Source organism: Rossellomorea marisflavi (assembly GCF_001274775.1).
Taxonomy (GTDB): domain Bacteria; phylum Bacillota; class Bacilli; order Bacillales; family Bacillaceae_B; genus Rossellomorea; species Rossellomorea marisflavi.
Genome location: NZ_LGUE01000003.1, coordinates 1 through 115,343 on the forward strand (window position 1 = coordinate 1; position 115,343 = coordinate 115,343).

The 115,343-nt window shown below is 50.4% G+C and carries 111 protein-coding genes, 8 tRNA genes and 2 riboswitches (1 of these 121 running past the window's edge); of the genes, 95 read left to right on the forward strand and 24 right to left on the reverse strand.

Annotation, left to right across the window (positions count from 1 at the left end; genetic code table 11):
• The first annotated feature begins 65 nt into the window (after positions 1–65).
• The 9 genes from AF331_RS09130 to rocF all read left to right on the forward strand — a co-directional run bounded on the left by AF331_RS09130 (position 66) and on the right by rocF (position 2,126).
• Positions 66–158, forward strand: a tRNA-Ser gene (locus tag AF331_RS09130).
• Positions 159–229: 71 nt separating this feature from the next.
• A tRNA-Thr gene (locus AF331_RS09140) sits at positions 230–302 on the forward strand.
• 28 nt (positions 303–330) lie between these two features.
• A tRNA-Glu gene (locus tag AF331_RS09145) sits at positions 331–405 on the forward strand.
• A gap of 11 nt (positions 406–416) precedes the next feature.
• Positions 417–492, forward strand: a tRNA-Val gene (locus AF331_RS09150).
• Positions 493–641: 149 nt separating this feature from the next.
• A tRNA-Thr gene (locus AF331_RS09155) sits at positions 642–717 on the forward strand.
• Between the two features lie 14 nt (positions 718–731).
• Positions 732–815: transfer RNA gene (locus AF331_RS09160), tRNA-Tyr, on the forward strand.
• Positions 816–877: 62 nt separating this feature from the next.
• A tRNA-Gln gene (locus tag AF331_RS09165) sits at positions 878–952 on the forward strand.
• A gap of 5 nt (positions 953–957) precedes the next feature.
• Positions 958–1,030, forward strand: a tRNA-Lys gene (locus AF331_RS09170).
• A 193-nt stretch (positions 1,031–1,223) separates the two neighbouring features.
• Positions 1,224–2,126, forward strand: a complete 903-nt coding sequence (gene rocF / locus AF331_RS09175) for an arginase (protein ID WP_053427863.1) — start codon at positions 1,224–1,226, stop codon at positions 2,124–2,126.
• Positions 2,127–2,183: 57 nt separating this feature from the next.
• On the opposite strand, the gene AF331_RS21835 is transcribed toward rocF, so the two are convergent.
• A complete protein-coding gene (locus AF331_RS21835) occupies positions 2,184–2,345 on the reverse strand; it encodes an aspartyl-phosphate phosphatase Spo0E family protein (protein WP_082346910.1) in 162 nt (53 codons plus the stop codon).
• A gap of 360 nt (positions 2,346–2,705) precedes the next feature.
• On the opposite strand from AF331_RS21835, the gene sigW reads away from it, so the two are divergent.
• The 12 genes from sigW to AF331_RS09235 all read left to right on the forward strand — a co-directional run bounded on the left by sigW (position 2,706) and on the right by AF331_RS09235 (position 13,522).
• Entirely contained in the window at positions 2,706–3,269 is a 564-nt protein-coding gene (gene sigW / locus AF331_RS09180; protein ID WP_048007331.1) for an RNA polymerase sigma factor SigW, read from the forward strand.
• A 16-nt stretch (positions 3,270–3,285) separates the two neighbouring features.
• On the forward strand, positions 3,286–3,918 hold the full coding sequence (locus tag AF331_RS09185; RefSeq protein ID WP_053427864.1) for an anti-sigma factor family protein: 633 nt from the start codon (positions 3,286–3,288) through the stop codon (positions 3,916–3,918).
• Between the two features lie 210 nt (positions 3,919–4,128).
• The gene (cdaA, locus tag AF331_RS09190; RefSeq protein WP_053427865.1) at positions 4,129–4,956 is read left to right on the forward strand and encodes a diadenylate cyclase CdaA; all 828 of its coding nucleotides are present in this window, start codon (positions 4,129–4,131) and stop codon (positions 4,954–4,956) included.
• Positions 4,957–6,207: a CdaR family protein gene (locus AF331_RS09195; RefSeq protein WP_053427866.1), complete on the forward strand. Its 1,251-nt coding sequence runs from the start codon at positions 4,957–4,959 to the stop codon at positions 6,205–6,207.
• 17 nt (positions 6,208–6,224) lie between these two features.
• The gene (gene glmM, locus AF331_RS09200; protein WP_053427867.1) at positions 6,225–7,574 is read left to right on the forward strand and encodes a phosphoglucosamine mutase; all 1,350 of its coding nucleotides are present in this window, start codon (positions 6,225–6,227) and stop codon (positions 7,572–7,574) included.
• Positions 7,575–8,050: 476 nt separating this feature from the next.
• Positions 8,051–9,853, forward strand: a complete 1,803-nt coding sequence (glmS, locus tag AF331_RS09205; RefSeq protein WP_053427868.1) for a glutamine--fructose-6-phosphate transaminase (isomerizing) — start codon at positions 8,051–8,053, stop codon at positions 9,851–9,853.
• A 205-nt stretch (positions 9,854–10,058) separates the two neighbouring features.
• On the forward strand, positions 10,059–10,487 hold the full coding sequence (locus AF331_RS09210) for a cytidine deaminase (RefSeq protein WP_053427869.1): 429 nt from the start codon (positions 10,059–10,061) through the stop codon (positions 10,485–10,487).
• A gap of 14 nt (positions 10,488–10,501) precedes the next feature.
• Positions 10,502–11,233 carry a class I SAM-dependent methyltransferase gene (locus AF331_RS09215; protein WP_053427870.1) on the forward strand — a complete coding sequence of 244 codons (732 nt, stop codon included), beginning with the start codon at positions 10,502–10,504 and terminating at the stop codon, positions 11,231–11,233.
• Positions 11,234–11,256: 23 nt separating this feature from the next.
• Complete coding sequence (locus AF331_RS09220) at positions 11,257–11,790, forward strand: GNAT family N-acetyltransferase (protein ID WP_053427871.1); 534 nt, start codon at positions 11,257–11,259, stop codon at positions 11,788–11,790.
• A gap of 97 nt (positions 11,791–11,887) precedes the next feature.
• Entirely contained in the window at positions 11,888–12,307 is a 420-nt protein-coding gene (locus tag AF331_RS09225; RefSeq protein WP_053427872.1) for a VOC family protein, read from the forward strand.
• 113 nt (positions 12,308–12,420) lie between these two features.
• Complete coding sequence (locus AF331_RS09230; protein ID WP_053427873.1) at positions 12,421–12,891, forward strand: site-2 protease family protein; 471 nt, start codon at positions 12,421–12,423, stop codon at positions 12,889–12,891.
• Between the two features lie 13 nt (positions 12,892–12,904).
• On the forward strand, positions 12,905–13,522 hold the full coding sequence (locus tag AF331_RS09235) for an HAD family hydrolase (protein WP_053427874.1): 618 nt from the start codon (positions 12,905–12,907) through the stop codon (positions 13,520–13,522).
• 96 nt (positions 13,523–13,618) lie between these two features.
• Here AF331_RS09235 and AF331_RS09240 read toward each other — a convergent pair whose 3' ends face one another.
• Both AF331_RS09240 and AF331_RS09245 read right to left on the reverse strand, forming a co-directional pair.
• A complete protein-coding gene (locus AF331_RS09240; RefSeq protein WP_053427875.1) occupies positions 13,619–14,263 on the reverse strand; it encodes a hypothetical protein in 645 nt (214 codons plus the stop codon).
• A 399-nt stretch (positions 14,264–14,662) separates the two neighbouring features.
• Positions 14,663–15,607, reverse strand: a complete 945-nt coding sequence (locus AF331_RS09245) for a polysaccharide deacetylase family protein (protein ID WP_053427876.1) — start codon at positions 15,605–15,607, stop codon at positions 14,663–14,665.
• Between the two features lie 212 nt (positions 15,608–15,819).
• On the opposite strand from AF331_RS09245, the gene AF331_RS09250 reads away from it, so the two are divergent.
• From AF331_RS09250 to AF331_RS09260, 3 genes are read left to right on the forward strand one after another with little or no spacing between them, the layout of a single operon-like run.
• A complete protein-coding gene (locus tag AF331_RS09250) occupies positions 15,820–17,052 on the forward strand; it encodes an FG-GAP repeat domain-containing protein (protein ID WP_053427877.1) in 1,233 nt (410 codons plus the stop codon).
• An 18-nt stretch (positions 17,053–17,070) separates the two neighbouring features.
• Positions 17,071–17,760: a response regulator transcription factor gene (locus tag AF331_RS09255; RefSeq protein ID WP_053427878.1), complete on the forward strand. Its 690-nt coding sequence runs from the start codon at positions 17,071–17,073 to the stop codon at positions 17,758–17,760.
• Positions 17,750–19,135, forward strand: a complete 1,386-nt coding sequence (locus tag AF331_RS09260) for a HAMP domain-containing sensor histidine kinase (RefSeq protein ID WP_053427879.1) — start codon at positions 17,750–17,752, stop codon at positions 19,133–19,135. The genes AF331_RS09255 and AF331_RS09260 overlap by 11 nt, the downstream gene beginning before the upstream one ends.
• 58 nt (positions 19,136–19,193) lie before the next feature.
• Here AF331_RS09260 and AF331_RS09265 read toward each other — a convergent pair whose 3' ends face one another.
• Positions 19,194–20,465: an MFS transporter gene (locus AF331_RS09265; RefSeq protein ID WP_160316504.1), complete on the reverse strand. Its 1,272-nt coding sequence runs from the start codon at positions 20,463–20,465 to the stop codon at positions 19,194–19,196.
• 430 nt (positions 20,466–20,895) lie between these two features.
• Positions 20,896–22,344 carry a peptidase G2 autoproteolytic cleavage domain-containing protein gene (locus AF331_RS09270; protein ID WP_082346918.1) on the reverse strand — a complete coding sequence of 483 codons (1,449 nt, stop codon included), beginning with the start codon at positions 22,342–22,344 and terminating at the stop codon, positions 20,896–20,898.
• Between the two features lie 177 nt (positions 22,345–22,521).
• On the opposite strand from AF331_RS09270, the gene AF331_RS09275 reads away from it, so the two are divergent.
• The 4 genes from AF331_RS09275 (at position 22,522) to AF331_RS09290 (ending at position 27,947) form a co-directional block, all read left to right on the forward strand.
• Complete coding sequence (locus AF331_RS09275; RefSeq protein ID WP_053427882.1) at positions 22,522–24,099, forward strand: hypothetical protein; 1,578 nt, start codon at positions 22,522–22,524, stop codon at positions 24,097–24,099.
• Positions 24,096–24,503, forward strand: coding sequence for a VOC family protein (locus tag AF331_RS09280; protein WP_053427883.1), 408 nt, complete (start codon positions 24,096–24,098; stop codon positions 24,501–24,503). Before AF331_RS09275 ends, AF331_RS09280 begins: the two co-directional genes overlap by 4 nt.
• A 4-nt stretch (positions 24,504–24,507) precedes the next feature.
• Positions 24,508–25,620, forward strand: coding sequence for a serine hydrolase domain-containing protein (locus AF331_RS09285; RefSeq protein WP_160316505.1), 1,113 nt, complete (start codon positions 24,508–24,510; stop codon positions 25,618–25,620).
• 158 nt (positions 25,621–25,778) lie between these two features.
• On the forward strand, positions 25,779–27,947 hold the full coding sequence (locus tag AF331_RS09290) for a right-handed parallel beta-helix repeat-containing protein (protein ID WP_053427885.1): 2,169 nt from the start codon (positions 25,779–25,781) through the stop codon (positions 27,945–27,947).
• Positions 27,948–27,986: 39 nt separating this feature from the next.
• Here the strand turns inward: AF331_RS09290 and AF331_RS09295 are convergent, their stop codons facing one another.
• Complete coding sequence (locus AF331_RS09295) at positions 27,987–28,346, reverse strand: winged helix-turn-helix transcriptional regulator (RefSeq protein WP_048007311.1); 360 nt, start codon at positions 28,344–28,346, stop codon at positions 27,987–27,989.
• Positions 28,347–28,575: 229 nt separating this feature from the next.
• Between AF331_RS09295 and AF331_RS09300 the strand changes: the two genes are divergently transcribed.
• From AF331_RS09300 to AF331_RS09325, 8 genes are all read left to right on the forward strand, one after another.
• Positions 28,576–29,778: an MFS transporter gene (locus AF331_RS09300; protein WP_053427886.1), complete on the forward strand. Its 1,203-nt coding sequence runs from the start codon at positions 28,576–28,578 to the stop codon at positions 29,776–29,778.
• Between the two features lie 76 nt (positions 29,779–29,854).
• Entirely contained in the window at positions 29,855–30,016 is a 162-nt protein-coding gene (locus AF331_RS22355) for a hypothetical protein (RefSeq protein WP_160316506.1), read from the forward strand.
• Positions 30,003–30,143: a hypothetical protein gene (locus AF331_RS22360; protein WP_160316507.1), complete on the forward strand. Its 141-nt coding sequence runs from the start codon at positions 30,003–30,005 to the stop codon at positions 30,141–30,143. Before AF331_RS22355 ends, AF331_RS22360 begins: the two co-directional genes overlap by 14 nt.
• A complete protein-coding gene (locus AF331_RS09305; RefSeq protein ID WP_053427887.1) occupies positions 30,136–30,600 on the forward strand; it encodes a DinB family protein in 465 nt (154 codons plus the stop codon). Before AF331_RS22360 ends, AF331_RS09305 begins: the two co-directional genes overlap by 8 nt.
• Before the next feature lie 101 nt (positions 30,601–30,701).
• A complete protein-coding gene (locus tag AF331_RS09310) occupies positions 30,702–31,238 on the forward strand; it encodes an RNA polymerase sigma factor (RefSeq protein WP_053427888.1) in 537 nt (178 codons plus the stop codon).
• An 82-nt stretch (positions 31,239–31,320) separates the two neighbouring features.
• Positions 31,321–31,920, forward strand: a complete 600-nt coding sequence (locus AF331_RS09315; protein WP_160316508.1) for a hypothetical protein — start codon at positions 31,321–31,323, stop codon at positions 31,918–31,920.
• A gap of 92 nt (positions 31,921–32,012) precedes the next feature.
• Positions 32,013–32,672: a VOC family protein gene (locus AF331_RS09320; protein WP_053427890.1), complete on the forward strand. Its 660-nt coding sequence runs from the start codon at positions 32,013–32,015 to the stop codon at positions 32,670–32,672.
• A gap of 77 nt (positions 32,673–32,749) precedes the next feature.
• Positions 32,750–33,379 (forward strand): LysE family transporter, encoded by a 630-nt coding sequence (locus AF331_RS09325; RefSeq protein WP_053427891.1) that lies wholly within the window; start codon positions 32,750–32,752, stop codon positions 33,377–33,379.
• A gap of 256 nt (positions 33,380–33,635) precedes the next feature.
• On the opposite strand, the gene AF331_RS09330 is transcribed toward AF331_RS09325, so the two are convergent.
• Together AF331_RS09330 and AF331_RS09335 are read right to left on the reverse strand one after the other, a co-directional pair.
• A complete protein-coding gene (locus AF331_RS09330; protein WP_053427892.1) occupies positions 33,636–34,115 on the reverse strand; it encodes a DUF4306 domain-containing protein in 480 nt (159 codons plus the stop codon).
• Positions 34,116–34,402: 287 nt separating this feature from the next.
• Positions 34,403–34,936, reverse strand: coding sequence for a GbsR/MarR family transcriptional regulator (locus tag AF331_RS09335; protein WP_053427893.1), 534 nt, complete (start codon positions 34,934–34,936; stop codon positions 34,403–34,405).
• 315 nt (positions 34,937–35,251) lie between these two features.
• On the opposite strand from AF331_RS09335, the gene proV reads away from it, so the two are divergent.
• The 3 genes from proV to AF331_RS09350 are packed head-to-tail and all read left to right on the forward strand — an operon-like array spanning position 35,252 to position 38,240.
• Positions 35,252–36,514 carry a glycine betaine/L-proline ABC transporter ATP-binding protein ProV gene (gene proV, locus AF331_RS09340; RefSeq protein ID WP_053427894.1) on the forward strand — a complete coding sequence of 421 codons (1,263 nt, stop codon included), beginning with the start codon at positions 35,252–35,254 and terminating at the stop codon, positions 36,512–36,514.
• Complete coding sequence (locus AF331_RS09345; protein ID WP_053427895.1) at positions 36,511–37,344, forward strand: ABC transporter permease; 834 nt, start codon at positions 36,511–36,513, stop codon at positions 37,342–37,344. Before proV ends, AF331_RS09345 begins: the two co-directional genes overlap by 4 nt.
• A 14-nt stretch (positions 37,345–37,358) precedes the next feature.
• Complete coding sequence (locus AF331_RS09350; RefSeq protein ID WP_053427896.1) at positions 37,359–38,240, forward strand: glycine betaine ABC transporter substrate-binding protein; 882 nt, start codon at positions 37,359–37,361, stop codon at positions 38,238–38,240.
• 53 nt (positions 38,241–38,293) lie between these two features.
• On the opposite strand, the gene AF331_RS09355 is transcribed toward AF331_RS09350, so the two are convergent.
• On the reverse strand, positions 38,294–38,749 hold the full coding sequence (locus AF331_RS09355; protein WP_053427897.1) for a GNAT family N-acetyltransferase: 456 nt from the start codon (positions 38,747–38,749) through the stop codon (positions 38,294–38,296).
• Positions 38,746–39,303: a hypothetical protein gene (locus tag AF331_RS09360; protein ID WP_053427898.1), complete on the reverse strand. Its 558-nt coding sequence runs from the start codon at positions 39,301–39,303 to the stop codon at positions 38,746–38,748. The genes AF331_RS09355 and AF331_RS09360 overlap by 4 nt, the downstream gene beginning before the upstream one ends.
• Before the next feature lie 275 nt (positions 39,304–39,578).
• On the opposite strand from AF331_RS09360, the gene AF331_RS09365 reads away from it, so the two are divergent.
• Both AF331_RS09365 and AF331_RS09370 read left to right on the forward strand, forming a co-directional pair.
• Complete coding sequence (locus tag AF331_RS09365; protein ID WP_160316510.1) at positions 39,579–40,670, forward strand: ATP-grasp domain-containing protein; 1,092 nt, start codon at positions 39,579–39,581, stop codon at positions 40,668–40,670.
• On the forward strand, positions 40,667–42,364 hold the full coding sequence (locus AF331_RS09370; protein ID WP_053427900.1) for a methyl-accepting chemotaxis protein: 1,698 nt from the start codon (positions 40,667–40,669) through the stop codon (positions 42,362–42,364). The genes AF331_RS09365 and AF331_RS09370 overlap by 4 nt, the downstream gene beginning before the upstream one ends.
• Before the next feature lie 328 nt (positions 42,365–42,692).
• Here AF331_RS09370 and AF331_RS09375 read toward each other — a convergent pair whose 3' ends face one another.
• The 3 genes from AF331_RS09375 to AF331_RS09385 form a co-directional block, all read right to left on the reverse strand.
• On the reverse strand, positions 42,693–43,598 hold the full coding sequence (locus AF331_RS09375; RefSeq protein ID WP_053427901.1) for a hypothetical protein: 906 nt from the start codon (positions 43,596–43,598) through the stop codon (positions 42,693–42,695).
• 89 nt (positions 43,599–43,687) lie between these two features.
• The gene (locus AF331_RS09380; protein WP_053427902.1) at positions 43,688–46,264 is read right to left on the reverse strand and encodes an ABC transporter permease; all 2,577 of its coding nucleotides are present in this window, start codon (positions 46,262–46,264) and stop codon (positions 43,688–43,690) included.
• Positions 46,261–47,007 (reverse strand): ABC transporter ATP-binding protein, encoded by a 747-nt coding sequence (locus AF331_RS09385; RefSeq protein ID WP_053427903.1) that lies wholly within the window; start codon positions 47,005–47,007, stop codon positions 46,261–46,263. Before AF331_RS09385 ends, AF331_RS09380 begins: the two co-directional genes overlap by 4 nt.
• Before the next feature lie 118 nt (positions 47,008–47,125).
• Between AF331_RS09385 and AF331_RS09390 the strand changes: the two genes are divergently transcribed.
• From AF331_RS09390 to kduD, 12 genes are all read left to right on the forward strand, one after another.
• Entirely contained in the window at positions 47,126–47,821 is a 696-nt protein-coding gene (locus tag AF331_RS09390) for a response regulator transcription factor (protein WP_235576362.1), read from the forward strand.
• Entirely contained in the window at positions 47,814–49,157 is a 1,344-nt protein-coding gene (locus AF331_RS09395) for a sensor histidine kinase (RefSeq protein WP_053427904.1), read from the forward strand. The genes AF331_RS09390 and AF331_RS09395 overlap by 8 nt, the downstream gene beginning before the upstream one ends.
• 230 nt (positions 49,158–49,387) lie before the next feature.
• A complete protein-coding gene (locus AF331_RS09400; RefSeq protein WP_053427905.1) occupies positions 49,388–50,209 on the forward strand; it encodes a VOC family protein in 822 nt (273 codons plus the stop codon).
• A complete protein-coding gene (locus tag AF331_RS09405) occupies positions 50,206–51,165 on the forward strand; it encodes an aliphatic sulfonate ABC transporter substrate-binding protein (RefSeq protein WP_053427906.1) in 960 nt (319 codons plus the stop codon). The genes AF331_RS09400 and AF331_RS09405 overlap by 4 nt, the downstream gene beginning before the upstream one ends.
• Before the next feature lie 15 nt (positions 51,166–51,180).
• Entirely contained in the window at positions 51,181–51,954 is a 774-nt protein-coding gene (locus AF331_RS09410) for an ABC transporter permease subunit (protein ID WP_231888717.1), read from the forward strand.
• Positions 51,955–51,969: 15 nt separating this feature from the next.
• Positions 51,970–52,749 (forward strand): ATP-binding cassette domain-containing protein, encoded by a 780-nt coding sequence (locus tag AF331_RS09415; protein ID WP_053427908.1) that lies wholly within the window; start codon positions 51,970–51,972, stop codon positions 52,747–52,749.
• Positions 52,750–52,907: 158 nt separating this feature from the next.
• Positions 52,908–53,795, forward strand: a complete 888-nt coding sequence (locus AF331_RS09420; RefSeq protein WP_053427909.1) for an ROK family protein — start codon at positions 52,908–52,910, stop codon at positions 53,793–53,795.
• A gap of 1,301 nt (positions 53,796–55,096) precedes the next feature.
• Positions 55,097–55,765 (forward strand): bifunctional 4-hydroxy-2-oxoglutarate aldolase/2-dehydro-3-deoxy-phosphogluconate aldolase, encoded by a 669-nt coding sequence (locus AF331_RS09425; protein WP_053427910.1) that lies wholly within the window; start codon positions 55,097–55,099, stop codon positions 55,763–55,765.
• A complete protein-coding gene (locus tag AF331_RS09430) occupies positions 55,743–56,753 on the forward strand; it encodes a sugar kinase (protein ID WP_053427911.1) in 1,011 nt (336 codons plus the stop codon). The genes AF331_RS09425 and AF331_RS09430 overlap by 23 nt, the downstream gene beginning before the upstream one ends.
• A gap of 43 nt (positions 56,754–56,796) precedes the next feature.
• Positions 56,797–57,627, forward strand: a complete 831-nt coding sequence (gene kduI, locus AF331_RS09435) for a 5-dehydro-4-deoxy-D-glucuronate isomerase (protein WP_053427912.1) — start codon at positions 56,797–56,799, stop codon at positions 57,625–57,627.
• 11 nt (positions 57,628–57,638) lie between these two features.
• Positions 57,639–58,472, forward strand: coding sequence for a sugar phosphate isomerase/epimerase family protein (locus AF331_RS09440; protein WP_053427913.1), 834 nt, complete (start codon positions 57,639–57,641; stop codon positions 58,470–58,472).
• Positions 58,473–58,493: 21 nt separating this feature from the next.
• Complete coding sequence (gene kduD, locus AF331_RS09445; protein ID WP_053427983.1) at positions 58,494–59,249, forward strand: 2-dehydro-3-deoxy-D-gluconate 5-dehydrogenase KduD; 756 nt, start codon at positions 58,494–58,496, stop codon at positions 59,247–59,249.
• A gap of 50 nt (positions 59,250–59,299) precedes the next feature.
• Here the strand turns inward: kduD and AF331_RS09450 are convergent, their stop codons facing one another.
• Positions 59,300–60,061, reverse strand: a complete 762-nt coding sequence (locus AF331_RS09450; RefSeq protein WP_053427914.1) for an IclR family transcriptional regulator — start codon at positions 60,059–60,061, stop codon at positions 59,300–59,302.
• Positions 60,062–60,318: 257 nt separating this feature from the next.
• On the opposite strand from AF331_RS09450, the gene AF331_RS09455 reads away from it, so the two are divergent.
• The 18 genes from AF331_RS09455 (at position 60,319) to AF331_RS09540 (ending at position 82,587) form a co-directional block, all read left to right on the forward strand.
• Positions 60,319–61,575 carry an ABC transporter substrate-binding protein gene (locus AF331_RS09455; RefSeq protein WP_053427915.1) on the forward strand — a complete coding sequence of 419 codons (1,257 nt, stop codon included), beginning with the start codon at positions 60,319–60,321 and terminating at the stop codon, positions 61,573–61,575.
• A gap of 62 nt (positions 61,576–61,637) precedes the next feature.
• The gene (locus AF331_RS09460) at positions 61,638–64,130 is read left to right on the forward strand and encodes a hypothetical protein (RefSeq protein ID WP_053427916.1); all 2,493 of its coding nucleotides are present in this window, start codon (positions 61,638–61,640) and stop codon (positions 64,128–64,130) included.
• Between the two features lie 76 nt (positions 64,131–64,206).
• Positions 64,207–65,076 (forward strand): carbohydrate ABC transporter permease, encoded by an 870-nt coding sequence (locus AF331_RS09465; RefSeq protein ID WP_231888716.1) that lies wholly within the window; start codon positions 64,207–64,209, stop codon positions 65,074–65,076.
• Complete coding sequence (locus tag AF331_RS09470) at positions 65,076–65,900, forward strand: carbohydrate ABC transporter permease (protein ID WP_197082315.1); 825 nt, start codon at positions 65,076–65,078, stop codon at positions 65,898–65,900. Before AF331_RS09465 ends, AF331_RS09470 begins: the two co-directional genes overlap by 1 nt.
• Before the next feature lie 86 nt (positions 65,901–65,986).
• Complete coding sequence (locus AF331_RS09475) at positions 65,987–67,102, forward strand: glycoside hydrolase family 88/105 protein (protein ID WP_235576363.1); 1,116 nt, start codon at positions 65,987–65,989, stop codon at positions 67,100–67,102.
• A gap of 48 nt (positions 67,103–67,150) precedes the next feature.
• Entirely contained in the window at positions 67,151–68,167 is a 1,017-nt protein-coding gene (locus tag AF331_RS09480; protein WP_053427917.1) for a LacI family DNA-binding transcriptional regulator, read from the forward strand.
• 81 nt (positions 68,168–68,248) lie between these two features.
• Positions 68,249–69,277 carry an inositol 2-dehydrogenase gene (iolG, locus tag AF331_RS09485; RefSeq protein WP_053427918.1) on the forward strand — a complete coding sequence of 343 codons (1,029 nt, stop codon included), beginning with the start codon at positions 68,249–68,251 and terminating at the stop codon, positions 69,275–69,277.
• Complete coding sequence (gene iolC, locus AF331_RS09490) at positions 69,274–70,275, forward strand: 5-dehydro-2-deoxygluconokinase (RefSeq protein WP_053427919.1); 1,002 nt, start codon at positions 69,274–69,276, stop codon at positions 70,273–70,275. Before iolG ends, iolC begins: the two co-directional genes overlap by 4 nt.
• A gap of 25 nt (positions 70,276–70,300) precedes the next feature.
• On the forward strand, positions 70,301–71,764 hold the full coding sequence (locus tag AF331_RS09495; protein ID WP_053427920.1) for a CoA-acylating methylmalonate-semialdehyde dehydrogenase: 1,464 nt from the start codon (positions 70,301–70,303) through the stop codon (positions 71,762–71,764).
• Positions 71,765–71,833: 69 nt separating this feature from the next.
• Complete coding sequence (iolD, locus tag AF331_RS09500; protein ID WP_053427921.1) at positions 71,834–73,753, forward strand: 3D-(3,5/4)-trihydroxycyclohexane-1,2-dione acylhydrolase (decyclizing); 1,920 nt, start codon at positions 71,834–71,836, stop codon at positions 73,751–73,753.
• 14 nt (positions 73,754–73,767) lie between these two features.
• Positions 73,768–74,664, forward strand: coding sequence for a myo-inosose-2 dehydratase (gene iolE, locus AF331_RS09505; RefSeq protein WP_053427922.1), 897 nt, complete (start codon positions 73,768–73,770; stop codon positions 74,662–74,664).
• 21 nt (positions 74,665–74,685) lie between these two features.
• Positions 74,686–75,474, forward strand: coding sequence for a 5-deoxy-glucuronate isomerase (locus AF331_RS09510; protein ID WP_053427923.1), 789 nt, complete (start codon positions 74,686–74,688; stop codon positions 75,472–75,474).
• Between the two features lie 177 nt (positions 75,475–75,651).
• A complete protein-coding gene (locus AF331_RS09515; protein WP_053427924.1) occupies positions 75,652–76,104 on the forward strand; it encodes a GNAT family N-acetyltransferase in 453 nt (150 codons plus the stop codon).
• 63 nt (positions 76,105–76,167) lie between these two features.
• On the forward strand, positions 76,168–76,836 hold the full coding sequence (locus AF331_RS09520) for an HAD hydrolase-like protein (protein ID WP_053427925.1): 669 nt from the start codon (positions 76,168–76,170) through the stop codon (positions 76,834–76,836).
• Positions 76,837–76,949: 113 nt separating this feature from the next.
• Positions 76,950–77,633, forward strand: coding sequence for a polyphosphate polymerase domain-containing protein (locus AF331_RS09525; protein ID WP_053427926.1), 684 nt, complete (start codon positions 76,950–76,952; stop codon positions 77,631–77,633).
• A gap of 21 nt (positions 77,634–77,654) precedes the next feature.
• Positions 77,655–78,356, forward strand: coding sequence for a DUF4956 domain-containing protein (locus AF331_RS09530; RefSeq protein WP_053427927.1), 702 nt, complete (start codon positions 77,655–77,657; stop codon positions 78,354–78,356).
• A 12-nt stretch (positions 78,357–78,368) separates the two neighbouring features.
• Positions 78,369–80,216, forward strand: a complete 1,848-nt coding sequence (locus AF331_RS09535; protein WP_053427928.1) for a CotH kinase family protein — start codon at positions 78,369–78,371, stop codon at positions 80,214–80,216.
• 184 nt (positions 80,217–80,400) lie between these two features.
• Complete coding sequence (locus AF331_RS09540) at positions 80,401–82,587, forward strand: FUSC family protein (RefSeq protein WP_053427929.1); 2,187 nt, start codon at positions 80,401–80,403, stop codon at positions 82,585–82,587.
• A 28-nt stretch (positions 82,588–82,615) separates the two neighbouring features.
• Here the strand turns inward: AF331_RS09540 and AF331_RS09545 are convergent, their stop codons facing one another.
• Positions 82,616–83,476 carry a DUF4097 family beta strand repeat-containing protein gene (locus tag AF331_RS09545; RefSeq protein ID WP_053427930.1) on the reverse strand — a complete coding sequence of 287 codons (861 nt, stop codon included), beginning with the start codon at positions 83,474–83,476 and terminating at the stop codon, positions 82,616–82,618.
• A gap of 174 nt (positions 83,477–83,650) precedes the next feature.
• Here AF331_RS09545 and AF331_RS09550 point away from each other — a divergent pair, with 174 nt between their 5' ends.
• From AF331_RS09550 to AF331_RS09570, 5 genes are all read left to right on the forward strand, one after another.
• Complete coding sequence (locus AF331_RS09550; protein WP_053427986.1) at positions 83,651–84,262, forward strand: DNA-3-methyladenine glycosylase; 612 nt, start codon at positions 83,651–83,653, stop codon at positions 84,260–84,262.
• A gap of 63 nt (positions 84,263–84,325) precedes the next feature.
• Positions 84,326–84,408: riboswitch (cyclic di-GMP riboswitch) on the forward strand.
• Positions 84,409–84,471: 63 nt separating this feature from the next.
• Positions 84,472–85,179, forward strand: a complete 708-nt coding sequence (locus AF331_RS09555) for an EAL domain-containing protein (protein WP_053427931.1) — start codon at positions 84,472–84,474, stop codon at positions 85,177–85,179.
• A gap of 124 nt (positions 85,180–85,303) precedes the next feature.
• Entirely contained in the window at positions 85,304–87,298 is a 1,995-nt protein-coding gene (locus AF331_RS09560; RefSeq protein ID WP_053427932.1) for an ABC transporter permease subunit, read from the forward strand.
• Positions 87,299–87,359: 61 nt separating this feature from the next.
• Positions 87,360–88,145 carry a divergent polysaccharide deacetylase family protein gene (locus AF331_RS09565; protein WP_053427933.1) on the forward strand — a complete coding sequence of 262 codons (786 nt, stop codon included), beginning with the start codon at positions 87,360–87,362 and terminating at the stop codon, positions 88,143–88,145.
• A 46-nt stretch (positions 88,146–88,191) separates the two neighbouring features.
• Complete coding sequence (locus tag AF331_RS09570; protein WP_053427934.1) at positions 88,192–88,947, forward strand: (S)-benzoin forming benzil reductase; 756 nt, start codon at positions 88,192–88,194, stop codon at positions 88,945–88,947.
• 62 nt (positions 88,948–89,009) lie between these two features.
• Here AF331_RS09570 and AF331_RS09575 read toward each other — a convergent pair whose 3' ends face one another.
• Positions 89,010–90,326 carry a Na+/H+ antiporter NhaC family protein gene (locus AF331_RS09575; protein ID WP_053427935.1) on the reverse strand — a complete coding sequence of 439 codons (1,317 nt, stop codon included), beginning with the start codon at positions 90,324–90,326 and terminating at the stop codon, positions 89,010–89,012.
• A gap of 86 nt (positions 90,327–90,412) precedes the next feature.
• Positions 90,413–90,520: riboswitch (SAM riboswitch) on the reverse strand.
• A gap of 219 nt (positions 90,521–90,739) precedes the next feature.
• Here AF331_RS09575 and AF331_RS09580 point away from each other — a divergent pair.
• Together AF331_RS09580 and AF331_RS09585 are read left to right on the forward strand one after the other, a co-directional pair.
• On the forward strand, positions 90,740–91,342 hold the full coding sequence (locus tag AF331_RS09580) for a hypothetical protein (protein ID WP_053427936.1): 603 nt from the start codon (positions 90,740–90,742) through the stop codon (positions 91,340–91,342).
• Positions 91,343–91,469: 127 nt separating this feature from the next.
• Positions 91,470–91,742: a DUF2187 family protein gene (locus tag AF331_RS09585; protein ID WP_048007262.1), complete on the forward strand. Its 273-nt coding sequence runs from the start codon at positions 91,470–91,472 to the stop codon at positions 91,740–91,742.
• A gap of 123 nt (positions 91,743–91,865) precedes the next feature.
• On the opposite strand, the gene AF331_RS09590 is transcribed toward AF331_RS09585, so the two are convergent.
• Together AF331_RS09590 and cls are read right to left on the reverse strand one after the other, a co-directional pair.
• Positions 91,866–92,120 (reverse strand): YpbS family protein, encoded by a 255-nt coding sequence (locus AF331_RS09590; protein WP_053427937.1) that lies wholly within the window; start codon positions 92,118–92,120, stop codon positions 91,866–91,868.
• Between the two features lie 65 nt (positions 92,121–92,185).
• The gene (gene cls, locus AF331_RS09595; protein WP_053427938.1) at positions 92,186–93,634 is read right to left on the reverse strand and encodes a cardiolipin synthase; all 1,449 of its coding nucleotides are present in this window, start codon (positions 93,632–93,634) and stop codon (positions 92,186–92,188) included.
• Between the two features lie 86 nt (positions 93,635–93,720).
• Here cls and AF331_RS09600 point away from each other — a divergent pair, with 86 nt between their 5' ends.
• From AF331_RS09600 to AF331_RS09620, 5 genes are all read left to right on the forward strand, one after another.
• Positions 93,721–94,818 (forward strand): sensor histidine kinase, encoded by a 1,098-nt coding sequence (locus AF331_RS09600; protein WP_053427939.1) that lies wholly within the window; start codon positions 93,721–93,723, stop codon positions 94,816–94,818.
• Between the two features lie 4 nt (positions 94,819–94,822).
• The gene (locus AF331_RS09605) at positions 94,823–95,455 is read left to right on the forward strand and encodes a response regulator (protein ID WP_053427940.1); all 633 of its coding nucleotides are present in this window, start codon (positions 94,823–94,825) and stop codon (positions 95,453–95,455) included.
• Positions 95,456–95,590: 135 nt separating this feature from the next.
• On the forward strand, positions 95,591–96,523 hold the full coding sequence (locus tag AF331_RS09610; RefSeq protein WP_053427941.1) for an ABC transporter ATP-binding protein: 933 nt from the start codon (positions 95,591–95,593) through the stop codon (positions 96,521–96,523).
• 13 nt (positions 96,524–96,536) lie between these two features.
• Positions 96,537–97,802: an ABC transporter permease gene (locus AF331_RS09615; RefSeq protein WP_053427942.1), complete on the forward strand. Its 1,266-nt coding sequence runs from the start codon at positions 96,537–96,539 to the stop codon at positions 97,800–97,802.
• Positions 97,799–98,908, forward strand: coding sequence for an ABC transporter permease (locus tag AF331_RS09620; RefSeq protein ID WP_053427943.1), 1,110 nt, complete (start codon positions 97,799–97,801; stop codon positions 98,906–98,908). Before AF331_RS09615 ends, AF331_RS09620 begins: the two co-directional genes overlap by 4 nt.
• Positions 98,909–98,911: 3 nt before the next feature.
• Here the strand turns inward: AF331_RS09620 and AF331_RS22365 are convergent, their stop codons facing one another.
• Positions 98,912–99,085, reverse strand: coding sequence for a hypothetical protein (locus AF331_RS22365; RefSeq protein WP_156183343.1), 174 nt, complete (start codon positions 99,083–99,085; stop codon positions 98,912–98,914).
• A 376-nt stretch (positions 99,086–99,461) separates the two neighbouring features.
• On the opposite strand from AF331_RS22365, the gene AF331_RS23015 reads away from it, so the two are divergent.
• The 3 genes from AF331_RS23015 to AF331_RS09635 all read left to right on the forward strand — a co-directional run bounded on the left by AF331_RS23015 (position 99,462) and on the right by AF331_RS09635 (position 101,107).
• The gene (locus AF331_RS23015; RefSeq protein ID WP_053427944.1) at positions 99,462–99,668 is read left to right on the forward strand and encodes an Lmo0850 family protein; all 207 of its coding nucleotides are present in this window, start codon (positions 99,462–99,464) and stop codon (positions 99,666–99,668) included.
• 75 nt (positions 99,669–99,743) lie between these two features.
• Positions 99,744–100,022 carry a hypothetical protein gene (locus AF331_RS09630; protein ID WP_053427945.1) on the forward strand — a complete coding sequence of 93 codons (279 nt, stop codon included), beginning with the start codon at positions 99,744–99,746 and terminating at the stop codon, positions 100,020–100,022.
• A gap of 191 nt (positions 100,023–100,213) precedes the next feature.
• Positions 100,214–101,107 carry a diacylglycerol/lipid kinase family protein gene (locus tag AF331_RS09635; protein ID WP_053427946.1) on the forward strand — a complete coding sequence of 298 codons (894 nt, stop codon included), beginning with the start codon at positions 100,214–100,216 and terminating at the stop codon, positions 101,105–101,107.
• Positions 101,108–101,158: 51 nt separating this feature from the next.
• Here the strand turns inward: AF331_RS09635 and AF331_RS09640 are convergent, their stop codons facing one another.
• The 4 genes from AF331_RS09640 to AF331_RS09655 all read right to left on the reverse strand — a co-directional run bounded on the left by AF331_RS09640 (position 101,159) and on the right by AF331_RS09655 (position 106,664).
• Positions 101,159–101,743 (reverse strand): YqaA family protein, encoded by a 585-nt coding sequence (locus AF331_RS09640; protein WP_053427947.1) that lies wholly within the window; start codon positions 101,741–101,743, stop codon positions 101,159–101,161.
• Positions 101,744–101,971: 228 nt separating this feature from the next.
• Positions 101,972–103,660 (reverse strand): arginine--tRNA ligase, encoded by a 1,689-nt coding sequence (argS, locus tag AF331_RS09645; RefSeq protein WP_053427948.1) that lies wholly within the window; start codon positions 103,658–103,660, stop codon positions 101,972–101,974.
• 292 nt (positions 103,661–103,952) lie between these two features.
• The gene (locus tag AF331_RS09650) at positions 103,953–105,125 is read right to left on the reverse strand and encodes an FtsW/RodA/SpoVE family cell cycle protein (RefSeq protein ID WP_053427949.1); all 1,173 of its coding nucleotides are present in this window, start codon (positions 105,123–105,125) and stop codon (positions 103,953–103,955) included.
• Between the two features lie 198 nt (positions 105,126–105,323).
• The gene (locus AF331_RS09655) at positions 105,324–106,664 is read right to left on the reverse strand and encodes a hemolysin family protein (protein WP_200908249.1); all 1,341 of its coding nucleotides are present in this window, start codon (positions 106,662–106,664) and stop codon (positions 105,324–105,326) included.
• Positions 106,665–107,039: 375 nt separating this feature from the next.
• Between AF331_RS09655 and AF331_RS09660 the strand changes: the two genes are divergently transcribed.
• Together AF331_RS09660 and sfsA are read left to right on the forward strand one after the other, a co-directional pair.
• Complete coding sequence (locus AF331_RS09660) at positions 107,040–107,813, forward strand: hypothetical protein (protein WP_053427951.1); 774 nt, start codon at positions 107,040–107,042, stop codon at positions 107,811–107,813.
• Positions 107,810–108,544 (forward strand): DNA/RNA nuclease SfsA, encoded by a 735-nt coding sequence (sfsA, locus tag AF331_RS09665; protein ID WP_053427952.1) that lies wholly within the window; start codon positions 107,810–107,812, stop codon positions 108,542–108,544. The genes AF331_RS09660 and sfsA overlap by 4 nt, the downstream gene beginning before the upstream one ends.
• A gap of 36 nt (positions 108,545–108,580) precedes the next feature.
• Here the strand turns inward: sfsA and AF331_RS09670 are convergent, their stop codons facing one another.
• Positions 108,581–109,030, reverse strand: a complete 450-nt coding sequence (locus AF331_RS09670) for a BsuPI-related putative proteinase inhibitor (protein WP_160316511.1) — start codon at positions 109,028–109,030, stop codon at positions 108,581–108,583.
• A gap of 152 nt (positions 109,031–109,182) precedes the next feature.
• Between AF331_RS09670 and AF331_RS09675 the strand changes: the two genes are divergently transcribed.
• The 7 genes in view from AF331_RS09675 to AF331_RS09705 are tightly spaced (at most 20 nt apart) and all read left to right on the forward strand, a layout consistent with a single transcriptional unit that may run on beyond the window.
• Positions 109,183–110,385, forward strand: coding sequence for an ABC transporter substrate-binding protein (locus AF331_RS09675; protein WP_053427954.1), 1,203 nt, complete (start codon positions 109,183–109,185; stop codon positions 110,383–110,385).
• Entirely contained in the window at positions 110,363–111,226 is an 864-nt protein-coding gene (locus tag AF331_RS09680) for an ABC transporter permease (protein ID WP_053427955.1), read from the forward strand. The genes AF331_RS09675 and AF331_RS09680 overlap by 23 nt, the downstream gene beginning before the upstream one ends.
• Positions 111,223–112,035: an ABC transporter permease gene (locus tag AF331_RS09685; RefSeq protein ID WP_053427956.1), complete on the forward strand. Its 813-nt coding sequence runs from the start codon at positions 111,223–111,225 to the stop codon at positions 112,033–112,035. Before AF331_RS09680 ends, AF331_RS09685 begins: the two co-directional genes overlap by 4 nt.
• On the forward strand, positions 112,026–112,967 hold the full coding sequence (locus AF331_RS09690; RefSeq protein ID WP_053427957.1) for an ABC transporter ATP-binding protein: 942 nt from the start codon (positions 112,026–112,028) through the stop codon (positions 112,965–112,967). Before AF331_RS09685 ends, AF331_RS09690 begins: the two co-directional genes overlap by 10 nt.
• A gap of 20 nt (positions 112,968–112,987) precedes the next feature.
• Positions 112,988–113,641: a TVP38/TMEM64 family protein gene (locus AF331_RS09695; RefSeq protein WP_053427958.1), complete on the forward strand. Its 654-nt coding sequence runs from the start codon at positions 112,988–112,990 to the stop codon at positions 113,639–113,641.
• Between the two features lie 11 nt (positions 113,642–113,652).
• On the forward strand, positions 113,653–114,234 hold the full coding sequence (locus AF331_RS09700; RefSeq protein ID WP_053427959.1) for a CDP-alcohol phosphatidyltransferase family protein: 582 nt from the start codon (positions 113,653–113,655) through the stop codon (positions 114,232–114,234).
• Between the two features lie 13 nt (positions 114,235–114,247).
• A protein-coding gene (locus AF331_RS09705; protein WP_053427960.1) for a dihydrolipoyl dehydrogenase family protein crosses the window boundary here: on the forward strand, positions 114,248–115,343 show its 5' portion. The gene runs 329 nt beyond the window's last position; the window shows 1,096 of its 1,425 coding nt (coding positions 1–1,096); its start codon is at positions 114,248–114,250; the stop codon falls past the right edge of the window.

The window sequence follows — 115,343 nt, forward strand, 5'->3', positions numbered from 1 at the left end:
GGTAGAGCTATCGGCTGTTAACCGATCGGTCGCAGGTTCGAGTCCTGCCTGTGGAGCCATTATATGGAGAGCTGTCCGAGTGGCCGAAGGAGCACGATTGGAAATCGTGTAGGCGGTTTATAGCTGTCTCAAGGGTTCAAATCCCTTGCTCTCCGCCATATAAGGCCCGTTGGTCAAGCGGTTAAGACACCGCCCTTTCACGGCGGTAACACGGGTTCGAATCCCGTANGCTTCCATAGCTCAGCAGGTAGAGTGCTTCCATGGTAAGGAAGAGGTCACCGGTTCGAGCCCGGTTGGAAGCTTTCTTTTTTTTTGAGAAACATCAGGACTGGCCCATTGGTCAAGCGGTTAAGACACCGCCCTTTCACGGCGGTAACACGGGTTCGAATCCCGTATGGGTCACCATTTTTATATTCGGAGGATTAGCTCAGCTGGGAGAGCATCTGCCTTACAAGCAGAGGGTCGGCGGTTCGATCCCGTCATCCTCCACCATAGTTTTTTCACGAAGCGAAGCGGAGTGAAAATAACGTACCATAAGCTCTTTTTTACTAACGCACAAGACTAAAACAATCACCTTCACGGGTTTTTATTTTTAGCTGGGTGGATGCAAAGAGAGTTGCTGATCAAGTACAACTGAACATGCCGGTGTAGCTCAACTGGTAGAGCAACTGACTTGTAATCAGTAGGTTGGGGGTTCAAGTCCTCTTGCCGGCACCATTTTTCCTTTAGCTGGAGGGGTAGCGAAGTGGCTAAACGCGGCGGACTGTAAATCCGCTCCTTCGGGTTCGGCAGTTCGAATCTGCCCCCCTCCACCATTTTGTATAATCTTTTGTGAAATGGACATCCTTATAAATGTCCCTTTTTTATGCCATTTTATTGGGCTATAGCCAAGCGGTAAGGCATCGCACTTTGACTGCGACATGCGTTGGTTCGAATCCAGCTAGCCCAGCCATTTACGAGCCATTAGCTCAGTTGGTAGAGCATCTGACTTTTAATCAGAGGGTCGAAGGTTCGAATCCTTCATGGCTCATCATGAAAACTCCCACGAATTCTTTCGTGGGAGTTTTTTGTTATGGGCGAAAATGAAAGGGTGAGGGAAGAAACTAGGAAGGAAGCTTAGGGACTGTCCGCATATATATACATGAATATGTGCAGTTGAGTCATTGATATGAAAGCGGATACAATGGAGGGAGATACAACGATGAGATGAGAGGATGGTTGGGATGAAGAAGAATATTTCGATTATTGGGGTACCGATGGACTTGGGTCAAATGAGGCGTGGAGTCGATATGGGACCGAGCGCTATTCGATATGCAGGTGTGATTGAAAGGCTAGAGGATCTAGGCTATGCCATTAAGGACCTTGGAGATATCAAGATCGGCCAGGCGGAGCGGGTACATAAGGACAGGGATACGAACCTTCGCAATCTTAAGGCGGTGGTTGAGGCAAGCAAGACGTTGGCAGCAAAAGTGGACGATGTGATTGAAGGTGGAGATTTCCCATTGATTTTCGGAGGAGACCACAGTATTGCCATCGGCACGCTTGCAGGCGTCTCGCCTCACTACGAAAACCTGGGCGTGATCTGGTATGATGCTCACGGAGATTTGAACACGGCAGATACATCCCCGTCAGGCAATATTCATGGAATGCCGCTTGCAGTGAGCTTGGGGCTCGGTCATGAGGATCTCTTGGACATTGGGCATGACCGCGTAAAGATCAAACCGGAGAATGTCGTGCTGATTGGAGCCCGATCATTGGACGAAGGCGAGAGGGAGCTTATAAAGGAGAAGGGCATCAAGGTCTACACCATGCATGAAATCGATCGTCTCGGCATGGCCAAGGTGATGGAGGATGCGATTGATTACTTGAAGGAGAAAACCGACGGGGTCCATCTGTCCCTTGATCTTGACGGGTTGGATCCGAGCGATGCACCGGGAGTGGGAACACCGGTCCTGGGCGGCATCAGCTACCGTGAAAGTCATCTTGCCATGGAGATGCTGGAGGAATCCGGGTTGGTTACGTCTGCAGAGTTCGTGGAAGTGAATCCGATCCTGGATGAAAAGAATAAGACGGCAACGGTGGCAGTGGCACTCATGGGCTCCCTATTTGGAGAAAAACTTCTTTAATCGAGACAAAAGAAAAGGCTGATCATCCTACCGCAGGGATCAGCCTTTTTTGTATGGTCAATGGTGTTTACACCCTTGATATTGGTTTAGTAGATCATCGAGCCTTACACTCAAATCGACAACCTGCTCATCTGCGAAAGATGATTTCAGGGCCATCTCGACCATCTGACGACGACAGTCTTCTATTTCGAACAGTAGATCACGTACTCGCACTCTCATTTCCAAAATCCCCCTAAATAAAAATAATTAGTCCCTTTATACCCCTTTTGAAATAATTGTAAACATTTTTAGCCGGAAATTTGTTAGGATAATGAGGAGAGACCGTTTTACATAGGTTCAAGGCTTCATTTACCCTTGTTTTTACCTTATATATCTGGTAACTTTTTCAGCTTATATTCGTCCACTATAGTGGTGCATTGAGCCATATGGGCTGTATCTCACATAGTAGGGGCGGATTCATCGATAAAAGGTCCTGAACATAGTGGAAGAAAAAAATATAAAAAACATCATAAAATTAATGAAACCTTTCAATAGGGTGTAACGTATATAACGATACCCGCATGGAGCGGAGGTTGAGGAATGGACGAAATCATCAATAGAAGAATCAAACAGGTTCTCAAAGGCGATCAGAACGCATTTGGGGAAATTGTGGAGTTATACAAAGACAAGGTATTCCAACTGTGCTACAGGATGCTCGGGAATCGGCATGAAGCGGAAGATATTGCACAGGAGGCCTTCATAAGGGCCTATGTGAATATCGAGACGTTCCATCAGAACAGGAAGTTCAGCACCTGGCTGTTCCGGATCGCGACAAACCTGTGCATAGACCGGATACGCAAGAAAAAACCCGATTACTTCCTGGATGCGGAAGTAGCCGGGACGGATGGATTGACCATGTATTCTCAAATCGCAGCTGATATCCAGCTCCCTGAAGAAGAAGTGGAGAATATGGAGCTCCAAGAGACGATCCAGAAAGAAATTTCGAAATTACCTCAGAAATATCGTTCTGTCATCGTATTAAAGTATATTGAGGAGCTACCCCTTCAAGAAATCAGTGAGATATTGGATATGCCGCTCGGTACAGTGAAGACGAGGGTGCATAGAGGGCGTGAAGCCCTACGGAAGCAATTACGATCTTTGTAAGAGAGGGGGAGCATTCATGAAAGCATGTCCTGAAGAAGTCATCGAATACATGCATGATTATCTGGATGGAGATATAGGAAGCGCTCAAGCATCGGAACTGAAGAAGCATCTGCAGGAATGCGATGATTGTCAGCATCATTTTCATGAGCTTAAAAAAGCGATCGCCTTTGTACAAAGCACTTCGCATATCAGTGCACCAAGCGGGTTCACTGACAGTGTGATGGCAAGGCTTCCGAAGGAGAAGAAGAAAGTAGGATTCCAGCGATGGTTGAAGAGCCACCCGCTTATCACAGCCGCAGCGCTGTTCCTGACGTTCATGACCGGAGGACTTTTCACATCATGGAATGGAAATGATGATTTCTCATTCACCAAGCATGATAATCTCGTCGTGCAGGATCACACGGTCCTCGTCCCAAAAGGGGAAGTGGTCAAGGGTGATCTGACCGTACGCAATGGCGATGTGAAGATAGAAGGAAAGGTCACGGGGGATGTGACCGTCATCAACGGTGATAAGTATCTTGCCTCTGCCGGAAGCGTGACCGGTGACATCAACGAGATCGATGAAGCCTTCGGATGGCTTTGGTACAAGATCAAAGAAGGTGTCAAAGGAACCATGGATTTAGGAAATTCGCAAATGGTTGAAAATTAAGATAGACTAGAGGGACGTGGATGACGATCCCTCTATGGGCTGGCATTCACGTGGTGTCAGTTTTTTTCTGTAAAACGTAAGTTCAAAGCAAGAGAGGCCATGGGTGTCTTTTAATGGACAAGGACAAAATGTGATATACTAAAAAAGTTACGAAAATGAAGAAGCCACATGGCGGCTTACGCTTTCGATTAAGCTATTGGAGGATGTAATATGCCGTTTCTCGATATTTTTACGGATTACTCCGCACTGGATTATGTCTCCGATATTGTAGATATTCTCGTGGTGTGGTTTGTAATCTACAAACTCATCATGCTGATTAAAGGCACGAAAGCAGTACAATTATTAAAAGGAATTTTCGTTATCATCATTGTAAGGGGTCTCAGTAGCATCTTCGGCCTTGATACCCTCGGATGGATGATGCAGCAGGCACTGACCTGGGGATTCCTTGCCATCATCATCATCTTCCAGCCCGAACTGAGACGGGCCCTCGAACAGCTCGGCCGTGGCCGCCTGTTCTCGAGATCCGGCATGCAGGAAGATGAAGAGCAAGAGCGCATCATCGAATCCATGACCAAAGCGGTCAGTTATATGGCGAAGCGTCGCATCGGGGCCCTTTTGACCCTTGAGAGGGAAACGGGGATGAGTGATTACATCGAGACGGGGATTCCCCTCGATTCGAAGATCTCATCTGAGCTCCTCATCAACATTTTCATCCCGAATACACCTTTGCATGATGGTGCCGTCATCGTTCAGAAGAATCAAATTGCGGCAGCGGCATGTTATCTGCCACTATCCGAGAGCCCGTTCATTTCAAAGGAGCTCGGTACGCGTCACCGGGCGGCGCTTGGTGTCAGCGAAGTTACAGACAGCATTACCATCGTTGTATCTGAGGAAACAGGCGCCATCTCCATTACGAAGAATGGTGAGCTTTATCGCGACCTGACTCTTGATCGCTTCAAAGAGATCCTGACGAATGAGCTCGTGGGCGAACGTTCGAATACTTCCTCGGTGAAATGGAACTGGAGGGGGAAGAAATAGATGGATAAGTTTATGGAAAGCCGTTGGTTCATGCGCATCGTCGGTTTACTGCTTGCACTCATCCTCTATATGTCCGTCAACTTCGGCGATCTTCAAAAAGAAGCGAATCGTCCGAGTAGCGGAAGCTCTCAAGAAGATGTGGAAACCGTTCAGGATGTGCCACTTGAAGTGTTTTATGATAGTGATAACCTTGTCGTAACAGGAATGCCCGAGACGGTGAACGTCAGGCTGGAGGGACCGAAAGCCCTCGTACAAGCAGCCAAGCAGGTGAAGGACTTCCAAGTGTATGTCGACCTGAATGACGTCGGCATCGGGAACCATCAGGTGGAAGTCAAAATAGACAACCTATCTGATAAGATGCAGGCGAAGGTCAACCCCGGCTATGTGAATGTGTCGGTGCAGGAGAAGGTCACGAAGGAATTCGGGGTCGAGCCCGAGTTCAATGAAGGACTGCTTGCCGACGGCTATGATGCCCAGGGGCTGGCAGTGGAGCCTAAAACCGTGAAGGTGACAGGAGCAAAAGACGAAGTGGAGCGCATCACCTATGTGAAGGCGACCATCGATGTCGATAATGAAATCAACCAGAATGTCACGAGGGAAGCACAGGTACAAGTGCTCGACCGTAACTATAATAAACTGGATGTCGAAGTAGAACCGGAAACGGTCGATGTGACGGTCTCGGTCACCAACCCGAGCAAGTCCGTGCCCATTTCGGTGAAGGAGAAGGGTGAGCTGCCTGAAGGAGTGACGCTCAATTCCATCAGCGTCAAACCAAAAGAAGCCACCATTTTCGGAAATCAGAGCCTCCTCGATACAGTGAAGGAGCTGTTTGCCGAAGTGGATCTCTCCGACATCAAGAAAGATACGACGAAGAAAGTGAAAATCGGCCCGCAGTCCGATCTCAATAAGGTGACACCGGAAGAAGTCGAGATCACCATCGATGTCTCAACAGATGAGGATAAGGAACTGACGGGTCTCGAGATCACACCGGAGGGTCTCCCGGAAGACTATGAGTACACCATGACGTCTCCCGAGGCAGAGGCAGTGGATGTCTCACTCAGCGGCCCCCAGGATGAGGTGAGCAAGGTGACGAAGGATGACTTCTCCCTTGCCCTCGACCTCTCGGGACTCGAGCCGGGTGAACATGAGGTGGAGATTACTGCACAGGGACCGGATAACGTGGACTGGACCCTGTCACAAAAGACCGTAACCGTAGAAATCAAAGATAAGAACACATCAGCCGAGGGCTGAAAAAGGAGAGAATAATGATGGGTAAGTATTTTGGAACAGACGGAGTAAGGGGAGTAGCCAACTCGGAACTGACACCTGAACTGGCATTTAAGCTGGGTAGATTCGGGGGTTACGTACTGACGAAGGATGCCACACGTCCCAAAATATTGATTGGAAGGGATACACGGATCTCAGGACATATGCTCGAAGGCGCCCTGGTTGCAGGACTCCTTTCGATCGGAGCGGAAGTCATGCGACTTGGCGTCATTTCCACACCAGGTGTCTCCTATCTGACAAAGGCACTGGGAGCACAGGCAGGGGTCATGATCTCAGCTTCCCACAATCCTGTGGCAGACAACGGAATCAAATTCTTCGGTCCGGACGGATTCAAGCTGTCTGATGATCAGGAGAATGAAATCGAAGTGCTCCTTGACGCTACTGAAGATACCCTTCCGCGTCCGGTAGGCGGAGATCTCGGTCAGGTGAGTGACTACTTCGAGGGCGGACAAAAGTATCTGCAGTATCTTAAACAAACAGTGGATGAAGACTTCGACGGACTACATATCGCACTCGATTGTGCACATGGTGCCACTTCTTCTCTTGCCACGCATCTGTTCGCCGATCTCGATGCCGACATTTCCACGATGGGGGCATCTCCGAGCGGGCTGAACATCAACGAAGGAGTCGGTTCAACGCATCCTGAAACGCTCGCTGAAATGGTGAAGGAAAAAGGAGCGGACCTTGGTCTTGCGTTTGATGGAGACGGAGACCGGATCATCGCCATCGATGAAAATGGGGACATCGTCGACGGAGACCAGATCATGTACATCTGCGGAAAATTCCTTAAATCAGAAGGCCGCTTGAAGCAATCAACCGTCGTATCCACTGTAATGAGCAACCTCGGTTTCCACAAAGGACTTGAGGAGCACGGCATCCAAAGCATCCAGACCGCCGTGGGAGATCGCTATGTGGTCGAGGAAATGAAGAAGAACAACTATAACCTCGGCGGGGAACAGTCCGGTCACATCATCTTCCTGGATTACAATACGACAGGTGATGGCCTCCTTACAGGGATCCAACTTGTGAACATCATGAAGATCACGGGTAAATCCCTATCAGAGCTTGCGGGTGAAATGAAGAAGTTCCCACAAAAGCTAGTGAACGTCCGTGTGACCGATAAACATCACGTAACGGATAATGCCAAGGTGAGCGAGGTCATCAGCAAGGTGGAAGGCGAGATGAACGGAAACGGCCGCATCCTTGTCCGTCCATCCGGAACTGAGCCCCTTGTCCGCGTTATGGCAGAAGCTCCGACTGAAGAGCTTTGCGCCCGATACGTCGATGAGATCGTCGCTGTGGTACAGGCGGAAATGGGCCTGGCTGAATAGTTGATTTTCCATGCATGAGGGGTCACCTACGGCCCCTCATGCATATTTTATAGTAATGGTCGTTTGGTCACCATGTTGCGAAGCAGTGACAAACCGCTAACAAATGGTCGGTACATCCATAATTTGATTGACGGATGATAAGCAACTGGTGTATGATGATTTTGTTTTTAATTTTTCAACATACTGGAAACACTTGACTCAAGAATGGAAAGGTGGGAAGAGGTCGCAAGATTTATAAAAAGCGCCAGGACTAAGCGGCTGCTTAGTTGACGAGGTGGAGGTTCTATCGATCGATCGGCGGGTGCCTCCCGGTTCTAGTCACAGAACCGTATGATCCTTCTTCAAAACATCGGGGCAACCCGGTGGACAAAGGGAAGGTTCAAGTGACCCTAATACAAATGACAAATAGAGATAAGGGGGCGAATTGTCCCCAAACGAGATTTGCCCCCTTGTACTTTCAAGGAGGAACTATTCACATGTGCGGAATTGTTGGATATATCGGAAATGCAGATACAAAGGAAATCTTGTTAAAAGGTCTTGAGAAGCTTGAGTACCGCGGATATGATTCTGCCGGTATCGCGGTTCAGAATGAAGAAGGCATCCACGTGTTCAAAGAAAAGGGACGTATCGCGGATCTTCGCGCAGTCGTAGACAGCAGCGTAGAAAGCCATACAGGGATCGGACATACGCGCTGGGCGACACATGGTGTGCCAAGCCACGACAATGCCCATCCCCACCAAAGCACGTCTGGACGCTTCACTATCGTTCATAACGGTGTCATCGAGAACTATTCACAGCTGAAGCGTGAATACCTTACAGAAGTGAACTTCGTCAGTGAAACCGATACAGAGGTCATCGTACAGCTGATCGACAAACTCGTAAGCGAAGGAAACGATGTAGAGGAAGCATTCCGTCAAACACTCATGCTCCTTAAAGGCTCTTATGCCATCGCCCTATTGGATGCCGAGAACGAAGAAACCATCTTCGTTGCCAAGAACAAGAGCCCGTTGCTCGTAGGTCTTGGAGAAGGCTTCAACGTCGTGGCAAGTGATGCCATGGCCATGATTCAGGTAACGGATCAATTCGTTGAACTGATGGACAAAGAAATGGTCATCGTATCCAAAGAAAAGGTTGAAATCCAGAACCTGATTGGTGAAGTGATGGAGCGTGCGCCATACACAGCTGAGATCGATTCAAGCGATATCGAAAAGGGAACATACCCTCACTATATGCTCAAAGAAATCGATGAGCAGCCACTTGTGATGCGTAAGATCATCCAGGCGTACCAGGATGAAAACGGCGAGCTTCATATCGATCAACCGATCGTCGGGGCCATGAAGGAAGCGGACCGCATCTACATCGTAGCATGCGGAACAAGCTACCATGCAGGTCTTGTCGGGAAGCAGTTCATCGAGAAAAGCGCCAATATCCCTGTCGAAGTACATGTTGCCAGCGAATTCAGCTACAACATGCCGCTTCTATCGGAGAAACCGCTCTTCATCTTCATTTCACAAAGTGGTGAAACAGCGGACAGCCGTGCCGTACTCGTCAAAGTGAAGGAATTGGGTCACCAATCCCTCACCATCACGAACGTAGCAGGCTCCACGCTTTCACGTGAAGCGGATCACACTCTTCTTCTTCACGCGGGTCCTGAGATCGCCGTTGCGTCTACCAAAGCGTACACAGCTCAGCTTGCAGTCCTTTCCATCCTTGGACATACAGCAGGAAAAGCCATCGGCGTCCAACAAGGCTTCGACCTTGTCCACGACCTTGGAATCGTTGCTACTGCCATGGAAGCCCTCTGCGATACGAAAGAAGAGTTCGAAGCGATTGCCAAGGAATACCTTGCCACTACGCGCAACTGCTTCTTCATCGGACGCTCCATGGACTACTTCGTTGGACTCGAAGGTGCTCTTAAACTGAAAGAGATCTCCTACATCCAAGCCGAAGGATTCGCAGGAGGCGAGCTGAAGCACGGAACCATCGCCCTCATCGAAGAAGGCACACCGATCATCGCCTTGGCGACACAAGAAGAAGTAAACCTTGGAATCCGTGGTAACGTCAAAGAAGTCGTAGCCCGCGGAGCCAATCCTTGTATCGTTTCCATGAAAGGCCTGGAAGACGAAGAAGACCGCTTCGTCATCCCAGAGGTGAACCCATTGTTAACACCTCTTATCTCTGTCATCCCACTGCAGCTCATCTCTTACTACGCTGCCCTGCACCGCGACTGTGACGTCGATAAGCCACGTAACCTTGCAAAATCCGTTACGGTTGAGTAAGAGATTCGTAGAGTTGTAAGAACTGAATATGCTTTAAAGTCCCCCGCATGGGTAAATGCGGGGGACTTTTTTTGCTGGCTTTCCATTTCCAATTCTCATACTATAGATGGTAACGGGGTAAAGAATACGCTTGTCACCAACGGGCATCTTCTTTATTAACTGAGTATTCCTGAAAATAAAGGTACCTACAGAAAGGCGACAAGAGATGAATATACTAGATTTAACACCTGAGGACTTCGAACTGATCCAATCTGCCAAAGATAAGATCACCATGCTCTATGAAGATGATAAACACCACGTCGCAGCAGCCCTACGTACGAAATCGGGTGACATCGTCTCTGCTGTACATATCGAAGCTTACATTGGACGTGTGACCGTGTGCGCCGAGGCAATCGCCGTGGGGAGTGCTGTCTCTTCGGGCCACAAGGGTTTCCATACCATCGTCGCTGTCCGGCATCCATATTCCGATGAAGTCGACCGCACGATCCGTGTCGTGAGCCCATGTGGCATGTGCAGGGAATTGATCGCTGATTATTCACCCGAATGCTTGGTCATCCTGGAGGTGGACGGTAAGCTGGTGAAAACCAGGATTGGGGAGCTGATCCCATTGAAATATACAAGGTCATCTACGTAAAGGGAGTGTAGAAAATGGACTACTACGGGGAGCTTTGCACGAAGGTATACGAAAGCGGGAAGTCCATTGCTGAAGGGGAGGAGCTTGCCTTTTACCTATCCCATGTGACCGAAGGGATGAAGGTGCTGGAGCCGATGTGCGGAAACGGGCGGATGCTCATTCCTTTCATGCAGAGAGGGATCAATATTGAGGGCTTTGATATCTCGGATGAAATGCTGAAGGTATGCGTGGTGAAGGGGAATGAACGGGGTATGGAACCCCGTGTATTCCATCAAGATATGAGGCACTTCAACCGGCAAGATAACTATGATTTGATCATGATCCCATTCGGGTCGTTCTCCCTTCTTCCGGAAGAAATCGTCCCGCTGTGCCTGAGGAATTTAAAGGAGTCCCTAAGACAGGGTGGTAAACTACTGATCACAGCTATCATCCAGCAGGCGGCTGATGACTGCCCGGAGTGGAAAGAGACCAATAGACTTCAAGATGGAAAGAATACCATCATAGAATACAAGCGGATGACCTATGACAAGGACAGCAGGGTTCTGAATAGTAAGCTGAAGTACCACCTTATACATGAGGGAGAGGTACTAAAAGAAGAGCTGATGGATTTTCCGATGCGCATGTACGGAGTAGAAGAGTGTAAGGATTTGCTTCATAAAAGCGGGTTTGTGAACGTGACCGTCCATGAAGTGTTGGATGGGTACGGCAAAGGGAATCCATTTCACGTGTTTGAAGGCACCATATAGAGCAGGAAAGCGAGGAGAACCATATGCATTTCACAACCGACCGACTCACCGTCAGACCGTTCACAGAGGATGACATCCACGATGTATATACGATCTATCAAGATGAAGAAACATGCCGCTATCTTCTCCACGGCCCGTGGACCACGGAGGATAGGGAGGAGCGGTTCCGGAAGAAGCTCCTGAACCAATCGCTCTCCAGTGAATCGGGCCTGAGCCTCGCCGTGGTCGAAGGAGACAGGGTCATTGGAGATTTGTCGGTATGGTACACCGGCATGAAGGACACGGTGGAGATCGGATATAGCTTTGCAAGGGAGACAGGAGGGAAAGGATACGCGACGGAAGCTCTAAGGGGGCTCGTAAAGCGCCTTTTCATAGAATACGATATTCATAGGATCCAGGCGACCCTCGACAGCCGGAATCAAGCTTCAGCTAAGCTGTGCGAGCGGATCGGGATGAGGAAGGAAGCTCTTTTCATACAGGACTACTGGAATAAGGGCGAGTGGACGGACAGTTTCGTGTACGGCATGCTGATGGCAGATCTTGATCCCGAGATGTGAGTGAACACGGCCAAAGGTCGTAAAAAAGATGCGACCAATCCCCAATGCGGTGCCCGTTTCCACAGGCTACAATAAGGTGAGAGAGGATGTGGCACCCATGAAAAAAGAAAAATGGAATGAAGAGCTTCCAGTCGTCCAGTTCCGCATTGCACGTCCAACCAGGAAGTTCGCCGAGGTCATGCGATTTTATATGGAAGGCATCGGGCTGAAGAAGATCGGCGGATTCGAGGCGCACAATGGGTATGATGGGATCATGCTCGGTCTCCCGGGGCATGCGTATCATCTGGAGTTCACGACCCGCGAAGACGAAGGGCCCTGTGAGGCACCGACAAAAGATAATCTCCTTGTGTTCTATATCCCGGATGGGGATCGAATGGAGGAGATTGTATCCAGACTTTCAGAAATGGGGTACGATCCGGTGGAACCTGAGAATCCATACTGGAAGGAGAAGGGCGTCACGATAGAGGATCCCGAGGGATGGCGAGTGGTGTTGATGAATACGGGAGGCATTGGGTGAAAAAGTGATCTAAAAGACTTTCGAATAGAAGGTCTTTTTTTATCATTCAACATGTTTTGTACCTTGCCTTTTTGTTATGATGGTAATATAAACCATTAAAGGAGGGGGGAACCATGCTTGAAAACCTTATCGCCTATGCCGTTGCCATCTTTCTTTTTCAACCGATCAATGTCCTGATCCATGAGTACGGTCATGGCTTCTTTGTGAAGATATTCGGGGGTCGGGTGACGAAAATCGAGGTTGGGATCGGTGAACCCCTCTTTCAGGTGGGACATGTACAGGTGAAAAAGCAATTTTTCATCTTTGGGATGTGCCGGTATGAAGGGACTCCGGAGATATCAAAAAGCCGTTTGAAGCTGTCCTTCATCGCCATCGGGGGCGTGCTGTTCAATGCAGTGACCATCACCATGCTCATCCTCGTTAAGGTGTATACCGATCATCACCACTTCTTGGATGGGTATTATTTCGGTACTACGGGTATGCTCATTCTATCAGCCTTACTCCCGGTGACGTATTCGACAGGATTCCATAGTGACGGCAAATGGCTGGTGAGCATTTGGAAGAAAGATTCTCTATCAGCATAAAGGAGGTTCATAGATGGATAGTATCATATTCGACTTGGACGGAACGATCTGGGATCCAATCGATACGGTTCTGGAAGCGTGGAATCGGACGATCGAGGAGCATGATGAAGCGGGACAGACGATGACGCGTGCGGATTTTGAAGGGGTCATGGGTCTTCAGGTGAAAGAAATCGAGGAGAAGTTATTCCCGGACGTTGATGAAGAGGTGCGGTCGAGGATGTTACAGGCATGTCTGGAGCGGGAAGAAGAGCTTCTCGGTAAACGGGGAGGAAGGCTTTATCCGGATGTGGAGAAGGTGCTTGAGACCCTGTCCCGTTCCTATAAGCTCTTCATCGTCAGCAACTGCCAGGACGGCTATATCGAAACGTTCTATGACTATCACAAACTTGAACGTTTCTTCGAAGACTTCGAGAATCCCGGACGTACGGGACTCAGTAAGGGAGAAAACATCAAGCTGATTGTAGAGAGGAACAACCTGAAAGCCCCGGTGTACGTCGGGGATACGGACGGAGACCGGAAAGCTGCTGAGTCTGCGGGAATCCCGTTTGTTTATGCCAAATATGGATTCGGTCATGTAGAGAAGCATGATGAAGTGCTGGAGACGTTCGGGGATTTGGTGAAGCTGTATTAGTTCATGCTTTTTAAAGAGAGAAGAAAGTAGCCAAGGATACGTACCCTCGGCTACTTTCTTTTGAATAGACGGAGAATTCAAATCGAGCCATCCTCTTTAAAATCTCCGTTCCGAGTCCCCATCCGTCGCCTTGATCCGAAGGAATCCGGAGGACGCTCCGTTGAATTCACCTTTAAGATCGGGGCGATCGATTTCATCCTCGATCAGGACGGTGTGGCTGCCTTTCCCCTCCACGGTCACGGGATAGCTGCCTTTGAGGAATTCCTCGGGTGGGAATTGCTTATCGTATGTGGAGTCGAGGAGCTGCAGGTTGAATGAGACGTCATTCCGGCTATGATTCTTCAATTCTATATCGCACGTAGCATAAATATGTCCGTCCCCATCTGATTCAAATGTACACTCGCTCCTGTCGTCATAGGAAAGGGCGTAGATGCCACTGGCCAATGTATGTTGATAGAGCCAGATGGCCATGGTGGGAGCCGCTGCATAGGCGAACATGGTCAGTAGGACAAGGCGGATCCGGTATTTCTTCAATCCACGTACGAGAAAGACGATGGCGTTGATATATAGGAAGCTGCCGATGATGCCGAGAATGACGAATCCGTCGCTGTCGGTGATCGGGAAGGACATAAATACTGTTCTGGCTTCACTCAGTTTGTTTTCAGGGAACGGGAAGTATAGCGCCATGCAGATGAGGAAGATAGCCATGGCTGTTAGAACCGATGCCTTATTTTTAATCATTGAACCCCTCCTTCGATAACGAAATATGTATTTATTTCCATTTTAACTCATGGATGTATACAAGAAAAGAGGCTGAGACAAACATGTTTTAGTCATAGTAAAACCCGAATCATTTGCCTACGATAAAGCAAATGATTCGGGTTNATCGTGCGGTTGATCGGAGTGCAAGACGAGACTCCTGCGGGAAGAGTAGCTGATGTGAGACCCCGCAGGCCTGCCGAGGAGGCTCACGGGCTACCCGCGGAAAGCGAAGTCTTGCACGGAGATCATGAGCGGTATTAAGATCCATTCCTGATCGTGTTCGGCATTAAAGGGGCCTTTTTTAGTTTTGTCCCATCCTCTTTAGATCGTAAAAAGTCTTTGGGCGTTTCATGGGGACTGCGCGCCCCTCTTTTCCCTTTACCCCTTGAACGTCACAGGTTCCATCTCCTGATCGATGGCCTTCATTTCATAGCCCTGTTCGGTCAGCTGCTGAAGGAGTTGGTCAAGGGAAGCGAGGGTCGTCTTTTTGTCGTGCATGAGGATGACCCGCGGTGTTTCGTGATATTGATAGTCTTCGAGTTGTTTCATCACGTTCGGGACATAGGCGGGGCTCAGGAAGCGCCAGTCCTCGCTGTCGATATCCCAGTCCCACAGGTGGAAGCCAGCGTCATTCACGGCCTGTCGGTAGGCAGGTGTCATGTTCGGCACGGAACCGTATGGGACGCGGATAAGATCGCTGGTTACACCGGTGAGTTCTTGCAGTGTCGCCTGCCCTTGTTTCATTTCCCCTACCACGCTGTCCTTGGATTGATAGATTTTCTTCACATCATGGCTGACGCCGTGCATCCCGATGGAATGACCGGCAGCAACCATATCCTGAATGGCAGTGCTGTATGTCTTCATATTCGGTTCAAGCATGAAGAAGGTGGCTTTGGCATCGTATCGATCGAGCACCTCAAGGATGCCTTCGGTATTTTCATTCGGACCGTCATCGAATGTCAGATAGACGATCTTTTTCTCTGTCGCTTGTTCTTCTTGATCAGTGCCCTGATCCGGTGTTTCAGCATCAGGAGCTTGTTCGTCAGGCTCCGTGGTTTCTTGTTGATCATTCTGTGCCTGCTGGTCCGTGTCGTCCTTCGGTTCAGGACCAGCAGGCTGTTCTTTTTCGGTATCCTTTGTCTTTTCCGGTTTTTCCTGTTCGTTGGTCTTGGCTGCTTCGCCTCCTAAGGGGGATTCCGATTGGTTGAAGGCAATCCATTTGTCTCCGACCCCAGAGCTCTTGGCCACCACGATATCTTTGATCAATATACTGGATAATAGGATAAGTACGAGGGTCAGTGCGCTCAAGATGACCCGTTTCACGTTTAATCTCCTGTTGTATTTTCGTTCCTGCTGTTGCATTCCCCTCACCTTTCTTCTCGCTGTTTGTCTCTATTTCCCATGGTAAAACATTCTTCTCATAAAAGGGTTACTAATCGGTTACAAACCGCCGTCGAACGTTGTAACTTTTTTGTTACTTTTGTCGAGAAGGTTTACACTATACTGATGGAAGCTATAAGTAGGAAGTGAATGGAATGAAGAGACTGACGATACAAGTGGTCCTTATATTATTGATATGCAGTGGATGCTCATTATTTCAATCGAATTCGTCGTTGATGAAGCCCCCACAGCTCCCGGTCCAGCAGCAGGAGCTGAAGCAGGCGATCAGTCAGTATGTGCCTGCACAGGCCGAGTGGCTCTCTCCTCTTGATGATGGGGACACGAACCGCATCATTGAACGGGATCTTGACGGAGACGGAGAGGAAGAACTCATCGTCTTTTACCGGATGCCGGATAAGACGGCCCAGATGGAAGGGGTCATCCTTGAGAATCGCAAGGGGGAGTGGAAGAAAAGAACCCAGTTCAGCGATCTTGGCAGGGAGCTTCAGAAGGTGGAGTTCGCCGACCTTGATGGAGACGGAAAGGATGAGGTCCTGATCGGGTTTTCGTATTCCAATGAGTCATCGGATAAGGCCCTCCTCGTCTTCAATGTGAGCGGAGACAAGCCGGAGAAGCTGTTTGAATCCCAATACAGTGCCTTTTTTGCCGACGATTATAACGAAGATGGGAGGGGTGAACTGATGCTCGCGACCCTTGTGCCGAATCAGGAGCATAACGTCACCCTCTACTCATATGAGGACAACATGGAGAAAGTCGATGAGCTCAAACTCGACCCCTACGTGTATCCTTATTATCATACGGCAGCGGGTTACGTCACCCCGTCCGTCAAGGGAGCTGTCCTGGATTCCAGTGTGGGGGCACACTCCTCCACCTCGTTCATCATCGGGGTGAAAGACGGTAAGCTGAAGGAAGTGAAGCCGAAGGGATTGAAGGAAGAAGATCTCTTCAGGGCAACTGCGGCGAATAGTATCGATACGAATGATGACGGGATCATCGAAATTCCTGTGCTTGTTGAAGGAAGTGAAGACAAGCCGTATGTGGATATGCCATTCATCAGTGAGTACTACCAGCTGATGGATGACGGGGAAGCCCGCTTCGTCGAAAGCACATATGAGAATGTGAACTATCAATATACATGGAAGCTCCCCGATTCGTGGCCGGATGTTGAAATCGACACGAGCGGAGACCGCCGGTACGTGAAATTCATCTCCAAGGAAGATGGCACTGTCCTCTATGATATCTATGCCGTCGAGAAGGATAAGGTCATCCCCGATGAAGGATGGAATGAATTGAGCGAAAGCAATCAATTCATCTACCTGACCAAGTATTCACCCGAGCGGTACCCGGAAAACTTCCAAGCGAACTAAGAAATGTAGGTGTGGTACATGAAACGGATCATGATCATTGAAGATGAAGAATCAATCAGAGGATTCATCAAAATCAATCTTAAACGATATGGCTATGAGGTACTCGAGGCAGGAAGTGCAGAAGAAGGAATCGAACTCCTGAAGGCACACGGTGCGGATATCCTTCTCTTGGACGTCATGCTCCCGGGGATGGACGGGTTTGAAGCGTGCGGGGAGATCCGCAAGTGGAACCCGGCTGTTGGCATCATCATGCTGACGGCCAAGGTCCAGGAGATGGATAAAGTCCACGGGCTGATGAACGGGGCCGATGACTATGTGTCAAAACCCTTCAGCCCGAATGAACTGATTGCGAGGATCGAGTCCCTCTTCAGGAGACTCAGGCCCGCTCCCGCCCCCAAGGCCGTGCCTGACTGGTTCCTTGATGAGAAGAAGCGGCTTTTCTACGTCAAGGGGAAGGAAATCGACCTTTCTCCCGTGGAATATGAACTGGTCACCGGTATTCTTAAGAAAAACGGCCAGGCTGTGAGCCGGAATGACCTTCTCGATAAGGTGTGGGGCGTCAACTATATGGGTGACCCGAAGATCGTGGACGTGAACATCCGCAGGATCCGTCAGAAGATCGAGGAGAACCCGTCCAATCCCCGCTTCCTCCTGACGGTCTGGGGCTTCGGATACCGCTGGAATGAGGATGGCGAAAATGGGGATTAAAAAACGGCTGCTGATCCAGAACCTGAGCATCATCACGCTGTCGATCCTCCTGTTCCTCGGCATCCTCATATCGGGGATCTACCACTATTACTACAGCGGGACGGCAGAGATCCTGAAGAATCACGCTGAAAATTCAGCTCAGTTCTCAAAGAGATACATGGATCTTTCCCCGTATACAATCAGGGATCAGGTGCAGGATATCCAGACAAACTTTTCCCTTCCCCAGGCAGAAACCCAGGTCATCAGCACGGACGGGAAGATGCTGTCTTCCTCTGAAGGATTCATCAGTCATGAAAGGCTCGACTTCCCTGATATTCAGGATGCTTTCAGGAAAGGGGAAGGAACGTGGATGGGGACGAACCCCGAGACGGACGAGCATGTGCTGGCCGTCTCGGTCCCCCTCGAGTCTGACGGGAAGACGGTGGCCCTCCTCCGTTTCGTATCATCCCTGGAACCGTTGGATGATAACTTCAAGACGATCCTCGCGACCCTGATCGGCATCGGACTCAGCATCCTCCTCATGGTGTTCGTGATCAGTACCTTCTTCTCGCGCATGATCACCGATCCCGTCGTGGAGCTGACGAGAGCTTCTCAGAAGCTTGCAAAGGGTGACCTCGAGGCAAGAATGACGGGTACGTATAAAGATGAGTTCCATACTTTGAGTCAATCCTTCAATGATATGGGGCAGGAGCTTCTGAAAACGGAGAAGCTGAAGAATGAATTCATCTCCTCTGTCTCCCATGAGCTCAGGACCCCCCTCACCTCGATTAAAGGATGGGGAGAAACCCTTTTGACGGGGGATATGAAAGATGAAGAAGAGATGAAGACAGGGCTCAACATCATCACAAATGAAACGGACCGCTTGATAGCCATGGTGGAGGAGCTGCTGGACTTTTCACGCTATGCAAAAGGAACCTTTGAGATCTCACCGCACCCTTTCCCGTTCCATCGTCTCGTTCAGGAAGTGGTCCTTCAGCTCGATAAAAAGCGGCTGGCGCGGGAGATGTACATCGTATTGAAGAATGGTGAGCCGATCAAACCCGAGGCGGACGAGCACCGGATCCGCCAGGTCATCTTGAATCTCCTTGATAATGCGATCAAATATTCAGCTCCGGGTTCGACCATCACAATCCGCTATCACCGTGATCACGGCAACCTCGTGTTCGAAGTGGAGGATGAAGGTGTCGGGATCGAGAAGAAACATCTCCAACAGGTGCTGACCCTCTTCTATAAAGAAAATGAAAAATCGGAGGGAGTCGGTCTTGGTCTTGCCATCAGCAAGCAGATCATCGAACTTCATGGAGGTCAGCTTTATGTAAGAAGCGAGAAGAATGTCGGCACGGTTGCCGGATTCACCCTCCCCTTGAATGAATGATCAAACATAGTGAAACCCAGAGCCTGTATGGTTCTGGGTTTTGTTCGTTGAATGACTTTTACCTGTAAGGTTCAGGCTGGGACACGTCAAGGGTCTTGACATCCTTGAAACGTAAAATGGGATGAACGGCCACAACAAGGCCGAGTATCATGGTGAGTACGCCACTGAATAAAATCGTCTGGGTTACACCGACCAGTTCAGCCAGGAGGCCGCCAGCATACACCCCGATCGGAAATCCTAGCCCTGCAATCAATCCATACACCCCGAATACCCGGCCCCTCATTGCATTGGGTACAAGCTGCTGGCGGAGGGTCGGTGACACAATGTTGTAAGGCGCATAAGCGATGCCGCCAAAAAACATAAGGGAGTAGATGATCATGATGTGTGTGAAAAAACTTAAGCTTATCGGTACGAGTCCCCATAATAAGATGACCAGTCCAAGGGAATAGGAATACGGGAATCGCCTTCCCAGTCTGACCCATAGAATCGCCCCGACAAAGGAACCTACCGCAAAAAATGACCACATTGTTCCCAACGTGCCCGGCCCTGCTTTGACGATCTCATCGACAAAGACAGGAAGCATCGGTTCTAAAGGGGCATAGGTGAAGTTAAAGAAAAATGTGATCAAGGCAATGACGATGAGGATCTTATAAGAAAAGATGTAGGCGAATCCTTCTTTGGTTTCCCTCAGGAAGCGACGCCATTTATTTTTTCCCACCTTCCCGGACGCTATTTTACGACTATGATAGGCCTCTGGAGAAATCCTATAATACAATAGGGCCGCCATCAAAAAGCATAGGACATTGACCATCAACGTCATCGGTGCCCCCACGAGAGCGGTACTGAATCCTCCCAGCGCGGGTCCGATCAACGATCCGATTTGTCCGGTCATCGTAAAAACCGCGTTCCCCGTTTCCAACTCCTCTTTATGAAGAAATTCAGGAAGGATGGAGGCGGTGCCTATGGTCGTGAAGGATGAGAGACATCCATCCACAAAAACCACCCCGATGATCATCCAGATGGCGAGGACATCAAACCAATAGAGAAGAGGGATGAGGGATAAACATCCGCCTCTCACGACATTTTCCCATATCATAACGGTCCTCCTGTCGAAATGATCTAACATTCCCCCTACCAGGATGCTCGATAATAATGGAGAAACTGTAGCCGTCGATATCACCATTCCGACGGCAACGGTTGAACCGGTTACTTGATAAACAAACCACCCCAATGCAATCCACGACAGTTTCCTGCCGATATTCAGAACCGTGGAAGCGATAAGAAAGTTCCTGAAGTACGCATTTCCAAGTAATGTCCCATATCCCCTCACTGAACCCCGCCTTTCTTGATTGATAGGTGTATTATCGCACAATTACTGGAAATACCTTCTCCAGCATAGGTATGAATAATAGTCATCCTTTAGGTGGAACTTCAGTGAAGGCAGCCAGGTTGATGATCATTATAAATGAAATCATAAAATCATCTCTCTCAAAAACGATTCATGAATAGAAACGAACCAAACCGTTACGCGGTTTGGTTCGTTAACGTCAGTTCTCCACACGTTGTGGACGAATCGGTAGCCAGTGAAGCAATGATTCGTGCTATCCACCGGTTGCTCACAGTTTATCCACAGATAATGTGGACAAGTGGTTTTTCATTGCAGTTATAAACAGCCAGTCGCACATGATCAACGTAAATCATCGAAAATAAATCGAGTTTTCAACAGGTTGTCCACATATTCTGAATAATGTGATAGCCGATTACTTCAAGATGATGACGATCTGATTCGGGCCGGTCCGCTTGATGACCCTGTAGCCCTGTTCAGAATCAGTGGCCATTCCTTCTCCATTCGGTCTGCAGAATCCATTCACCCGACTTGTACCATCATCCCTCACCCGGAGAATACCGATCATACCGACGGCACTCCACTCCGTCCGCTTGATCCTCGGCACGTACGCTTGACTTGGATCCCAGTCGGGATTGAGTACGGGCTGCATCCGCACTTCTTCACGCTGGATCAGCATGCCGCTTGCGTCATACTTTGCGGGAATGACGACCTCTTCTTTTATTACCCGGCCCCATTCATCCTTCATAAACTGATCCTTCCAGCGGAGATTCTCACCATTTCCGATGATACCCGGTGTCGCACTTGTCACCCCGAGGATGTAATCATCCTGATCTGTGGCAATGCGGATCTTATCGTCCACCAGGGTGACAAAATACCCCACGTCGATTGCCTCACCGTTTATGGATTCGAATAGCTCTGCATAATCCTGCCCTCCCGGGATGAAGGTACCTTGAACCGACATGTCTCCTGTCGAGGCAAGCCACTGGGCCCCGATACCCCTTGTGACTTCATCGGGTCCATTGGCAATGAACCAGGAATGGGCCTCAATGGCATCCCCATTCCTTCCCATGATATGGGCGCCGGGGAAAGTGGATGTCCTTGTATTCAATCCTTCTGAATGGGAGTAATCCCCGTCGGCAACGGTTGATAACCCTTCGGCATGCGAAGCAATCCCGCTTGCGACGTTCAAGTACCCCTCCGCGTGGGCAAGATCCCCCCTGGCGTCGGTTAAAGCCCCTTGAGCATGCGAAGCAATCCCGCTTGAAATGGTGGATAATCCCTGGGCGTGGGAAAAGTTGTTCAATGCCCTTGGACCGGGACTGAACGTGATATCATTTGTCCCTCCTTGTGCGTGGGATCCGAAGCCGCTGGCAATGGTCCCGATCCCCTCCGCGTGAGAGCTTTCTCCGGATGCCCGTGTAGGAGCCAGATTCCTCGCAAGGTCGAATGCGCCTCCTTCAGCATGAGAAGCCCGGCCTGAGGCGGTGTTTCCTTCCCCTTCTGCATGGGCACTGATTCCCTCTGCCCGGGTCCTCGCTCCTTGAGCGTGAGAAGACGCTCCGGTTGCTGCGGTAAGATAGCCTTGTGCGTGGGCGGCATCTCCACTGGCAATGGTGGCATATCCTTGTGCATGGGCGGTATCGGCACCCGTCACGGCCAAGTGACCTTCCGCATGTGAAGCGGCTCCCCCTCCCGAACGACCATTTCCGGCAGTAGTGTTGCTTCCTTCTGAATGAGCAAAGGAATTATTGGTTCTCGTTTGATATCCTTGCGCCGTAGAGGATACTCCATCGGCTACAGTATTAGAGCCCTGGGCGCTCGAGCAGAGGGCTGCAGGATTGCGGTTACATGAATCAGCCATATCATCTATCACTCTTTTCTTTGTATTCTAGTAAAACATTTACTACTACTCTATGTTTTCGAGGAGGGAAAGGTGTCCGGACACTGAATAATAGATGGAGAAAAAATGAAAAAAAGAAAATAAAAGGAGCGTAAATCCGTTATAATGGACCTATTAAACAGGACGGAGGAACTAGCCATGGGAAAATTAGAATCGAAGGTGAAAGATGCCCTTTCCGAGATCAAGAGTGCGGATCCCGATGTACGCCATGATGGATTGATGAAGCTGAAGGACATTACGGTGGAAAACAAAGGCGGAGAGTGTGACATCTCGCTTCTGAAGGATATGATCAAGCTCGCGGCGGGTCCCTTTGAGCGTACGGGGGAAGAATGGGATGATCCGAGCTTGGTCCTCCTTGAATTCGTGGTTGATTATATGGAAGAAAGGGTGGCACGCGATCTGACCCATCACATAGCCGATTTCAGTGAGATGGGGAAGCAGTGTGTCCTTTATCATACGAGCATGCACGAGCATGATGGTGCTGTGCGAGCCCTGATCGAAATGTACGAGATCCTGATCCCTCTCAATCAGGCGTGGTTTCCTCATGCCGTCCTAGAACAAAACGGGGTCGTATCCAAAGCGTTGATCAATTATTTCCATACCCGTTTGGACGATAAAGCTTGCAGGCGAGATCTCTACAGGATACTGGCGAATCTTCACGAGGAAAAAGTATTCTATCAATTTAAGCCGGAAGTCATCAAGCCCCTCATCCACCGTCATTGGGAAGAAGCGAAATCAGCCTACCTTCAATATGACCGTGATTATAAAACCAAGCACGTCCATTGTTCATGGAAAGACTCATACCTCCATATACGGGAGGAGCTGGAGAATTTCCTGAAGCTGATGGATGTTTACTGGGGGGAGGAATGGTTGCTGTATCTGGAGGAGGCAAAGGGATGGAACGACCCTATTGCCAAGACGATTGCCGTCACCGTTTCTCTCAAGAGGGGTATCCCCGTTGCTCAGGAAGAGGTCCACTGGTGCGCCACGCATATCGAGTCCGCGGAATTATTCCACTGGAGGCTGATCATCGATCGAATTGAACATCACAACCCGGTAAAGAATACCCGTCAATCCGATGTGGCCCGGACCCACTTATTCTACTATCTGTTATTCGACCGTGAAGAGAGCCTCTACGCGGAAGAAATCACGATTTTGGATCATATCGATACATTCACCGCTTACGAAGAGCCGGTCCGGTACTACCTAGCATCTTACCGTGACCTCTCTGGTCATGTGTACCCAGCGTGGGTCGGTGCGTTCAGCCTGGAAGAAGGCGAGGATTCCCTATTCAAATGGGATGATTCCACCATCCTTGAGGAACCGTTCGGAAGCAGGAATGTGGAAGGCTGGAAAACGGCATTCATGGAGGAGCGGAAGGAACGGATGGAGAAGGAAGCATCTGAAATCCACTATGAGGCAAAGACAAAGGAAGGAACCGTATGGATTAAAGGGAACTCCCTCGTCGTCCACTCCCAGGAAGGGGACCGATCCATCTTTCTGAAGGACATCCAGACCTTGACAATCGAATGGAAAAAGGGCGGCTTATTCGGCTTGAAAAAGATCCCGATGGTGGCGGTATACGAGAAGGGTGGGAACCTGTTCATGACCTACCCGGAATTAGATATCGACTACGAGAAATTTGCAGGTGCTGTCCATGAACAAACCGAAAGCCTGGAAGAACCGCCATTCATCGAATTCTTGGAGGTGGGATGATGGTCGGCCAGGTCCATCACATCGAGCTGAACGTATCAGACTTAGAGAAATCCACAGAATTCTGGGAGTGGTTCTTAGGGGAACTCGGCTATGAACCCTATCAGGAATGGGCAAAGGGTAAGAGCTATCGACTCGGTGAAACGTACATCGTATTCGTCCAGACGGAGGAGCGCTTCCTGGACGCCCCGTATCATCGGTCACGCACCGGACTGAACCACTTGGCCTTCCACGGAAAGTCGAGGAAGCATGTGGATGATGTGACAGCAAAACTTGAAGAGAGAGGGGTGCCCGTCCTGTACCGCGATCGGCATCCATATGCGGGAGGGGAAGGATACTATGCCGTATTCTTCGAGGACCCGGACCGTATCAAGGTGGAGCTTGTGGCACCTGTTAAAGGAGAGTAAAATGATGAATCAACACGATAAAGAGTACCTGACACAGATGATTTCCAAGCGGCTTGAATCAGCCGATATCGTTGGTGCGAGTGTGGCCATCGTAGAAGGGAGCGAGGTAGTGTACGCCGAGGGTTTCGGGTTGGCAGACCGAGACAGTGATCAACCAATGAATGCCGATACACTCATGAGCATCCAAAGCATCTCGAAGAACTTCATGGCCACCTCAATCATGCAGCTTGTGGAAGCAGGGTCCATCGAGCTTGATGATCCCGTAGTAAGGTATCTCCCATATTTCAGGACAAAGGACCAGGCGGCGAGCAATCACATCACCGTCCGGCACATCCTGTCGCACACGGCAGGTTTCCCTGAAGTGGGCATAGCCAATATGGTTGCACCGAATGTGAGGGAGATCTTCTCGGATACCCCGACGGAATTTCAGGAAGCGCTGGATTATTATGGTCTGACAGAAGAGGAGCTTTCCGCGATCGAGACCCGTGAAGACATCACAAGGGGATTTGAAAAGGTCGAACTCATAGGCTCTCCAGGCTCACAGTGGGCTTACTGTACGGACGCCTATGTGATCCTTGCCGATCTCTTTGAAAAGGTGACGGGGATGGAATGGGAATCTCACTTGCAATCCCATGTTTTCCGTCCATTAGGATTGGAAAGGACAACAAACAAAGGAGCAGAGGAAGCCGGGAATAGCGCACGTTACTACATGGGAGAAGAGAGAACCGAAACGCCTTTCCCCAAAAACGAACTCGCGGCACCAATCGGTTACCTGTATTCGACTGCAAATGAGCTCGGGTGCTACCTGGCCGCGCACCTCAACGGAGGAACAACGTTGTTAAATCCAGATTCCGTCAACATCATGCAAAAGCCCCACCATCTTGTCAGTGAAGAATGGCGATTCGGCAGTGAAGTAAGAAGCTATGGTTTCGCGTGGTTTACGGACGAATATAAGGGTCGGCCGATCATTGAGCACGGAGGCGGGCAGATGGGTGTTCGGTCCCTCATGACGATGGTGCCAGCCCTTCAACTCGGCATCGTTATCCTGATGAATACGGAGGGAACGGTCCACTATGATCTCTGCGAAGGGATCATGGATTTTTATATGAATGAATAAGGAAGTGCAGCGGGAAATAGGTTCTCGCTGCTTTTTTAGTGGATCCTCCCTGAAAAAATCAGTCCAAACATCTTATTGACTACAAACCTGTAAGCGCTTACTATAAAATAACAACGTTGTTATAAGCAGACGGTAAAACATTCAAAGGAGTGGATGGAGTGAAAAAGGTTGGGAAAGGGATCTTGTTGTTCTTGGTTTCCGTTTTAGTGATGGGGGTTGCACTACCCATATCGGCGGTGGCAGATGATGTACCGGAGTGGCAGTCGGTTACCTTCGGTCAATCGACCGATCTGAATTTTTCTGCAAATGTACTGCCCGATAAAGTCGGGCTGAATACAGCAGAGCCAGAACATCCGGGTACGATCGATGGGAAGATCTATTTGGAGAGCAGAGGGGGAAAACTGGCTCCTGGGCATGATGGGCTGACCTTCTATTACACTACCTTGGATCCGAATACGGATAATTTTGTTTTGGAGGCCGACTTGACTTTCCATCAGCTTGGCCCGGAGACAGGGGCAAAGCAGAGCGGCCAGGAGGGAGCCGGTATTATGGTGAGGGACGTGAATGGAGCGGCAAGGCAGGACCCCATGGTGGAAGGATTCGAAGAAGTGACCGCTGCATCCAATATGTTTGCCGTCGGTTTGATGAGGGACGGGATGAGCGCCCTCTCACGGACGGGTGTAGAAGAACCGTGGGGAAGTACAGGGAGCAAGTGGGTGAACAAAGTCCTTCCGGGAGCGCCGGCAGTACCGATGGATATACCGGTCCGCGTGAAGCTTGAGCGGACGGATACAAGCTTTGTCATGTCTGCAACCTTCACCCATCTGTCGGGATCTCCTACGTTCAAACAGGAGCTAAAAGGGGCAGACCTTGTTCAGGTGATGGACCCCGACCGCATGCAGGTTGGATTCTATGCTTCACGGAATGCCTCCATGACCGTGGAGAATGCAAGCTTGTCGGTGAGTGAGGCGGATACGGTGCCGACACCGGATGAACCTGTCCTTCAGCCGGAGCCATCCCTGACGATCCTTTCTGCGAAAGAGTCGGGATCAAAGAAGTATTCGTTGAAAGCGACGTCAAACACACAAGGGAGCATCTCCATTTGGCAGGATGGCAAACAGATCGTGAAGAATAAAAAGGTGAAAGCTCAACAAGTATTCGATGAAAAAACAAAGCTGAAAAATGAAAAGACATCGTTCCGTGTCGAATGGAAGACGAATGATGGAGTGGTACTGACCGAGGAATGGACCGTCACGATGAAGCTGTTCAAGGGTGGAAAAGGCCTGTTCGTTTCACCAGAAGGGAAAGCGTCTGCTTCCGGTAAAAAGAACGATCCCCTGGACCTTGATACCGCCATCAAATACGTTAAGCCGGGAGAGACGATCTACCTCCTGGAAGGTGTATACACAGAGCCCGTGACCATAGGCCGGACATACAGCGGGGAAAAGAAAAAAATGAAAACCCTGGCTCCGTATAAGGGCGCCGATGTTCTATTCGACGGAAAGAACGAGAAAGGGAATCTCCTCAATTTGAATGCCGACTACTGGGAGATCACAGGCTTCGAGCTGACGAAGTCCACCGGAAACGGAATGAGGTTGAACGGAAGCTATAACAAGATCGATCATATGACGTTCAGCTACAATCAGAATACAGGATTCCAGATCTCGGGGAGTGGATCGGATCCCGAACTGTGGCCGAAACACAATCTTATCTCGAACAGTGAATCCCATGATAATCGTGATTCATCTGATATCAATGCCGACGGTTTTGCGGCGAAGCTCGGTGTAGGGGAAGGGAATGTATTCAAGAATAATATTTCCCACCATAATATCGACGACGGCTGGGATCTCTACAACCGTACGAACGAAGGTGCCAACAAGCCGGTTACCCTTGACGGGAACATTTCATATTCCAATGGGAAGCTCAGTAGTGGCTACAATCAAGATGGTACCTCGGGCAGTGGATTCAAAGTAGGCGGGGAAGGCCTCCCGGTCGCTCACATGGTTAAGAACAACCTGGCATTCGATAATAACATGGATGGCTTTACGGACAATTTCAATCCGGGCAAAATCATTGTTCACAAAAATATCGCCATCGATAATAAGCGCTACAACTTCATCTTCCGGATCAACCCGTATTTCAAACCGGAGGAGCAGGGGATCTTCACAAAAAATATCTCCATCAAAACCGATCCCGACCGCATGAAGGCGGACTTTGTGTCAGGTGTCGTGGATGACAGCAACTACTTCTTTGACGGAGAAAGAACGATAAACAGCAAAGGGAAAGAAAAGGACCCGAAGCCTTATCTGAAGAAAATGCGCCCATAAAAATAGACGTCCATGCCTGGCATGGACGTCCTTTTTACTTTATTCTTCAGCGCCGGAAAGGACCATGACGTCCTCACCTTCCGATACCGCCTTCTCGATATGCTGTTCGCCCCACGAGCAGAGCATTTGAAGGGCAGGAGCAAGGGATGTTCCGTAGTCGGTCAGCTTGTACTCGACCTTCGGTGGAACCTGATTGTACACGATACGCTCGAGGACCCCGTCGGATTCGAGCTCACGAAGCTGCTGGGTGAGCATCTTCTGGGTGATATTCGGCATCCTCTTTTTCAGTTCGCTCGTGCGGAGGGTGCCATGATCGATGAGGTGGCAGAGGATCACGACCTTCCATTTGCCTCCGATGACTTCAAGTGCTGCTTCGACCGGTATATTGAATGTCTTCATTTCCCGTCACTCCTTCATGGGATCTTTTTGACATGTACATGCCTGTATGATGTGTAGAATAATATCATTCTATACCCGATCGGCCCACGAAGCAAGTAGCGGCGCATGGGTACCTCCAGGTGTCTACCGTACTTTAAAGTGCGTACTTCCTTTTTGGTTGCATACTCCTTAAACTAACGATTACCGGGACATCACCGGTGAATCAAAATTGTTAAGGAGGAAAATCATTATGAGTTCTCATTCTACTTCTATAGATCAAAACGCCTCCAAGTCAAAAGGAGGCACCCCGGCGCTACTCGCCCTTGCTATCAGTGCGTTCGGAATCGGGACGACAGAATTCGTCCCTGTCGGTTTGCTGTCATCGATTGCAGATGACCTGTCGATCTCCATCACCCTTGCAGGTCTGCTGATTTCCGGATATGCCTTGGGAGTCGCCATCGGTGCGCCCGTCCTGACGGCCCTCACCAGCAGGATGAGCAGGAAGAGCCTGCTCATGTCCCTGATGCTTCTCTTCATTGTAGGGAATTCCGTCGCTGCCCTGTCCACGAGCTTTGGACTTCTGCTTGTGGCACGGTTCATCACGGCCTTCTCCCATGGGATTTTCTTCTCGATCGGATCCACGATCGCAGCAGACCTTGTTCCGGCACATAAGCGTGCCAGTGCCATCGCCTTCATGTTCACGGGTCTGACCGTCGCCACGGTCACCGGGGTACCACTTGGAACCTTCATCGGACAGGCCTTCGGTTGGAGAGCGACGTTCTGGGGAGTAGCCGCACTTGGTGTCATCGGAATTGTAGCAAGCTCGATCCTTGTGCCGAAGAATCTTAAAGAAGCACCACCTGCCAAGTTCAGTGATCAATTGAAGATCCTGACCAACGGTAAGCTCATGCTGGCATTTGCCATCACGGCCCTTGGATACGGTGGAACATTCGTTGCGTTCACCTACCTGACTCCGTTACTGGAAGATGTGACAGGATTCAGTGCCAAATGGGTCAGTATCATCCTTCTTGTCTACGGAATTGCTGTCGCCATCGGGAACGTTGTCGGCGGGAAAGCATCGGATGAAAATCCGCTCAAGGCTTTATTCTGGATGTTTGTCCTTCAGGCCATCATCCTCCTCGCCCTGACGTTTGCTGCACCATTCAAAGTGGTTGGTCTGATTGCCATCTTCCTTATGGGTCTATTTGCTTTCATGAACGTACCGGGCCTTCAGGTACTCGTCGTCAACTTGGCAGAGAAATATGTGCCTACTGCCGTCAACGTGGCATCTGCACTTAATATCGCCGCATTCAACGTAGGGATCGCCATCGGCTCCTTCGTCGGCGGACTCATCGTCGACAGCATCGGCCTCATCCACACACCTTGGATCGGTGCCGTCATGGTAGCAGGCGCCGTCGCTCTCACAGCGTGGCTCCGAAAAATCGAAAAATGACACATGGGGACGGTTCCGATGCACCATTTGGATGCATTGGAACCGTCCCTTTCCCTTTTGTACCAGGTGGTATATAATGGATAAAACGCAAACCTGGAGGGACCGTCGATTGAATAGTTGGCTTTGGTTGATCATTGCTGCTGGTGGACTTGTCGTGGTATTGATGGTCGTCGTTTCATTGGTGATTGGTAAATTTTCTCCCAGTGAACAAAAAGGCGTGGATGATGAAGAAGCTTGAGGCTACCGTCCACAGACATCATCCATGGGATGGTGTTTTTTTGTGTGGAAAGCAGAGGGAAATGGGAGGAAATGGCGAACTGATAGAGGAGATATGTTTTCTAGAGGAGGGGATCGGAATTGAATGATCGTCACGAAGTCTTATTCACCCAGCTGAGCACCTATCGAAGTGAAGTCCTGCATGCGGCGGCCTCTGTCACTCCAGAAGAAGCAGATGTGATTCCACCGCCTTTCCGTAACAATATCCGCTGGAACCTTGGTCATATCTATCTCGATCAATATCAGTGGATCGAGGCGCTGACGAAGGAAAAGCAGGGAGTGCCTGAAACGTATCCTACCTGGTTCGGCTACGGAACCTCTCCGCATAATTTCACCCAGGAAACGCCATCTCTCCAGACTTTGTCCACCCAGCTGAAAGAGCAGCCCGGGATGATCAGGGAACGGTGGGGGCACCGGATGGAAGAAGCGTTTCCTCAGACCGAAATGGGGATGAGGACGGTAGAGCAGGTTTTCATCCGCACGGTTTTCCATGAAGGGATGCACCTTCAGACCATCCTGGATATCAAGAAGGCTTTGTCACAGTGAAACGGCTTGGGTGCTTTTTTTAGCACGAGGCCGTTTTTTTTTTTTTTGAAACCTTTTTGGGGATGGGTCCGACTAATGGGTAGTTTGAACGGGGGGAGAGTATGGAAGAGCGATTTGAAGAAGTTTATGAACGTTATTTTGATGATGTATATCAATATCTATTATATTTCACCAACAGTCGATCCGAAGCAGAGGACCTGACTCAGGAAACATTTCTGAGAGTCATGAAGTCCCTTCCGGATTTCCGTGGAGATTCGACGTTGAAAACATGGATTCTTTCCATAGCCCGGAGAACGAGCTTTGATCATTACAGAAAGAAGAAAATTTTATCGGTTTTGCCCGGGGTGATTGGGAATATGCTTTCGAGCACGGACGGTATTCCAGAGAAGGAGTGGGATGACCGGGAGGAATGGCAGGAAGTCCAGGAAGCGTTGATGACCCTCAAGCCTGATTATCGGAATGTTGTGATACTACGGGGTCTAAAGGAATACTCCATCAAAGAGTCCGCCTCGATCCTTCAGTGGAATGAGATGAAGGTAAAAGTCACCTATCACCGTGCGATTCAAATGCTGCGGAGGAAGCTATCAAGGAAAGGAGATGAAACACGATATGACTTTCCACAAAAACACAGACTCTGAATTCCTGACCCCGCTAAAAAACAGACCGGGTTTGACACCACGGCATATGGTGAAAGGAGAAATCAAGGAGAGAATAGCAGCCATGGAGAATCGTAACGGAAAGAAGCATCTCATGCCTATTCTTCTTACAGCCGTACTTCTCCTGACAGGGTCATATTATCTCTTTGAAATCATTATGAAAGATCAGCACCCCCACGATGCTGGAGAACCCACTCATCAAGTACCCCTGAAGGAGGATATTGAAAAGGAATCGGAAGAAGCGCCCATTGAGATTGCTCCCCTTGTCCTGACAGATGAAGAATCGGAAGCCTACGCAAGCTTTAGTGAAAATTTCGACCAGGAGATCCTCCGTAGCCTCTCCCCAATGAGCATAGCTAAAATCTATGTCCAGGCCATTCTTGATGAAAAGGATGACATCCTATATGAGCTCTATACCGACAGACCGGATTATATTATGTGGACGAAGGAAGAAGATGAGCAGTTCCCCAAACAGGATAGGGGTAATCGAAGACTCACGGAAGAGACCTATAATCACCTTGCAGAAGGAAAGTTTGTCGAGACAGGAGAGGATGAAGGTTACATCAAGTACTATCGCTCCGAGGATCCTGATAGCCTGATGGGCTTCAAGCTTATCCGAAATGAAAATGGCATCTGGCAGGTGGCATTTATGCCCATTCAATAATACCCCGCCTTATGACTGAAAGAAGTTCGTTCCATCGGTTGATGGCCACTTCTTCTCCAGCATCTATGATAAGGAAAAAGGAGGGGATGTCAATGAAGATCCATCAGCTGGAGCTTTTCATCGGCAACTATGAAGAAACGGTTGCTTTTTATCAGGATACAATGGGGTTCACGTGCAGGAAGAATGGTGAGGGTTCAACGGATATCGAGGCGGGCAGCGGGACAGTGACCTTCCATAAGAAATCGGGAGTGGACTGCTACTACCATTTTGCGTTGAATATTCCGGCCAATCTGTTCGATTCGGCAAAAGCGTATATGGCGGAGAGGGTGACGCTTGCAAGGGAGGATGATGAGGACGAGGTGTTTTTCAATGAATCCAAGGCCCGATCCTTCTACTTTCTGGACCCCGCTGGAAATATTGTAGAACTCATTGCGAGAGAAGGTGTGAACCCCGATTCACACGCGGGATCATTCAGTCCATCAGAGGTTCTGGGGATCAGTGAGATCGGGATTTCGTCGGAAGAAGTATATCGCTGTTCACAAGAAGTAATGGCGAAAGGGATACCGTTGCGGAATGACAGGCCGTTATCAAACGGGGAAACCTTGAACTTCATGGGGGAGGTAGGAGACGGTGCCTTCATCATCATCGCGAGGGCCGGGAGACGATGGATGTTCTCCGATAAACCCGGATTGCCCGCCCCGACGATCGTCAAGACGGACAGGGGCACCATGACGTTTCATCACAGTGGTTGAAGACACCCATCTCTAAGTGTATAATTATACAAAACGGAGAATGAATGTGCATTTTACATGAAAGTAGACACAACTGAATGGATACATATTTAAAATTTGTACTCGTCGGATTTTCCATTGCCCTTCCGGTGGGGGCCGTAACCGTGGAAATGACCAAGCAAGGACTGAAAAACGGATTCCTCCACGGCTGGGCAGTGGGCGTCGGCGGAATGACGATCGATTTCTTCCTTGTTCTTGCCATGTATCTCGGACTCGCCCAGGTCCTCTCCCTTCCTTATGTGCAGCTGCCCCTATGGGTGGTAGGAGCCATCTTCCTGTTTGGCCTTGCCTATGATTCAATCAAGAATGCCGACCATGGGATCACGATGGCAGGGGATCGACCTCAATCCTCTTTATGGAAGACCTACCGGAACGGAGTTCTCGTGGCTGTATCGCCTGGGAATCTCGTTTTCTGGGTCTCTGTGTTCGGCACGGTCCTGGCCGATTCCTATTCAGGCTCGAAGATCGGATTTGTCCTGGCTGCAGCGGGGGTTCTTACGGGAATTTTGATTCATGACCTGGGATTGCTCTCGATCGTGGCCGCCACCCGCAGGGCCATGAATCGAGCGATGATCAAATGGACGTCGATCGCAGCCGGCATCCTGCTATTCGGCTTCGGATGTTATTTCTTATACGAATTTGTACACGACATCAAAGACTATCTGTAAATGAAAGAGGAAGGGACAAAACTAAAAAAGGCCCCTTTAATGCCGAACACGATCAGTATAGGATCTTACTACCGCTCATGATCTCCGTGCAAGACTTCGCTTTCCGCGGGTAGCCCGTGAGCCTCCTCGGCAGGCCTGCGGGGTCTCACATCAGCTACTCTTCCCGCAGGAGTCTTCGTCTTGCACTCCGATCAACCGCNTTATCGTAGGGATTCGGGTTTTACTATGACTAAAACATGTTTGTCTCAGCCTCTTCTTATGAATGGTTCAAAATCGAGCGGGAGTGCCCCGACCTGAAACTCCTGAAAGCAAGAAGCAGGGCAGCTGCACCCAGTAGAAGAAGCACAATACTGAAATAACTGCTTCCTTCTGTGACGCCGCTGATCAAATAGAGGCCACCGATGATGGAGGCAACACCTACAATCCCGTTACCGATCATATGGGCGCGGACCTTCAAGAAGCGGTCGATGACCCATAATGCAATGACAGCTGCGCAAATGGTCGTCACGATCGGGAAAAACGGGCGGAATTTCGCTGCATAGATGAAGAAATCCATCTGATTGATATCTCCCGTTTTTGTCACTTCCCCTGTACTCGCCGAAACCTTCGCCGAATTCTTCCACTCGAACTGATCCTCAAGCAACGCACTTCCCTCATACATGGAAAAATAGAACGCGAATGGAAGGATGGTAAGGGAGACCAGGAATATCAAGGTCTTCACATTCCTTTTATTCAATTCAATCACACCTTTTTCAATGCTTCATCAGACATGAGGTGTTGCTCCGGGAGGCTCCTGCCTGCCCGTAAGCTGGGACCATTCTACTTTAGACACTTGATGTGCCCACCATCAACGCTTGTCCCTTCAATGTTAAGAAAACCCCATAAGAATCACTGGGCAGATGAAGCATCCTGATTTGCCCATATTATACCATCTTCACCCAGTTGGATTGAAGTTACATTTTGTTAACATCTGCTAAGAGGAAAAGAGACACAACAAAAGCCGGTTTCCATCGAAACCGGCTTTCATTCTTCTTTATGTTCGGTGAGGTCGAAAATTTTTCTTGATTCAAAAAGGTCGATAACCTGATTCAACCAATTGTAGTATTCAATGGCGTAGGTGATCCTCTCGAGGTGATCCTTTGCCCTCTGAGCGGTTTCTTCGTCATCTGTGTCTGCTATGGCAGTTTCCAGGTCCCGCATGGATTTGACGGAAGCGTCGAGGTTCATCTGGGTTCCCTTCCTCCATTGAGTGGTAAAACGATCGATGAAATTTTGATACCAGTCATTCTTCACCTGGTACAGATCCTTCCGCTCTCCCTTTCGCCATACTTTTTCAACCATATTCAATTCCAACAACGTCCTGACACCGGTGGACATGCTGGTTTTACTCATTTCCAGCTCTTCCTTCAGCTCATCCAGGGTCATTGGTCTATTTTCAAAATAGAGGGTCCCGTAAATGCGTCCTATGGAAGGGGAAACCCCGTATAAATGCATGTTTCTCGCCACGGATTCAATCACTCTCTCCCGTGCCTGGGCGACTAAACCTTCATTATGCATAATACACCACCATTCTAATCACAATAAAAAGAGATGGAATACACCCCTTACTATTCATCTTGATTTATTTTAAGGTTTGGATTCTTCAAAGTAAAGGGAACATAAAGAGAGGATATGGGAGGATATCCAAAGAAATCTAAGAATAAGATGATTTCGAACGTACAGTTTTAACTGTACGGACTATATACGTTGAATATGAAGGTTTATCCCATTTGTTACCTGCGACAAAAGTCCTTTATACTTTTAAGGTATGCTAGAAAAATCGCTCGGATTCGACAAAATTTGACGTTTTTAAACAAAGTTAGAGGTGGATTTATGGCTGAGAAGAAAATTAGCGTTCAAAACGTTACTAAAGTCTTTGGTAAATCGCCCCAACAGGGAGTCAAACTCCTGAACGAGGGCAAGACCAAACGGGAAATACTTGAAAAGACCGGCATGACCGTCGGTGTCAACAAAGCAAGCTTCGATGTATATGCAGGTGAAATCTTCGTGATCATGGGGCTTTCAGGAAGTGGTAAATCAACATTGGTAAGGATGCTCAATCGCCTGATTGACCCGACCGATGGAGAAGTCCTCATTGATGGCAAGAACATCGTTAAGCTCAAACCCAACGAGCTTAGGGAAGTAAGAAGGAAGAAACTGAGCATGGTATTCCAACGCTTCGCACTATTCCCTCACCGAACTGTTCTCGATAATACTGAATATGGACTTGAAGTCCAAGGTATAGAAAAATCCAAACGTAAGCAAAAGGCAATCGAATCCCTTGAGCTTGTTGGGCTCAAAGGATACGAAAACAGCTACCCGAGCGAACTCAGCGGTGGTATGCAGCAGCGTGTCGGTCTGGCGCGTGCCCTTGCAAACGACCCTGATATCCTTCTCATGGATGAAGCATTCAGCGCATTGGATCCGTTGATCCGTAAAGACATGCAGAATGAACTTCTCGAGCTTCAAGAGAAAATGGAGAAGACCATCGTCTTCATCACCCATGACCTTGATGAAGCCCTTCGAATCGGCGACCGCATCGCCCTTATGAAAGATGGGAACATCGTACAGGTGGGTACACCGGAAGAGATCATGACAAACCCTGCGAACGATTACGTTGAGCGTTTCGTAGAGGACGTTGACTTGTCTAAAGTGCTCACTGCTGAGCATGTCATGAAAAGACCTGAAATGGTGCGCATCGACCGTGGTCCGCGTGTAGCCGTGAAAGTCATGAAAGACGAGGGGATCTCCCACTTGTTCGTCGTGGACAGCAAGCAGCAGCTTCTTGGTGCCGTCACCATCGAAGCGGCTTCGGCAGCGGTGAAAAATCAACAAACGCTTCAAGATATCCTGATCACGGATATCGAGTCACTTAAACCTGAGACACTGCTTGTCGATATGTTCGAACAAGTCGCAACGGCAAGTCTTCCACTTCCGGTCGTGACCGAAGAAGGCAGATTGCGTGGAGTCATTGTAAGGGGTGCCGTATTAGGCGCACTTGCCGGCCTCGAATCAGACATGAATCTTACAACCGAAACAAATGAACACTCAGATACAAATGTAGATGCTGAGGGAATTGAGGTGAATAACATATGACATTCCTACCGAAACTTCCGTTAGCAAGCTGGGTGGATAGCTTCGTCAACTGGATCAAAGACATCTTCGGACCGCTCTTTGACTTCCTGACTGATGCCATCGGATCTGTTGTTGATTTCTTCGTCATGGTTCTTGAATCCATTCCTACGCTTCTGTTGATTTTGATATTTGTTGCCATCGCCTGGTGGGTGAGCCGCTGGACCATCGCCTTATTTACGGCAGTCGGACTGTTGCTCATTGACAATCTTGGTTACTGGGATGGAACGATCGATACGCTCGCCCTCGTCTTAGCATCCGTTATCATATCTATCATAATAGGTATACCAATCGGGATCTGGATTTCACAAAGTGACCGCGCGATGAAAATCATCACGCCGATCCTTGACTTTATGCAGACGATGCCTGCCTTCGTCTATCTGATTCCTGCGATCATTTTCTTTGGAATCGGAGTTGTACCGGGTATCATTGCATCCGTCATCTTCTCCATGCCTCCGACGATCCGTCTGACAAATCTCGGGATCCGTCAGGTACCGGAAGATCTTGTGGAAGCATCGAACGCCTTCGGTTCGACACCTGGTCAGAAGCTGTTCAAAGTACAGCTGCCGCTGGCTACAAGCACCATCATGGCCGGTATCAACCAAAGCATCATGCTCGCCCTTTCCATGGTCGTCATCGCTTCACTTGTCGGGGCACCTGGACTAGGCGCAGATGTATATCGTGCCGTTACCCAATTGAAAGTCGGTGTTGGTTTTGAAGCTGGTCTGGCTATCGTCATCTTGGCGATTGTGCTCGATCGGATTTCTCAAAATATAGGTTCATCTAAAAACTAAAAGGGGGAAACACAATGAAAAAACTACGTATTGCTGGTTTGGCTTCCATCCTCGCTCTATCTGTAGGATTGGCCGCTTGTGGAAATGATTCAAAAGAGGGTAAGACCATCGGTGATGAAGTGGATTACAAAATCACTGGAATCGAGCCTGGAGCCGGTATCATGACGGCAACGAACAAAGCCCTGGAAGAGTACGATAATCTTAAAGACTACAAATTGGTCGAGTCTTCTTCAGCTGCAATGGCTGCAGAGCTTGATAAAGCCATCAAAAATGAAGATCCGATCATCGTGACTGGTTGGACACCGCACTGGATGTTCGCCAAGTATGACCTGAAATATTTGGAAGACCCTAAAGGTGTTTACGGTGACGCTGAAAAGATCGAAACCTTTGCACGTAAAGGATTGAAAGAAGATCAACCGAGCGCCTACACAGTGCTTGATCAGTTCAGCTGGACGAATGATGACATCGGTGAAGTCATGGTCGATATCCAAGAAGGTACCGATCCTGCCGAAGCTGCTGATAAATGGGTAAAAGACAACAAAGATAAAGTCGATGAATGGACAAAAGGTGCTGACAAAGTAAGCGGCGAAGACATCACGCTTTCTTATGTAGCATGGGATTCTGAAATCGCCAGCACGAATGTTGTGGCAAAAGCACTTGAAAGCATCGGGTACAAAGTGAAGCTTGTTCAGCTGGATGCAGGTCCAATGTTCACAGCGGTAGCTGAAGGTAATGCAGATGCAACGGTTTCCGGATGGTTGCCACTGACTCATAAAGATTACCTTGATAAATATGGTGACAAGATGGACCGTCTTGGACCAAACCTTGAAGGTGCAAAAACAGGTCTTGTCGTTCCTTCTTATGTGGAAGCCGACTCAATCGAAGATCTTAAATAATGAATGAAATGAAAGAGGATGCCTCCTGATAACGGAGGCATCCTCTTTTTTTCTTAAAGTTCCAGTGTCATGAACCTGCTGTTGGGATCGTCGGTATACGCCCCGAATGGCGGACAGTAATGGAAGCCTGCGCGCTCGTACAGGAGCTGCGCAGGACGGAAGGCATCCATGGAGCCTGTCTCAAGACTGAGCCTGAGATATCCCCGATTCTTTGCTTCCTGTATGATGTGGGAGAGAAGGGCGCCCGCCACTCCTTTCCGGAGGTGGCCTGGGTCGGTCTTCATGGATTTGATCTCACCGTGGGTGGGATCGAGTTCTTTCAACGCCCCGCACCCGGCCAGGGATTCCTCGATCCAGGCACTCCAAACGGTAACATCCTCTCCCCTGAGCTTATCGATTCCCAAAGCATGGACGCTTTCCGGAGGGGACGTTTCATTCATGCTCACAAGATGGCTTGCGATCAAGTGCTGAATGGCTGCTCCCGATAGATCGTCTATTATGATCTTCATGTCATCTTCCTCCTCCAAATGCTCCAGTATTTCTTCCTATTCTTTTCATCTGGAATTGATTCAATCCATTCTTCTACCATAAGAGAACGTGTATCATCGTTACGATAGAATGAAAGGCTTTTGACACTTTGGATGAGATCTGCTCTGACCAGTGTGAAGTTTTTCTCGCCTTCACAATTTTTAAAGCGTTCCTCCATATGAGACCAAACCAATTCAAACTGCTTATCTCCTGCCAAACCAATCCGCCAGATTTCTTGAAGAGCGTGACGTGCAGTGACGAATTTTTCATCGTAGGTGACAGCCCATATACCGGAGAAATCACGGATGATCCTTTTCTCGGGATCGCTTATGGAAAGTCTCGCTAAAAATTGTGCTGCCCTCGAACGTGCATGAGGGTCGGGACTTGAAAGTTCATTCACAAGTTCATCCCATACTTCATAAGCCCAATCGACAGGTTTTTTTTTGATGTCCATTATCGATTGATAAGCTTCATATTGGATCTGTTTGGATGGACATGAAAGATTCTGAAAATGATTTTGTACAGATTGTTTCATGTGAAACGTTCTCCCCTGTTCAGACTTCATAGTTCAAGACTATTATCCATGATCAGGAACGTATGAACAAGCGAGTGTTTCCAATGTAAAACTTTAATTGAATATAATGTAATTTATAATCCAAAAGAATTAGTTTTGTTGGATTAAATAGTTCCTAATACCTATTACCAACTGTTTTTTATCATTCAAACTCCTTAGGGAACTCCCGATAGATATAGGGTAGAATCCACGGAGGTGTAAATTTGTTTATTATAAAAAAAGAAAATGTATCCCCCATGTTAATGGAAACGGCCCAGCGCCTTCATATACCCGTTATTGATGAAGAGTACGAAGGGCCATTGGTACTGGACGAGCATTCAAGAGTACTCACGAATTCCGAGGCATGCCTTCAGCGTCTGAATGAATGGGCGCCTCAGCATCCTTTCACCCGGATCTCCCAGATGGTCAAACAGAAGGCAACGTTCAGAGCGATGCTGTCCGATCTATTCCCGGACTACTATTACCAACTGGTATCCCTGCAAGAACTACGCTCCATGCCAAAAGAGATCCTGCCATTCCCCCTCGTCATCAAACCGAATAAAGGCTATTCAAGTGTCGGGGTGAAGCTGGTTCAAGATCATTCCGAATGGGATCGGTCCGTTGCCGAGCTATATGGCGAGCTGACCCTCTCCAAGGGAGTCTACAGTGAGTCGGTCGTCGATCAGGACGAGATCATCATCGAGAAGTGGATTGATGGGGAGGAATATGCAGTCGACTGCTACTTCGATCATGAAGGCAAGCCGGTGATCCTGAATATCCTGAAGAGGATGTTTGCCTCTTCAACCGATACATCCGATCGTATGTACTATACGTCCACGTCCATCGTGGCAGAAGTCTTCCATGAAGTGGAGGAATTCCTTCACAAACTCAGCGGGATGCTTGAAGTCAGTCACTACCCCTTCCACTTGGAACTGCGCCGTAGTGAAGCCGGTATGATGGCAATTGAGTTGAACCCGCTCCGCTTTGCTGGAGCCGGGACGACGGATATCAGTACCCATGCATACGGCATCAATGGTGCAGAGGCATATATGCTCAATGAACGTCCGGACTGGTCGGAAATCTTAACGCGCTCCGACGATCGCCTCTATGGTTTCTGTTGCATTGAACTTCCTGTAGACATAGTGAAGCAGGACCTGCACAGCTTTGATCATGAAGCATTGAAAGAACGATTCACGGATATCCTCGAGTACCGGAATGTCGAGTCATCTGATGACCAGATGCTGTCAGTGGTCTTTTTCAGGACGTCATCGATGGAAGAGGTACACGATCTTCTGCACATAGAATTGAACCCGTATATCACCGAGAAGAAAGTGGGGGTACCATCATGAAATCATTCAATCTGAATCCAAAGAAATCCCTGCAAGGCCAGATGTTCCTGAACTTCATGATTCCATTTGCGATCATCGGACTGGCGCTGTTCATTTTCGTCAAATCCATTACCGGATACATTATCGATGAGCATGTGCTACCGGAATTCGATCAGATCCTTGAGATGAATGGAGAGAATCTATCCTCATTCACAGATGAAAAGGTCGTTAACCAGGTGATAGCAGGAGAGGGCGGTGAATCTCAGCTGACGACATTCCTTGATGAGTACGCCAAGGGGAAGGAAGGCCTCGAGTACGTATACGTCTTGACCAAGCAGAACGGGAAAGACTATATCGTCGGGATGAATGGATCAACCGATGCCATGGTGGAGTCTCCGTTCACGGATGATCAGGCACGTGCGTTTGAGGAGAAGAAATCCGTCCTTACCTCTATTTATACGGATAAATGGGGAAGTCATAAATCCTACTTCGTTCCGGTCGATGGATCTGATGCCATCATCGGTGTCGATATGAGCACGCAGTTCATTGATGACCTCGTCAATACGATCAATCTCTTCCTCATCGGATTCGTTGTCATGGCCATCCTCATCGGCGGCGTCATTGCATACCTATTCGGACGTAATATGAACAAGCACATCCAGAAGCTTGTCCACTCCATGGACAAAATGGCCAGTGGAGATCTGACAGAAGAAATCACCACGACGAGAAAGGATGAGATCGGGACCCTTTCCCATAAGTTCGAGCATATGCGCGGGAATCTTATCCGGATGATCGAGAGTGTGAAGGCGAATGCAGACTCGATCGATGCGACAAGCGTTGATCTCGTGACCGGCTTCAGCGAAATGACCGAGGCTTCGGAACAAATCGCCACGGGAACGATGGAGGAAGCGCGGGCAAGCGAGAGCCGCTCACAGCATATCGAGCGGATCTCAACCGGTACCACCTCCATGTCCGATGAAGTGAAGACTCTGACAGAACAGACGGGACGCATCGATCAGTTCACACAGAGCACGAGCCAACGGGCAAAAGAAGGGTCCGATCAGATTGTGAGGATCACCGATCAAATCACCCGGATCCAGAAGAACAGCCAGATCAGCCATGAACGATTGGTGACCCTGGAAAACAAAATCGTCGCCATCAACCGGGATATTGACCTGATCAAGGACATTTCAGATCAAACCAATCTCCTCTCCCTTAATGCTTCCATTGAAGCGGCCAGGGCGGGAGAAGCCGGAAAAGGGTTTGCCGTCGTGGCAGAAGAGGTTCAGAATCTGGCGCGCCTGACCGATTCCAATGTGAAAACCATCAATCAGGCCATTCAAGAGATCAACCAGCAAACAGCGGAAATGATGGATGCCAACAAAGAAGTCAATTCCGATATCGAAGACGGAGTGAATCTTGTAGCCACAAGCGGGGAGCTGTTTGAAACCATCTTCCACGGTGTCCAGGGCCTCTCCGATGAAGTGAGGAAAATGGTATCGAGCATGGATACCGTGCAATCAAACACAAAAGATTCCATTGAATCCATCCATGAAATCGCCGCGATCTCAGAGGAAGGGGTGGCGACGCTTCAGGAAATCGCCTCATCTTCAGAACAGCAGAATACCACGGTCCGAACCCTTCAATCGAAAAACAGTGAGCTGAAGGCCATGGCGGACTCATTGAAGGAAGAGGTTCAAAGGTTCAAACTGTAGGAAAACAATAAAAAATAGAGGGTGGGACAAAACTAAAAAAGGCCCCTTTAATGTCGAACACGATCCTTAATACCGCTCATGATCTCCGTGCAAGACTTCGCTTTCCGCGGATAGCCCGTGAGCCTCCTCGGCACGCCTGCGGGGTCTCACATCAGCTACTCTTCCCGCTGGAGTCTTCGTCTTGCACTCCGATCAACCGCTGGAAATGATGAAATTTGAATGTTCATTAAACGAATGTAAAACCCGAATCAATTGCTTTATCGTAGGCAAATGATTCGGGTTTTACTATGACTAAAACATGTTTGTCTCAGCCTCTTTTCATTTGGCCTCAGTCGTCATTCAGTGCAGCAAAGTAGGATCCAATCCTATCAAACGTGTCTGAGGTCCTTTCCATCAGCCATTCCTTCATCTCTTCGCGGTCCTTCAAGGGGGTCTGGTCAAGGAGGTTAGAGAGGAAGGCCTTCTTTACTGCGTCTATTGCCGGCTGGATGTCATCTCCGTGGCGGATTCCTTCAAAAAAAGTGATGTACGTCTGTACAAGCTTGTCCTTCAGGATGCGATCTGATTTCCCCAGGCGGTTGGTGATGCGCACTTCTTTTTCCTGTTCAGGCGTCAGACGTACATCAGGTGCAGTGATTGATGCCCGTGCCTGGAAGAATCGCTCTTCCAAGGAACTGTGATGTTCGACGACCGCACGATTATGCTTCGCGTATCCATCGATGAGGTCTTTGAAACCTGCCTGAGCTTCACCGGTCAGGAACTTCTCGCTGAATCGATTCAATGCTGAAAGGGAAGCAGCATATTCCAGATGCGCTTCGAATGAATCCAACTCCCTGGTGAGTCCGCCGGCCAGATCGATTCCGCCGGCGTACAGGCTGTCCAACCCATCCGTGATCCGCTTTAGATGTTCTTCCATGGATGCGACTTCTTCTCGTGATTTCCCTTCAAAAACTCCCTGTTCCTGAAGGGATTGACTGAAGATCAGCCATTGATCCTTGGGCTTGTAGGAGAATGGATCATCGGGGTCGATGGTGGTCTTGGAATAAAGGTCCTCTGTTCTGATCTTCTCTGCATCGGCGAACGTTCTCCACTCATTGGAAAGGGTGACAGTATACGCCTTGTCTTCTTTTGAAATCGTTACGGGCTCCTTCTGAAAAGCAGGTGCAAATCCATTCTGGTTCAGATCCTTTGGGGCGCCCATCAATGCCCCGGTATACGAAAGGTCGATCTTCATATTCCTCCACCTCAATCACGTATTTTATTCCTGTTACTGTCATTATCGGAATAATCAGGGTGATGTGAAGGCCGGGTTTGGAACTGGCATCAGTGGTCCGCCAGTTCTTGGAGGATGGAGGTTCTCCTGAGTTGCCACAGAGGGAAGAGGACCGCCGCCATACCGAGGATGGGAGAAAGGATCAAACAGCCACCGGTGAATGACCACGTCATAACAAATGAATGATGGTCCAAGGCAGCCAAGAGAAGCTGTAGCACGATGGTCCCGTAAAGGGCGCCCAGGATTCCGCCAGCCGATGTAATGAGGACCCCTTCTGCCAGGATCAACCGTGAAATCTTCCTGAGCGATATCCCTAACGCTCTCATTGTTGCGATTTCCTTGCGTCTTTCTTTCAGGCTTCCTGTCATATTATTCATCAATCCGATCAGGGCCAGAAGGCATATGAGGGAAATGGAGATTCCCAGAAAAGCGGCTCTTTGGGTGAATTGATGATGCAAGAGCTCCAGTTCCTCGCCCTTATCCAATGAAATCGCCTCAGATGTTCCTTCATTTTGAACAAACGTTTGAATAAATGCTTCGTTCTCCTTCACCTTGCTGGAGTCAGTGAGGGAATAATGGATTTCATCCAAACTCACCGGCCCTATGTTTGCTTCCATCCAACCTGGTGAGGTGTAGAAAGAGAAATCCTCCTGATCGCCGAACGGGAATGCCCGTATGATTCCGGTTACCGTCAAGTCTACTGGTTTGAACCCTTTCCTCCATTTACCGGAGCTATAATCGTAGCTTGATTCTTTTACCATGGAGATGGAATCTCCAACCTGGAGGTCAAGCTTTTTAGACATAAAGGACGTGATGACTACTCCTCCCTGATTGAAATCGGACATCTTGAGTTCCCCTGCTGAAATCATATGGGGGAATGCCTGCTGAAGGATCTTCCAGTCCACAGGTTGAAGATAGGTAAGCAGTTCAGGCCTGCCGTCCACATCAATCGTACTCATATCAGTGCCGTGTATCTTCCATCCATCGGTAATCATGAGCTTTCCTTTGTAAATCGGCACGGCAGAGACTCCGTCAAGCCCATGGATATCGTGGAATAATTCCTGATCGAATCCATCTTGATCCATCCCTGTATTGGACTGAAGGATATGATCGAGTGGATAACGATCCATGATGCTCTTCGTCGTATCTTGTTTGACTGTACCGAGCACCCCTGTACCGACGATTCCGACCGAACAGGCAAGCATCGTCACGGCTGCAATCTGGACGCTTCGTCGTGCCTGCCTCAGCGTGCTGCGTCTCGCAAGGGAAGCCCCATTACGAATCAGGAGGGCAAGAAGAGAACTCAGTGCGCGGATGGTCCAGCTGAACAGGGAAGGCAAGAGAAATGCCGTCCCGATGGTAAGGAGGGCTGCCGAGGCAAGGTATCCCTTTGTCCCCCCTACTAGTGCCATTGTCAGGGAGAAGGCGATGGCCACAGCTCCCAGTAGATTCCGGAACCAACCGCCTTGATGACCATGAATGCTCGCCTCACGATACGCATGAAGAGGGCGTTCGCGGCTTGCAAGGATGGCTGGGAGACAGCTTCCGGCTACAGTGACCATCAACCCTCCGACAAGACTCAGGAGGGCGAACGATGGATCGAATGTGAGTCCGGTAATGCTAAGTCCACTTATGCGGGCCAGTACGCCCTGCAACATGAAGGCGAGACCTGCGCCAATGCCAATTCCGAGCAAGGCTGATACAAGCGCGAGGATGATGGCTTCGGTCATGACCAGCCATACGATCTGACGCCTTTTCGACCCGAGCAGGCGAAGGGTGGCGATTTCTTTCTTCCGTTCCTGGATCGACATCTGCAGGGTGCTGATGAGGAGAAGTGTGCTCCCGAGTGTCACGGCGGCACCCAGTCCCTGGACGAGAGGTTTCAGTCCGCCAAGCTGGCTGCGTTCGGTATCCTTTGCAGCCTGCCGGTCGATATATAGATCCGGGTCGATTTCATTCAGTTTCTGGAGGACAGCCTCTTTTTCTCTCCAATCACTGAGGTCGAGCATGACGGTCGTTGTGTGGCCGGATTGTCCGGTTACTTCCGAAAGCCACTTTCGCTCGAATAAAAATATGAAATTGGTATGCTCACTCTTGGCAAGGATCCCTGATACATGTACGGTCCGGTCTTTCCCCGGTGGGAACGGAAGGGTCAGTTCTGAGCCGATGGAAAGGTGATGTGACTTGGCCCAGCTGTATGGGATTGCAACCTCCCCGTTCCCCGGCAGGGTACCGGAAGAAAGCTTACCCAAGGGGTGCTCACTGGTTAACGACACGCGATCCACACCGATGTACATAGGCTGCAGCTGAGTGACGGACTGATAGGGGTGATCGTCTCCGATGTATGGATAGAGAAACGAACTTGTGCGGGTGACCTCCTGATAAGACTGAATGTCTTTCACCTGTTCATCCGTCAGGAACGATGAAGCGGTTTGATAGCCTGCGATGATTTCATATCGTCCATATTTTTCTTCAGCAATCCCTTCGTTGGCTGTTTCCAAGGACGTCATCAGGATGTTGGTGGCAAACAGCAGGGCGAATCCGAGTGAGATGCCTAAGGTGGATAAAATGGTCCGGCTCTTCCGGGAAAACAGGAAGCGCGTCGCTAAGCGGAAGGGAGTCATCATTGGGAGAACCTCTCAAACTCCTGATTGAGTAGGGACGTTTTCTCCATGATGGAGTGGTTGGCTGCGAGTTGCGTGTCTTTTATAAGTGCCCCGTCACGCAGGAAGATGACCCGATGTGAGTGGGCGGCAACCTGAGCATCATGGGTCACCATGATGAGGGTGTGACCGTGCTCTTCAGTGAATGTTCGCAGAAGCTGCAGGATCTCCTTTCCGGTTTTCGAATCGAGGCTTCCTGTCGGTTCATCAGCAAGGATGATCTTGGGTTCTGTCACCAGGGCCCTCGCAATGGCCACCCGCTGCTGTTGTCCACCCGAGAGCTCGGAGGGAAACGAACCGGCAAGGTGGGAAATGCCGAGATGATCCAATAGATCCATGGCCCTTTTCTTTATGCCTTTCCGCTTTGAAGCCAGGTCTGAAGGAAGGGTGACATTCTCCAGCACCGTAAGGACCGGGATCAGGTTGAAGAACTGGAAGATGAATCCGATGTGATCCCTTCTCAGTCCGGTGAGGGCACCGTCCCTCAATGTGTGGACGGGCTGCCCGTTCAGGTGGATGGTCCCCTTGGTCGGCTGATCGAGTCCGGCCATCATATTCAACAGGGTCGATTTCCCCGAACCGCTTGTCCCCATGATGGCCAGGAACTCACCCTTCTCAACGTTCATCGTCAGATCCTTCAGGGCATGGAAGGCGTTGGAGCCCTGCCCGTATACTTTTTCAAGATGATTGATTTGCAAGATGGTCATATCATTTCCTCCTCTATAACCGTATCGTACAGACGGGACCTCAACTCCCCATCGGGAAAGTATCAAGAAACTATCAAGTTTATCCAAGGATGGGATTGATATAATAAAAGAAAAACAGATGGGAACGAAACAGATGAGTAAACGGATATTGATCGTAGATGATGAAAAAGAGATCGCAGACCTCTTGGAAGACTTTCTTACGGTGGAGGGATTCGATGTCTCGAAGGCCTTCAACGCAAAGGAAGCAAGGGAGCACCTTCAAAGAGAAGAGATTTTTCTGGTTTTGCTAGATATCATGATGCCGGACGATTCCGGCTTTACCCTGTGCAAGGAGATCCGCCGGACATCGTCCATCCCCATTCTCTTCCTGAGTGCCTTGGATGATGATATAAGTAAGATCAGGGGACTCAGCATCGGGGCGGATGATTATATTGTCAAGAACGCTTCACCTGGAGAAATCGTGGCACGGGTCAAGGCAGTGGAGCGGAGGATTGGACCCAGCCTTTCTTCGACCTTGTCCTATGCAGGTGTCTCCCTCCATACTGATTCACGTACATTCCAAGTCGGGAACGAACGGGTAAATCTGACAGGGAAGGAGTACGAGCTCATGCATCTCTTCCTTGAAGGACCCAATCAGGTTTACACCTACGAACAGATCCTGGAGAGGGTTTGGGGGTATGAAGGAGGAGACTTCCACACCGTCAGGGTCCATGTCTCCAAGCTGAGGGAGAAGGTTCAGGAAAAGACGTCACGCTTCCAGATTTCAACGGTATGGGGAGTCGGGTACAAAGCGGAGGAGCTGATCCATGCGTAAGGAGGCCCTTTCAATCAAACAATGGCTTCTGCTCTTCCTGCTTCTCTTCATGGTTCTCCCTTTATTGGCGACAAGGGGAGTCGTATACCTTTATGAGGATTGGTATGCGTCAGAGGCCGAATCGTTCCTTCCAAGCCTGGAGCCCTGGGTGAACAATGATGTCCTCTCAAAGTCTGGCCTGTGGAAAGATATCGGGTGGCAAGAAGAGATGGAGATGGAAGCTAAGGAGAAAGAAGTCGAACTGAAGATCTTCGACGGTGAGGACAAACTCTTATTCTCTAACATGAAGCAAGGTGGGAGCCAGGGCCCAGCCTTCCTTGAGGAGTATCCGCTGATAGATGGTCAGGAACGGAAAGGGACGGTCTACGTCAAAGATATGAGGAGTCCCGTCATGCCGGATCAACCTTCCTGGCTCGGCTATCTCATCAATGAATGGGGTGGAGGGTTCATCTTTCTTGCGGTATTCGCCCTCATTCTTCTTATCGGTTCACGATTCATCAGGAAGAAGATCCTCTTGCCCGTAAAAGAATTGAAAGAGGCAGCGGAACTCATCAGCACGAGGCAGTTCCATTCGCAGCTGCCCACGACCCCGGTCAAGGAACTGAATGACCTGTCACGGTCCATCTCCACCATGCAAATGAAACTGGAGGAATCCACGACCCGTCAGGCTCAGATGGAGGAGGAAAGAAGGATGTTCATCTCCTCCATCATCCATGATCTCCGGACTCCGCTTTTCTCGATCAGGGGATACTTGGAAGGCATTCTAAAGGGAGTGGCCGACACGCCGCAGAAGAGGATGAACTATGTCGACATCAGCTATCGGAAGGCAAACGTCCTCAATCAGCTTATTGACGAGCTCCATACGTACACGAAGATGAATTTGCTCGATGCCAAGCTTTCTCTTCAACAGGTGGATATTGCCGACCTTGCACAAGAACTTGTGACCAGTCTCCTTCCCCTGGCGGAGGAGAAAGATCAGGTGTTATCGATAAGAGCTGAAGGGGATTTTATAACCGATGCAGATCCTTTCCTTTTCTCACGAGCTCTTGAAAACATCATCGGCAATGCCATCCGGTACACGCCGTCACGAGGGGAAGTGACGGTGACTGTCAAAGCATCCAGAATTGCTGTGGAGGACAACGGGGAAGGCATACCTCCTCACGAAATCCACTCCATCTTCCAGCCTTTATATCGCGGGGAACATTCCCGTAACAGGGAGACAGGGGGAAGCGGACTCGGACTCGCCATTGCCAAGCAAATCGTGGAACGCCATGGGGGACAGATCGAGGTGGAGAGCTGTATGGGAAAAGGATCGACATTCATTATCCGATTATAAATTGATTAAAGCGTTTACATAAATAAAGGGTCAGAATTTTATAAATAAAAGGTTGATTTTTCCTGGAAACCGTATTAGTATAAATTTTATTAATCCGATGAATTTAATATGAATTAACGGAGCTGATCGGACAAACCGAAGGCCCTATTACCCTTTCAAGGGGGTAGTAGGGTCTTTTTTTGCAGCGTCAAGCTTTTATCATGTAAAGCGTCAAAGAAGGGGAGAGGAATATGGGATTTCAATTTGATCATTTGGTCCATTTCGTCAATAGTCCTGAAGAGACCCGGGAAGAAGTCATTCGCGCCGGGATCCATGCAGTCGAAGGAGGAAGGCACGAAAACCATGGTACGTACAATGCCCTCGGATATTTTGGGTTGAGCTACATCGAATGGATCGGTGTATTCGATCAGGGATTGGCAGAGTCTGCCTCAGCGGTTCCTTACAGTCTGCGCGAAACGTTCCGGCATGATGGATACAGGGAAGGATTGTCACGGGTTGCATTGAGGTCGAAAGATTTGGAGCAGGATGCGAAACGTTTCAGAGAACTCGGTCTTGATGTACATGGACCGAACCCGATGAGCAGGAAACGTCCTGATGGGAGCGTCGTGAGTTGGAAGCTGCTGCATGTAGGAGATCCTGAAGGAGGACCTGAATTGCCCTTTTTCATTCAATGGGATGAAGGCGATGCAGAGCGGGAGCGTGACCTTGAAGAGCGCGGTGTCATCTCGGCGCATCCTGGAGGGGAACTGACGCTCGAAGCTGTCGGATTCGCCGTGAAGGATCTCGGGGCAGTCTCACGCTGGGCCGACATCCTGGACCTTCCCATAACAGAGGAGTTTGAAGACGAGTCCCTGCAGGCAAAGGGAAAGGGCCTGAAGTTGCAAGGAGGCAACCTCGTATTCTATACACCAACCGGGAAAGGCATAGTACAGAACGTGCTCGACGAACGGGGAGAAAAGCCGTTTCAGGTACTGTTTGAAGGAAGTGAATCCCGAACACAAAGTATTCGCGAAGGCGATTATCGATTCAAGGTAAAGGAGGAAGCCAAATGAAAAAGTACAGTGTCATAGCCATCATAATCTCGATCTTTCTCCTATTGGCAGGATGCAGTGGTTCATCATCGAGTGCGGAGAAGAAGGACTCGAAGGTGATCAAGATCGGGTATCAAAAAGGAAATACGATCAACATCCTGAAAGAAAGCGGGTTCCTGGAAGAAGCCCTGAAGGAAGAAGGATACAAAGTGGAATGGAAGCTCTTCACCCATGGCGGAACCCTTCTTGAAGGAATCTATTCAAACGCCATCGATTTTGGTCATGCGGCAGATGGGTCGGGGATCTTTGCCCAGGCTTCGGGTAAACCCCTTGTGTATGTAGGGGCGGATGCCCCCAATCCGGAAGGTGTCGGGCTCATGGTCAGGACCGACTCTGGAATCAATTCCATAGAAGAGCTGAAAGGCAAAAAGGTTGGGGTTTTGAAGGGTGGAAACCATCACTATCTTGCCATTCTTGCCCTCGAATCCGTCGGACTGACGGCTGACGATGTTCAATGGGTGTACCCGGAAGATGCGGCGCAGGGCCGTTCCCTCATTGAGACGAAACAGGTGGACGCCCTTGCTTCCTATGACCCATTCTTCGCCGGTATCGAAACCGAACTGGACGTGAAGACCCTGACGGAAAATAAGGATTATGATTATCCGAATCGCACATTCTACTACTCTACTCCTGAATTCGCCGAAGACCATCCGGAGCTCGTGGACGTCATCATAAAAGCCATCGACAAATCCGATCAGTGGGCGAACGAAAACAAAGACGAAGTAACGGATCTTCTTTCCAAAGCGCTCGGAATCGATGAGAGCATCATTTCCAAGGCGGTTGAACGCCGAACGTACGGTGCCACGGGCATTACACAGGAAATCATCGATGCCCAGCAGAGGCAGGCTGATAAATACTACGAAATCGGCTTGATTCCAAAAGAATTGGATGTATCAAAAGATATGCCGATCAAGTAAGGAAGGATGATAGGTTTGAAGAAGAATAATTGGTTCCATTCCGTCCAGCCGTGGATCATCCCGATCCTTCTCTTGGCCCTATGGGAGCTTGTGTCATCACTTGAAATTGTCTCCCCGTCCCTTTTCCCGTCCCCTGTTGCCGTAGTAGTGAGCGGATGGGAGCTTGCGGTATCCGGAGAACTCTCCACACATATACTCGCAAGCCTGTCGCGTGCGGCCATCGGAATGCTGATCGGCGGTGTGATCGGGTTCGTCCTTGGCATCCTGAATGGACTGTCGGATGTTTCCTTCCGCCTGACGGATACAACCATCCAAATGATCCGGAATATCCCCCATCTTGCCCTGTTGCCCCTGGTGATTGTATGGCTCGGGATCGATGAAAGCGCGAAGATCTTCCTGGTGATCCTCGGGGTGATGTTCCCTGTTTACATCAACACATATCATGGCATCCGGACCGTGGATCCGAACTTCATCGAGATGGGCAGGATGTATAACTTGAAGGGATGGCAGCTGTTCAAACATATCCTTTTCCCTTGGGCTCTCCCATCCATCTTTGTCGGCCTCCGCTATGCCCTCGGCGTGATGTGGCTCACATTGATTGTGGCAGAAACCATACCGACGGAGCAGGGGATCGGCTATCTGGCAACGAACGCAAGGGAGTTCATGCAGACGGATATCATCATCCTGAGCATCGTCATCTACGCCCTCCTCGGAAAACTGGCCGACATCGTCGCTCAAGTCGGCGAGAAGAAGGCACTGAAGTGGAACGAAAGCTATGTGAAATCATAGAAAGGAGGAAGTCTTATGTCCAATCTGGAAACAAAACGCAACAGCCAGCCGGTCCGGATCGACCTGGTCGGTGCCGGTAAACAATTCGGCGATAAGGAAGTGTTGAAAGATATAGAGCTCACGGTGGAGAAAAATGAATTTGTCGCCATCATCGGAAAGAGCGGTAGCGGAAAGAGTACGCTGCTTCGCCTGGTGGCCGGACTTGAATCATTGTCCGATGGTGAACTGCTTTTCAACGGGAAGCCTGCGGGTGAAGATGCGTCCAAGATCACGATGATGTATCAGGATTCCAGGCTGCTTCCGTGGAAGACGGTCATCCAGAACGTCGGTCTGGGCCTGAAAGGGGACTGGAAGGCCAGGGCGGAAAGCGTACTTGAGGCCGTTGGACTCCTGTCCTACAAGGATCAATGGCCATCCAAGCTTTCCGGAGGACAGAAACAGCGTGTCGCCTTGGCCCGTGCCCTTATCCATGAGCCGTCCCTCCTTCTATTGGATGAACCGCTCAGTGCCCTCGACGCCTTCACGAAGCTTGAGATGCAGAACCTCGTGGAGACAATCTGGCAGGGGGTAGGATTCACTGCGCTCCTGGTCACACATGATGTACGGGAAGCCATCCGCCTCGCAGATCGGATCGTTCTGATCGAGGACGGGCGAATCGCGTTGAATGTTCCGGTGAACGCTGCAAGACCAAGGCAGGTCTCATCACCGGAACTCGTCGCTTTGGAGGAAAGGGTGCTGTCTGCCATCATGAAAGAAGCACCGCCCGTACAAGAAAAGAAGTTCAAGACCATCTGAAAAGAAGCCGTCGCTCCCCCAGTGGAGCGGCGGCTTTTGTATATCAAAGCATAAATCCAAAGAAAAATGTATGCCAAATCCGATAAAAGTAAAGGAAACCAATCACAACCTGAGGTAGAATAGAAGAAGATTGATAGAGAAGATGGAGGTAATGAGACATGCTAGGTGCAATTGAAGCTGGCGGTACGAAGTTTGTCTGTGCTGTAGGCGATGAACAGGGAACCATCATCGACAGGGTCCAGATCCCGACGACCCTTCCAGAAGAAACGATTCCGAAGGTCATTGAGTTTTTCAGGAAACATCCCGTCAAGGCGATCGGCATCGGATCATTCGGACCGATTGACGTGAATAGAGAAAGCGCTTCATACGGAAATGTCACATCCACGCCTAAGGTCGGGTGGAAGGACTATCCGTTTGTTCAAGCGATCAAAGACGCCATTCCCCTTCCGGTCGGATTCAATACGGATGTAAACGCCGCAGCCCTTGGGGAGGCAACATTCGGCGCTGCCAAAGGCCTCGACAGCTGCCTTTATATCACGGTCGGCACGGGCATCGGTGCCGGTGCCGTCGTCCAGGGGAAACTCCTCCAAGGACTGTCCCATCCTGAAATGGGCCACATCCTCATCCGCCGTCACGAAGATGATCCATATGAAGGAAAATGTCCGTATCATAAGGATTGTCTTGAAGGATTGGCAGCAGGTCCGGCCATCGAAGCAAGATGGGGTGTCAAAGGCGACCAGCTCGTTGACAAAGGGGAAGTATGGGAGATGGAAGGCTACTACATCGCCCAGGCCCTCATGCAATATATCGTCATCATCTCACCGAAGAAGATCATCCTTGGTGGGGGCGTGATGAAGCAGAGGCAGATCTTCCCGATCATCTACAAGCATCTGGAGAAGATGATCAATGGGTATGTCAATCTTCCACCGCTGGAAGAGTATATCGTCTCACCAGGTCTTGGAGATAACGCCGGTATTACCGGGTCTCTCATGCTTGCACATGAAGCATATGAAGATGAAATCAACAGGGAAGCAACACGGGTATAAGTGTATATGTGAGCAGGCTGGTCTTTTGGGATCAGTCTGTTTTTTTATCGATACAGATAGGAGACCCTCCCGATATTGAAGAAATGGTGATAGAGAAGAGTCCGTTCCTCTGCGCTGCGGTCCCTTGCTTTCCACGGGGAGTGAGTCGAGCCTCCTCATGCTTGCGGGGTCTCGAACATCCCTCTATTCCCGTAGGAGTCAAGTGCCCTCCGCTCCGATCCACTCTGTGGGCTAGAGGAGTTTGATTGGACATCTACATGGGGAGGTTGCTATTAGAAAATTCCTCCCGATATTGAGGGAATGGTAATGGAGAAGGGTCCGTTCCTCTGCGCTGCAGGCCCTTTCTTTCCACGGGGAGGAAGTCGAGCCTCCTCATGCTTGCGGGGTCTCGAACATCCCTCTATTCCCGTAGGAGTCAAGCGCCCTCCGCTCCGATCCACTCTGTGGGTTAGAAGAGTTTGATAGAAATTTCAAGTGGATGAGTCTATCATGGCAAGCATCCCTGAGCTAAAGAAATGTGATGTAGATAGGTCCGCTCCTCTGATTCGATCCACCATGTAGGTTGTAGGTTCAATATAGACAACTCGGACAAATCTAACCTATGAATCTAAGTTTCCGTTTCTTTCTCCCCATCAAACAAAAAAGAGTGAAGTGAAGCGGAGGAGGGCCGACTCCCGCGGGAATAGTGGGCAGGTGAGACCCTGCAAGCGCAGCTGAAGCGGCTCACCGTCCACCCCGCAGGAAAGCGGCCATCCGCAGCGAAACGGAACGGTCTCCGTATAAATGATCCCTCATTTAATCAAGATTACAAAAATCCCCGAACACCAAGTAGAAAAATGTAATCCTAATCCACACTAGGGTTTGTAGAAATCTTTGCAATAAACTCTGCTGAGCAAATTTGATTTTCCTGCCTCAATAAATCGGGCGAAGTTAATCTAGGAATCTACTCTTCAATTTTTCCTAACCCATCAAACAAAAAACAGTGAAGTGAAGCGGAGGAGGGCCGACTCCCGCGGGAATAGTGGGCAGGTGAGACCCTGCAAGCGCAGCTGAAGCGGCTCACCGTCCACCCCGCAGGAAAGCGGCCATCCGCAGCGAAACGAAACGGTCAAAGTACAAAGGCAATCCAGTTAAAAGAGGATCCCCACCCTTTACATAACAACCAAACTTAAAACATTTTTCAGAATTGTAAGCGTTTCTTATTGTGAAATTCCCAATCTTTGTTTATACTGAACTCATATATTTCTAAATAATAAATTAGATTTCCAAATAGGAAATCTTAAAGGTGCAGGTGGAAAATAATGAGAAAAATCGAAATACTGAATGGAATCAAAGAATGCGGCGTCGTCGCCGTCGTCCGGGCAGACAGCAAAGAACAGGCCATCGTCATCTCCGACGCGTGCGTCAGCGGAGGAATCAAAGGAATCGAAGTCACCTTCACCGTGGACGGAGCCGCCGAAGTCATCAAAGAGCTTAGCTCCATCTACGAAGGAACCGACGTCCTCATCGGAGCAGGAACCGTCCTCGATGCCCAGACCGCTCGGATTGCCATCCTTGCAGGAGCCGACTTCGTCGTAAGCCCAAGCTTCGATGAAGCGACCGCCAAACTATGCAATCTGTATCAGGTGCCCTACATGCCGGGCTGCATGACCATCACTGAAATGAAGACCGCACTCGAGAGCGGAGTCGATATCATCAAGCTATTCCCGGGAAGTGCCTATGGCCCGGACTTCATCAAAGGCATCAAGGCGCCTCTTCCCCAGGTGAACATCATGCCGACCGGCGGGGTGAGCCTCGGAAATGTAGCAGAGTGGATCCGGAACGGCTGCGTGGCCGTCGGTGTAGGGGGAAGCCTCCTCGAGCCTGCCAAGACTGGGGACTTCGAGAAAATCACGGAGTACGCGAAAGAGTATATCCTGAAGGTCAAAGAAGCAAGGGGAGGATCGTATGAAGGTACTCACGTTCGGTGAAATCATGCTTCGATTATCCACCGGTGAAGGGGAGCGACTGATCCGTGCAGGTTCCCTTCAGATGAACTACGGCGGGGCCGAGGCCAATGTCGCCGTTTCCCTTGCCCACTTCGGGCATGCTGTCCACTATGTAAGCAAGATTCCGGCCCATCCCATCGGTGAGGCGGTCAAGCACCACCTCCGTTCCCATGGGGTGAGTACGGATTTGATCCTCCAGGGAGGGGATCGTCTCGGCACCTACTATCTGGAATCCGGTGTCGGAGAACGCAGTGCCAAGGTCATCTATGATCGCAAGTACTCAAGTTTTTCCCATCTGTCCACAGGCGAAATTGATTGGGACCACGCTCTTGACGGCGGTTGCCTCCTCCATGTATCAGGGATCACCCTTGCCCTCTCAGAAGAACTCAGGACGATTACATTGCAAGCGCTTCAAAAAGCAAAAGAACGCGGGATCACGACGAGCTTCGACTTCAACTACCGGGCGAGTCTCTGGAGCCAACGGGAAGCCTCCCTTGCGTATAAGCCACTGCTTCCATATGTGGATATCGCATTCTTCGGGGAACTGGATGCCCTTCACCTCCTCGGATTGGAAAGAAAAGATCCGGCACTTCCGCGTGAAGAGAGACTGCTTCAGTATTACAAGGAGATGGAAAGGGAGTATCCGAACATCCGCCATATGGCGTCGACATTCAGGGATGTCAAGTCCTCCACCGTCAATGATCTGCAGGGCAACTATTATGTTCACGGCATGCTCCATCAATCGAAGCTCCATCACATCGATCCCATCGTGGATCGTGTCGGCGGGGGAGATGCCTTTGCCGCGGGGATCCTTCATGGCATCCTGAAAGGAAATGATCCGGACGTGATTGCCGCCTTTGCCACGGGGGCATCAGCACTGAAACATACCGTTCGGGGAGACAGCAGCCTTTTCACCGAAGAAGAGGTCCGTCAGTTTATAGATAGCGGATCCGGCACCATCGTCAGATAGCATCGCAACCTACCATACTATGAAAATGAAGGAGAGATGAGTCATGGAAACACGTTATGCCAACCATCCCGAGGAAATCAAACGCTACAATACCGAGGAACTGCGGAAGCACTTTTTGAAAGAGACCCTGTTCGAAGCCGGTCAGGTCCATCTCACGTATACGCATGTGGATCGCATGATCTTCGGCGGTGTGACACCTGCCGATCAGGAGCTGACAATCAAGCTCGATAAGGAGCTTGGAGTGAACTACTTCCTTGAGCGCCGTGAGCTCGGCATCATCAATATCGGTGGCGAAGGAAGCGTCATCCTTGATGGGGAAGAGTATTCCATGATCCGCTATGACGGGCTGTACGTCGGGAAAGGGACGGAGCAGGTTCTCTTCCGTTCGAAGGATCCGGAGAATCCGGCAAAGTTCTATATCAATTCAACTCCTGCCCACCACAAATATCCGACGGTGAAGATCGACATCAATGAAATCAAACCGCTTGAAATGGGTGAACAGGGGACCCTCAACGAACGGAAGATCCACCAGTATATCCATCCGAACGTATGCGAGAGCTGCCAGCTCCAAATGGGGCTCACGATGCTGTCACCGGGAAGCGTTTGGAACACGATGCCGTGCCACACGCATGAGCGCCGCATGGAAGTGTATTTGTACTTTGATATGGAGCCGGATACAAGGGTGTTCCACTTCATGGGTCAGCCGGATGAGACACGCCACCTTGTGATGAAGAATGAGCAGGCCGCGATTTCGCCGAGCTGGTCGATCCATACGGGCACGGCGACAAGCAACTACACGTTCATCTGGGGCATGTGCGGAGAAAACATCACCTATGACGACATGGACCACATCAAGATGGAAGACTTACGGTAAGGGGTGGTTCCATGAACATCGGGATGAGAGCACACGATATCGAGAAACGTCCGCTACCGGAACTCGTCGAGGAGCTTGGGAACAAGGGGTTAGCCTGCGTGCAGTTCGCCCTGGCGAAATCCCTTGATGTCCCGTCTCACCACGGGGCACTGAGCCCTGGATTCGGAAGGTATGTAAAAAACGCATTCGACACCCGCGGAATCCAGATCGCCGTCCTTGGATGCTACTTCAATATGATCGACCCTGATCATACGGAAAGGCGAAAAGGAATGGACCGGTTCAAGGAGCATCTTCGCTATGCCCGGGACTTCGGCTGCAGCATCGTGGCGACAGAGACGGGGAACGTCCACTCCAAGATGGGGTATACGACGGATAATTTCGATGAAGAGCCGTTCCAGGAAGTGGTGAGGAGCGTCAGGGAAATGGTGGCCGAAGCCGAAAAATTCGGCGTCATCGTCGGGATCGAAGCGGGTGTCAATCACCCGGTCCATACCGTGGAGAAGATGAAGCGGCTGCTCGATGAGGTCGATTCACAAAACCTGCAGGTCGTCTTTGATCCGATGAACCTCATGACACTTGAGAATCATCAAGAGCAGGAAAAGGTGTTCGAAGAAGCGATGGAGGCTTTCGGCCACAGGATTGCCATCTTCCACGCGAAGGATTTCAAGGTCGAGGATGGAGTCCTCAGCACGGCTCCGGTCGGGACCGGTCTGATGAACTATGATTGGCTCTTCGGTTGGTTGAAGGCAAACAAGCCTTACATCAATATCATCATGGAAGAAACGGTGGAGCCTTATATCGATGATAGTCTGGCATTTTTGAAGAATAAGTACGAGCAGGCCTAACAGAAGGGAAGAGGGATGAGCATGACAGGATTGTTTTCATTGGAAGGGAAAGTAGCCCTTGTCACAGGTGCGAGCCGTGGACTCGGTCAGGGAATGGCTGTTGGACTGGCAGAAGCAGGGGCCGTCGTCATCGGCGCAGGCATAAGTGCGATGAAGGAAACGCGCGAGAAGATCGAAGGACTTGGCGGGGTGTTCCATGAAGTGCAGGTCGACCTTTCAGAGAAAGGTGCAGCTTCCAAGCTTGCTGAGGAAGCCCTTGCCAAGGAAGGACGCATCGATATCCTCGTCAATAATTCAGGCATCATCCGTCGTGAGGATGCGGAGAATTTCCAGGATGATGACTGGTTTGACGTCATCAATGTGAATCAGCATGCTGTGTTCCAGCTTTGTCGTGAAGTCGGCAAGCAGATGATCGAGAAAGGGAGCGGGAAGATCATCAATATCGCGTCCATGCTGTCATTCCAGGGAGGCTTGCGCGTCCCTGCATATACGGCAAGCAAGCATGCGGTTGCAGGATTGACGAAGTCATTTGCCAACGAGTGGGGCAAGAAGGGCGTCAATGTGAATGCCATCGCACCCGGTTACTTCGAGACGGATAACACGGCGCAGCTCCGCGGGAACGCTGAACGGAGTGCTTCAATCACGTCACGCATCCCTCAGGGGCGCTGGGGTCGTCCCGAAGATCTCAAGGGAGCCGTTGTCTTCCTTGCTTCGGATGCTTCCAATTACGTGAACGGACATATCCTCTGTGTCGATGGTGGATGGATGAGCTCATAATAGACGAAAAAGCCCAAGAATGGTTTCATTCTTGGGCTTTTCTATGTTCATTATTCGAGATCGTTCAGAATATTATTCCGGCATGTCTCGACTTCTTTGATCAGGTTCTGCAATACTTCGTCCGTGAGGCGGTAGGTGGGAACGCTGACGCTGATCGCACCGACGTTCTTACCGCCCGAGGTGGTGATGGCCGTCCCTACGCAAAATACTTCATTTTCGTGCTCGCTATTGTCAAATGCATATCCCTGGGCACGCACCTTTTCAATTTCGTCGAAGAACCCTTCATGAGTGGTGATCGTTTTGTCCGTCATCTTCACCATCTCGATGGAATTCAGGTAGCGCCTGATTTCCTCATCGCTCTGATCGGCAAGGATCGCTTTTCCCATGGCAGAGCAGTAGAGCGGGATGTTTTTCCCTACTTTGGAATACAGACAGACCGGGTTTTGACTTTCGATCTTTGCCACATAGACAACATGGATGTGGTCGAGTATCCCAAGGTGGACCGTTTCATTCGTCCTGGCCTGGAACGCTTCGAGATGGGGCTGGGCAATCTGTTTGATATCGAGCTGACTCAGAGCCTTCAATGCATATTTGATGATCGATGGCCCAAGGCTGAATCGCTTCAGCTCAGGATCCTTTTGTACATAGCCGATGAGAACCAGCGTATCAAGGATCTTGAGGGCAGTCGAGCTGGACAGACCCGTCTCTTTTGCAATGGATTGAAGGGACTGGGGGCCATTGCTCGAAGACAGGTGATCCAAGATGAGGGACGCCTTGATCAGCACGGTCCCGTAAGGTTTTTGAGTGGTCATGTTTTTCTCTCCTGTACCTCTTTTTATTAAGTATATCGAACAGATTATTGCTATACAAGACAATCAGTTTCCTATTTAGAAATAAAAATAAATATTTAAATGTTCAAAAAATTGTTGTAATTATACCGATAGCAGAATATAATCAGTTTAAGTAAGCGCTTTCCCAAATATACTTACTAGAGTTACACACGGAATCAAGCGGCTTTTTGCCATCTTAAGGTAAAACGCTTACCTAATCTAAACAATGGGGTGTTAGTGTGAGAAAATGGAAGGTCAGTTTGCTTGTAGTCGTATCATTTGTACTTTTGTTCATGACGGCATGTTCAAACTCTGAGAAATCATCTTCGGATAAGAAGAAGCTTCAGTTCTTCGTTTCCGGTGATAATGTCGAAGGGGCAGCGCTTGCGACCATGTCGAAGAAGTATACGGAAGAAACAGGGGTGGAGATCGAAGTCGTGGATGTGCCGTTCAGTGATATGGCGACACGTATCACGAACATGGTACAGGCAGGGAATCCTCCTGCACTGGCACGTACGGCAGAATTCAATCCGATCTGGAGTGATTCACTGGCAGATCTCAGCTCTACAATGAAGGATAAAAACGTAAGGGAAGACCTTGCGATTAAAGATGACGGCAAGATCAAAGCCATTCCAATCGATTTCACGGCAGTCGGTCTATTCATCAATAAAGACCTGTTTGACAAAGCCGGGGTGAAGAACCCGACATCAGGTGATGATGTGTGGACATGGGATGAGTTTGTAAGCGCTTTAAAAACAGTGACTAAAAAAACGGATGCTAAATACGGAATGGTCATGGATCAATCCGAACACCGTCTGAGCACCTTGCTTTATCAGTTCGGAAGCAAAGGATTCTATGAAGAGAATGGAAAGTACACCACGAATCCTGAAACGAAAAAAGGCCTTGAATATTTCGTGAAGCTGAACGACGACAAAATCATGCCGAAAGCCGTTTGGGCTGCGGGTGAAGATCCATCTTCCATGTTCAAGAGCGGACAGGTGGCAGCGTACTACTCAGGTGTATGGCAAGTAAAGGATTTCGAGAAGAACATCAAGAACTTCGAATGGGCAAGCGTCCAGATGCCTTATGAAACGGTCCGCTCCACGAACTTCGGTGGAAACTACATGGTGAAATTCGAAGGATCCGGAGTGGAGAAAGAAACGCAGAAATTCATCGACTGGCTTTACACGAAGGAAAACTATGAAGAGCTTGCAGGTCTCGGCGGATATCTTCCCGTTGTCGAGGGTGCAGAAGTGGACTACGGTGTAGGCGAAGCAGGAACACATGCGTATGAAGTATACAACGAAGAGATCAGCTCTACGGCCAAGGTGGCTGCCAAATCAAAATCAGAACGCGATACGATGCAATTGACATCTGAAAAAATAGCCAATAACGTGCTCCGCGACAACATGATCAAGACGTTGAACGGCGAGCAATCCATCGATGACACCATCAAGACGGTGGAGCAAAAGTACACGGATGCGTATGTAAAGTAACATTAAAAACCGGCGCGGGAGTATGGTCCATACTCCCCGCTTTATGAAAAGAGGCTATGAAAATGAATGATTATCATTTTACCGTCCAGCCGGGTGAACCGCTAAACCGCTGGGTCCACACCGATTTAACCATCGCTCCATACCGATCCGAAAAGGCCGTATTCGATCACCCTGTGAACATCACGGAAGAATATGTGCAGATCGTTTATCCCGGCAGACAGCAATTCCTGGATCAGCGTCTGAAAGAAGAGGTCCTTCTTCCTGAAACGGATTTTCACCACATCTACTTCCCTTTTGAAAATCCCCGATTAGAGTTTTCAGCTTTCATCCCGACGCCACACCTCCTGAGCGTATATGGCAGGACGTTCATCAAGCCCGACGAAGGCGGCGCGTTCCCCTTTACGGTCAGCACATGCGGAAGCGTCGAGATCTGGGTGAATGGGTCGAAACAATTGAGCTGGACCCCCTATACAAGGAATCTTGCCTCCCATAAAGACATCACCTTGACCCTCGAAGAAGGCTTTAATGAAGTCATCCTCTACATGGATGATCTTGCCGAGCGGGATGTGAACTATTTCACCGAACTCCGGTATACGGGGCAGACGGCCCTTGAAGGTTACATAAAGGTACCAGCCAGTCCCGAACAAATTGAACAGGCCGAGCGCCTCCTGACTTCCCTGTACTTTTCAAAGGACATCTATCGTTCGGGCCGATTGGAAGTCTATATGAACCGGGAAGAGGCTTCCGGCATCGAAGAGCTGTTCGTCAATGTGAACCGCAATCATCTGTTGAATCCCGTGTTCGACAGCAAAGCCGATGATGAACTGGATGCCTTTGATTTCTCTTTTAATGTGAGCCTTGATGAGAATGGATTCCAGAAGCTCATGAGCGTAGATGACCTGTCCTCGAACGGTCTGCTGCAGTTCGATATCGGAGTGGTACTCCCTGGTGGAGTGCAGGTGGCGAGGAGGATGGTGGCGTCGATCCTGACGAACGACGATCCGGGACAGTCATTCTCGGATTCCCTTCCGGAACGAAAGCAGGAGATCCTCGAATTCTTCTCTCAAAGCGAGAAGCTCGATCTGAATGCCGGCTTCAGCTTGATCCACTTGAATGGAAAAGTGGATGAGCAAGCGAAGCGTCATATCAGGAGCTGCTTTGATGAAATACAGAAAAAAGGCGACTGCGCCGATTTCCGCCTGGCGCCGCTGCTTGGCTTCACCATCAAGTATCAGGACACGATCCCGGCCGACTTTCATGAGGAGCTGAAGGAGCTTGCCGTGAACTTCCGATACTGGATCGATGAACCGGGGAACGATGTGATGTGGTACTTCAGTGAAAACCATGCCCTGCTGTTCCATGTGTCCCAGTATTTTGCCGGACATCTCTATCCCGACACAACGTTCAGCGTGAGCGGGAGGACAGGGCGCGAGCAGTATGAGAAAGGGAAGGAACGACTGGAAGAGTGGTTTGAGGTGTTCCTGAAGTACGGCTACTCCGAGTGGAACTCGACGACCTATCTTCCGATCGACCTGATCGGATTCTTCAGTCTCTATGAATCGGCCCCGGATGAGCATATCCGGAAGCTTGCGAAGGAGGCATTGGATTTCACCTTCAAGATCATTGCTGTGAATCTGCACGGAAAGACGATGTCCACAACCTATGGACGGGTGTATGAACACGATCTGAAGGCGATGGAGATGGGGGAGACGGCCAATCTGGCGTTCATCACGTGGAAAAAAGGCAAGCTCAACACGGCGATGAGGTGTACGACGCTCTTCTGTCTATCATCCTATGAACCGCCTACACTAGAAGACTATTTCATCGAGGATGCTTCAAAGGCACTCGTGACCCAGTACAAACAGGGGATCAAAGAGGTCTATACGTATAATTACAAAACATCCAGCTACTGTATGAGCGCGGCAATCCGCTTTAATTCGTACAAAAAAGGTCATCAGCAGCATGCCATGAATATCGCCCTCGACCAGGACAATACCCAGATATGGATCAACCATCCCGGGGAGGCGGTATATAGCGGTGAGAACAGGCCGAGCTTCTGGGCCGGGAACGGAATCAGTCCGAACATCACCCAATATAAGCAGTATATGTTCCTCGAGTATCGCCTGAAAGAGCCGTTCCTTCCATATATACATGCGTATCTTCCGTTCTGGAAGCTTGACGAGGTGAGGGAAGAAGGCAACTGGTTGTTTGCGAAGAAGGATGATGCCTATATCGGCCTATATTTCAGCAATGGATATGAGCTGCAGGAGAAGGGCGCGATTGCACACCGGGAAGCCCGTTCATATGGGGCACATCACAGGGTGATCGCGACGTGTGCTTCAGAAGCAGAAGTGGGTTCATTCAAGGCATTCGTGGAAGAACAGGTGAATGCAGCCATTTTGATCGACAGCCATCGATGGTCGTACGCGACGGAAAGAGCCGGGACGCTCCAGGTGATCGATGATCAGCTCTACGCAAACGGGAAGCCGGTAGAATACGACGCAGGCTATGAAGTCGAGGAAGAGCATATAAGCATTCCACAGTTTCAACAGTAATCACTACCATACATCATACCCTGGGCCCGCCTCCTTGGCGGCCCTGCGGGGGGTGAAGGATTGAGGGGGAAGTACGGTGAGGAGAAAAGATAAAAACCAGAAATGGGCTCTGGCCTTCGTCATTGTCAACATGGTTTTATTCACAGTATTTTTTGCCTGGCCCGGCATACTCGGCGTGTACTATTCGTTCACGGACTACACTGGGATCAGCGCTTCGTTTATCGGACTGGACAACTATATCCAACTGTTCCAGGACAAAAGCTTCTATAAATCCCTGGGAAGGACGATCCTTTATACGGCGGTCGGAGTGCCTCTTCTATATGCATTTTCCCTGCTGATATCGGTCCTCCTGGTGAGCAAGTTCACAAAGGGGAAATCCGTGGCCAAGGTCATCTTCTTCTTCCCCTGGTTGATTTCCTCCATCGTGACCGGGGTCATCTTCCGCTGGTTGTTCGGAGAAAGCTTCGGATTCGTCAACTTTCTCCTTTCACTGATCGGAATGGAGCCGGTGGGCTGGTCCTCTGACGGAAATATGGCGTTCATCCTCGTACTATTCGCCACCGTGTGGATGGGGACGGCGTTCAATATGCTCCTGATGATCTCGGCGCTCGTGAACATCCCGCAATCGTACTATGAAGCAGCCGATATCGACGGTGCAAGCGGCTGGCAGAAGTTCATCCATGTGACGCTTCCAAGCCTGAAGCCGACATCCTTCATGGTCATCCTGCTGTCGGTCATCCATCTGATGAAAGAGTTCCCGATGGTTCAGGCCCTTAATAACGGGGGACCCGGTACGGATAACACATTCCTCGTCCAATATATCTATCAGACAGGATTCGACCAGCGGAATATCGGCTATGCAAGCGCGGTTTCCATGGTACTGTTCGTCATTCTCCTTCTCTTTGCGATCATTAATCTGAAGGTGGAAGAAAGGAGCAAATTATGATGAAGCGATATCGCGGCAGTACAATCCTGATGACGGCGATCATGGCCATACTGGCCATCGCCTATCTGTTCCCGGTCCTGTGGCTTTTGCTCAGTTCGTTCAAGCCGGGCAGCGAGCTGTTCAGCTTCCCGCTGAAGCTATTTCCTGAAGAATTCACACTGGATAACTACAAATACGCATGGTCGACCATGGAGTTTACGAAATACGTGCTGAACACCTCCTTCGTCACCATCGTGGCGACCCTTTTGACCATCATGGCGAGTGCTTCCTGCGGGTACGCACTGGCGAAATATAAATATAAGTGGCTCAGCGTCTTCTTCATCTGTATCCTGGCCACGACCATGCTTCCGACGGAGGTTATCATGAATCCGACGTTCACGGTCATCCAGAAGGTCGGGCTGTACGATAACCTGTGGGGACTCATCATCCCGTCCATCAATACGGCAACCGGGATCTTCATGTTCAGGCAGTTCTTCATGACGGTACCCGATGATCTCCTCGAAGCAGCACGCATCGACGGAGCGAATGAAGGAAGGATCTTCTTCCGCCTCATGCTCCCGATCGCAAAACCGATCATCATCACGCTCGCCATCTTCTCCTTCCAGTGGAGATGGAATGATTACATCTGGCCGCTCATCGTCATCAGCGATCCAAATAAGTACACCATCCAGGTCGCCATCCGGAGCATCGTCGGAGCGGATAATATCGATTGGGTCCTACTATTATCAGCGTCCGTCATTTCCCTCCTGCCGATGGTGCTGCTCTACGCGATCTTCCAGCGCTACATCATGGATACGGGGGCCAGTTCCGGTTTGAAAGATTAATGGGAAGGGATAGGAGATTCCCTATCTGTTAGCGAATGTAGTAAAGAATACGGCGTTACGAAAAGATGCTATGCGAGGTGGAAGCAATGACACTACTGATAAAGAACGTCCAGGAAACGGTCCATAAGGTGACCGGGCAGCTATTGGATCTGAAAAGGCCCGAGAATGAATCGGAGCTTGAAGGGATCGGCGATGGAGCCAAAATCGGTTATTTTCCCAGGGACTTCGGGATGGAAGAATGGGATTGGCCGCAGGGAGTCGGACTGTATGGACTGAAAAGCCTGTCGGGTCAAGACGGTTTTCCGGATTACCACACGTTTTTGAAAGAGTGGGCAGAAGAGCAGAAGGAGAGGGGCCTTCCCCTCAAAAACATCAACACCACCGCCCCGCTCCTCACCCTCATGGATGTGGAGGGAACAGAGCAGCTTGCCCTGGAGTGGGCGGACTGGATCATGGAAAAAGCACCAAGGACCGAACGTGGAGGCCTTCAACACGTCACCAGCGGCGCCACCAAGAATGATCTGACGATGAATGACGGTCAGATCTGGATCGATACGCTCTTCATGGTCGTCCTTTTCCTCGGGAAGATGGGGGTCAGGTACGACCGTAAGGAATGGAAGGAAGAAGCGGCACGCCAATTCCTCCTTCATATAGAGCTCCTTTTCAGTGAAGGGGATGGTCTCTTCTATCACGGCTTCGATTTCAATGGTCACCACCGGTTCAGTGAAGCCTACTGGTGCCGGGGGAACAGTTGGTTCACTTTGGCAGCACCCGAGTTTCTTGCTATGATGGAAGGACAGCTGGATGACGGAACGTACAAGACCATTGCCCAAACCTACAAAGCCCAGGTCGACAAACTAGTGAAGCTTCAAGCACAGGATGGCCTTTGGCATACGCTGCTTGATGATCAGGATTCATACACGGAAGTATCGGGATCCTCTTCCATCGCGGCGGGCATCCTGAAGGGCATCCGCTATGGATTGCTGGATGGATCCTATCTGGATGTATGCAGGAGAGCGGTTGATTCCATCCTACAGGAAGTCGACGATGACGGCACCGTACTCAAGGTATCGGCGGGAACGGCAATCGGGGCCTCCAAAGAGGACTATAAGAATATCATCATTGCTCCCACAGCTTACGGGCAGGCCTTGGCGATTGTACTATTTTCTGAAGTTCTTCAGCATGAAAAATTAGTAGCCTGATACAGTAGGAAATAGACATCGGAGTGGGCCCTGAAAGAGGAGTTAACTATGAAAACAACAATCTATGATGTGGCAAAGGAAGCGGGCGTATCCATTGCCACCGTATCGAAAGTCATCAATAATACAGGGCGGATCAGTGAGAAGACCCGCAAGAAGGTGACGAAGATCATGGGGGATCTCGAATATCAGCCGAGCAGCGTGGCTGCAGCCCTCACGGGGAAACGGACGTTCACCATCGGCGTCCTCGTACCCGATATCGCCAACCCCTTCTTTGCAGAGATCGCCCGTGCTCTCGAGAACAACGCCAGGAAAAGCGGATATACGATCATCCTCTGCAGTACGGATTACCAGAAAGAACGGGAGCAGGACTATTTCGATCTTCTCATCAAAAAGCAGGTCGATGGGGTGATCATCGCCACCGAACCGAAGGAGCTGCAGAAGTTCAAAAATCTGGAGAGCCGGGGCATCCCCTACATCATGTTCTCCTTCGATCACCTGGAGCTCGACTCCCATGTGGTGACGACGGATGACGTGAAGGGTGGCTACCTTGCCGGGAGATACCTTCTGGAACACGGTCACCGTCATGCGGCCGTCATCACGGAGCTGCAGCGAGCGAGTGGAAAGCTCAGGCTTGAAGGGTTCAAGAGGGCGTTCGGAGCGGTGGGAATCGAGCTTGATCCCGATTCCGTGATCAACTCCAAGTCCACTTTCGAGGATGCGAAGAAAGCAGCAAGGAAGCTCCTGAAGAAAGAGAACCGGCCTTCAGCCGTCTTCGCCTCGACCGATCTGATCGCGGCCATTTTCATCAATGAAGCGCGGAAAGCAGGCGTATCGATACCCGGCGACATGTCGATCATCGGATTCGATAACACGATCTATGCAGAAATCGCTGATCCGGGATTGACGACGATCGCCCAGCCGATTCCAGAGCTTGCTTCCTATGCGATCGAGCAATTGATGAAATCCATCAAGGACCCCGACAGTCCTGCCCATCGAATCACGCTGGCTCCCTATCTTGTCGAGAGGGATTCAGTGAAGACAGTAGAGAACCATGAAGCTGACTGAATAAGTCGGCTTTCATTTAACCGAAAAGGGAAAGCGCTTAACTTAAAAGGCATATAGATAGGGAAAAGGGAGGAAGACAGAATGGAAATGACAGTGGGTATTATAGGTGCAGGCAGGATCGGAAAGATCCACGTGGAAAACTTGAGGAAGTTGAGGAATGTGAAAGTGAAGAGCGTGTCCGATGTTCAGGTATCACACCTGCAGGAATGGGCAAAGGAGACGGGGATCGATCATCTGACAACGGATTACCGGGAGCTCCTTGCCGATCCGTCCATCTCTGTGATTTTCATCTGTTCCCCGACGAACACCCATGCCGATCTCATACGCGAGGCAGCAGAAGCAGGCAAACATATCTTCTGCGAAAAGCCGGTCAGTTTCACCGTCGAAGAAACCGAAGCGGCACTGGCAGCGGTGAAAAGGGCGGGTGTAAAGCTCCAGGTCGGATTCAACCGCCGCTTTGACGCCAACTTCCAAAAGGTTCGCGAGTTGGTGAGCGAAGGGAAAGTCGGGACTCCGAATATCCTCCGTATCACATCAAGGGATCCGGAGCCGCCGAATGCTGCCTACATCCGTACATCCGGTGGCCTGTTCATGGATATGACCATCCATGATTTCGATATGGCCCGGTACATCATGGGGAGTGAAGTAGTCGAAGTCCATGCCCACGGTGCCGTCCTTGTGGATCCTGCCATCGGGGAAGCAGGAGACATCGATACGGCCATCGTCTCCCTGAAGTTCGCCAATGGTGCCCTCGGGGTCATCGAGAACAGCCGCCGAGCTGCTTACGGATACGATCAGCGCCTTGAGATCTTCGGAGATAAAGGAGCCGCCCAGGCTGAAAATGTAAGGGCTAACACGGTGAAACTCGCAACGGAAGATTATGTGACGACGGAAAAACCGCTCTACTTCTTCCTTGAGCGTTACACCCAAGCGTATGTGGAAGAAGTGATCCAGTTCATCAAGGCCATCGAGAATGACGAGCCGGTGTCATGCTCTGGATTTGACGGGCTGCAGGCCGAACGGATCGCCAAAGCGGCCAGGACCTCCCTTGAAACAGGCGTACCGGTCAAACTCACCCACGAAGCGGTCAAAAGGAGTGAGATCGTATGAACCCACTATCGTTTCATGAAGACCGTCCCTTTGATCTAATCGCAGTCGGCCGACTGTGCATCGATCTGAATGCAAATGAAACAAACCGTCCGATGGAAGAAACGAGCACCTTCACGAAATACGTCGGAGGTTCACCTGCCAATATCGCGATCGGCTTTGCGCGACTGGGCATGAAGACTGGCTTTATCGGAAAGGTATCCGACGACCAGATGGGCAGATTCATCACAGGATACCTTGAGCGGAATGGGATCGATACAGAAGGAGTGAAGATCGACAACACTGGAGCCGTGACGGGCCTTGCCTTCACGGAGATCAAAAGTCCGGAAGACTGCAGCATCCTGATGTACAGGGACAATGTCGCCGACCTGCTCCTTCATCCGTCCGAGGTGAGTGAAGCTTATATCAGAAGGTCCAAGGCCCTGCTCATCTCGGGAACGGCCCTTGCCCAAAGCCCGTCCCGTGAAGCGGTATTCCTCGCCCTGGAGTATGCGGTGAAGCATGATGTCACCGTGTTCTTCGATCTCGACTACCGGCCTTACACGTGGAAGGATGAAGCAGAAACGGCGGTCTATTATAACCTGGCTGCCGAGAAATGTGATTGCATCATCGGGACGCGTGAAGAATTCGATATGATGGAACGGCTTCTGAACCGCACCGAATCGGATGATCACTACACGGCGACACGCTGGTTCTCCCATCGTGCGGACATCGTCGTCATCAAGCACGGAGGGGCGGGATCGATCGCCTATACGAAAGACGGGGGTTCACACCGAAGTGGGATCTTCCGGACGAATGTACTGAAGACGTTCGGAGCGGGAGATTCCTACGCCTCCGCCTTCATCCACGGCCTGATGAAAGGAACGGATGTATCCGAAGCCATGAAGCGTGGAAGCGCATCGGCATCGATCGTCATCTCTAGGCACAGCTGCTCAGAAGCCATGCCGACAGAAGAAGAGCTTCTAGAACATATGGATTCAGCTCTATACGAAACAATCTAATACAAGATGGAAAGGGAGAGGTAGCATGACAGTGACAACCGTACGTACAGTGAAGAACTATATCGGAGGGAAATGGATCGAATCAGCATCGGAGAATACGGAGACCGTCTACAACCCTGCCACCGGTGAAGAAATCGCCATCGTAAAGCTCAGCACGCGGGAAGAAGTGAACGAAGCGGTCGAAGTGGCTCATGAAGCGTTCAAATCATGGTCCCAGGTGCCGGTGCCAAAACGGGGGCGCATCCTGTTCAAGTATCAGCAACTCCTGGTCGAGCATTGGGAAGAACTGGCGAAGCTCGTCACGATCGAGAACGGAAAGAGCTTTGCCGAAGCGCACGGGGAAGTCCTCCGCGGCATCGAATGCGTCGAGTTTGCTGCCGGGATCCCGAACCTCATGATGGGTAAGCAGCTGCCTGACATCGCCGCCGGTCTGGAATCAGGCATGTACCGGTACCCGATCGGGGTCGTGGGCGGGATCACGCCGTTCAACTTCCCGATGATGGTCCCTTGCTGGATGTTCCCCCTTGCCATCGCCTGCGGGAATACATTTGTCCTCAAGCCTTCCGAACGGACCCCGCTTCTCGCGGCCAGGCTTGCCGAGCTGTTCGAGGAAGCCGGACTGCCGAGCGGCGTGTTGAATATTGTCAACGGTGCCCATGATGTCGTCAACGGTTTGATCGAAGAGAAGAAGGTGAAGGCGATCTCCTTTGTCGGCTCCCAGCCGGTAGCAGAACTCGTCTATAAGAAAGGAACAGAGAATCTTAAGCGTGTGCAGGCACTGTCAGGAGCGAAGAATCATTCCATCGTTTTGAAGGATGCCAATCTGGATGTTGCCGTATCCCAGATCACGGGAGCCGCTTTCGGATCTGCCGGTGAGCGCTGCATGGCGGCGGCCGTCGTCGCCGTCGAGGAGGGCATCGCCGACGCGTTCATCGAGAAGCTGAAGCAGGCCGCAGATGACATTACCATCGGGAACGGTCTGGAAGAAGGCGTATTCCTGGGTCCGGTCATCCGCCAGAACCACAAGGAACGCACATTGAGCTATATCGATTCCGGTATCTCCCAAGGTGCGACCCTACTCCGTGACGGCAGGAAAGACAAAGCGACGGAAGGCGAAGGATACTTCCTCGGACCGACGATCTTTGATCATGTGACGCAGGAAATGAAGATCTGGCAGGATGAAATCTTTGCCCCGGTCCTTTCCGTCGTCAGGGTGAAGGACCTTACAGATGCCATCGACCTTGCCAATGCCTCGGCATTCGCCAACGGGGCGTGCATCTACACAGACAGTGCCTCAGCCATCCGCCAGTTCAGGGAAACAATTGATTCAGGGATGCTGGGTGTCAATATCGGAGTGCCGGCACCAATGGCGTTCTTCCCGTTCTCCGGCTACAAGGATTCTTTCTACGGTGACCTTCATGCGAATGGAACCGACGGCGTTGAATTCTATACAAGGAAGAAGATGGTCACGGCCCGTTACGTCAAATAATGGACGGGAGCGGCATGCGCCGCTTCCTTTTTTATCATATGGAGTGAATAACACAAGGAGGGAATCAGTATGGAAACAATCCGACTCACCACTGCACAGGCCCTAGTGAAGTTCCTGAATGCCCAGTATGTCGAGTTCGACGGCAGGGAAGAGCGATTCGTCAAAGGAGTCATCACCATCTTCGGACATGGGAATGTCCTTGGCCTCGGGCAGGCACTTGAAGAGGATCCTGGGGAACTTGAGGTGTACCAGGGCAGGAACGAGCAAGGCATGGGCCACGCTGCCATGGCTTTCGCCAAGCAATCGAAACGGAAGCAGATCATGGCCTGCACCGCCTCGGTCGGACCCGGTTCTGCCAATATGATCACGTCTGCCGCTACGGCAACAGCCAATCAGATCCCGGTCCTGTACCTGCCGGGGGACGTCTTCGCCTCCCGCCAGCCCGATCCCGTCCTCCAGCAGATCGAGCAGACCCATGATCTTTCCATTTCGACCAATGACGCGTTCCGCCCTGTCAGCAAGTACTGGGACCGGGTGAGCAGACCCGAGCAGCTCATGCAGGCGATGCTGAACGCCATGCGCGTCCTCACCAACCCTGCAGATACAGGAGCCGTCACGATTTCCCTGCCTCAGGATGTACAGGGGGAAGCATGGGATTATCCACTATCGTTCTTCAGAAAACGGGTCCATCGCATCGAGCGTCGCATGCCTTCCGTTGAGAGCGTAGCGGACGCCGTTGAATTGATCCGCTCCAAAAAGAGGCCGTTCATGATCCTCGGAGGAGGAGTCCGCTACTCGGAAGCAGCCGAGGCGTTCCTCCGATTCGCAGAAGCGTTCCGGATCCCCTTCGGTGAAACCCAGGCAGGGAAGAGCGGGGTACCGGGAAGTCACAGCCTGAATCTTGGAGGGGTGGGCGTGACCGGCAATGCAGCCGCCAACCTCCTCGCGTCAAAGGCCGATCTGATCATCGGAGTGGGCACACGATTCACGGATTTCACCACGGGATCCAAGGAATTATTCCAAGGAGCAGACGTCCTCACGATTAACATTTCGGACTTTCATGCAGGAAAGCTTGAAGCGGTGAAGGTAGTCGCAGATGCAAAAACGGGTCTCGAAGCGATCGCTTCGGAACTGGGGGATTATCAATCTTCCTATCAGGGAGAATTGGAAGAAGCGCGTGAGCAGTGGGACGCAGAACTTCATCGTCTTCATCATATCGAAATTGGTGACTCATTCACACCTGAGATTGCCGGACAGCTTGATGAGGAACTTACTCATTATAAGGAAGCATTGAACACCAATCTTGCACAAACGACGGTCATCGGCCACGTCAATCGGTTGATCGACGAGGATGCCGTGATCGTAGGGGCAGCAGGGAGCCTGCCTGGTGACCTGCAGCGCATGTGGGTGTCGAAGGATCAAGACACCTACCACATGGAATACGGCTATTCCTGCATGGGGTATGAAATCGCCGGAGCCCTCGGAGTGAAGCTTGCCGAGCCGGGCCGGGAAGTATATGCCCTGGCCGGTGACGGGAGCTACCTCATGCTCCATACGGAATTGATCACAAGCCTGCAGGAAAGGAAGAAGATCAATATCCTCCTCTTTGATAATGCCGGATTCGGTTGCATCAATAATCTGCAGATGGACAACGGAATGGGAAGCTTCGCCACGGAGTTCCGTCATCGCAATCAGGCAAGCGGCCGCATGGACGGTCCTGTCATGACGATCGATTATGCAAAGGTCGCAGAAGGGTACGGTGCCAAAACCTATTCCGTCCGCACCCTTGAAGAGCTTGAGGCGGCGATCAAGGATGCCAAGGATCAGCCGGTGAGCACGCTCATCGACATCAAAGTCCTGCCGAAGACCATGACCCATGGCTATGATTCCTGGTGGAACACAGGGGTTGCCGAAGTATCGGAAAAACAAAGCATCCGTGAAGCGTATGACCGGAATATGGCCAAACGTCAAACGGCGCGTCAGTATTGATGGGAGGAAGAGGGATGTTTAACGGAAGAGAAATCAAGCTGGCCATCGCCCCGATCGGATGGACCAACGATGACATGCCGGAGCTCGGCGGGGAGGTCACCTTCGAGCAGTGCATCAGTGAAATGGCCCTGGCCGGATTCCAGGGAAGCGAAGTGGGGAATAAATACCCCCGTGATCCGGATCAGCTGAGGAAGGCCCTTGATCTCAGGGGGCTGTCCATTGCCAGCGCATGGTTCAGCGCGCATCTGACTACGGATGGGTATGAGCGCACCGCTGCTGAATTCATTGCCCACCGTGATTTCCTTCATGAAATGGGAGCAAAGGTCATCGTCGTCAGTGAGCAGGGGAAGAGCATCCAGGGACAGATGGATGTACCGCTATTCGACCATAAGCCGGTCTTTAACGAGGAAGAATGGGCCCTCCTCACTGACGGGCTCAACCGACTGGGAAGCCTTGCAGCAGAAAAAGGCATGAAGCTCGTATATCATCACCATATGGGAACGGGCGTCCAGACAACGGATGAGATCAGAAGGCTCATGGAAGGGACCGATCCCGACAACGTGTCCCTTTTATATGATACAGGTCACCTCGTGTTTTCAGGAGAAGATCCCCTTGTGATCCTTGAAGACTATATGGACCGGATCCATCATGTCCACCTGAAGGATGTCAGGGCGGAAGTCGTCGAGAGGGTGAAGCGTGAGAAATGGAGTTTCCTGCAGGCCGTGAAGGCAGGGGCATTCACCGTCCCCGGCGATGGAAGCATCGATTTCCGCCCTGTCTTCGGATTGATCGCGGAAGGTGCGTATGAAGGGTGGTTCGTCGTCGAAGCAGAACAGGACCCGGCCATCGCCAATCCCCTGGAGTATGCCATCAAAGCAAGGGGCTATATCAGGGAAACGGCAGGCATCTAGAACAGAAGGAGGAGAATCACCATGTATGAAAAGCTCGGAGAATTACAGCAAGGCTACAATACCGTCACGGATATGGACTCCAAGCATCCGGATATGCTGCAGGATATCGGGGTGTACCGGCTGAGTGCCGGAGACGGGGAAACCCTGCATGACGAAGGGAAGGAAACCGCGGTACTCCTCATGGAAGGATCCATCACCCTGGAGTGGAACGGACACGTTCAGGACATCAGCCGGGGAAATGTGTTCGATGAAGATCCGTGGTGCCTCCACGTCCCTAAAGGCGTCCAGGTCATCGTGACGGCCAAAGGGGAGAGCGAAGTTCTGATGCAGAAGACCGATAACGCCGCAGACTTTGCACCGAAGCTCTATACGCCCGAGGATTGCTCGAGCACGGTGGCGGGAGAAGGCGTATGGAACGGGACCGCTGAGCGCGTGATCCGCACCATCTTTGATCACGATAACGCTCCCTACTCGAATCTCGTGATCGGCGAAGTGATTTCCTATCCAGGGAGGTGGTCCAGCTATCCCCCACATCATCATGATCAGCCAGAGGTGTACTACTATAAGTTCGACCGCCCCCAAGGATTCGGCTGCGCCATGGTCGGACCCGACGCCTATCGCGTCGAGCACAACAGCTATATCACCATACCCGGCAGCCTGGACCATCCACAGGCGACGGCGCCGGGTTACGCCATGTACTTCTGCTGGATGATCCGTCACCTCGACGACAATCCGTGGACGGAACGGATCATGGAAGAGGAGCATACATGGCTCTTGGAAGAAAACGCAAAGATCTGGCCGGACCGATAAATTGCTCTATATAAAAATTGTATAATCTTGTAAAATAGGACTATATCCGCTTCATGGATGCAGTCCTATTTTTCTGATTGCCGGGGTGGGAACATGATTGATAGGAGATGGGGAGAAGATCCTCTGAATCTCATAAAGTCTAATGGAGAACGTTGAATCTGGAGGGAGCATCAGCATATGACAACCCAATGGCAAGAAATCACCATCATCAATGGAGAAGAAATCGATCTCCATCTCGTAAAGACCGTACCGGGCAACCCGACGAAGAATTGGGTCCCGGCCTATCACTTCAACATGGCCCTGAAGGGTTCCGACACGCCGATCGGGGTCATCGATCTCCGAATCGGCCATAACGAGAACCTCTACTATGGAGGGCATATCGGCTATGCCGTCCATTCCGAGCATCGGGGCCATCACTATGCAGGGAAGGCGGTGCTCCTGTTGAAGGAACTTGCACTCGCACACGGGATGGAAAAGGTGACGATCACCTGCAACCCCGACAACCTCCCGTCCAGGAAGACGTGTGAATATGTGGGAGCGGAGATGAAGGGAATTGTCGCCGTCCCTCCCCATAACGATTTGTACCAGTGCGGGGAAAAGGAAAAATGCATCTATGAGTTGGTTTGGTAGAATAATAGGCAATCAATTCGTTCAAACGTTTGTTTAATTTCAATTGTAGGGAGAGCATGCATTATGAAGAAAACCGTCATCTTTGATATGGACGGAACATTATTCCAGACAAATAAAATCCTCGAGGCGTCCCTCGTGGATACGTTCGATCATCTTACCCGTGCCGGCAAATGGCAAGGGTCCGCTCCTTTGAAGGAGTATCAGGACATCATGGGAGTCCCCCTCCCGAAAGTGTGGGAGACGTTGATGCCCGATCATTCAGAAGTGGACCGCAACGAAACGGATCAATACTTCCTCGAGAGCCTGATCGCCAACATCCACGGGGGAAAAGGTGAGCTGTATCCGAACGTGGCCGAGCTTTTTGAACGATTGGATTCGGGTGGCTGTGCCATCTACATAGCCAGTAACGGGTTGAAAAGGTATCTGGCTGCCATCGTGGACCACTATAAGCTCGACCGCTGGGTTGCAGGAGTCTACAGCATCGAGGAAATCGACTCCCTGAATAAATCCGACCTGGTCGGAGCCATCCTGGCAGAGGCGGGGGATGGACCTGCCGTGATGGTCGGGGACCGCCTGTCCGATTTCAACGCAGGGCGCGATAACAACATCCCGTCCATCGGCTGCCGGTTCGACTTTGCCCGGGAGGAAGAGCTGGCATGTGCCGACTATGTCATCGATGATCTGTTGGATGTAGTGGAGATCATGAACAAGGCTGAATATGTAACGGAGTGATAGAAGGATCCTGATTCTGAATGAATCGGGATCTTTTTTTGTTTATCCGACATCCCCCTGACACATTCGCTCCCTACAATACAACTATAGACCAAGCGAAAGGAGGAACGAATATGAGTCAAATCGGAAGAAAAGAACTGAAATTCGCCATTTCCATCCCGGAATATCACATCCTGATCCATAAGCTCAAGTGGCTGATGACGAGGGATGAGCATGCAGGACGGGACGGGAAGTACCATATACGAAGCGCTTATTTCGATAATATGGACGACCGGATCCTGACGGAGAAGAAGGAAGGCTACCTGAACCGTGATAAGTACCGGGTGAGGATCTACAACCTCTCCACATCCGTGATCCACCTTGAGCGGAAGAGCAAGCGGAACAATCAGACGTTCAAAACAAAATGTCCCCTGACCCGGAAGGAATACGAAGCCATCCGCCGGGGAGAAACGGAGTGGATGGAGGACGACGTAAGACCCCTCATCCGCGATCTGTATGGGGAGATGACAAGACGGCTGATCAAGCCGGTGGCGGTCGTCGACTATGAGCGTGAAGCCTACACCTATCCGTATGGAAACGTCAGGATCACCTTTGATCAGAATATCCGCACGAGCCTGAGGAATACGGCGATGTTCGACCGGAACCTGCCCATGGTACCGGTCATGGAAGAGCCCCTCATCATCCTTGAGGTGAAGTTCGATGAATATCTTCCGGATATGATCAAATATGCCCTGCAGGCAGTGGATACAAGAACGGAAGCCTACTCGAAGTATCAGCTCAGCAGGATGTTCGGATAAACCAAAAATAGAATACGAAAGATGAGGTACACAACCGTGAATGAACAAATCAATTTCAGTGATATTTTTAAATCCAGTTTCATCGAGAAGACGACGTCGTTCAGTCTCACCGACTCAATCATCGGTCTCGTCCTAGCTTTCTTGATCGGCCTTTTCATCTATGTTGTCTATAAGAAGACATTCAATGGGGTCATCTATTCCCATTCTTTCAATATTTCATTGCTCATCATGACGATGGCGACGGCCCTTGTGATCATGGGGATCTCGAATAACGTCCTCTTGTCCCTTGGTATGGTCGGTGCCCTATCCATCGTCCGGTTCAGGACACCGATCAAGGATCCAATGGATCTGGTCTACATCTTCTGGTCCATCGTGTCGGGAATCCTTTGCGGAGCAGGGTTCATCCCTCTTGTTGTCATCGGTTCTGTCCTGATCGGGATCGTGCTCCTTGTATTTGTGAACAAAATAACGGTTGAAAACCCGTTCCTGCTGATCGTGAAGGCAGGCGGTGGAAGCAGCAGTGAAGCAATCGAAGCAGAACTCAAAAAGCTGACATCACGCTATCAGCTGAAATCTCAATCCTTCATGGGAAGCGACGAAATGGAAACGACGTATGAAGTCCGTATGAAAACAGGCGAATCGGCCATGCTTGCTGAACTGAAGGCATTGCCGGGAATCAAATCCGCCGTCATGGTGAGCTATGATGGAAACTTCACTGCATAGGAGGTGGAGGGAATGATCGGGAAAAAGATGGTGGCTGTGGTCTTTGCCCTCCTCATGCTTACCTTCGTGGCAAGCGTATATGTCCTTCCTGCCGTCGGACTCGAGGAGAAGGATACGTCCACCTCATACAAACAGACGGTCTTCAACGAGAGCAAGGTGGGGCGCGTCGATATCGAAATCGATGAAGACGACTGGGATGATCTTGTGGAAAACGCAACCAAGGAGGAATATAAGCGGGCGACCGTGACCGTCAATGGCAAAAAAGTTAGCGATGTGGCCATCAGGGCGAAGGGGAATTCTTCCCTGACGTCCGTTGCCAATAGTGACTCTGACCGGTACAGTCTGAAAATCGATTTCGATCATTATGACAGCTCGCAAAGCCTGTATGGCCTCAAGAAATTGAATTTGAACAATAACTATAGTGATTCGACGCAGATGAGGGAATTTGTTTCTTATGAAATGATGGAAGCGATGGGGATCGCGACGCCTGCCCACTCTTATATGTATGTGACCATCAACGGTGAAGACTACGGGCTTCTCCTTGGAGTCGAACAGGTGGACGAAACGTTCCTCGCAAGCGAGTTCGAATCCAATGACGGGTTCCTGTTCAAGCCGGATGGGGTCGGTTCCGATCTCAAATGGATCAGTGACGATCTAGATGATTACACGGGTGTCGAGCTGAAAACGAACGAGTCCAACAAAGATCAGTCGACATTCACCGATATGCTTGATGCCATCAACAACGGCGGTGACCTTGAGGAGTATCTCGATGTTGATGAAATGCTCCGCTATTTTGCCGTCAATACAGCGCTCGTCAACCTTGATAGCTATCAGGGGCAGATGAAGCACAACTATTATCTCTATGAAAAGGATGGGACCTTCTCCATCATCCCTTGGGATTATAATATGTCCTTCGGAGGCTTCGGCGTCGGAATGGGCGGAAGAGGCAATGAGGGAGAGAAAGACCTGGTGGACGGGGAACAAGCTGAAGAGCCTGGCAACCAAGCTGCCGATCAGAACGGTGCTCCTCAAGGTAACGACAAGCGCGGCATGGGTGGGGGGATGATGACGAGTCAGCTCATCACCGACTCTGCCATCGACTTCAGCGTGAGCGAACCCGTTGCCAATACGACCCTTGAAGAACGTCCACTGCTCAATGCCCTCCTTTCCAACTCAGAGTACAAGGAGAAATATGAAGAGTACTTGAAGACATTTGCCGAGGAGATCTTCACAGAGGAGCGCGTATCCGAGATCACGAACAATCTTGCATCGATCCTCACTACTTATGTCGAGAGTGACCCGACCAAGTTCTTCACAACGGATGAATTCCTGAAAGGCGTTTCCGGCGACGAAAGCCTGGCAGAATTCACAAAGCTGAGATCCGAGTCGATCCTTGAGCAGCTGTCCGGCGAACGGACGGTTGAAAGCCAGGCGGGATCCAGCAGTCAGGGGCAGGGAGCTCCGAATGGCGGGCAGGGTAATCCAGCAGCAGGAAATGAGCAGGATGCGAACCAGGAGAATCCCGCGGCAGATGACAATGCCCCTCAAAATGGAGCGCCGGCAGGAAATGAACAGGACGGTGCGCAGGCTCCTCCGGCCCAAGGGGGGCAAAATGGTGCTCCTCCTGATGCAGGGAACGGCGGACAGGGAGAGCCACCTGAAGGGTTCGATCCTGCCGATAGACCTGATGGATTCAACCCCGGGGATGGTCCCGGTGGAGGAGGACCACAAGGGAACGGAGCACAGGGAGAAGCCGTTGATTCGACGGCGGCCCTCACAGTGAGCGGAATCTCCGTAGCCGTTCTCCTGCTTGGCCTCGGTGCAGCATGGCGTTTTAGAAGAAGACGCGGCTTCCGTTGAGTCCATGACAAGCAATATCCTTTACCGTCTCGTCCGAAACCCGTATAATTAAAAGAATAAACTATTCGCGATGACACCTATACTAAGTAACCGGATAGCCCTCTGCGGCTCTGGTTACTTTTTTGTTAGGGTGGGTACGATAAAAAGGATTATAATCGCAGGACGAGTAAAGGGTTTGATGACAATGAGACAACTACATCGACAACATATATGGCTTGGACGCTTCCTCGCTTCCGATCCCGGGAGGAAAAGGCTGCAGCAGGCAGGCAAGACGACGCTGAGCCTCATGACTTCGGTATTCATCACATTATTCCTACTGAAACTGAATGAGTATCCGTCCATCACACCTGCCATCGTTTCAGGAATGGTGGGAATGTTCGGTGTCCTGATCGTATTGGATGACACGGACAGGAAGAAGAAAGTGACGCTGCTATGCATCGCCGTTTCAGTGGCAGGCGGGATCACCGTCGGTTCCCTGTTCAGCCATCATCCGTATGCCGTCAACATTTTCCTCGTGGCGGCCATGTTCAGCGCCTTTTATTTCTCCCGCTTCGCCGTCCGCTACTTTTCCATCGGGATGGCCTCTTTCATGTCGATCTACTTTTCATCCGTTCTGAAGCTCGACGCATCGCATCTGCTCTGGTTCTATATCGGTATCGCGATCGGGACGCTCAGTGCCTACATGTATCAGTTCCTTCTATTCAAAAGTTCTTCCTACGTATTGAAAAGGAGCCTGATTTCGTTCCATATCCAGTCGAATCTGACATTCACCATCCTGTTGAAGGCAATGGAAGATCCAAAAAGCAGTGAGAAGAGGAAGAAAAGTCTCGATCGAAACGTACGTAAATTGAATGAGTATGCGCGGACGCTGTCGGGTGATATCAATGAAAGTGACCTCAAGGAGCTGTACCCAGGAATTGACGTTTCTGAACTCAGGCTCTACGTCTTCGACGCGGAAATGCTGATCCAGACCCTATCGGATTCATTGAAGAAGCTGAAGGAGCTGAAGGCGTTCGAGCAGGACGAGATCCGCCAGCTATTGATGCGTGTCATCCGTTCACTTCGTGATGCCGATGTCCTGGCACAGGACTATGAACCGAAGACACTGGAAGAAACCGAACGTGCTCTTCAGGAGCTGCGCTTGATGCTGACGAATGTCCTGAAGGATCAAGAGGATCTTCCGAGATGGATCTATCTTCTGCGCCGTATCGAGTCCATCTCGAATCACGTCCTTCAGGCAGCCCTTACGATCCAGGAAGCCTTGAAGGGAGAACGGGAAGTCCCTACTGAAAAGGAAGAGGATGAATCGGAAGAAGAAGAGAAGGAAGACGAAGAAGAGTCAAAAGGGTTGAAGCCGTCGACGAGAAAAGCAATCCAGGCATTGATTGCAGGGATTCTTGCCATCGTGGCAGGTGAACTGATCGCCCCCGCCCAGCCGTACTGGGTGCTGTTGACGACATTCATCATCATGATCGGTACTGAGACGGTGGGAAGAACCTACCTGAAGGCGTTCCAGCGTTCATTCGGTACCGTCATCGGGGCACTCGTCGGATTCGGGGCCGCTACCCTTGTATCGGGAGTGAAGCCCCTTGAAGTGGGACTGCTTTTCCTGGCCCTTTTCCTATCATTCTACTTATTCCCCGTTTCCTATACGCTCATGAGCCTGTTCATCACCATGCTCATCGCCTTCATGTACGATATTCTCCTTGGCGGGATTTCTGTGGGGCTTATGGGGGCAAGGGTACTTGATACCATCATCGGCGCCTTCATTGCCCTGATCGTGTCGGCTTTCGTTTTTCCGAAGAAGACAAAGGCCAAGGTCACGGATACATTCGATGAGTTCTTCGAGGAGCTCGGGGAATATGTGGAAAGCTATCTTTCTTCCTTCCTGAAAGAGAAGAAGAAGCCCCTTGCGGACCGGGCATTCGATCTCGACCACAAGGTTCAGGCGATCAAGGACGAAGCCCAGTCGATCCTTCAGCGCCCAGGGGCTATGACCAGGACGGGACTCGGACGGTGGATCACCGTCGTCATCGCCGTCAATTATTATGCGAAGCATCTGCTGGCTTCTTCCCACAGAAGGAATGAACCCTTCCCGGAAGAATTGCAGAAGGTGATCGGGGTGACAAGTGAGAAACTGACGCAGAACATCGAAGCGGTCCGACTCATGATGAAGGATCCTTCCGCGCACTGCAGTCTCTGGGATCTCGCGGAAGAACGAAGGGAAATCGAAACCCAGGCCCCTGGTAGGTTGAAATCACATATTGATGTCATTCATCATGTGTACTATGTTTGGAAGATCAATCAGTCCATCGTTGCTCTCGGTGAAGAGCTTGGGGGAAAAGTGAATTCAGAAGAGGAAAAAGGGTGAGAGCATCTGCTCCCACCCTTTTTTGGGTTTACCGAATGATCATATCCCCGCTGGAGAGGTCTACATTGATGGAATGTTTTCCGGATCCTTTCGTTCCTTTTATGGAGCGTTCACTGCTTGTTTGATCCTTCAGTTTGATGGTGTTGAGGATATCTCCGCTTCCTGCCTTCCCGTTCAGTTTGAAGCTTGCGTCTTCAGGCAGATTAAGGTCCGCATCGCCGGATCCGACCGTGAAATCCACATCTCCAGAAAGCTTTGTCATGGATATCGACAGATCACCTGAAGAAACCGCTCCCTTCAAAGGCCCTTCATAGCCCGTCAGAAGCACATCCCCTGAGCCCATATCAACCGATCCTTCCCTGGTTTTGATATCCTTGCCGACAAAATCTCCGGATGACCCCTTATATGTGAAGGATCCGGTGTTGAAATTCCCGATTTTCATATCGCCTGAGCCGATCTCGGTCTTCAGGTCATCCATGGACATCACTTCGTCCGGTATGAAGATCAGTTCTCCTGAGCCGACCTCGATTTCCAGATTGTTTTCGTAGTTCTGAGGAAGAAATACAATCGTATCAAATTTTTTGCTGTTGAAGCCGATATAAAAGATAGGCTTCATTTTGACCTCAAGGTTGATTTCGTCTCCTTGATCTTCAAGGTTAACGGTGCCTTTTCCGTTGAACTCCACCCTGACTTCATCATCTTCCGTTGTTACGATCTTCGTATCTCCGCTTCCGAGCGACAAATGGATGAGCTTGGTTCCGTCGTTTACTTTTACACTGTCTGAGGTTTTCCCACCTTTGGCAAAAAGGGTGGTCCGATCATTCAAAATGAGGAAGATCGCACCTAATGCCAACAAAGCCACTACGATGGCGAATGCATTCTTTTTCATGTTTCCCTCTCCTTGGTTCGTTTTTCCAATCTTTCTATAGTGTAAGTGGAGAACCATTATTCTGCAATGCGCCCCCGGATCAATTTTTTATCCGCCTCTGGTCTTAGTGGAGAGTTTGAACCCTGATGAAATGGGGGAGTATGCAGGATGAGAGGAAATGAAAGGTGGGAAACCATGACGACGCATCGTGTGTTGGAACAGACTTTTTATGAACAGCCGACGATTGAACTTGCCAAGTCCCTTCTCGGCTGCCTGATGGTGAAAGAAACGGAGGAAGGCACCGCATCGGGCTATATCGTCGAGACAGAGGCGTATATGGGACCGAAGGATCGTGCAGCCCACAGCTACGGTAACAGGAGGACAAAACGGACTGAAGTGATGTTCGCGGAATCGGGTAGGATCTATACGTATGTGATGCATACCCACTGTCTCGTCAATGTGGTGAGTGGGGGATCAGGGGTGCCGGAAGCGATCCTCATCCGTGCGGTTGAACCTGTAGATGGCCTGGAACTCATGGCCAGCCGGCGTGAAGGCCACTCCATGAAGAATTGGACGAGCGGTCCCGGCAAGCTGACCAAAGCCATGGGCATCACCATGGAAGATTACGGTGGAAGCTTCCTTGAGCCTCCTTTGACTATTTGCGAAGGGTACCTGCCGGAAAGAATCGCCGAGGGTAAGCGGATCGGCATTGATAATAGCGGGGAAGCAAAGGATTATCCGTGGAGATTTTGGATCGAAGGGAATCCCTACGTATCAAAGGGTCGCGGGCAAAATTCAGAAAAATAGGAATAAATACCCCCATAAACTATTTCGTTTATGGTATATTTTACTTATATAACCAACCTCACCGTCTATTGGGAAGGCGTTGAACCTGAATGTCCGATGGGCGCTTGCATTCAGGGGAGCCAGTAGCGCAACCGACCGCATATGAAGTCTATTTCTATGTGGTTTTTTTGTACCTTGCTCAAAAAAATACAGAGAGATAAGGGGTCCTAATGAATATTTTCAGCATCTTTCAAGACGACTTGATCTATCACGAATTCCAGCCCTTGTACAGGCTTGGGCATCATCAGTCTCTCTATGCGTATGAGGGGCTCCTCCGCAATACGTTCAATCAGAATCCGGAGCACGTATTTCAAACGGCCATCAAAGCCAATATCCTGTATAAGCTTGACACCCTTTCCATCACAAAGGCGATGGAGAGCTTCGTGAATACCGGCCTCGACTGCAAGCTGTTCCTGAATATTTACATCACGACCATCCTGCATCCGAGTTTCCGTCATTACTTTGATCATCTGATGAAGACCCACCCTTCGATGGAAGGGAGGCTCGTCCTCGAAATCAACGAATCAAGTGCCGAAGAACTTTGGCAGAACCCCTTATTAAAACAGGCGTTGAAAGGGTTGAGGGAGTACGGGGTGTGGTATGCCATCGATGACTTCGGGCAGGGGACGTCTTCCATCAAGAAGTCCATGGAATATGAGCCCGAAGTGATCAAGCTTGATCGCTATTTTGCCATGGATCTTGCTCAGGATCCCAAGAAGCAGCGATTTCTGTCGTTCTTCAGCCAGTTCTATTCCGAAGATACCCTCATCGTCCTCGAGGGGATCGAAAAGCAGGAAGACATGGAAGTCGCCCTTGAGATGGGGATCGCCATCGGGCAGGGCTATCACTTGGGCAGGCCGGGAAGATTGTTGGCCTGATCAAGGCGCTGGGTTAGGCAGGGCTTGTGCCTCTCCCTGTTTTTTATTGACAGAAAATAAATTAAATTGAAAATTTTTGAAGAGGAGAGTAGGATATAGGAAAAAGAGAAAAAAGGGGATCCATATGAACAAATATGTTGCTGTACCGTTACGATTTATTTTGTACTACATATTGGGGATACTCGGAATCATGGGCGTGAGCGTCGCACCACAGGTTCTAAGTGAAAAAGGATTGTATAACTTCGTCGCTTTCATTGAAGAATTCCTCAAGTTCACCATCTATTTCGCCGATCCGGGAAACTGGGAATATAACTACAAGGGACAAGTCGACTCACTTTTCAATGTCCTGTGGGAGCCTTATCTGTATTCCATGACCATCATTCTTGGAGCCATCGCCCTGGGCCTTGTGCTGGCGTTGATATTTGCCGTGATTACCTTTTTCCTCCCTACTCCGCTTTCTTCAACGCTGAAGAAAATCCTTAACTTCATGGAGTCGGTGCCGGATCTGCTATTTGCTTTCCTCCTGCAGCTATTTATCGTTTTCTTTTTCAAAAAATACGGCATCATGCTCATGGAATTCACAGAGTTTGATGGTGTGCAGATTTACGCGGCACCGATCTTCACCCTTGCCATCGTACCGATGGTCTCCTTCTTCAGGATCCTCCTCCTTGTCATGGAAGAGGAAATGGTGAAAGATCACATTGAATTCGCCAGGAGCAAAGGGCTATCAAGGAGCCGCATCCTCTTCTCGCATGTGATGAAGAATATCACACCAAGCTCCTTCTATCATGGGAAGCTCATCATCTGGGGGACCCTGTCGAGTTTATTCATCATTGAAACCCTGTTTGATATGAAGGGGATCACCTTCTATATCACACAGGATTTCAGACCTGTCGTGATTGCGTATGCCCTGATCCTTCTTTTCACTCCGTTCTTTTTTATCTATCAAGGAGTTTACCTGTGGATGAATCGGGCCGCCGTGACCGATGATTCCCACTACCGGATCAAAAAGGACAAGGTCAAGTTCTCAGAATGGAAGATCTGGGGGTTCATCGCCACTTCGTGGAGGGCTTGGAAGGTGCACATGAAGAATCCGAAGTTTGCTGGAGGATTCATCATCATCTTCGGAATGATTGTGTATAGTTTCTGTCATTCCCTCTTCAAGGATGAACCTGTCAGCCAGCTTTACTATGTAAAGGATGATGACGGCACTCTGATCAGTGTCCCGCCTCATGCGCCATCCGAGTTCATGGTGCTCGGATCAGACTACAACGGCTTCAGCATTTTGGACCAGCTTATCGTCGGAGCGAAATACACGCTCATCTTCGCCCTTGTTGTGGCACTGTTGCGGGTGATAGGCGGCTTCTATCTCGGGGTAGGCTATCACTTCTTCTTGAACGAACGCAGGAAGAACTGGGTGAACAGAATCGTGGATTCGATCCACTTCCTGCCGTTGAGCCTCATTGCGTATCTTCTATTAAGACCGGTGCTGTGGGGATTGACATTCGAAGGCTTCCAGCACTCCCTGTTTGAACGGCTCGTCTTCGAGGCCATCGTCCTGACGATCCTGGTGCTGCCCCTGACGATGGTTTTGATCGGCAATGAGTTGAAGCTGATCGGACAGCAGGACTTCGTCGTCTCGGCCAAGCTTCTTGGAGGGAGTAACCGCCACCTGCTCTGGACTCATCTGTTCCCGCATCTCGCGCCGAGGATGTTCATCCTGTTCGGGCAGCAGTTCATTCAAACGATGCTCATCCTGGTCCATATGGGGCTGTTCTATCTATTCCTTGGTGGAACCATCGTATCAAGGGGACTCCTTCCCGATCCGCCGAAGTCGGCTACATTTGAATGGTCTGGGCTCATCAGTTCCTCCAAAGAGGCCTTGATGACCGAGAAATATTGGATCGTATTATTCCCGCTCTTCGCCTTCATGATCGCCATCTTCGCCATGCAGCTCGTGGTCCAGGGCGTCAAGGAGATCCAGCAGGCCAAGGTCGGTGTAAGGGTGAATAAGAAACCGATCAAAGGATGGAAAAAGTGGAGTAAGAGTGAAAAGGCAAAGGTGAACCCGCCTCTTGAAGGAGACTTCACCTTGACGCATCAGAACATCAAGGGATGATGTCCACCCGGCATGAAATCCGAAACGGAGGGACATGTTAAAGGAAAAGGAGTGATGAACGATGAGGTTACTGCTCATCAGCTTGACGCTGTCTTTTTCTTTGACAACGACGGGGCTTGCGAGGGACATCCTGCCCTTGCCTGCCCATAAAAAGGAACTGGCCATCGTGATCGATGACCTTGGGAACGATATGGAGGGAACGAAAGATATCCTTGATACAGAAGCGACGCTGACGATTGCTGTCATGCCGTTCCTGCCGTCCACAAAAAAGGATGCCGAACAGGCTCATGCGAAAGGCCATGAAGTGATCCTCCATATGCCGATGGAGCCGGTGACAGGGAAGGCAAGCTGGCTTGGGCCCGGGGCGTTGACAACAGACCTGTCGGATGATGAAATCCGAAGCCGTGTGGAGAAAGCGATCCAAGATGTCCCGCATGCCGTGGGGATGAATCATCATATGGGTTCGAAGGTGACAGCCGATGAACGCATCATGCGGATCGTCCTCGAAGTATGCAAAACGCACGGCATGTTTTATCTCGACAGCAAAACAACGGGTAAGAGCGTCATCCCGAAGCTTGCTGACGAACTGAAGGTGCCTTATCTCGAGAACGGTCTCTTTTTCGATGATGTCTACACGAAGGAGCACATCGGACAGCAGGCGACGAAACTGGCCGCAAAACTTGAAAAAGACGACAGCATGGTAGCCATCGGTCACGTCGGTGTAACGGGTACGATGATTGCATCGATGCTGAAGGACTTCATTCCTGTCTACGAAAAAGAAGCCAATATTGTCCCATTATCCGACCTTATTCCGGAGTATCACTTGATTGATGAAAGCATGCCATGAGTTGTATGCTGATAGGTGATGAATAATCGGAAGGAGTGTCGATCACATGAAAATGGCTATTGTGACCGGAGCAACAAGGGGACTGGGCGAAGCGATCGCTTCTGGCCTGGTGAAAAAAGGGGTCGGTCTTATCAACATATCCCGTCGAGATAATGAAAACCTGAAGGCCATGGCCGCGGATGCAGGTGTGGCTTATTCCTTCCATCCGTGTGATTTGACGTCTGCTGCCGACACGGAACAGGTATTCCGGGAAGTAGGGGCAAGCGTGTTTTCAAGCGGAGCCGACATGATTTATGTAATTCAGAATGCCGGCTTGGTCACCCCCATCAATCCGTCCGGACAAGTGGATGCCGGGAGCTTGGAAGCGAGTGTGCACGTGAATCTCCTTGCTCCCATGATCGTCCTCAATGAGATGATCTCCGCGTCTGCGGGCAAATCTGCACAGATGCTGATCGTCAATGTCAGTTCAGGAGCAGGCAGCCGGCCCGTGTATGGTTGGAGTACGTACTGCTCCACCAAGGCAGGACTCAATATGCTGACGGAAACCGTGAGCCTGGAGCTATCGACTTCAGGACGCGATCATAAGGTCATTTCCTTCAGCCCGGGTGTCATGGATACGGATATGCAGGGAGAAATCCGTTCCTCATCACAGCAAGCTTTTGTAGAAGTAGAGAAGTTCAAACGCTACAAGGAAGAGGGGACCCTTCGCAGCGCTAAGACGGTGGCGGATGCACTGGTGAATCTGATCACGGAAACAGAAGTGGAAAGCGGTAACCTTTATCACATCAATGATCTTGTATGATTGGACACAAAAAAGCCCCGGGCTCTGGTCGATACCAGCATCCCGGGGCTTTTCCCATTGAATTATGATCGTACCGGCTCTGTAGAATGAGCTTTCCTGCGGGTGAAACGAGGCAGGGCGAATTTGATCGCCACCAGGCCACAAATGGCCGTCAAAATCGGGTAGAATGCATACGGAAGGATGCTCAGTGGCGAAATGCCGGCTGTTTCTGCTACGAGAAGCATCTGGGCACCGTATGGAATCAGACCCTGGACGGCACATGAGAAGATATCGAGGATACTCGCTGTCTTCCGGTTGTCCACTCCGTATTCATCACTGATTGATTTGGCAAGGGGCCCGGCAATGATGATGGAGATGGTATTATTGGCCGTGCACAGGTTCGTGGAAGCCACGAGTCCTGCGGTGGAGTATTGTGCACCTTTGGTTGAACCGACCTTCCTGGTCACAAGATAGAGAAGCGCCTGGATCCCACCATTGTGACGGATCAGTTCCACCACTCCACCGATCAGGATGGATAGGAAGGCGATCTCGCCCATGCCGAGCATACCATCGGCGATGCTGCCGAAATAGCTTGTCGGTGTGAAGCTTCCGTCGATGAAGCCGATGATTCCTGAAAGCAGGATGCCGCCGAATAAGACGGCAAATACGTTCAATCCAGACAGGGCGCCGATGATGACAGCAAGATACGGAAGGATCTTCACGATGGAATAACTTCCGGCGTCGACGGATGTCTGGTTGCCGAGCGTCACGAAGAACAGGGCAATGATGGTGATGATGGCAGCAGGCAGGACGATGAAGAAATTGACTTTGAACTTATCTTTCATCTCCGTTTTCTGCGTACGGACCGCCGCGATGGTCGTATCCGAAATAAAGGACAGATTGTCACCGAACATGGCTCCACCGACAACGGTCGCCATGGCTAGAGGAAGGGAGATATCCGTTCCTGAGCTGATTCCTACACCGATAGGGGCAAGGGCCGCAATGGTTCCCATGGAAGTCCCCATGGCCAGTGAGATGAAGGCGGCGATCACAAACAGTCCGACAATCAAGAGATTTTCCGGAATGACGGATAGGGCGAAGTTGACCGTTGAATCAACGGCACCCATTTTTTCAGCCACACCTGAGAAAGCGCCAGCCGATAAGAAGATCAAGACCATGATCATGATATCGAGGTTACCCGCTCCTTTGGCGAAGCGTTCAACCTTCACATTGAGACTGTCCTTCCGGTTCATGGCCAGGGCCACGACAGAAGCGATGATGATCGCCACGAGTACGGGGAAGGAATAGAAGTCCCCTGAAATGATACCTGCCCCGAGGAACAGGGCAACGAATATGAGTAATGGTAATAATGCCAGTAGATTGCCTTTTTCCTGATTCATGTTGTGCACTCCTTTTAGATGATATGTTTCGCATAAAATAAAAAACCTCTTCAAATAAGAAGAGGTTTCATGAAAACGAAACACCCTTCTTATCTTTCAAGCCGGTGGCTTGCTGGATGTGGCACAGCACTCGTTTGGACGAGTCCGCTGCCGAGACATCATAGGGCCAGTCCCTCCGTCTCTCTGGATAAGAAGATTTTACGTTATGCAGTTATGTTTAAGATACTTACATACTTTAATGGGTTTCATCCTAAATGTCAAACGGGAAAATTTTCATCCTTATCAAGCAAACGCATTCATATTCTGGAGATGAACACAGTTAGTATTGTAACTGGAATAAATCAGATGCTATAATCAATTAATGGAAAAATAAGGGGGTTGGAAGCCCTCGGCACAACAGGAGAGGTGACCGTATGAAGAAGCGATATTGGCTGCTGGCATTGAGTATGTGTCTGTTACTGGTGGGGTGTTCTCAAGGGAAGGGAAATGGTTCATCGAAGTTGACGTTGGAACCGTATGACCTGAGTGATAAGGAAGAAAAGGTGGTTGCCGCTACAGGGAGAGGTTCCATGTTCTTCTTTACCCTGGATGGAACCCTGGCGAAGGATATGGATCTTGAAAGGACCATAGAAGTGTATGAAAAAGGGAAGCTCGTAAGCGATGAGCCGTTTCAATACGACGAAGAAGCGAAAAAATATAAACACTCCCTGAACTCCTTCGGCATGGAAAGCTCGGAAAAGGATCTGAAGATCTTTAATGGGAGCGAGGGCGCCTTCATCACTATGGACGAAGACCCCATACCAGAAGAAAGTGGAAGTAGTGCATCCTCCTTGTTAACAGAGAAAGTGGAGCTCAAGAAAGATAAGCCTGTGTATATTTACGGAATGGCTACTTCTAAAAACAACGGGGATTCCGTAGGTATTGGATTGGAAGATGGGAAACCTGTCGGTAGCTTCAAAAAGTCCGACAAGGCCTATATCTATAAAATCACCCTGGTGGACCGTAAATCTGAATAATTTTCAGAATAAAGATTATTTTATTAGGATAATAGGTTTTAAATCTTTTGACTGGTGGTACAAGAAAGATATATATCACATATAGGATTCGAGCGTTAACAACTTTCATGTAAAAGGGGAGTCTATTATGGATAATACCTTCGTCTACTCAAAAGAATATGCCAACCTTGGCGACATTATAGAATTCAAAAGGAAAAAGCACGTCCTGCAAGGCGTCGTGACGACCCTCAGGGAGAACACGGTGATCGTGCGCATGGATAAGGAGTCAGCGATGAAGCTTGACCTTCCCGATGATCAAACCGTGGTTGCCCATAAGAACTATGCCGTCATCGAGCGTGCAGAAAACGGTACGAATCCGGTCTTCGTCTACGATGGCTGGAACAGTGCGCTGAAGGCGTAAATAGTATATAAGAAAAATCCCCCGGCGCTAAAATGGGCGTCCGGGGGATTTTTTGAGTTGTTCAGGTGATAAGGTGAAGCATGCAGAAAGATGGCTGTGCAGGTGGTTCACCTTCGCCCCGGTTCATCTCCGGTTTGCGTACTCCCTCACCATTTCTTCCGTCACGGTCTTGCGCTGGGGTACGACGCCCTGCCTTGCAAGGGCATTGATGTCCTGGGTGATGTGATTGATGCGGTCGGTGGTGAATGGCTTTCCGGCTTCGCATAATGTAAGGGCTTCTTCGATGGCCTGTTCCCTCGATTCATCAAGCTTCATGAACTCCTTCACGAGGCTGTGCTGCTTGCTTGAATGCTTTGTGATGTCCTTGTGTACGCTCATGCCCTCATCCCTCTTTCGATTGGTATATGTCTCATTATGCTTGTTTTTCGCAGCGGTGGCAATGGTTACAGGATGGGGGAGAGGAGCCGGGATATGGACTCTTTGAATTTGATCATGAGAGGTCGGCGGTGATAGTCCTCGAGGGTCAATTCCCTGCTCAATTTCCTGTCTTCCATGAAGGAGCGGCTGAGCTCCCGTGACAGTTTCCGGTCATACAGGAAGGCGTTCACTTCGAAATTCAGGCGGAAGCTCCTCACGTCGATATTGGCTGTGCCGACCGATGAAAGTTCATCATCCACGACGATCGTCTTCGCGTGGATGAAGCCGTTATCGTAGATGAAGATCCTTGCCCCCGCCTTCAATAATTCCCCCACATACGAGTAGGTCGCCCAGTAAACGAACATGTGATCTGGCTTGTTCGGGATCATGATCCGGACGTCCTTCCCGGTCAGTGCAGCGATCCGAAGCGAATCGAGGAGGCTTTCATCCGGGATGAAATAGGGCGTCTGGATGTAGATCGAGTGCTTGGCCGATGAGATCATCTTCAAGTATCCGTTTTTGATCTGCTCCCATTCTGAATCAGGGCCGGAGGTGACGATCTGGATACCCGTCGAGCCGCTGAAGGAAGCGGTCGGGAAGTATTTTCCCTCATATGAGATCTTCCTTGACTTTGTGGCCTGGTTCCAGTCCAGGATGAATCGTGTCTGCATGGCGAGGGAGGCACTGCCGATCACCCGGAGATGCGTGTCCCTCCAGTAGCCGAACTTTGGATCCAAGCCGAGGTATTCATCGCCGACGTTGAAGCCGCCCACGTACCCTACCTTCCCGTCGATGATGACGAGTTTGCGGTGATTCCGGTAGTTGAGGCGCAGGTTCACAAACGGGATCTTCGACGGGAAGAAGACCGCGACTTCCCCTCCCACTGCCGTCAGATGCCTGAAGAAACGGGGCCTTGTCCGTCTTGAGCCCATCTCATCATAAAGGATGCGGACTTCAATGCCCTGTTTTGCCTTCTCGATGAGCTTATCCACGATTTTTTTGCCGAGCTGATCTTTTTTGAAGATATAATATTGAATATGAATATGGCTCCTTGCCTGTTCGATGTCGCGCAAGAGGGCTTCGAACTTCTCCTGCCCGTCTGTATAGACCGTAACATCATTGTCCTGGGTCAGCAGGGCGTCATTGTTGATGAGATGCATATAGATGAGGTCCTGATGGGGAGAAATTTCTCTGTGCCTGAAAGGGAGGGATTGTTCCCTCAGAGATCGGGTCTGTTCGATCAAGAGGTCCTCGATCCCGATCTTTTTGATTCCTTCCCAGTCGAAGAGGCGTTTCCTGGTCATGTTTTGTCCGAAAATCAAATAAAGGATGAAGCCGAGATACGGAATATAAAAGAGAACCATGAGCCAAGCCCATGTCGCCCCGGCATTTCTCCTTTCAAGGAAGACGATGATGGAAGCGAGCACCAGGTTGAAGAAGAATAAAACCCCTAAGAGGATGGAAAGAATGTGCATGCTTTTTCTCCTTTTCAAACCAACTAATGGTAATATATTGTAGTGTACGAGTTATAGTATGTCCGGATCAGAAAGAAGGTGAACAGATGAAGTATGCTTTCATACGGACGATGCTGATGGCGGGTCTCTGGGCGTTTTGGATAACAGAAGCGTATACGGGCCTTGAATCCCTTATCACCCTTATCATCCTGTCCGCCTTGTCCATTGCACTGTTCTTCTTGGTGCCGTTGATGAAAATCCCCCAGATCAGCTATATGCTTCAGCTGCTTTTGGTGATGGTCGGAACCATCATCACCCATTATACACCACTCATCATGTGGGCCGTCGTGTTCCTGATTCTCATGGAAGCTGCGGTCACACTGGGGAAGGATCAATTTCGGCAGAGTCTGTTTGCAACGGCCGCCTTCTTGATCGTGGTGGCGATTTATTCTTATCCTATCACTGATTATGAAATATGGATCATCGTGGTCTTTTTCCTCTTTTCTACTTATAAGGTAAATGAGGACCGGCTGGAAAGCAAGGAGCAACGGGTGCTCTATGAACAGTTATTGGGAGAATACAGAAGCCTCAAGCGTCTGCAATTCGTGACGGAGCAACATTCCAAGGCCGAGGAGCGTACCAGGATCGCGCGTGATATCCATGATTCCGTCGGTCACAAACTGACGGCCCTCCTTATGCAGATCGAGATGCTGTCCATCCAGAATGGGAAGGAAGGATATCGGGATCTAAAGCGTCTTGCCCAAGATAGTCTGGAGGAGACGAGGGAAGCAGTAAGAACACTGAAGGATGGGGAACTGTCGGGTATCCAATCCGTCCTCCAGCTTGTCAGGAAGCTAGAATCTGAGAGTCATATCCAGATCCAGCTCACCACCCGGCAGGGGATCCTCTCCTCAAGGTTTACGAATGAACAGAATGTCGCCCTTTACAGAAGCATCCAAGAGGGTGTGACGAATGCCATGAGACATGCTCATGTGAGAGAAATACGCGTGACACTCGGAAAGACGGCACAGGGGTACGCAAGTTTGGTCATCGTGAACAATGTGAAAGATCCGGTCCCGATCAAACCGGGATTCGGCCTGACAAGTATGAGGGAACGACTTGAGAAGATCGGGGGTCGTCTTGACATCCAACAGACCGATCGTGAGTTCTCTTTGACTATATCATTTCCTATAGAGGAGGCGTAGCCAGATGAAAAGGATCATGATTGTAGAAGATCAAGGCATAGTCCGGCAGGGTTTGAAGATGATGATCGAGCAGGATCCCGCCTTTAGGGTGGTCGCTGAAGCCTCTAACGGAAGAGAGGCTTTGGAGAAGATGGACCTCCATGCCTTGGATCTGATCCTGATGGATATCAGGATGCCTGAGATGAACGGAATCGATGCGACAAGGGCCATCAAAGCAGGTTGGCCCCAAGTGAAGGTCCTGATGCTTACAACCTTCAACGATGACGAATATGCCATGCAGGCGTTGAAGGAAGGGGCCAATGGATTCCTCCTGAAAACCTCGGACGGGGAGCAACTCCTGCACTCTGTCCATAGCTGCCTGAATGGAGGGATGACCATCCACGATGAAGTAGCGGCGAAAGTGGTCCCCCGCCTTCTTTCCACCCGCAAGGAAACGCCACCGACCCATTCCCTCACGCCGAGGGAACTGTCCATTACGAAGCTGGTGGGGGAAGGGAAGACCAATAAGGAGATTGCGGATCAGCTTTTCTTATCGGTGGGTACAGTGAAAAATCACATCTCCCAGATCCTGCAGAAGCTGGAGCTGAGGGATCGCACCCAGCTCGCTATCTATGCAGTGCGGCATGATATCGCCTGAGGCCGGTTATCCGGTCTTTTTTTATGGGAAATATGACGGAGGTCATGGGTGTAGGGGGAAGGTTGTGACAAAGGTAAGTGTAAGGTCCACCCTTTCTCCAATAGAATGAATGTATAAAGAAGGAGGCGGTTCACTATGTTGGAAGCCGTGGAGCTGACAAAACATTTCAAGAAGAATAAGGTCGTGGACGGATTGAACCTGTTCATCGAGAAGGGAGAAACGGTCGGATTGCTTGGTCCGAACGGAGCCGGGAAGTCCACGACGATCTCGATGATCTCGACCCTCATCTCACCGACCGATGGAGATGTGAGGTTGAAGAATGAGAGCGTCCTGAGAGATCCGCAGCCCCTCAGGGAAGTACTCGGTGTCGTCCCTCAGGAAATCGCCCTATACACGGACCTCACGGCAAAGGAGAACCTGGAATTCTTCGGGAGGATCAACCATCTGAAAGGGGGCCTTCTGAAGGAACGGGTGACCCAGGTGTTGGACCAGATCGGGCTGACCGAGCGGAAGAACGATATCGTCAAAACCTTCTCAGGAGGGATGAAAAGGCGGCTGAACATAGGTGTCGCCCTTTTACATGAGCCGGAAATCCTCATCATGGATGAACCGACCGTCGGGATCGATCCCCAGTCAAGGAGCTATATCCTGGAGCAGGTCAAGAGACTCAATCAGGAGAAGGGCATGACCATCATTTATACGAGTCATTACATGGAGGAAGTGGAGTTCCTGTGCGACCGGATCTATATCATGGATAAAGGCCATATCATCGCCTCGGGTACAAAAGAGGAGATCAAAAGCATCCTTTCTTCTGAATCCACGATTGTGATCAAGCTTGAGAAGATGGTGCCCACCTTCACTGAAGGCCTCTCTGCCATCCCATCCGTCATGAACGTGACGTCTTCAGAGAAGGAAATCGTGATGGTGATCCCTAAAGAACAGAATCTGTTCAATCAGGTATTCCAGCTCGCTGAGGATACCGGTGCCGTGATCCTGTCCATTGATCGAAAGACCCCGACGCTTGAGGATGTTTTCCTCCATTTGACCGGTCGGGCATTACGGGATTGAGGAGGAGTAGAAGATGACGATTCCATTTATCAAAAAACAATTGCTCCTGATGATCCGGAACCCCCAGATCCTCCTCATCCTGTTGGGGATGCCCCTTCTGCTCATCACCATCCTGGGATTTGCCTTGGGGGATCTGATGAACGGTGAGGAAGAACCCATTGAAGCCAAGGTTGGTTTCGTTGTGGAAGGGAATCCCTCAGATGAACTCAAGCAGTTCCAACAAGAAGTAGATGAGAGCGAGATGCCTGCACAACAAAAAGAGGGATTGAAAGCGGCAGCTACCCAGGCCCTTCCCATCGACGCCCTGAAAAAGGATTTATTCGGAAGTAAAGAAGTGAAGAAGTTCATTCAGCTGAAAGAGAAAAAAGCAGAAGATCTTGACCGGCTCAGGGATAACGATGAGTATTCAGCCATCATCCATTTTTCCGAAGGCTATACCCTGACCATGCTGCGACAGGCGTTCCTTGACGGGAGTGAAAGTCCCGATATCACCGTCATCAAAAATGATGGAAGACCGCTTACAGCCAATATGGTGACCGATATGCTCACGTCGTATCAAGAGCAATACACCCTTGCCCTGCAGGCAGGAAAAGCGGGGATCGACCCTGCGGCCATCATTCCCGATGATGCGTCCTTCGGTTCGGTGGAAAAGCTCGAGGACCGTCAACCCCTATCGTCCATGGCGTATTATGCAGTGGGGATGAGTGTGATGTTCGTCCTTTATATCGCGACGAATATGGGAAGCTTCGCCTTCATGGAGAAGGAAGATCGCGTGTTTGACCGATTGATTTTTGCCGGGGTATCACCATTGAAGTATCTATTGAGCGTATTGATCACCACGATCATCCTCGCGTTCCTCCAGATCAGTATCCTGTTCAGTGCGAGTGCGCTCTTCTATGGAGTGAAATTCCCGGACATAGGCGCATTTCTCCTCGTGACCCTATGCATCTGTTTTGCCGTCGGAGGATTAGGGGCGTTGATCACGGCTATATGCTACAAAGGCAATTCGGAATCAATCGCGAGCTTTTTTTCCTCCATCGGAGTGGCAGTCCTCGCCTTCCTCGGTGGAAGCTTCGGTCCGCTTACGAGCGGCAGGGTCATGGGGATCCTCGCCGATCTTGTCCCGAATGGAGCGGCCATGACAGCGTATTTCAAAGTCTTTCAAGGATATGGGATCGGAGAGGTGCTTCCGAACATATGGGCCATGCTCGGTTTCGGTCTCCTTGCCATCATTGTGGCCACGATTGTATTTCCTAAGGAAGGGGGGCACGCAGTATGAAGGGTCTATTGTACGGAAAATTGAAAATGTTGATCAGGAAGCCCTGGCCGTTCCTACTCACCACCATTGTCTGTCTGATGTTTGCTTTCTTTACCAGTCAGTCCGGGGCCAATGAAGTGACCGTTCCGTACTCGACGGAAGGGGGGGGAGACGCTCCCAAAGCGATCATGGAGGAATTGAAGGCAACCGATTCAATCATCTTCCAGGAAATGTCGAAGGGTGACCTTGATGACCAGGTCAGTGAAGGGAAGAGCTCACTTGGCCTTATCCTTGGTGATGATGATTACACGATCATCGCCTCGGCCGATACCCCGAACGTACCACAGATCAATCAGATCGTGAGGAAGGCGTACATGAAGGTGGCACAACAGAAGGAAGTGGAGGCTGTTGCTGCGGAGCAGGGAATCGGCTCGGATGAGGTACAGGGATGGTTCAAGGATGTCAAAGATGACCCGTCTTTCTCCCTAAAGGAAACGACGTTCCGGAGCGACGGGGACTGGGTATACGATGTGAAGCTTCAGTCGCTCTTCGGATTCTCCCTGTTTTTCGTGATTTATACGATCGCTTATAATGTGGCGACCATCATGAATGAGAAGCGAATGGGGATCTGGGACCGGATGATCCTGTCTCCCGTGAAGAAGTGGGAAATGTATACGGCTAATCTGTTATACAGCTTCATCCTGGGGTACGCCCAGATCCTCCTGGTATTCCTGGTATTCCGCTACATCACAGATGTTAATTTCTACGGCCATTTCGCATGGGTGCTCGTATTGCTCATCCCGTATGTCTTTGCAATCGTGGCATTATCCATCTTCATCACGGGGCTAGTGAAGAAATCCCAGCACTTCAATGCCGTGATTCCCATTGTTGCCGTGAGCATGGCCATGCTTGGCGGGGCTTACTGGCCGCTTGAGATCGTGAGCTCCCCCGTGATGATCGCGATTTCCAAAGTCATCCCCATCACATATGGAATGGAGATCCTGAAGGGCATCACCGTCAATCAGCTCGGTCTGGGAGACATCCTTTATCCGGTTTCCATCCTTCTCCTTATGGGAGTGTTATTCCTCGGTCTGGGGCTCAATTTCATGGAGAAAAGGCACGTATAGAGCCTAGAAGATTTTCCAGAATCCGAGTACGACCAGCAAGACACTGGTGATGACTGTGATTCCGATCAGCATAAAGAAGAAATCAAGGACGCTGTCTACGAATACTTTCTTGCGGTTGGAACGTCTGAAATGGCGAACTTCCTTACGTGGTGTATGCGTATGGACGACTCGACTCATAGTGAGATTCCTCCTTTATGGTAGTAATGAGTTAATTCGAGGAATGAAGTGAAAATCCTTCCTGGATTGAAGAATTATGCCGAAACTTGTAGGTGGAGGGTGAGCGTGAGGGCATGACGGCGATGTTTCATAAGAGAGTATAAACCGGGCGCCCGCGTCCGGTTTTTCATTAGATGCTGCCCCGAAGACCGGTTTCAGGTTCAATGATTGACGTGATAAAAGATCGATCGGTCGAACGGAGAAAAAAGTTCAGCTTTGTAGGATTATTGTTTCATATTTGGGGAAAAAGAAAAGCAATTGAATAAAGGTGAAACTTTTTAAAGCGTCGAACGTACAAATAGGTGAGTGATACATACAAGAGCTGTCGCTGTTGATTATGATCCTTCTTGTACGAAACCAAACTGGCCAAAGGCCAAAAAAAGAGGTGAATAACGTGGTAAAGGAGAACGATCGCTTAAAACGAGTGATAACCAAATTGTCGAATGTCGGTGTCAACATCACCAAAACGAAATCAAGACGGGAAATCCTACAGTCACTGAAGCAGTATCAGCCATTACCGAAGACGTTAACACAAGACTCTTAATGTCCATGGGGATGTACAGACATAATTCCCGACCCTTCACGATATACTAGGGAATAATGAAGAGGAGGGGATCCCATGGAGAGACTGATGTTCGATATGGCTACACTGAAGGACATCAAGAAGAAGGCGGATGAATTGTCCTATTTCTGCTTGAGCGGGACGGAGGAACTGGACGCGATGAAGTTGACCCAGGCACTGGATCAAGTAAGCCGGGCGCTTTCGATGTTTGCAGAAGTGGAGCTCCATCTGATGAATGGCCGTTCGATCCCATTTGATCCCGAGAGCTACATCAGGGGCAGACTCGGGCTGGCACACCGTTCATTGCTGTCTGTATCCACAACACATACAGCCTAGGAAAGAGGTTGACCCAAGACGGGTAAACGCACTGACACATGAGTGAGGCTTTTGACTGTTAAATGAATACGCAGAACTCATTTGGCCTGTCCTTTAAGGATGACTATTCCTCATCGTTTTGGGTCAGCCTCTTTTTGTTTCCTGGAATACCCGGCTACATACCCTTATTGAGAAGAAAGCAGGTGAGCGCCATGTACTCAGACATTCTATTGATATGCAACGGAAAGGCGGGGCAGGGAAAACTGGAAGCACTGCTGAAGGATGCCATCCCCCCGCTTTTGGATGTGTGCACTAATCTAACGATCCATCCGACAAAGGATAAAGGCGACGCCGAGCGCTTCTGCCGTGAAAATGCCCGTTCATTCGACCTCGTCATCGTCCTCGGTGGGGACGGGACGGTCCATGAGGTCATCAACGGGCTCGCTGACCTGGATGAGCGCCCTTTGACAGCCATCCTTCCTGGCGGGACATGCAATGATTTTGCCCGATCCCTTCATATCCCCATGAATATCAAGCAGGCCGTCCAGCTCATCGTCGAGCACCCCCTGCGGAAGAGTGTGGACCTCGTCAAGACGGACGACCGATACTTCAGTAATTTCTGGGGAACCGGTTTGATTTCGCAGGCAAGCGATAATATCGACGTCGGTTCAAAAGGGGTACTCGGAAAACTGAGTTATTACATCAGTGCCTTCCAATCCATCCAGGATGCCCCGATCATGACGGTGAAGGTGAAAACCGATGAAGAGGAGTTCGAAGAAGAAGTGGTGATGGTCCTGGCCGCCAATGGGAAATCCATCGGTGCGAATGCCCTGCCTCAATCCATCAGCCTTGAAGATGGACTGCTCGATCTGTATCTTGTGAAACGGACGGGCTTTCCGCTTCTGAAGGAATTCTTCTTGATGAAGGGGACCGGCGATGTGAGCCACACGTTCGAGGATATCCGTCATATCCGTACATCGAGCTTGGAGGTCGAGCTCTCCGAAGAAGAGAAGTTTGATATGGACGGGGAGCTGTATGACGGTAAGCGTCAGACCATGAAGGTGCTTCCTGGACATATGGACTTCATCGTTGGCGTCGAAGGATAAAAAGAAAGAGTCCGTGCCCTGGGATTTCCGGGGATACGGACTCTTTCTTTTTTATTGTACAGAATTTCTTTTTTTCTTGATCATGACGTATCCGATATACAGGATGACGAGCACGGCTCCCACGACAAAGCTGAGCATGGCAAAGTTTTCTTCAATGAAGGGCTTTGCCTTTTCGCCGAGGGTCATGATGATGATCGCTTCAAGGAAGAAACGGAATCCGCGACCGATGATCGACCAGATGACCAACACGCGGATCCGGATGCCGGAAACTCCTGCGAAGATGGTGAAAATTTTATAAGGAACGGGAGTGAGCCCTGCAATCAGGATGGCCATTGGACCAAACTTATTGAAGTAATCCTCCACTTTTTGTATGCGTTCTTCTTTGAATAAATAGACCAGTACCGGTCGGCCGAGCTTCTTTCCGATCCACCATCCGAAAAGGGCTCCGATAACGGAAGCGGCTGTCGTATAAAAGGCATATAACAATGCGTTATCCGGGTTGGCAATGGACATAGGGATAAGCAGGACATCAGGTGGGATCGGGAAGAAAGATGAGTCTGCGAAAGACACCAAAATCAATCCCCATACACCATAATCCATCAACCACGTTTCAAACATATGTATCCATTCAGACATATTCAATGAGTCTCCTTGTTCAATAAGTGTCGGCTCACGCACTGGCAAGCAGTAATGCAGGTCGACCGGATATTCTTTCAATCGACACGATGTACATGCCCTGCAGGATAGGACCCTTGAAAGTATACCATGATTACAGGGAAGAGTCATCGGACCCTTCGTTACAGTTTCGTGAAAACAAACGATTCCTGTCGCTATTTCCCGAGAAATATCCGACAGGAATCGAGATTACATTTCCGTTGGTGCTGAGATGCCGAGGATCCGCAGCCCTTCTGTCAGAACGATGGATACCGCGGCTACGAGGCTTACGCGTGATGCCTGATCACCGTCGCCCGAGAGGATCTTGGTTTTCCCGTAGTAGCGGTTGAAATGCTGAGCCGTCTCAATCAGGTATTTCGCCAAGATCGACGTGGAATAGTGGGTCCATGAGCGGGCGATCACCTCTGGAAATAACCGCAGCTGCTTGATGACCTCCCAGCTTTCAACATCAGCAAGGCCTGTGAACGATCCGGCCTCTACGTTGGATTTTCTCAGGATCGAATGGGCCCTTGCATTCGTATATTGGATATAAGGCCCGGTCTCGCCTTCGAATGTAAGCATATGATCCAATGAAAATTCAATGTCATTCAGACGGTCGTTCTTCAGGTCGTGGAAGATGACGGCCCCGACACCGACCGCTTTGGCCACAGCTTCTGCATCGGGCAGATGAGGGTTCTTGCTTTCGATGTTTTGTTGGGACAGGGCGATCGCTTCCCTCAGTACTTCCTCCAGGAGGATGACGCGGCCTTTCCTCGTGGACATTTTCTTGCCGCCTTTCAGGTAGAGTCCGAAGGGGATATGCTTCATATGGTCGGCCCATTCAAAGCCCATCTGTGCCAGAACGTTTTTCACCTGCTTAAAGTGGACGGTCTGTTCCTGACCCACGATATAGAGGGCTTCATCGAATCCGTACTCCCGCTGGCGGTATAGGGCGGCGGCGAGATCGCGGGTGGCATATAAGGTCGCACCGTCCGACTTTTTAATCAGGCAGGGTGGAAGGTTTGTGTCATCGGTCATCCAGACTACCTGGGCACCATCGGATCCAGTCAATAATCCTTTTTCGGACAGGAGTTCGACCACTTCATCCATCTTGTCGTTAAAGAAGGCTTCACCGTTATACGAATCGAACTCCACTCCAAGAAGGGTATAGATTTCCTTGAACGCACTCAGTGATTCATCCTTGAACCATTTCCAAAGAGAGACCATTTCTGCGTCTCCGTCTTCAAGGAGCTTGAATGCTTTTCTGCCTTCCTCATCCAAGGAAGGATCCGTTTCTGCTTCTTCATGGAATCGCTTATAGAGGGTGAAGAGCTCGGCAATGGGATTCTGTTTGACCTTTTCCTCGTTCCCCCATTTTTTGTACGCAACCATCAGCTTCCCGAACTGGGTACCCCAATCCCCGACATAGTTGATCTTCACCGTATCGAATCCGCATTTTTCGCCGATGCCGGCAATGGCGTTTCCGATCACAGTGGAACGGAGATGCCCCATGGAGAAAGGCTTGGCAATATTGGGTGATGAAAGATCCAAGACGACAGTACGGTCATTGCCGAACGTCTGGGTCCCGTATTGCTGCTGTTGATCGAGAATCATGGAGACAATCTGCTTGCCGGCTTTGACCGGGTCGAATTTGACATTCACATAAGGACCCGCTGCTTCAACAGAGGCAAAATAGGGGGAGTGGACCTTTCCCGAAACCTCGGCGGCAATGGCCTGGGGTGCCTTTTTCTGTTCCTTGGCAAGGCCGAAGCAAGGGAAGGCTGCGTCGCCCATATGAGAAAACTTTGGCGTTTCGATCAAGGTGTAAAGCTTTTCTTTGTCCCAATGGGGTAAAACCTGTTCGTGCAGTACGTCTGCAAAAATCATCTTTAAATCCATCTTCATCCACCTCCAGAAAAAATAAAAAAACCCGCCTCTATAAAACATAGAGACGAGTTTGAACTCGCGGTACCACTCTGATTCCCTCCAACAAGGGCTCTTATTGCATAACGGGGGGATTCCCCGGCCGTAAGACGGCATCTCAAAAGTGCGGTTCATCCCGTGCTTCCCACCAGGCTCCCACCATCCCCGGCTCGCTTTGTTCCACAATGGGACTACTCTCTTCATCATCGACGGTTTGTCATATAATTAACTATATTTTACACATTTTGATGGAGAATGCAACTCTTGATCAAGAATTATCCGACGAGAACATATACGATCGGTGATGGAACTTCATGCTGAATATGAGGCCGAGTGCAAGCATATTCCCCATGAGCGAGCTTCCTCCATAGGAGATCAAAGGGAGCGGGATCCCGGTAATCGGAAGGAGTTGGATCGTCATTCCGATATTCTGGAATACGTGGAAGGTGATCATGCTGATGACACCTGCGCACACATACGCATTGTAAGGCTCTTTTGTATCCAGGGCAGTCTTGGTCAAATGATAGATCAGGATGAAGAAGAGACTGATCACGACGCTTGCCCCGACAAAGCCGAAACGCTCGGCGATCCCGCTGAAGATGAAGTCGGTGTGGGCTTCCGGGATATAGACTTCACTGCCGTTGAATCCCTTCCCGTAAATCTGTCCCGATCCGACCGCGTTCAGGGACTTGATCAAGTGGAATCCTTCTTCCCTTGTGTAGTTATACGGATCGAGCCATGAGTAGATCCGACCGAATTGGTACTTGTCCACACCGAGGTACTTTTCAAGGAAATCCGGTGCATAAAGAACAAGGGAGAAGATGGTCCCGCCGATGACGGCGATGCTTCCGTAAATCGGTACGATGATCTTCCACGTTATGCCTGAAACGAGGATGATCCCTGTGACGATGGCAATGAACACGAGGGCTGTCCCAAGGTCATCGGTGATGATGAGGGCAAGCGGCCCAAGGGCCGTCAATCCGATTTTGGCAAGAAGCATGAAGTCGGACTGTACGGTCTTCACCTGGTTTTGCTCATGGTGGTTCGTGATCACTCGTGCAAGGGCAAGGATCAGGAAGGTTTTGACGAACTCGGAAGGCTGGATGAGGACCGATTCCGAGATTTTATACCAGCTGTGTGCACCGTTCCGGTAAGGGACGATGCTTTCAGGCATGACCCTGAGACCGAGAAGGAGCACGATCCCGATTCCATATGCGTACCAGGCGAGTCGCTTGTACTGGTCCGAGTCGAAGAAAAGGGCTCCTGTAATGATCACGCCCCCCACCACATACCAGAAAGCCTGGCGGATGACGAAGTTTGTTGCATACTGTCCCGACGTTTGGGCGCTGCTTATGCTAATGGCACTGACAATAAAAAATAACATGAGGATGAAAAGCAATCCCCAATCGATTCGATCAGCGAGACGCTGGCGGTTTTCCATAATCATTTCACCTGTATTTCTAAAGATTTCACATATCTTAGTCTAATAGAAAGAGAGGAAAATTTCTACTCTCTATCTACGGCTTTCCGTTTGTGATGGACGGGAGAAGGGATGCTACTGTAAGCGATTGGCAAAGAAAAAGCCGTCAGTGGAAGGGTTCCACGGATCGGCTTTTACGTTTTCATACCATTTATTACATTATTGTGAAAGAGCTTTGTCTGTCTGCACGAGTGGAGCAGGCTCACCGGTCGTTTCCGGAATCGGTTGGAGCTTCGTCACTTCCACGGATTTGATCTGATGGTCCTCCATCGTCTGGATGTAGAATTCAAAGTCGGCGTACGAAATGCTGTCTCCCTGCTGAGCGTCGTAATTATGCGTCAGGATCCAGCCACCGAGTGTATCGACATCATCTTCGGTCACATCGATCCCGAGGATATCCTTCAGGTCGCTCACAAGGACCTTTCCATCAAGGATGAAGTGGTTGTCCTTGATTTTCCGAATCTGTGGTGTCTCATCCATATCGAATTCATCCCGGATCTCCCCGACGATCTCTTCGACGATATCCTCGATGGTGACGAGTCCGGATGTCCCGCCGTATTCATCGAGAAGGATGGCAACGTAGGTCTGTTCCTTCTGCATCCTGAGGAGCAGGACGTGGATCGGAATCGTCTCAAGGACCTGTATGATCGGTCTTACGTACGATCCGAGCGGCCGCAGCTCCGTATCCTTATGGAGGAGGTCGGTGAAGACTTCCTTCACATTGATGAACCCGGTAATATGGTCCTTATCACCGTCCGTGACGGGATAGCGGGTGAATTTCTCCTCCTGAACGAGCTCGAGGAGGGTGTCGATGGGATCATCGGCGGATAATGTCACAATTTCTGTTCGCGGGACCATGATTTCTTTTGCTGAGCGTTCATTGAATTCGAAGATGTTATTCACATATTTGAATTCGGACTGATTGATCTCTCCGCTTTTATAGCTTTCCGATACAATCAGGCGAAGTTCTTCTTCCGAGTGTGCCCCGTCATGCTCGGATGCGGCCTTCAGGCCGAACATCCTCGTCACGACCCGGGCAGAGCCGTTCAATACCCAGATGAATGGGTACAGGATCCTATAGAAGGTGATAAGTGGACGGGCGAATAATAAGGCCAGTGATTCCGCTTTTTGAATGGCGACGGTCTTCGGGGCCAGCTCTCCGACGACAACGTGAAGGAACGTCATGAGAGTGAAGGCGATCCCGACGGAGATTCCGTGGGAAAGGGCCTCGGACGCAGCGATTTTCGATAATAAAGGTTCCAAAATACCAGCGATGGCAGGTTCTCCGATCCAACCGAGCCCAAGAGCGGTCACGGTTATACCGAGCTGGCATGCGGAGAGGTACTCATCCAGATTTGTAATGATTTTCTTAGCAGCTATGGCATTTCGATTACCTTCCTCGACCAGTTGCTCGATTTGTGATTTTCTTACCTTCACGATCGCAAACTCCGAAGCTACGAAAAAAGCTGTTAAACCGATCAAAATCGCGACAAGCACCAAACTGTATATGTCCAAATAATTTTCCTTATCCCGTCAGACGGGTAAGGAGTCACCTCCTGTTGGTTATCAGTGATAACCGGATAAGTTTAAGTTAAAATCATTATAAGAATAACTACTTTCAGCGTCAAATTCTAAATAGGAAGAGATTTAATAATAAACTATGTCAAAAGCTAACCAATATGATGGTTATTTTCCGATTTTCGCACATTAGCTGTCCTTGAGATGTAGCCTTTCCTATTATATTACTATATTCGACAATTCTATACTGCTTTTGTCATCATTTTGAAATGAAATAGAAAAGAGCAACAGGGGAAATAATTTGATAAAATAGGAAGTATTAATCATGCATCGTGTCACCACTTGGAGGGAACGTTTTTGAAGGCTAATAATGTAGTGAAAGATATCATCTATGTCCATCAAAATGCGGATCAGCAATTCGTTGTGTCCTACGGGATCCATTTCAATGAATTTGTCATGAACGCTCATCACCCGTTACAGAACCTGCTCCTGATCAAGCATCAGTATGAGCATGGAGGGTTCAACATACATACCCATATGGAATATGTGGAGCAGGGTGATATGAAGAAGCTCATGAATGATCATGTACAGACGTACGGTGATTTCTGCTGGATCGATTTCGAAGAGGAAGTCGGGGTCGATGAGCTGAACGGACAGGAGATTGCGGAGCTGCTCTATATGGGACACATCAAGCAGCCTCTCAATCTGCCTTTCTACTCCAAGCTGAACAACCGCTTTGCGTACCTGACTCACGATGACGGCTGGTTCAATAAGGTGTTTTACAGGGATTTCGAAGACTTCTATCATCTCCTCGGGGAAACGATCACGTCGAAAATGAAGACCTCCAAAGCCGGAAAGGGTCTCTTCGGCATGAAGAAGGAAAAAGACTTTCCCGCCATCGGGAAGGAGGTCATCCGCTCACTCCGTGATAAGCTCAAAGAAGGAGTCGTGATCTCCCTTGAAAAGGCAATCCTCGCCAGGGGGAAGATCGAGATTCCGTTCTGGGTGATGGGAGACTACTTTGATATGGACGAGATGGGAGAGGATTATAAGCAGATCAGGAAGGCACCTGCCAACGGTCTTCTTTCCTTCGACCGTAAAACGAAGAGCTGGAGCGCGCTCCTGAAATGAGAGAGGAACCGGGCATGACGTCACTGAAGATCGGGGAAGGGCTCGTTGAAGCCATCTTCCGTTCCCGGCCGAACCGGTTCATCCTCCAATGCGAGCTGCCCGGGGGCTCGGTGGAAAAGGTCCACCTCCCTGACCCGGGAAGGCTGAAGGGAATCCTCGTTCCCGGCCGCAGCATATGGCTCCTGCCGGCAAACGATCCTGCACGGAAGACGAAGTGGTCGGCCGTCATGGTCCGCGATCCCGACAGTGGTGCCTATATCTCCCTGAACACCCAGCTTCCCAACCGGTTGATCCGGGAGGCGTTCATGAGTGGTGAACTGGATGAATTCTCTGATTGGGCGTTCGAACGGGCTGAATACCGCATCGGTCACTCCCGCTATGACTTCCTTCTTCGACACAAGGAGAGGGACGCTTCCCTCTTGGTCGAGGTGAAAAGCGTCACCATGTCAGATGGACGGGCAGGAAGATTCCCCGATGCGGTGACGGCCAGGGGGGCGAGACACGTGGAAGGGCTTGCGGCGCTTCAGGGAGAGTATGAGACCGCCGTTTTATTCGTCGCCCAGCGGGGGGATATCGACTCGATCACCTCTGCGCCTGAAATCGATCCGTATTTCGCAAAGGTCATGGAGGAAGCAGCACAAAAGGGCGTCCGGTTTTATGGGCGCGTATGTGAAGTGACTCCTACCCGTTTGACCCTGGGCAGGAAGATTCCAGTGGATACCTCGATATAAAAAGGATTCCCCGCCGCCGGCGGAGAATCCTTTTTTCTATGGAAGTTCGATCTCTTCCGTTATCTTATACTCGTCCGACCCTTTGGCAGTCAGCCAGGCGCTCAGTGTGTACGTGCCTGCAGGAAGGTCCGGAAGCTTGATTTCCTGTGCCAGTGCATCACCGGGAGCAATGGTCTTTTCCCGGATGGCCTGAGTGTACATCTTGTTCTCTGAATCTTTGTAAACGACCTTCCCATCGGCGTCCTTCAATTCGAAGTCAATCGTCTGCCCCGAGGTGAAGGTGAAGGTCATTTCTTTGTCGGTCTCGTTTTTGACACTGTATTCATACGTCGAATCCTTCTTCGTTATGGCGGCTTTCATTTCCCCGTCCTCCATTCCATTGTGTTCAACATGATTTCCGTTCTCTTGATCTCCATCTTTCACTTCGTCCGTGCCGCAGCCTGCCAGGATGACTCCTGCCAGTATGAATGGGATGAGCTTCTTCATCATTTGACACCTCTCTCAGGTAGAAGTGGCGTTTACGCCCGCATGGTCACCGTCCCGCCCTGAAATGCGCAGGGAAAGGTTTCCGAAACCAGATTATAGGGGATTGATTTACATACATAATAACACGCAATTCCGGAAAAGGGAGGAACAAGATGAAAAGATATGTATTTGTGATAATGGTCTCATTGATCCTGGCGTCGTGTGGGGCTCAAACGGGTGAAACGAAGCTTCCGGACGATTGGGATGATATCGTCAGTCAGGCGGAAGGTTCCAAGGTCAACCTCTTCATGTGGGGAGGGGATGAAGTCGTCAACCAGTACATCGATGACACAGTGGCTCCGGGGCTGAAGAAGGAATTCGGCATCTCATTGAAGCGGATCCCGATGGATACACCGGAAATCCTGCAGAAGCTCCAAACGGAAAAGAAGGCAGGAAAAAAGGACGGGTCCATGGACATCGTATGGATGAACGGAGAGAACTTCAAAAATGCGAAAGAAAACGGTCTGCTCGCTGGTCCCATCACGGAGCGCCTTCCCAATATGAAGTCATACTATAACGAAAAGGATTTCACCTATGACTTCGGAACCCCGACGGAAGGATATGAGGCACCGTGGGGGAAGGTTCAGTTCGTCTTCTTCTACAATGCTGACAAGATGGACAGCCCGCCGCGGACGGTGGACGAGCTGAAATCGTTCGTGAAGGAGCATCCGGGAAAATTCACCTATCCCGACCCGACGGACTTCACGGGTAATGCCTTCATCCGTCATCTCCTCAATGCAAACTCAGACCAGCCCATCGAGAAGGCCGGGGAAGATATCGAAGAAGCAGGCGGAAAGGTTTGGGATGACTTGAATGAAATGAAAGGGGATCTGTGGAGGGATGGGAAGACATACCCGAAGGAGCTGTCAGATCTGGATCGTCTGTTCGGACAGGAGGAGATATGGATATCCATGGGGTATAACGAAGCAAGGGCGGAATCCCTTGTGAAAAAGGGGATCTATCCAGAAGGGACCAAACCGTTCCTTCTTGAAGATGCAGGCTCGATCGGGAATACACATTTCCTTTCAGTGCCGTTCAATTCACCGAATCAGGCTGGTGCCCTCGTGGCCATCGACTATATGCTTTCCCCAGAGATGCAGCTGGAGAAGATGCAGCCGGACGGATGGGGAGACAGCACCCCGATTTCAGTGGATAAGCTTGAAGACGGGATGAGGAAAAAGTTTGAGGAGCTCGACAGGGGTGAAACGGTCCTTGATCCTGCTCGATTGGAAGACGCCTTTATAGGGGAGATGGACGCCTCCTATGTGGAATGGGTAAAGGAGAACTGGGTGCGTGAAGTGGCGGAAACGGACTGAGGGGCTCCTACTTGTACCAAGCATCCTTTTCCTGATGGTATTCGGCCTGGGCATGATCACGGCCTTTATGGAGAGCCTGATGGATGATGGGACGCTGACGATGGGCTACTACATGGAACTATTCACAAAGGAACGCTTCATGCGTTCCGTCTTTTACAGCTTCTGGATCACAGCCGTGTCCACGGTCCTGTCCCTCGTCATCGGCCTCCTCTTCGTCCGGGTCTTCCAGGAAAAACTGAGAGGTGGGACAGGCCGGCTCCTTGTGTGGATCCCCATGCTATTCCCGCATTTCGTATGGGCGTATCTTGTGTTCCTGCTTTTGAATCAAAGCGGATTCCTGTCCAATCTCTTGGGTGTCAGCGGTCTGATGGCGGAACGGACGGATTTTCCCGTCCTTGTGCAGGATCCGGGCGGAGTCGGAATCATGATCACATATATTTGGAAAGAGGTACCGTTCGTCATCTTGATGCTGCTGCCGGTCTATGCCTCTCTTTCTCAAGGGTACAAAGAAGCGGCGACCCTCCTCGGTGCCAATCGCGTTCACATATTCACCACAGCGGAGTGGCCATTCATCAAGCCGGCTATTATTGAAACAGGTGCCATCCTGTTTGCGTTCATCTTCACGGCGTTCGAGGTCCCGCAGCTCCTTGGGGTCACGTCACCCCAAATGATTGCTGTCCTTACATACGAATGGTTCTACAGCGGGGCGTGGACGGATCGCCCATTTGCATTCGCCGCCTTGCTCCTGGCAGGGGGCGCAGTCGGCCTGAGCATGTGGCTCCTGACCCACGCCATGAACAATGAGCGGCTCAGGCTGGCGAGTGGAGGGCGGGGCGGATGAAACGAATCGGTTTCTATGCGGTCGCCATCCCGTTGTTCCTGTTTCCAGTCTGCTTTTTCGTCTATAAAAGCCTATTCGGAATCTGGAGGTGGGGAGAGACTTTCCCTGTGGCTCTCAACACGAGGGCATGGAAAGTCATTGCAGGAGAAGGGGAGCTCCTGTCTGCCATCGTGGTATCCATTGTCATCGCCGTCATGGTCCTCGTATTGAACCTGTTGATCGGGTTGACCGCAGGGAAAGCATTCGCACTCCATCGATTCAGGGGGAAGGTCTTCCTTGAAAGCATGCTGATGATGCCCCTGTTCCTTCCGACACTGGTCGTCGCCGCTGGTCTTCAGATGGTCTTCATCCGCATGGGGCTTGCCGACACGTGGATTGGCGTCGCCCTTGTTCATCTGATCCCGACGGTCCCCTACAGCATCAAGCTCTTCAAATCCGCGTATGAAGGGATCGGGAGGGAATTGATCGAGCAGTCCCTGTTCCTGGGGGGAGGCGCCCTGCACAGGTTCCGCCATATAGAACTGCCTCAGCTCATCCCTGCCCTGAACAGCGTCCTCTTCCTTACCGTTGTGATCAGCCTGGGTCAATATGTGCTCACGGCCATCATCGGAGGGGGGAGTGTCGTCACGCTGGCCATGATCTACTACCCGTTCACCCGTTCGGCAGATGAATCGGTCATGGCGGCTTTCTCCCTCGTGTTCATGATGATCCCATCGGCCACGTACCTTATCTCAGGGTTGGTTTTGAATATCTTCATCCCGTACAAGTCATCGAAGAAAAGGAGGGGGAACAACACCACATGGAACTGAAGGAATTGCACAAGAGCTATAAGAATCAATCGATCCTCTCAGGGGTCTCACTCCGTTTGGAAGAGGGAGAAATCGTTTCCCTCGTCGGATTATCGGGATCCGGGAAATCCACTCTTCTCCGCATCATTGCAGGGCTGGAGGTACCGGATGCCGGTTCAGTCCATCTGGGTGGGAGAGATGTGACGGCAATGAAACCGAAGGACCGGCCTGTCGGTATGGTCTTTCAGAAACCACTCCTTTTCCCTCATATGACGGTCCTTGAGAATGTGATGTATGGACTGAAGATGCAAGGATACAGGAAAAACGAGGCAACGAAAGAAGCGGATGGCTTCATCGGGATAGCAGGCCTGATGGGCGTATCGGATCATTATCCCTCCGAACTGTCAGGAGGTCAGATGCAACGAGTATCGCTGATCCGCTCCCTGATCCTCCGCCCGAAGCTCCTTCTGATGGACGAGCCGTTTGCCAGCCTGGATCATACCCGGAGGATGGAGATCCGTGCGTGGGTCAAATCCGTCATCAAGGAAGTGGGCACCACAGCGTTATTTGTGACGCACGACCGGGATGAAGCGAGCGAGATGGGTGATAGGATCGCCATCCTTGAAGCGGGACGCATCTCCCAGATCGGAAGCCCGGAGCATATTTATCATCATCCTGCGACTCCGTTCATCGCCGGTCTCATGAGCGACGGTCTCCTCCTCGGGAATGAGCGGTTCGTCCATCGGGAAAACTTATCAACAGAGAGCTTACACCCTCATGATTTGCGATGGACAGGGGAGATCAGGGCGAAAAAGTACATGATGGGAAATCATATGTATTCCATACATATAGACGAGCTTGGACAATCGGTCGTCCTGAAGGTGGCCGAAGGTGATCAGGGTGAACCTGTCACGGTCACAGCTTCTGAAAAAAACATTCAAACGTTTGACTAAGAGGGAAGGGAGGGAAAAGGATGAAGAAGAAGGAATGGTTGAAGATTGCCCTTGTGCTCGCCGTCATCCTGTTTTTGATCTGGTTCAGCCGTCATGTTTTCAGTGTGAACCCCATCGCCATCAGGGATTGGATTACTTCCTTCGGGATCTGGGCCCCCCTCGTGTTCATTGTAGCCTATACGATCCGTCCGCTCATCCTCTTCCCGGCGTCGATCCTGTCATTCGGGGCAGGGCTTGCGTTCGGCCCCCTGGAAGGTTTCGCCTACATTGTGGCCGGTGCGATCGGAGGGGCGACCGTAGCGTTCTTTGCCGCCACCCTGCTGGGGGATCGGATCTTGAAGAACCCTTCGGAAAGGATGAAGAGGATTCGCGGCCGTATGGAAGAGGACGGATTCATCTACATCCTTGTGATGCGCCTGGTTCCATTCCTGAACTTTGATCTGGTCAGTTATTTGGCCGGTATGGCGAAGGTGAGGTATGGTCCGTTCATCCTGGCGACGGCCATCGGGATCCTTCCGGGCACATTCGGATATGTCTATCTGGGTTCGAGTCTTGTCCAGGACGACAAAAGTCATATTTACATAGCCATCTTCGTGTTCGTCCTCGTAGCGGCGATCCCTTTCGTTTTCAGGAAGAAGCTCAAGAACTGGCTCGGATTATCTAAAAGGCGGTAGGAGGAAGGAACATGCTGGATACACATGCGCGAAAATGGGTGCAGCCGGGCATCGAGACAACCGCCCGGTCATTTTTGAAGGCCGGGTTCACTCCGAATGGGGTGACCGTAGCGGCTTTCATCATCGGAGGAGGAACGGGGATCGTTTATTATGCCGGATTCCCCATCCTGGCGGTCCTGCTTCTGTGGCTGTCGGGATTTTTGGATGCGGTCGACGGCTCCATGGCGAGACTCACGAAGACTTCCCCGTTCGGGACGGTCATGGATGTCACGTTTGATCGGATCGTGGAGATTTCCGTGATCCTGGGGGTTGCGGCTGTACACCCCAAGGCCATGTGGCCCCTCCTCCTCCTGAGTGTATCAATCATCATCTCCATGACGATCTTCCTCACGGTCGGTGCCGTCTCGGAGAAAGAAAGCGGAAAATCGTTTTATTATCAGGCGGGTCTGGCTGAGAGGACAGAAGGGTTCATCCTGTTCAGCTTGATGATGCTGTTCCCGTCGATTGTCGTTTGGACGACCCTTCTATTTGTTGCAGTGGAATTGTTCACGGGCTTTCAGCGGTTTGCAGAAGCAAAGCGACTACTTTCATAATGGAGTGATAGAGATGGAGAAGTATGATGTGATTGTGATCGGTGGAGGATCAGCGGGATTGACGGTCGCGTCGGGTGCGGCGTCCCTTGGTGCACGCGTCGCCCTCATCGAACAGAGTGGGCGCCTCGGAGGTGACTGCCTCCACTTCGGATGCGTCCCGTCCAAGGCGTTCATCCAAGCGGCTAAAGAAGTTTCCACCGCACGCAGGGCGGCTTCGCTCGGCTTGGATGTGAGCGGGACGGTCGATCTGTCTGCCGTCAAGACCCGGGTCGAAGAAGCAGTGGGGAGCATCCAACAACAGGATGACCCTAAGCGGTTCACGGAGATGGGAGTGGATATCTATTTCGGGCGTGCAGAGTTCGTCACCCCGAATGCCCTCTTGATAGAAGGGGAAGATTACGTCTATGGTAAAAGCATCGTCATCGCTACAGGGTCCAGCCCTCTTATCCCGGAGATCCCCGGCTTGGAAGATGTGACCTATCACACGAATGAATCGGTGTTCGATCTTGAGAAGCTTCCGGAAAAAGCCATCTTCATAGGGGGTGGACCGATCAGCCTTGAGCTGGCCCAGGCTTTCAGCCATCTTGGTTCTGAGGTGACGGTGGTCGAGAAGGCGTCGTCCATCCTTTCCAAAGAAGACCGGAGCATTCAGGAGGCCGCGGTTCAAGTCCTCGGAGAAGATCTGAGAATCGTGACGGATGCCGACATCCAGAAGGTCACCAAGGACGGGGACGGACTCTCCCTCCATTGCACGGTGGAGGGTAAAGATCTCCACATCAACGGTGACATGCTCTTTGTCGGAACGGGAAGGAAGCCCAACTCAGGAGCACTCAATGTGGGCAAAGCAGGTGTGGAGACGGATCAAAAGGGCTTCATTCCTGCCGGTGACGACCTGAGGACGAATGTGTCCCATATCTTCTCCATCGGTGATGCGAACGGCCGCTACTTCTTCACTCACGCAGCAGGGATGGAAGGGAAGCAGGTGGTGCAGAATGCCGTCTTCGGCCTGAAGGGGAAGGTAAGCTACGATCAGCTTCCATGGGTGACCTATACTTCACCCGAAATCTTCCATGCAGGAATGACGGAGGAAGAAGCAACGGAATCAGGGA

Bases quoted from the DNA above. Each gene is read 5' to 3' on its own strand.
- AF331_RS09590 (WP_053427937.1), bottom strand. From the start codon at position 92,120: ATGAGCGTACACAAGGACATCACAAAGCATTCAAGCAAGCAGCACAGC.
- AF331_RS09315 (WP_160316508.1), top strand. From the start codon at position 31,321: ATGGAGAATCGTAACGGAAAGAAGCATCTCATGCCTATTCTTCTTACA.
- AF331_RS09430 (WP_053427911.1), top strand. From the start codon at position 55,743: ATGAAGGTACTCACGTTCGGTGAAATCATGCTTCGATTATCCACCGGT.
- AF331_RS09260 (WP_053427879.1), top strand. From the start codon at position 17,750: ATGGGGATTAAAAAACGGCTGCTGATCCAGAACCTGAGCATCATCACG.
- AF331_RS09650 (WP_053427949.1), bottom strand. From the start codon at position 105,125: ATGGAAAACCGCCAGCGTCTCGCTGATCGAATCGATTGGGGATTGCTT.
- AF331_RS09405 (WP_053427906.1), top strand. From the start codon at position 50,206: ATGAAAAAGTACAGTGTCATAGCCATCATAATCTCGATCTTTCTCCTA.
- cdaA (WP_053427865.1), top strand. From the start codon at position 4,129: ATGCCGTTTCTCGATATTTTTACGGATTACTCCGCACTGGATTATGTC.
- AF331_RS09235 (WP_053427874.1), top strand. From the start codon at position 12,905: ATGGATAGTATCATATTCGACTTGGACGGAACGATCTGGGATCCAATC.
- AF331_RS09630 (WP_053427945.1), top strand. From the start codon at position 99,744: ATGGAGAGACTGATGTTCGATATGGCTACACTGAAGGACATCAAGAAG.
- AF331_RS09275 (WP_053427882.1), top strand. From the start codon at position 22,522: ATGGGAAAATTAGAATCGAAGGTGAAAGATGCCCTTTCCGAGATCAAG.
- AF331_RS09555 (WP_053427931.1), top strand. From the start codon at position 84,472: ATGAATATTTTCAGCATCTTTCAAGACGACTTGATCTATCACGAATTC.
- AF331_RS09670 (WP_160316511.1), bottom strand. From the start codon at position 109,030: ATGAAGAAGCTCATCCCATTCATACTGGCAGGAGTCATCCTGGCAGGC.
- AF331_RS09345 (WP_053427895.1), top strand. From the start codon at position 36,511: ATGACATTCCTACCGAAACTTCCGTTAGCAAGCTGGGTGGATAGCTTC.
- AF331_RS09285 (WP_160316505.1), top strand. From the start codon at position 24,508: ATGAATCAACACGATAAAGAGTACCTGACACAGATGATTTCCAAGCGG.
- AF331_RS09695 (WP_053427958.1), top strand. From the start codon at position 112,988: ATGAAGAAGAAGGAATGGTTGAAGATTGCCCTTGTGCTCGCCGTCATC.
- glmS (WP_053427868.1), top strand. From the start codon at position 8,051: ATGTGCGGAATTGTTGGATATATCGGAAATGCAGATACAAAGGAAATC.
- AF331_RS22365 (WP_156183343.1), bottom strand. From the start codon at position 99,085: ATGAGTCGAGTCGTCCATACGCATACACCACGTAAGGAAGTTCGCCAT.
- AF331_RS09255 (WP_053427878.1), top strand. From the start codon at position 17,071: ATGAAACGGATCATGATCATTGAAGATGAAGAATCAATCAGAGGATTC.
- AF331_RS09640 (WP_053427947.1), bottom strand. From the start codon at position 101,743: ATGTCTGAATGGATACATATGTTTGAAACGTGGTTGATGGATTATGGT.
- AF331_RS09240 (WP_053427875.1), bottom strand. From the start codon at position 14,263: ATGATTAAAAATAAGGCATCGGTTCTAACAGCCATGGCTATCTTCCTC.
- glmM (WP_053427867.1), top strand. From the start codon at position 6,225: ATGGGTAAGTATTTTGGAACAGACGGAGTAAGGGGAGTAGCCAACTCG.
- AF331_RS09380 (WP_053427902.1), bottom strand. From the start codon at position 46,264: ATGATGACTCCCTTCCGCTTAGCGACGCGCTTCCTGTTTTCCCGGAAG.
- AF331_RS23015 (WP_053427944.1), top strand. From the start codon at position 99,462: ATGATCCTTCTTGTACGAAACCAAACTGGCCAAAGGCCAAAAAAAGAG.
- AF331_RS21835 (WP_082346910.1), bottom strand. From the start codon at position 2,345: ATGAGAGTGCGAGTACGTGATCTACTGTTCGAAATAGAAGACTGTCGT.
- AF331_RS09415 (WP_053427908.1), top strand. From the start codon at position 51,970: ATGTCCAATCTGGAAACAAAACGCAACAGCCAGCCGGTCCGGATCGAC.
- AF331_RS09615 (WP_053427942.1), top strand. From the start codon at position 96,537: ATGACGATTCCATTTATCAAAAAACAATTGCTCCTGATGATCCGGAAC.
- AF331_RS09620 (WP_053427943.1), top strand. From the start codon at position 97,799: ATGAAGGGTCTATTGTACGGAAAATTGAAAATGTTGATCAGGAAGCCC.
- kduI (WP_053427912.1), top strand. From the start codon at position 56,797: ATGGAAACACGTTATGCCAACCATCCCGAGGAAATCAAACGCTACAAT.
- AF331_RS09225 (WP_053427872.1), top strand. From the start codon at position 11,888: ATGAAAAAAGAAAAATGGAATGAAGAGCTTCCAGTCGTCCAGTTCCGC.
- argS (WP_053427948.1), bottom strand. From the start codon at position 103,660: ATGGATTTAAAGATGATTTTTGCAGACGTACTGCACGAACAGGTTTTA.
- AF331_RS09510 (WP_053427923.1), top strand. From the start codon at position 74,686: ATGTATGAAAAGCTCGGAGAATTACAGCAAGGCTACAATACCGTCACG.
- AF331_RS09565 (WP_053427933.1), top strand. From the start codon at position 87,360: ATGAGGTTACTGCTCATCAGCTTGACGCTGTCTTTTTCTTTGACAACG.
- AF331_RS09460 (WP_053427916.1), top strand. From the start codon at position 61,638: ATGAATGATTATCATTTTACCGTCCAGCCGGGTGAACCGCTAAACCGC.
- iolG (WP_053427918.1), top strand. From the start codon at position 68,249: ATGGAAATGACAGTGGGTATTATAGGTGCAGGCAGGATCGGAAAGATC.
- AF331_RS09195 (WP_053427866.1), top strand. From the start codon at position 4,957: ATGGATAAGTTTATGGAAAGCCGTTGGTTCATGCGCATCGTCGGTTTA.
- proV (WP_053427894.1), top strand. From the start codon at position 35,252: ATGGCTGAGAAGAAAATTAGCGTTCAAAACGTTACTAAAGTCTTTGGT.
- AF331_RS09185 (WP_053427864.1), top strand. From the start codon at position 3,286: ATGAAAGCATGTCCTGAAGAAGTCATCGAATACATGCATGATTATCTG.
- AF331_RS09400 (WP_053427905.1), top strand. From the start codon at position 49,388: ATGGGATTTCAATTTGATCATTTGGTCCATTTCGTCAATAGTCCTGAA.
- AF331_RS09370 (WP_053427900.1), top strand. From the start codon at position 40,667: ATGAAATCATTCAATCTGAATCCAAAGAAATCCCTGCAAGGCCAGATG.
- AF331_RS09300 (WP_053427886.1), top strand. From the start codon at position 28,576: ATGAGTTCTCATTCTACTTCTATAGATCAAAACGCCTCCAAGTCAAAA.
- AF331_RS09420 (WP_053427909.1), top strand. From the start codon at position 52,908: ATGCTAGGTGCAATTGAAGCTGGCGGTACGAAGTTTGTCTGTGCTGTA.
- AF331_RS09210 (WP_053427869.1), top strand. From the start codon at position 10,059: ATGAATATACTAGATTTAACACCTGAGGACTTCGAACTGATCCAATCT.
- AF331_RS09535 (WP_053427928.1), top strand. From the start codon at position 78,369: ATGATCGGGAAAAAGATGGTGGCTGTGGTCTTTGCCCTCCTCATGCTT.
- AF331_RS09600 (WP_053427939.1), top strand. From the start codon at position 93,721: ATGAAGTATGCTTTCATACGGACGATGCTGATGGCGGGTCTCTGGGCG.
- AF331_RS09495 (WP_053427920.1), top strand. From the start codon at position 70,301: ATGACAGTGACAACCGTACGTACAGTGAAGAACTATATCGGAGGGAAA.
- AF331_RS09365 (WP_160316510.1), top strand. From the start codon at position 39,579: ATGTTAATGGAAACGGCCCAGCGCCTTCATATACCCGTTATTGATGAA.
- AF331_RS09295 (WP_048007311.1), bottom strand. From the start codon at position 28,346: ATGAAGACATTCAATATACCGGTCGAAGCAGCACTTGAAGTCATCGGA.
- AF331_RS09470 (WP_197082315.1), top strand. From the start codon at position 65,076: ATGAAGCGATATCGCGGCAGTACAATCCTGATGACGGCGATCATGGCC.
- AF331_RS09525 (WP_053427926.1), top strand. From the start codon at position 76,950: ATGAGTCAAATCGGAAGAAAAGAACTGAAATTCGCCATTTCCATCCCG.
- AF331_RS09605 (WP_053427940.1), top strand. From the start codon at position 94,823: ATGAAAAGGATCATGATTGTAGAAGATCAAGGCATAGTCCGGCAGGGT.
- AF331_RS09610 (WP_053427941.1), top strand. From the start codon at position 95,591: ATGTTGGAAGCCGTGGAGCTGACAAAACATTTCAAGAAGAATAAGGTC.
- AF331_RS09395 (WP_053427904.1), top strand. From the start codon at position 47,814: ATGCGTAAGGAGGCCCTTTCAATCAAACAATGGCTTCTGCTCTTCCTG.
- AF331_RS09425 (WP_053427910.1), top strand. From the start codon at position 55,097: ATGAGAAAAATCGAAATACTGAATGGAATCAAAGAATGCGGCGTCGTC.
- AF331_RS09585 (WP_048007262.1), top strand. From the start codon at position 91,470: ATGGATAATACCTTCGTCTACTCAAAAGAATATGCCAACCTTGGCGAC.
- AF331_RS09310 (WP_053427888.1), top strand. From the start codon at position 30,702: ATGGAAGAGCGATTTGAAGAAGTTTATGAACGTTATTTTGATGATGTA.
- rocF (WP_053427863.1), top strand. From the start codon at position 1,224: ATGAAGAAGAATATTTCGATTATTGGGGTACCGATGGACTTGGGTCAA.
- AF331_RS09350 (WP_053427896.1), top strand. From the start codon at position 37,359: ATGAAAAAACTACGTATTGCTGGTTTGGCTTCCATCCTCGCTCTATCT.
- AF331_RS09560 (WP_053427932.1), top strand. From the start codon at position 85,304: ATGAACAAATATGTTGCTGTACCGTTACGATTTATTTTGTACTACATA.
- AF331_RS09570 (WP_053427934.1), top strand. From the start codon at position 88,192: ATGAAAATGGCTATTGTGACCGGAGCAACAAGGGGACTGGGCGAAGCG.
- AF331_RS09540 (WP_053427929.1), top strand. From the start codon at position 80,401: ATGAGACAACTACATCGACAACATATATGGCTTGGACGCTTCCTCGCT.
- AF331_RS09385 (WP_053427903.1), bottom strand. From the start codon at position 47,007: ATGACCATCTTGCAAATCAATCATCTTGAAAAAGTATACGGGCAGGGC.
- AF331_RS09530 (WP_053427927.1), top strand. From the start codon at position 77,655: ATGAGGTACACAACCGTGAATGAACAAATCAATTTCAGTGATATTTTT.
- AF331_RS09325 (WP_053427891.1), top strand. From the start codon at position 32,750: ATGGATACATATTTAAAATTTGTACTCGTCGGATTTTCCATTGCCCTT.
- AF331_RS09550 (WP_053427986.1), top strand. From the start codon at position 83,651: ATGACGACGCATCGTGTGTTGGAACAGACTTTTTATGAACAGCCGACG.
- AF331_RS09390 (WP_235576362.1), top strand. From the start codon at position 47,126: ATGGGAACGAAACAGATGAGTAAACGGATATTGATCGTAGATGATGAA.
- AF331_RS09685 (WP_053427956.1), top strand. From the start codon at position 111,223: ATGAAACGAATCGGTTTCTATGCGGTCGCCATCCCGTTGTTCCTGTTT.
- AF331_RS09230 (WP_053427873.1), top strand. From the start codon at position 12,421: ATGCTTGAAAACCTTATCGCCTATGCCGTTGCCATCTTTCTTTTTCAA.
- AF331_RS09270 (WP_082346918.1), bottom strand. From the start codon at position 22,344: ATGGCTGATTCATGTAACCGCAATCCTGCAGCCCTCTGCTCGAGCGCC.
- AF331_RS09440 (WP_053427913.1), top strand. From the start codon at position 57,639: ATGAACATCGGGATGAGAGCACACGATATCGAGAAACGTCCGCTACCG.
- AF331_RS09450 (WP_053427914.1), bottom strand. From the start codon at position 60,061: ATGACCACTCAAAAACCTTACGGGACCGTGCTGATCAAGGCGTCCCTC.
- AF331_RS09360 (WP_053427898.1), bottom strand. From the start codon at position 39,303: ATGAAACAATCTGTACAAAATCATTTTCAGAATCTTTCATGTCCATCC.
- AF331_RS22355 (WP_160316506.1), top strand. From the start codon at position 29,855: ATGGATAAAACGCAAACCTGGAGGGACCGTCGATTGAATAGTTGGCTT.
- AF331_RS22360 (WP_160316507.1), top strand. From the start codon at position 30,003: ATGAAGAAGCTTGAGGCTACCGTCCACAGACATCATCCATGGGATGGT.
- AF331_RS09580 (WP_053427936.1), top strand. From the start codon at position 90,740: ATGAAGAAGCGATATTGGCTGCTGGCATTGAGTATGTGTCTGTTACTG.
- cls (WP_053427938.1), bottom strand. From the start codon at position 93,634: ATGCACATTCTTTCCATCCTCTTAGGGGTTTTATTCTTCTTCAACCTG.
- AF331_RS09545 (WP_053427930.1), bottom strand. From the start codon at position 83,476: ATGAAAAAGAATGCATTCGCCATCGTAGTGGCTTTGTTGGCATTAGGT.
- AF331_RS09515 (WP_053427924.1), top strand. From the start codon at position 75,652: ATGACAACCCAATGGCAAGAAATCACCATCATCAATGGAGAAGAAATC.
- AF331_RS09520 (WP_053427925.1), top strand. From the start codon at position 76,168: ATGAAGAAAACCGTCATCTTTGATATGGACGGAACATTATTCCAGACA.
- AF331_RS09480 (WP_053427917.1), top strand. From the start codon at position 67,151: ATGAAAACAACAATCTATGATGTGGCAAAGGAAGCGGGCGTATCCATT.
- AF331_RS09320 (WP_053427890.1), top strand. From the start codon at position 32,013: ATGAAGATCCATCAGCTGGAGCTTTTCATCGGCAACTATGAAGAAACG.
- AF331_RS09690 (WP_053427957.1), top strand. From the start codon at position 112,026: ATGGAACTGAAGGAATTGCACAAGAGCTATAAGAATCAATCGATCCTC.
- AF331_RS09475 (WP_235576363.1), top strand. From the start codon at position 65,987: ATGACACTACTGATAAAGAACGTCCAGGAAACGGTCCATAAGGTGACC.
- sigW (WP_048007331.1), top strand. From the start codon at position 2,706: ATGGACGAAATCATCAATAGAAGAATCAAACAGGTTCTCAAAGGCGAT.
- AF331_RS09250 (WP_053427877.1), top strand. From the start codon at position 15,820: ATGAAGAGACTGACGATACAAGTGGTCCTTATATTATTGATATGCAGT.
- AF331_RS09335 (WP_053427893.1), bottom strand. From the start codon at position 34,936: ATGCATAATGAAGGTTTAGTCGCCCAGGCACGGGAGAGAGTGATTGAA.
- iolE (WP_053427922.1), top strand. From the start codon at position 73,768: ATGTTTAACGGAAGAGAAATCAAGCTGGCCATCGCCCCGATCGGATGG.
- AF331_RS09675 (WP_053427954.1), top strand. From the start codon at position 109,183: ATGAAAAGATATGTATTTGTGATAATGGTCTCATTGATCCTGGCGTCG.
- kduD (WP_053427983.1), top strand. From the start codon at position 58,494: ATGACAGGATTGTTTTCATTGGAAGGGAAAGTAGCCCTTGTCACAGGT.
- AF331_RS09700 (WP_053427959.1), top strand. From the start codon at position 113,653: ATGCTGGATACACATGCGCGAAAATGGGTGCAGCCGGGCATCGAGACA.
- AF331_RS09635 (WP_053427946.1), top strand. From the start codon at position 100,214: ATGTACTCAGACATTCTATTGATATGCAACGGAAAGGCGGGGCAGGGA.
- AF331_RS09215 (WP_053427870.1), top strand. From the start codon at position 10,502: ATGGACTACTACGGGGAGCTTTGCACGAAGGTATACGAAAGCGGGAAG.
- iolC (WP_053427919.1), top strand. From the start codon at position 69,274: ATGAACCCACTATCGTTTCATGAAGACCGTCCCTTTGATCTAATCGCA.
- AF331_RS09220 (WP_053427871.1), top strand. From the start codon at position 11,257: ATGCATTTCACAACCGACCGACTCACCGTCAGACCGTTCACAGAGGAT.
- iolD (WP_053427921.1), top strand. From the start codon at position 71,834: ATGGAAACAATCCGACTCACCACTGCACAGGCCCTAGTGAAGTTCCTG.
- AF331_RS09355 (WP_053427897.1), bottom strand. From the start codon at position 38,749: ATGAAGATCATAATAGACGATCTATCGGGAGCAGCCATTCAGCACTTG.
- sfsA (WP_053427952.1), top strand. From the start codon at position 107,810: ATGAGAGAGGAACCGGGCATGACGTCACTGAAGATCGGGGAAGGGCTC.
- AF331_RS09280 (WP_053427883.1), top strand. From the start codon at position 24,096: ATGATGGTCGGCCAGGTCCATCACATCGAGCTGAACGTATCAGACTTA.
- AF331_RS09375 (WP_053427901.1), bottom strand. From the start codon at position 43,598: ATGAAGATCGACCTTTCGTATACCGGGGCATTGATGGGCGCCCCAAAG.
- AF331_RS09575 (WP_053427935.1), bottom strand. From the start codon at position 90,326: ATGAATCAGGAAAAAGGCAATCTACTGGCATTATTACCATTACTCATA.